Origin of the sequence: Kitasatospora sp. NPDC085464 (assembly GCF_044541955.1) — a bacterium.
Classification (GTDB): Bacteria; Actinomycetota; Actinomycetes; order Streptomycetales; family Streptomycetaceae; genus Kitasatospora.
The window spans coordinates 1-98,126 of record NZ_JBITTM010000040.1 but is presented as its reverse complement, the minus strand read 5'-3'; the positions used below and the strand labels follow the sequence as shown (position 1 = coordinate 98,126).

The 98,126-nt window shown below is 72.8% G+C and carries 69 protein-coding genes, 2 pseudogenes and 1 riboswitch; of the genes and pseudogenes, 45 read left to right on the top strand and 26 right to left on the bottom strand.

The window, feature by feature from the left end; all coding sequences use genetic code 11:
* Window positions 1–596: 596 nt before the first annotated feature.
* The 3 genes from ACIGG8_RS31220 to ACIGG8_RS31210 all read left to right on the top strand — a co-directional run bounded on the left by ACIGG8_RS31220 (window position 597) and on the right by ACIGG8_RS31210 (window position 3,636).
* Window positions 597–1,268 (top strand): DUF6230 family protein, encoded by a 672-nt coding sequence (locus ACIGG8_RS31220; RefSeq protein WP_350520235.1) that lies wholly within the window; start codon window positions 597–599, stop codon window positions 1,266–1,268.
* 158 nt (window positions 1,269–1,426) lie between these two features.
* Window positions 1,427–2,110, top strand: coding sequence for a DUF6114 domain-containing protein (locus ACIGG8_RS31215; protein ID WP_396552045.1), 684 nt, complete (start codon window positions 1,427–1,429; stop codon window positions 2,108–2,110).
* 119 nt (window positions 2,111–2,229) lie between these two features.
* Window positions 2,230–3,636, top strand: coding sequence for a hypothetical protein (locus ACIGG8_RS31210; RefSeq protein ID WP_396552044.1), 1,407 nt, complete (start codon window positions 2,230–2,232; stop codon window positions 3,634–3,636).
* Between the two features lie 85 nt (window positions 3,637–3,721).
* Here the strand turns inward: ACIGG8_RS31210 and pyk are convergent, their stop codons facing one another.
* From pyk to ACIGG8_RS31170, 8 genes are all read right to left on the bottom strand, one after another.
* Window positions 3,722–5,149 (bottom strand): pyruvate kinase, encoded by a 1,428-nt coding sequence (gene pyk, locus ACIGG8_RS31205; RefSeq protein WP_350520232.1) that lies wholly within the window; start codon window positions 5,147–5,149, stop codon window positions 3,722–3,724.
* A gap of 94 nt (window positions 5,150–5,243) precedes the next feature.
* On the bottom strand, window positions 5,244–6,467 hold the full coding sequence (locus ACIGG8_RS31200; protein ID WP_350520231.1) for an acetate kinase: 1,224 nt from the start codon (window positions 6,465–6,467) through the stop codon (window positions 5,244–5,246).
* The gene (pta, locus tag ACIGG8_RS31195; RefSeq protein WP_396552043.1) at window positions 6,464–8,593 is read right to left on the bottom strand and encodes a phosphate acetyltransferase; all 2,130 of its coding nucleotides are present in this window, start codon (window positions 8,591–8,593) and stop codon (window positions 6,464–6,466) included. The genes ACIGG8_RS31200 and pta overlap by 4 nt, the downstream gene beginning before the upstream one ends.
* A gap of 130 nt (window positions 8,594–8,723) precedes the next feature.
* Complete coding sequence (locus ACIGG8_RS31190) at window positions 8,724–9,380, bottom strand: hypothetical protein (RefSeq protein ID WP_396552042.1); 657 nt, start codon at window positions 9,378–9,380, stop codon at window positions 8,724–8,726.
* 70 nt (window positions 9,381–9,450) lie between these two features.
* Window positions 9,451–11,898 (bottom strand): 1,4-alpha-glucan branching protein GlgB, encoded by a 2,448-nt coding sequence (gene glgB, locus ACIGG8_RS31185; protein ID WP_396552041.1) that lies wholly within the window; start codon window positions 11,896–11,898, stop codon window positions 9,451–9,453.
* Window positions 11,899–12,003: 105 nt separating this feature from the next.
* Window positions 12,004–13,494 (bottom strand): phosphotransferase, encoded by a 1,491-nt coding sequence (locus tag ACIGG8_RS31180; protein ID WP_350520227.1) that lies wholly within the window; start codon window positions 13,492–13,494, stop codon window positions 12,004–12,006.
* Window positions 13,495–13,741: 247 nt separating this feature from the next.
* On the bottom strand, window positions 13,742–15,466 hold the full coding sequence (gene treS / locus ACIGG8_RS31175) for a maltose alpha-D-glucosyltransferase (protein ID WP_350520226.1): 1,725 nt from the start codon (window positions 15,464–15,466) through the stop codon (window positions 13,742–13,744).
* Window positions 15,463–17,418: an alpha-1,4-glucan--maltose-1-phosphate maltosyltransferase gene (locus ACIGG8_RS31170; RefSeq protein ID WP_396552047.1), complete on the bottom strand. Its 1,956-nt coding sequence runs from the start codon at window positions 17,416–17,418 to the stop codon at window positions 15,463–15,465. The genes treS and ACIGG8_RS31170 overlap by 4 nt, the downstream gene beginning before the upstream one ends.
* Window positions 17,419–18,523: 1,105 nt before the next feature.
* On the opposite strand from ACIGG8_RS31170, the gene glgP reads away from it, so the two are divergent.
* The gene (gene glgP, locus ACIGG8_RS31165) at window positions 18,524–21,232 is read left to right on the top strand and encodes an alpha-glucan family phosphorylase (protein ID WP_396552040.1); all 2,709 of its coding nucleotides are present in this window, start codon (window positions 18,524–18,526) and stop codon (window positions 21,230–21,232) included.
* 131 nt (window positions 21,233–21,363) lie between these two features.
* Here glgP and ACIGG8_RS31160 read toward each other — a convergent pair whose 3' ends face one another.
* Complete coding sequence (locus tag ACIGG8_RS31160; protein WP_396552039.1) at window positions 21,364–23,220, bottom strand: ABC transporter ATP-binding protein; 1,857 nt, start codon at window positions 23,218–23,220, stop codon at window positions 21,364–21,366.
* Window positions 23,217–25,079, bottom strand: coding sequence for an ABC transporter ATP-binding protein (locus tag ACIGG8_RS31155; protein ID WP_396552038.1), 1,863 nt, complete (start codon window positions 25,077–25,079; stop codon window positions 23,217–23,219). Before ACIGG8_RS31155 ends, ACIGG8_RS31160 begins: the two co-directional genes overlap by 4 nt.
* A gap of 232 nt (window positions 25,080–25,311) precedes the next feature.
* Here ACIGG8_RS31155 and ACIGG8_RS31150 point away from each other — a divergent pair, with 232 nt between their 5' ends.
* A complete protein-coding gene (locus ACIGG8_RS31150; RefSeq protein ID WP_396552037.1) occupies window positions 25,312–26,745 on the top strand; it encodes a family 2B encapsulin nanocompartment shell protein in 1,434 nt (477 codons plus the stop codon).
* A 21-nt stretch (window positions 26,746–26,766) separates the two neighbouring features.
* Here the strand turns inward: ACIGG8_RS31150 and glgX are convergent, their stop codons facing one another.
* On the bottom strand, window positions 26,767–28,989 hold the full coding sequence (glgX, locus tag ACIGG8_RS31145) for a glycogen debranching protein GlgX (protein WP_396552036.1): 2,223 nt from the start codon (window positions 28,987–28,989) through the stop codon (window positions 26,767–26,769).
* Between the two features lie 202 nt (window positions 28,990–29,191).
* Here glgX and ACIGG8_RS31140 point away from each other — a divergent pair, with 202 nt between their 5' ends.
* The 5 genes from ACIGG8_RS31140 to ACIGG8_RS31120 all read left to right on the top strand — a co-directional run bounded on the left by ACIGG8_RS31140 (window position 29,192) and on the right by ACIGG8_RS31120 (window position 35,636).
* Window positions 29,192–30,442: an Ig-like domain-containing protein gene (locus ACIGG8_RS31140; protein ID WP_396552035.1), complete on the top strand. Its 1,251-nt coding sequence runs from the start codon at window positions 29,192–29,194 to the stop codon at window positions 30,440–30,442.
* Window positions 30,443–30,641: 199 nt separating this feature from the next.
* Complete coding sequence (locus tag ACIGG8_RS31135; protein WP_396552034.1) at window positions 30,642–31,898, top strand: Ig-like domain-containing protein; 1,257 nt, start codon at window positions 30,642–30,644, stop codon at window positions 31,896–31,898.
* A 235-nt stretch (window positions 31,899–32,133) separates the two neighbouring features.
* Window positions 32,134–33,366 carry an Ig-like domain-containing protein gene (locus ACIGG8_RS31130; protein WP_350520218.1) on the top strand — a complete coding sequence of 411 codons (1,233 nt, stop codon included), beginning with the start codon at window positions 32,134–32,136 and terminating at the stop codon, window positions 33,364–33,366.
* Window positions 33,367–33,505: 139 nt separating this feature from the next.
* Complete coding sequence (locus ACIGG8_RS31125) at window positions 33,506–34,051, top strand: ATP-binding protein (RefSeq protein WP_350520217.1); 546 nt, start codon at window positions 33,506–33,508, stop codon at window positions 34,049–34,051.
* 601 nt (window positions 34,052–34,652) lie between these two features.
* A complete protein-coding gene (locus tag ACIGG8_RS31120; RefSeq protein WP_396552033.1) occupies window positions 34,653–35,636 on the top strand; it encodes a DMT family transporter in 984 nt (327 codons plus the stop codon).
* A 65-nt stretch (window positions 35,637–35,701) separates the two neighbouring features.
* Here the strand turns inward: ACIGG8_RS31120 and ACIGG8_RS31115 are convergent, their stop codons facing one another.
* From ACIGG8_RS31115 to gcvT, 7 genes are all read right to left on the bottom strand, one after another.
* A complete protein-coding gene (locus tag ACIGG8_RS31115) occupies window positions 35,702–36,613 on the bottom strand; it encodes a hypothetical protein (RefSeq protein ID WP_396552032.1) in 912 nt (303 codons plus the stop codon).
* A gap of 49 nt (window positions 36,614–36,662) precedes the next feature.
* Window positions 36,663–37,202, bottom strand: a complete 540-nt coding sequence (locus ACIGG8_RS31110; RefSeq protein WP_396552031.1) for a hypothetical protein — start codon at window positions 37,200–37,202, stop codon at window positions 36,663–36,665.
* 42 nt (window positions 37,203–37,244) lie between these two features.
* Complete coding sequence (locus ACIGG8_RS31105; protein ID WP_396552030.1) at window positions 37,245–39,041, bottom strand: hypothetical protein; 1,797 nt, start codon at window positions 39,039–39,041, stop codon at window positions 37,245–37,247.
* Window positions 39,042–39,186: 145 nt separating this feature from the next.
* Window positions 39,187–40,554: an L-serine ammonia-lyase gene (locus ACIGG8_RS31100; protein ID WP_396552029.1), complete on the bottom strand. Its 1,368-nt coding sequence runs from the start codon at window positions 40,552–40,554 to the stop codon at window positions 39,187–39,189.
* Window positions 40,555–40,769: 215 nt separating this feature from the next.
* The gene (glyA, locus tag ACIGG8_RS31095; protein WP_350520211.1) at window positions 40,770–42,050 is read right to left on the bottom strand and encodes a serine hydroxymethyltransferase; all 1,281 of its coding nucleotides are present in this window, start codon (window positions 42,048–42,050) and stop codon (window positions 40,770–40,772) included.
* Between the two features lie 81 nt (window positions 42,051–42,131).
* The gene (gcvH, locus tag ACIGG8_RS31090; RefSeq protein ID WP_350520210.1) at window positions 42,132–42,506 is read right to left on the bottom strand and encodes a glycine cleavage system protein GcvH; all 375 of its coding nucleotides are present in this window, start codon (window positions 42,504–42,506) and stop codon (window positions 42,132–42,134) included.
* 100 nt (window positions 42,507–42,606) lie between these two features.
* Window positions 42,607–43,728 carry a glycine cleavage system aminomethyltransferase GcvT gene (gcvT, locus tag ACIGG8_RS31085; RefSeq protein ID WP_350520209.1) on the bottom strand — a complete coding sequence of 374 codons (1,122 nt, stop codon included), beginning with the start codon at window positions 43,726–43,728 and terminating at the stop codon, window positions 42,607–42,609.
* Window positions 43,729–43,958: 230 nt separating this feature from the next.
* A riboswitch (glycine riboswitch) is annotated at window positions 43,959–44,066 on the bottom strand.
* A 231-nt stretch (window positions 44,067–44,297) separates the two neighbouring features.
* Here gcvT and ACIGG8_RS31080 point away from each other — a divergent pair.
* The 8 genes from ACIGG8_RS31080 to ACIGG8_RS31045 all read left to right on the top strand — a co-directional run bounded on the left by ACIGG8_RS31080 (window position 44,298) and on the right by ACIGG8_RS31045 (window position 53,462).
* Window positions 44,298–45,101 carry an enhanced serine sensitivity protein SseB C-terminal domain-containing protein gene (locus ACIGG8_RS31080; RefSeq protein ID WP_396552028.1) on the top strand — a complete coding sequence of 268 codons (804 nt, stop codon included), beginning with the start codon at window positions 44,298–44,300 and terminating at the stop codon, window positions 45,099–45,101.
* A gap of 116 nt (window positions 45,102–45,217) precedes the next feature.
* Window positions 45,218–46,156 (top strand): enhanced serine sensitivity protein SseB C-terminal domain-containing protein, encoded by a 939-nt coding sequence (locus ACIGG8_RS31075; protein WP_350520207.1) that lies wholly within the window; start codon window positions 45,218–45,220, stop codon window positions 46,154–46,156.
* A 450-nt stretch (window positions 46,157–46,606) separates the two neighbouring features.
* Complete coding sequence (locus ACIGG8_RS31070; RefSeq protein ID WP_350520206.1) at window positions 46,607–47,596, top strand: ABC transporter permease; 990 nt, start codon at window positions 46,607–46,609, stop codon at window positions 47,594–47,596.
* Between the two features lie 80 nt (window positions 47,597–47,676).
* Window positions 47,677–49,437 (top strand): ABC transporter substrate-binding protein, encoded by a 1,761-nt coding sequence (locus ACIGG8_RS31065; RefSeq protein WP_350520205.1) that lies wholly within the window; start codon window positions 47,677–47,679, stop codon window positions 49,435–49,437.
* A 98-nt stretch (window positions 49,438–49,535) separates the two neighbouring features.
* A complete protein-coding gene (locus ACIGG8_RS31060) occupies window positions 49,536–50,546 on the top strand; it encodes an ABC transporter permease (RefSeq protein WP_350520204.1) in 1,011 nt (336 codons plus the stop codon).
* Entirely contained in the window at window positions 50,543–51,619 is a 1,077-nt protein-coding gene (locus ACIGG8_RS31055; RefSeq protein ID WP_396552027.1) for an ABC transporter ATP-binding protein, read from the top strand. Before ACIGG8_RS31060 ends, ACIGG8_RS31055 begins: the two co-directional genes overlap by 4 nt.
* Window positions 51,620–51,653: 34 nt before the next feature.
* Entirely contained in the window at window positions 51,654–52,757 is a 1,104-nt protein-coding gene (locus ACIGG8_RS31050; RefSeq protein ID WP_396552026.1) for an ABC transporter ATP-binding protein, read from the top strand.
* 45 nt (window positions 52,758–52,802) lie between these two features.
* Window positions 52,803–53,462, top strand: coding sequence for a trimeric intracellular cation channel family protein (locus ACIGG8_RS31045; RefSeq protein ID WP_396552025.1), 660 nt, complete (start codon window positions 52,803–52,805; stop codon window positions 53,460–53,462).
* On the opposite strand, the gene ACIGG8_RS31040 is transcribed toward ACIGG8_RS31045, so the two are convergent.
* Window positions 53,368–54,135 (bottom strand): IclR family transcriptional regulator, encoded by a 768-nt coding sequence (locus ACIGG8_RS31040; RefSeq protein ID WP_350520200.1) that lies wholly within the window; start codon window positions 54,133–54,135, stop codon window positions 53,368–53,370. The genes ACIGG8_RS31045 and ACIGG8_RS31040 overlap by 95 nt on opposite strands.
* Before the next feature lie 199 nt (window positions 54,136–54,334).
* On the opposite strand from ACIGG8_RS31040, the gene ACIGG8_RS31035 reads away from it, so the two are divergent.
* From ACIGG8_RS31035 to ACIGG8_RS31025, 3 genes are all read left to right on the top strand, one after another.
* On the top strand, window positions 54,335–55,516 hold the full coding sequence (locus ACIGG8_RS31035) for a cysteine desulfurase family protein (protein WP_396552024.1): 1,182 nt from the start codon (window positions 54,335–54,337) through the stop codon (window positions 55,514–55,516).
* 49 nt (window positions 55,517–55,565) lie between these two features.
* On the top strand, window positions 55,566–56,702 hold the full coding sequence (gene mnmA, locus ACIGG8_RS31030; RefSeq protein WP_350520198.1) for a tRNA 2-thiouridine(34) synthase MnmA: 1,137 nt from the start codon (window positions 55,566–55,568) through the stop codon (window positions 56,700–56,702).
* A gap of 121 nt (window positions 56,703–56,823) precedes the next feature.
* On the top strand, window positions 56,824–58,014 hold the full coding sequence (locus tag ACIGG8_RS31025; RefSeq protein ID WP_396552023.1) for an alpha/beta hydrolase family protein: 1,191 nt from the start codon (window positions 56,824–56,826) through the stop codon (window positions 58,012–58,014).
* Window positions 58,015–58,232: 218 nt separating this feature from the next.
* Here the strand turns inward: ACIGG8_RS31025 and ACIGG8_RS31020 are convergent, their stop codons facing one another.
* The 3 genes and pseudogenes from ACIGG8_RS31020 to ACIGG8_RS31010 form a co-directional block, all read right to left on the bottom strand.
* Window positions 58,233–58,601 (bottom strand): helix-turn-helix domain-containing protein, encoded by a 369-nt coding sequence (locus ACIGG8_RS31020; RefSeq protein WP_396552022.1) that lies wholly within the window; start codon window positions 58,599–58,601, stop codon window positions 58,233–58,235.
* Window positions 58,598–58,888, bottom strand: a pseudogene (locus ACIGG8_RS31015) (type II toxin-antitoxin system RelE/ParE family toxin); the annotation flags it as partial. The gene ACIGG8_RS31020 and the pseudogene ACIGG8_RS31015, both read right to left, overlap by 4 nt.
* 2 nt (window positions 58,889–58,890) lie before the next feature.
* Window positions 58,891–59,484 (bottom strand): MBL fold metallo-hydrolase, encoded by a 594-nt coding sequence (locus ACIGG8_RS31010; RefSeq protein ID WP_396552021.1) that lies wholly within the window; start codon window positions 59,482–59,484, stop codon window positions 58,891–58,893.
* Window positions 59,485–59,565: 81 nt separating this feature from the next.
* Between ACIGG8_RS31010 and ACIGG8_RS31005 the strand changes: the two genes are divergently transcribed.
* Together ACIGG8_RS31005 and ACIGG8_RS31000 are read left to right on the top strand one after the other, a co-directional pair.
* Complete coding sequence (locus tag ACIGG8_RS31005) at window positions 59,566–60,579, top strand: GlxA family transcriptional regulator (protein ID WP_396552020.1); 1,014 nt, start codon at window positions 59,566–59,568, stop codon at window positions 60,577–60,579.
* The gene (locus tag ACIGG8_RS31000; RefSeq protein ID WP_396552019.1) at window positions 60,576–61,133 is read left to right on the top strand and encodes a Uma2 family endonuclease; all 558 of its coding nucleotides are present in this window, start codon (window positions 60,576–60,578) and stop codon (window positions 61,131–61,133) included. The genes ACIGG8_RS31005 and ACIGG8_RS31000 overlap by 4 nt, the downstream gene beginning before the upstream one ends.
* A gap of 13 nt (window positions 61,134–61,146) precedes the next feature.
* Here ACIGG8_RS31000 and ACIGG8_RS30995 read toward each other — a convergent pair whose 3' ends face one another.
* A complete protein-coding gene (locus ACIGG8_RS30995; RefSeq protein WP_396552018.1) occupies window positions 61,147–61,659 on the bottom strand; it encodes a hypothetical protein in 513 nt (170 codons plus the stop codon).
* A complete protein-coding gene (locus tag ACIGG8_RS30990) occupies window positions 61,656–62,591 on the bottom strand; it encodes a class I SAM-dependent methyltransferase (protein ID WP_396552017.1) in 936 nt (311 codons plus the stop codon). Before ACIGG8_RS30990 ends, ACIGG8_RS30995 begins: the two co-directional genes overlap by 4 nt.
* 82 nt (window positions 62,592–62,673) lie before the next feature.
* Here ACIGG8_RS30990 and ACIGG8_RS30985 point away from each other — a divergent pair, with 82 nt between their 5' ends.
* The 18 genes from ACIGG8_RS30985 to ACIGG8_RS30900 all read left to right on the top strand — a co-directional run bounded on the left by ACIGG8_RS30985 (window position 62,674) and on the right by ACIGG8_RS30900 (window position 90,183).
* Window positions 62,674–63,198, top strand: a complete 525-nt coding sequence (locus ACIGG8_RS30985) for a TIGR00730 family Rossman fold protein (protein WP_396552016.1) — start codon at window positions 62,674–62,676, stop codon at window positions 63,196–63,198.
* Between the two features lie 13 nt (window positions 63,199–63,211).
* Complete coding sequence (locus tag ACIGG8_RS30980) at window positions 63,212–63,901, top strand: SDR family oxidoreductase (RefSeq protein WP_396552015.1); 690 nt, start codon at window positions 63,212–63,214, stop codon at window positions 63,899–63,901.
* 66 nt (window positions 63,902–63,967) lie between these two features.
* Window positions 63,968–64,978: a methionine synthase gene (locus ACIGG8_RS30975; RefSeq protein ID WP_350520185.1), complete on the top strand. Its 1,011-nt coding sequence runs from the start codon at window positions 63,968–63,970 to the stop codon at window positions 64,976–64,978.
* 19 nt (window positions 64,979–64,997) lie between these two features.
* Window positions 64,998–67,286 (top strand): NAD-dependent DNA ligase LigA, encoded by a 2,289-nt coding sequence (gene ligA / locus ACIGG8_RS30970; RefSeq protein ID WP_396552014.1) that lies wholly within the window; start codon window positions 64,998–65,000, stop codon window positions 67,284–67,286.
* Window positions 67,287–67,607: 321 nt separating this feature from the next.
* On the top strand, window positions 67,608–69,416 hold the full coding sequence (locus tag ACIGG8_RS30965) for a putative bifunctional diguanylate cyclase/phosphodiesterase (protein WP_396552013.1): 1,809 nt from the start codon (window positions 67,608–67,610) through the stop codon (window positions 69,414–69,416).
* A 256-nt stretch (window positions 69,417–69,672) separates the two neighbouring features.
* A complete protein-coding gene (gene gatC / locus ACIGG8_RS30960) occupies window positions 69,673–69,969 on the top strand; it encodes an Asp-tRNA(Asn)/Glu-tRNA(Gln) amidotransferase subunit GatC (RefSeq protein ID WP_030057414.1) in 297 nt (98 codons plus the stop codon).
* Between the two features lie 5 nt (window positions 69,970–69,974).
* On the top strand, window positions 69,975–71,468 hold the full coding sequence (gene gatA / locus ACIGG8_RS30955; protein ID WP_396552012.1) for an Asp-tRNA(Asn)/Glu-tRNA(Gln) amidotransferase subunit GatA: 1,494 nt from the start codon (window positions 69,975–69,977) through the stop codon (window positions 71,466–71,468).
* Window positions 71,465–71,725 carry a hypothetical protein gene (locus tag ACIGG8_RS30950; protein WP_350520181.1) on the top strand — a complete coding sequence of 87 codons (261 nt, stop codon included), beginning with the start codon at window positions 71,465–71,467 and terminating at the stop codon, window positions 71,723–71,725. Before gatA ends, ACIGG8_RS30950 begins: the two co-directional genes overlap by 4 nt.
* Before the next feature lie 82 nt (window positions 71,726–71,807).
* Window positions 71,808–73,319, top strand: a complete 1,512-nt coding sequence (gene gatB, locus ACIGG8_RS30945) for an Asp-tRNA(Asn)/Glu-tRNA(Gln) amidotransferase subunit GatB (RefSeq protein ID WP_350520180.1) — start codon at window positions 71,808–71,810, stop codon at window positions 73,317–73,319.
* Window positions 73,320–73,613: 294 nt separating this feature from the next.
* Complete coding sequence (locus ACIGG8_RS30940; protein WP_350520179.1) at window positions 73,614–73,772, top strand: hypothetical protein; 159 nt, start codon at window positions 73,614–73,616, stop codon at window positions 73,770–73,772.
* 131 nt (window positions 73,773–73,903) lie between these two features.
* Window positions 73,904–76,951 carry an AAA family ATPase gene (locus ACIGG8_RS30935; protein ID WP_396552011.1) on the top strand — a complete coding sequence of 1,016 codons (3,048 nt, stop codon included), beginning with the start codon at window positions 73,904–73,906 and terminating at the stop codon, window positions 76,949–76,951.
* 391 nt (window positions 76,952–77,342) lie between these two features.
* Window positions 77,343–80,363, top strand: coding sequence for a putative bifunctional diguanylate cyclase/phosphodiesterase (locus ACIGG8_RS30930; protein ID WP_396552046.1), 3,021 nt, complete (start codon window positions 77,343–77,345; stop codon window positions 80,361–80,363).
* A gap of 328 nt (window positions 80,364–80,691) precedes the next feature.
* Window positions 80,692–82,545 (top strand): acetolactate synthase large subunit, encoded by a 1,854-nt coding sequence (locus ACIGG8_RS30925; protein ID WP_396552010.1) that lies wholly within the window; start codon window positions 80,692–80,694, stop codon window positions 82,543–82,545.
* An 82-nt stretch (window positions 82,546–82,627) separates the two neighbouring features.
* Window positions 82,628–83,152 carry an acetolactate synthase small subunit gene (ilvN, locus tag ACIGG8_RS30920; protein ID WP_030057405.1) on the top strand — a complete coding sequence of 175 codons (525 nt, stop codon included), beginning with the start codon at window positions 82,628–82,630 and terminating at the stop codon, window positions 83,150–83,152.
* A 132-nt stretch (window positions 83,153–83,284) separates the two neighbouring features.
* Window positions 83,285–84,283 (top strand): ketol-acid reductoisomerase, encoded by a 999-nt coding sequence (ilvC, locus tag ACIGG8_RS30915; RefSeq protein ID WP_350520176.1) that lies wholly within the window; start codon window positions 83,285–83,287, stop codon window positions 84,281–84,283.
* Between the two features lie 231 nt (window positions 84,284–84,514).
* The gene (gene serA / locus ACIGG8_RS30910; protein ID WP_350520343.1) at window positions 84,515–86,101 is read left to right on the top strand and encodes a phosphoglycerate dehydrogenase; all 1,587 of its coding nucleotides are present in this window, start codon (window positions 84,515–84,517) and stop codon (window positions 86,099–86,101) included.
* Between the two features lie 291 nt (window positions 86,102–86,392).
* Complete coding sequence (locus tag ACIGG8_RS30905) at window positions 86,393–86,554, top strand: hypothetical protein (protein ID WP_350630965.1); 162 nt, start codon at window positions 86,393–86,395, stop codon at window positions 86,552–86,554.
* 218 nt (window positions 86,555–86,772) lie between these two features.
* The gene (locus tag ACIGG8_RS30900; protein ID WP_396552009.1) at window positions 86,773–90,183 is read left to right on the top strand and encodes a S8 family serine peptidase; all 3,411 of its coding nucleotides are present in this window, start codon (window positions 86,773–86,775) and stop codon (window positions 90,181–90,183) included.
* Between the two features lie 72 nt (window positions 90,184–90,255).
* Here the strand turns inward: ACIGG8_RS30900 and ACIGG8_RS30895 are convergent, their stop codons facing one another.
* Window positions 90,256–92,802, bottom strand: coding sequence for a YfhO family protein (locus ACIGG8_RS30895; RefSeq protein ID WP_396552008.1), 2,547 nt, complete (start codon window positions 92,800–92,802; stop codon window positions 90,256–90,258).
* Window positions 92,803–92,948: 146 nt separating this feature from the next.
* Between ACIGG8_RS30895 and ACIGG8_RS30890 the strand changes: the two genes are divergently transcribed.
* The 4 genes from ACIGG8_RS30890 (at window position 92,949) to cimA (ending at window position 97,957) form a co-directional block, all read left to right on the top strand.
* A complete protein-coding gene (locus tag ACIGG8_RS30890) occupies window positions 92,949–93,515 on the top strand; it encodes a Uma2 family endonuclease (RefSeq protein ID WP_396552007.1) in 567 nt (188 codons plus the stop codon).
* Window positions 93,516–93,574: 59 nt separating this feature from the next.
* Window positions 93,575–94,615 (top strand): 3-isopropylmalate dehydrogenase, encoded by a 1,041-nt coding sequence (locus tag ACIGG8_RS30885; RefSeq protein WP_396552006.1) that lies wholly within the window; start codon window positions 93,575–93,577, stop codon window positions 94,613–94,615.
* Window positions 94,616–94,830: 215 nt separating this feature from the next.
* Window positions 94,831–95,943, top strand: a complete 1,113-nt coding sequence (locus ACIGG8_RS30880; protein WP_396552005.1) for a branched-chain amino acid aminotransferase — start codon at window positions 94,831–94,833, stop codon at window positions 95,941–95,943.
* 409 nt (window positions 95,944–96,352) lie between these two features.
* Window positions 96,353–97,957 carry a citramalate synthase gene (gene cimA, locus ACIGG8_RS30875; RefSeq protein WP_350526744.1) on the top strand — a complete coding sequence of 535 codons (1,605 nt, stop codon included), beginning with the start codon at window positions 96,353–96,355 and terminating at the stop codon, window positions 97,955–97,957.
* A gap of 67 nt (window positions 97,958–98,024) precedes the next feature.
* Here the strand turns inward: cimA and ACIGG8_RS30870 are convergent.
* Window positions 98,025–98,126: pseudogene (locus ACIGG8_RS30870) on the bottom strand (ATP-binding protein); the annotation flags it as partial.

Below are 98,126 nucleotides of genomic sequence, written 5' to 3'. Positions count from 1 at the left end.
CACCCGTGGGTGGTCACTATCCGTGACCACCCACGGGTGTTTCGGCGGTGTTTCCGGCAGATTTCGCCGTCACCGTTCCTTCAAGCCGTCACGTACGGTGCTCGTCGCGTCCAGTTCATGATCGACGCCACCGAATGTTGGATTACCCGTCAGTAAGGCACCCCTTGTGCTTCGCCCGGGATTCAAGCAGCATCGGCGTCGCCCGGTCCCAGACTCCACACCCTCCGACAGCCGTCGGCCAAGCGGAGCGCGGGATCCCCACCGGGTGATCCGCCGGCCCCGGTCGGCGGTAGGGAGGGCAGGGGGGTATCCGCGGTCCCACGGCGGTTCCTGTCCTTCGACCGGCCGCGCGGCCCTGCGCGGTCGCTGGTTGTCGCTCGGGGGTGATCGCCGATGTCGTCGGTCCTGCCCGCCGCCCCACAAGGTCGGTCGGTGCTCGGCCGGGAGGGCCGCTCTACGCAGGCCGCTCCCGCGTCCGACGACGCCCAAGGCGCTCTCCGCTACCGAGGACGTAGCTCTCTCCCATCCCAGGCCCCCACCGGCGCGCGCCACGCCGCCGGGGAGCCGGAGATGTACGTCCTAGAAGGAGGACTCGCATGTCCAAGACCTACGGCAAGACCCGCTGGAAGCGCTTCGCCCTGGTGATGGTTCCGAGCGTCGCGGCCACCGCGATGGTCGGCGTCTCGATCGCCAACAGCGCGCTCGCCGCTTCGTTCAGCATTTCCGGCCAGCAGTTCAAGGTCAGCACCGACCAGCTGCACGGCACCAACTTCGCCCAGTTCGGCTCGGTCGACATCGAGGCGAACGGCAAGCCGCACCCGGTCGCGGTCTCGGCCTTCGACCACGCCGACATCACCAACCTGTGCCAGTCGGTGGTGACGGACCTGACCGGCTTCGGTCTGGGCAAGATCACCCTGCAGCTGCACGCCGGTACCGAGGCGGGCAAGCCGGTTCAGGCCGACAACCTGCTGATCGACCTGGAGCAGCTGAAGGCGGACGCGACCTTCACCAACATCAACATCGGTCAGGACGCCTCCACCCTCTCCGGCTCGGCCACCCAGGGCTGGACCCCGCACCCGGGCGTCACCAAGGCCGGCGGCGGCGCCGGTCTGCCCTCCGGCGCGACCGGTTTCGCCCAGGCCGCCAAGGCGGCGGACCTGAGCGGCGTTCAGCAGGTCGCCCGGGCCACCTCGGCCGGCACGTTCAAGCTGAACGGCCTGAACCTCGCGCTGAAGAGCGGCGACGGCGCGGGCAACGAGTGCTTCTGAGTCTCGCTTTGACCGGGACGCCCGCCCGGCACGCCTGACGGCCTGCCGGGCGACGCGCCCCGACGACGGGTCCACCCGGGGCCGGGGACGGCGGAGCATCGCCGCCCCCGGCCCACCCCCATTGTTCTCCCCTCGTAGCGACATCGAGGAGCTGCACCATGTCCAGCGCAACGGTCGAACCCCGGACCGGCCACCAGAACCCGATCGGGTGGCTCTGGCGGCACTTCCGTGATTTCCGCCGCACCAGGCCCTTCTGGGGCGGCCTGCTGGCCATGATCGCCGGCGTCCCGATCCTCTACTTCCCCTACGCGCACCTGACGTTCGGTGGCCTGACCATCGCGATGTCGACCACGGCCGGCGCGGGGTCGCTGATCATCGGCGTGCTGATGATCATCCTCGGTCTGACCGCCTGGTTCCAGCCCGCGGTGCGGGTCTTCGGCGGCATCGCCACCATCCTGCTGACCCTGGTCTCGATCCCGGTCTCCAACCTGGCGGGCTTCGGACTGGCGCTGCTGCCGGGCCTGATCGGCGGCGGGCTGATGGTCTCCTGGGCCCCGCTGCCGGAGCCGAAGACCGCGGCCGAGGGCCGTCGCCGTGGCCGCCGCAAGGGCGCCGAGGCCGCGGCGGCCGCGGACACCGGGACCGGTGAGGCCGTGGCGCAGAGCGTCGCCACCGAGCCGGCCGCCGAGGCTGCCGCGGAGACCACCGCCGCGGCTGCCGCCGAGGCGCCCACCGCCCAACTGCCCGCGCAGGGCGAGCCGCAGGAGCCGGCCGCCCAGCCCGCCGCCGAGGCGTCCGTCCCGAAGCAGGCCGGCGCCACCGACCCGGAGGCCGCGCGGTGACCGGGCCGGCCGAGCAAGCCGACGACGCGGCCGTGCCGGCGCGGCGCTCCGGTCGGCACGCGGCCCCGCGCACGCCCGTACGGGTCAGACTCAGAGGCCGCGCACTGGCGATGGCCGCGGTGCCGACCGCGCTCCTGATGGCCGCCGCCTACACGCCCAACCCGGCGATCGCCGAGGCGGCGGCGGGCAAGCCCTGCGGTGCCGCGCCGGCCACGGTGCCGGACGTCGCGCCGATCGAGACGCCCGTCCCCAAGAGCGAGCTGCCCGAGCCGCCGCCGGGCCCGACCGCCGACCCGACGACGGGCCCGACCGCGGGCCCGACCACCCCGCCGACCGCGCCGCCGACCGCGCCCACCAGCGCGCCCACCCCCGGGCCCTCGAACGGGCCCTCGACCGGCCCGAGCTCGGTGCCGACCCAGCCGACCGGCCAGGCGCCGACCGTCGCGCCGGTCAAGCCGCCGGCCGCGGCGGAGCCCGGCACCCTGCCGCCCGCCGCCCGGGCGGCCGCGCAGCCGCAGGCCGGCGCCGCCACCACCGGGGCGGTCGCGCCGGGCACGGACCGGCCGGGCGTCGGCAGCGGTCCTGGCACGGCGACCCAGGCCGGGCTGATCGACGACATCGTCGGCGGCATCAACCACCTGCTGAACCCGACGGCTTCGCCCAGCCCGACCGCGGCCCCGACCCAGGCGCCCAAGCCGGGCACCACCCCCGCGCCGGCGGCCACCACCCCGACCGCCCCGACCGCCCCGGCCCCGCGGGCCGGCACGCCGGCCCAGCCCGCGCCCGCCCAGCCGCAGGCCCACGGCGCGACCCCGGACGCCACGCCGACGACGACCCCGTCCTCCGGCGGCGCGCCCTCGCCGGCCGCGACGCCGAGCGGGAAGGCGAGCCCCAGGGCGACGCCCTCGGCCGTCGCCTCCGGCACCGCCTCGCCGACCGCGGGCGCCACCGGCACCCCGTCCGCCACGCCCACCGACAACCCCAACTGCGACGTGGACACCCGGGGCCTGACCGCGGGCGCGGCCACGACCGGCCACGTCGTCCCGGAGCAGAACTGGACGCTGCTGACCAGCCGTCTGGCCCTGCACGGCGCGGCCTTCCACGGCGTCTACGACGTGAAGACCCCGACCGGCAGCAAGCGGGTGCTGAAGTTCGTGGTCGACAGCGTGGACATCGACAATCTCGACATGTCGACACTGGAGGGGAACGGCGTCACCTTCCACGTCCAGGGCGCCAAGGGCTCCACCTCGACCATGCGCAACGGCCCGGTCACCATGTACGTGGAGCGGCTGTCCGGCCACCTCTCCAAGGTGCTCGGCCTGCCGATCCCGATCGACCTGGGCGAGATCACCCTCACCCCGGACACCCTGCCGCGCTGGCTGTACGACCTGATCGGCGCCATCCCGATCCCGCTGGACCTGGAGCTGACCGGCGTCACCGCCAAGCAGGCCGGTCAGTTCGGCGGCACCCTGCACATCCCGGGGATGCACATGTTCAACGACGACGCGCCCTACAGCAACGAGTGAGCGACGCGCGCCGGACGCACTGACGCCCGTGGGGCGGCCCTCCGTACGGGAGGACCGCCCCACGGGCGTTCTCAGGTCCTGGGGCTCACTCGCCCCGGGTGCCCAGGTGGTGCACCTGCACCATGTTGGTGGTGCCGGGGATGCCGACCGGGACACCGGCGGTGACGATGACGGTGTCGCCCTCGGCGAGCCGGCCCATCCGCAGCAGCTCACGGTCGACCTGGGCGACCATGGCGTCGGTGGTGGCGACCTGCTCGGTCACGTACGCCTCGACGCCCCAGCTCAGCGAGAGCTGGTTGCGGGTCGCGGAGTCCGGGGTGAACGCGATCACCGGGATCGGCGAGCGGTAGCGGGACAGCCGGCGGGCGGTGTCGCCGGACTTGGTGAAGGCGACCAGCGCCTTGCCGTCGAGGAAGTCGCCCAGCTCGCACGCGGCGCGGGCGACCGAGCCGCCCTGGGTGCGCGGCTTGCGGCCCGGGTTGAGCGGCTGCAGGCCCTGGGAGACCAGCTCCTCCTCGGCCTTCTCGCAGATCCGGCTCATGGTGCGGACGGTCTCGACCGGGTACTTGCCGACGCTGGACTCGGCGGAGAGCATGACCGCGTCGGCGCCGTCCAGGATGGCGTTGGCGACGTCGGAGACCTCGGCGCGGGTCGGGCGCGAGGCGTGGATCATCGACTCCATCATCTGGGTGGCGACGATGACCGGCTTGGCGTTGCGGCGGGCCAGCGTGACCAGCTGCTTCTGGACCAGCGGCACCCGCTCCAGCGGGTACTCCACGGCGAGGTCGCCGCGGGCGACCATGATGGCGTCGAAGGCGAGGACGATCTCCTCCATGGCCTCGACGGCCTGCGGCTTCTCGATCTTGGCGATGACCGGCACCCGGATGCCGACCTCGTCCATGACCTCGTGGACGTCCTTGATGTCGTCCGCGTTGCGGACGAAGGACAGGGCGATCATGTCGACGCCCAGGCGCAGGGCGAAGCGCAGGTCGTCCTTGTCCTTCTCGGACAGGGCGGGCACGTTCACGGCCGCGCCGGGCAGGTTGATGCCCTTGTTGTTCGAGAGCACGCCGCCCTCGACCACCACGGTCTTCACCCGCGGGCCGTCGACGCTGACGACCTCCAGGGCGATGACGCCGTCGTTGATCAGGATCGGGTCGCCGGGCTTCACGTCGCCGGGCAGGCCCTTGTAGGTGGTGCCGCAGATGTACTGGTCACCGGGGACGTCCTCGGTGGTGATGGTGAACTCGTCGCCGTTGTCGACGGTCACCGGGCCGTTGGCGAAGGTCGCCAGACGGATCTTCGGACCCTGGAGGTCGGCCAGGACGCCGATGGCCTTGCCGGTGTCCTCCGAGACCTGGCGGACCTTGCGGTACCGCTCCTCGTGGTCCGCGTGGTTGCCGTGGCTCATGTTCAGTCGGGCGACGTTCATGCCCGCCTCGACGATGGCCTTCAGCTGTTCGTAGGAGTCCGTCGCCGGACCCAGGGTGCAGACAATTTTCGCTCGGCGCATATCGATCAGTCTATCCGTTCGGGTTATGGGTGCATTCGGCACGGACCGGGAGGAATCGCCGACGAATGATTCCGAGGAGTGAGACGATTTTGTGTCAGTCCTCGGACATGTGAGGTTCCCGGTGCACCAGTGCGAAGGCCTGCCGGGCGATCTCCAGCTCCTCGTCGGTGGGCACCACCGCGACCGCCACCCGGGCGTACGCGGGCGAGATGATCCGGGCCGCGCCCGAGCGCACCGAGTTCAGCTCCGGGTCCACGGCGATGCCCAGCTCGTCCAGCCCTGCGGTGGCCGCCGCGCGCACCGGCGCCGCGTTCTCCCCGACGCCCGCGGTGAAGGCGATCGCGTCCACCCGGCCGAGCACCCCGTAGTAGCCGCCGATGTACTTGCGCAGCCGGTGGACGTAGCTGTCGAAGGCGAGCCTGGCGTCCGCGTCCCCCTCGTCGGCGCGGCGCATGATCTCGCGCATGTCGTTCTCGCCGCACAGGCCGCGCAGGCCGCTGCGGCGGTTGAGCAGGTCGTCGATCTCGTCGATCGACAGTCCGCCGACCCGGTGCAGGTGGAACACCACACCGGCGTCGATGTCGCCCGAGCGGGTGCCCATGACCAGGCCCTCCAGCGGGGTCAGGCCCATCGAGGTGTCGACGCAGCGTCCGCCGCTGACCGCCGAGGCGGAGGCGCCGTTGCCCAGGTGCAGCACGATCACGTTGACCTCGGCCGGGTCCTTGCCGAGCAGCCGGGCGGTCGCCCGCGAGACGTACTGGTGCGAGGTGCCGTGGAAGCCGTAGCGGCGCACCCGGTGCTCGTCGGCGACGTCCTTGTCGATCGCGTACCGCGCCGCGTACTCGGGCATCGAGGCGTGGAAGGCGGTGTCGAAGACGGCCACCTGCGGGAGGTCGGGGCGCAGCGCCCGGGCCACCTCGATGCCGGTGATGTTGGCCGGGTTGTGCAGCGGGGCCACCGGGATGAGCCGGCGGATCTCCCCGAGCACCTCCTCGGTGATCACGGTCGGCTCGGTGAACCGCTTGCCGCCGTGGACCACCCGGTGGCCGATCGCGGCCAGCTCGGGGGAGTCCAGCCCGAGGCCGTCGGCGGCCAGCTCCTCGGCGACGGCCTTCAGCGCGGCCGAGTGGTCGGGGAACGGCTGCAGCGCCTCGCGCGGCTCGCCGGCGCGGGGGGTGTGCACCAGGCGCCCGCCCGACTCGCCGATCCGCTCGACCAGCCCGGAGGCCAGTCGGGTGCCGTCCAGCATCTCGATCAGCTGGTACTTCACCGACGAGGAGCCGGCGTTCAGCACGAGAACGCGGGTTCCTTCGCTCATGCCCGGTGCTCCTTGTCGTCCTGGGACTGGATGGCGGTGATCGCCACGGTGTTGACGATGTCCTGCACCAGCGCCCCGCGGGAGAGGTCGTTGACGGGCTTGCGCAGCCCCTGCAGCACCGGGCCGACCGCGACCGCGCCGGCCGAGCGCTGGACCGCCTTGTAGGTGTTGTTGCCGGTGTTGAGGTCCGGGAAGATCAGCACGGTCGCCCGCCCGGCCACCGGGGAGCCCGGCAGCTTGGTGGCCGCGACGTGCTCGTCCACCGCCGCGTCGTACTGGATCGGGCCCTCGACCAGGATGTCCGGCCGCAGCTCGCGGACGAGCTCGGTGGCCTTGCGCACCTTGTCGACGTCGGCGCCGGAGCCCGAGGTGCCGGTCGAGTACGAGAGCATCGCGACCCGCGGCTCCACCCCGAACTGGGCGGCGGTGGCGGCGGCCTGGATCGCGATGTCGGCCAGCTGCTGGGCGTCCGGGTCGGGGTTGACCGCGCAGTCGCCGTACACCAGCACCTTGTCGGCCAGGCACATGAAGAAGACGGAGGAGACGATCGCGGCGCCCGGCGAGGTCTTGATCACCTCGAAGGCCGGCCGGATGGTCGCCGCGGTGGAGTGCACCGCGCCGGACACCATGCCGTCCGCGATGCCCTCCTGGACCATCAGGGTGCCGAAGTAGGAGACGTCCGTGACGACGTCCAGCGCCAGCTCGACGGTCATCCCCTTGTGGGCCCGCAGCCGCGCGTACAGCTCGGCGAACTGGCGGCGCAGCGGGCTGGTGGTCGGGTCGACGAGCCGGACCTGGGCACGGTCGGCGCCCGGCGCCTCCAGCGGCAGCTCGATGCCGAGGCCGGCGGCCTTGCGGCGCACCGCGTCCGGATCACCGAGCAGGGTGAGGTCGCAGATGTTGCGGCGCAGCAGGATCTCGGCCGCGCGCAGCACCCGCTCCTCGGTGCCCTCGGGCAGCACGACGTGCCGGCGGCCGGCCCGGGCCCGCTCCAGCAGCTCGTGCTCGAACATCATCGGGGTGACCCGCTCGGACCGGTCGACCTCGATCAGGTTGGTCAACTCGACGGTGTCGACGTGCAGTTCGAACAGGCCGAGGGCGATCTCGGCCTTCCGGGGACTGGCCGCGGTGAGCTTGCCCTCCAGGTGGGTCAGGGCGGCGGCGGTCGGCCAACTGCCCTCGGGGACGACGGCGACCGGGGTGCCCGGGGCGAGCCGGGCGGCGAGCGCCATCACGTTCGGGCCGGGGTGCTGGCCGAGCGTCAGCAGCACGCCGGCGATCGGCGGGGCGCCGGCGGCGTGCGCGGCCAGCGAGCCGATCACCAGGTCGGCGCGGTCCCCGGGGGTGACGACGAGCGCGCCCTCGGTCAGCGCGTCCAGGAAGGTCGGCAGCATGGCGCCGCCGAAGACGTAGCCGCGCACGTCGCGGGCCAGGCCGGCCGCGTCGCCGAGCAGCACCTCGGCGCCGGTCGCCTCGACCAGCTGGGCGACGGTCGGCGCGGCCAGGGCCGGCTCCTCCGGGATGACGTAGGCGGGGATCGGCAGCTTCTCGGTGAGCTTGCGCTGGATCCGCTGCTTGGCGCCGGCGGCGGTCCGGTTGGCGATCATCGCCAGGGTCTCGCAGCCGAGGTCGGTGTACGCCCGGTGGGCGTTGCGCACCTCGGCGATCACGGCCTCCGGGCCCTTGCCCTGACCGCCCACCACCGGCAGCACGGCGGCGCCGAACTCGTTGGCGAGGCGGGCGTTGAAGGCCAGTTCGTCCGGGATGTTGGTGTCGGCGAAGTCGGTGCCGAGCACCAGCACCGCCTGGCAGCGCCGTTCCATCGCGCGGAACCGGTCGACCAGGACGGAGACCAGCTCGTCCTGCCCCTGGGCGGCCTGCAGCGCGGCGGCCTCCTCGTAGGTGAGGCCGTACAGCTCGGTGCTCGGCAGGTCGATCCGGTAGCGGCCGTGCAGCAGCTCGACGACGTGGTCCGAGCCCGGCTCACCGGGGGCGGAGGCGTGCACCAGCGGGCGGAAGAGCCCGACCCGGTCCACCTGGCGGGTGAGCAGTTCCATGACCCCGAGTTCGACCGCCTGCCGGCCGTCCCCCCGGTCGATCCCGGTCACGTACACGCTGCGCGCCACGTGGGTTTCTCCGTCCCGTCGTCTCGGAAGGTGGTCATATCGACCATACCTTCGCACCCCGAACGACTGTCCGCGAGCAGAGGCGGGCCGGACCGGCAAGGGACGAAGGTCCTGCCGGGGGCGCCGGTGGTCAGCGGGCGGTGGAGCCGTCCGAGCCGGACAGCTCCACCGTGCGCCCGCTGACGAAGACCTCCGACACGCGCGGGTCCACCAGCCAGCCGTGCGGGTGCACGAGGGTGCCGTTGCGGCCCGGGGTCCAGCCGTCGGCGGCGAGCGCGGCCCGCAGGCGGGCCTCCACCTGGTCGGCCGTCACGCCGGCGGGGCTGCCGATGGTGAGGGTCCGGGAGCAGAAGTTCGAGCCGCAGGCGCCCTCGGTGCCGGTGACGTGCTCGATGGTCAGCCCGGGCGGCAGCGGCACCTCGGCGAGGTTCGGGAAGAAGGCGTCGTAGGCGAAGAACTGGTACATCAACACGAGGGCCCCTCCGGCGAGCGCGTGGATGCAGAACGCGACGGCGGCCCCGCTCTCGGGGTCGACGAACCTGTTCTCCGGCCGCGGGCCGCGCAGCCACCGCTCGCCCAGCACGCCCGCCAGGATCACCAGGGCCGCCACGAACGGGTACCCGGCCTGCAGGTCGGCCTTGGGCCAGATGAAGAACCACCCGTACTCCGGGCCGACGATGGCCGCGGCCAGGCCCACCAGGACGGCGAAGACCGCGGCCCCGACCGCCCGGGTCCGCACCAGCGCCGCCCAGCCGACGAAGGGCGCCAGCAGGTAGATCCATTTCAAGAACGTCCACAGCAATACGCGCAAGCCCCCCGCCTGCTGACGATCTGTCTCAGGCGGGGAGCCTAGGCGATCACGCCGGGCGGAGCCAGAGCGTGGCGAGCGGGGGGAGGACCAGTTCCGCGGAGCGGGGCTGGCCGTCCCACTCCACCGCTTCGGCCTTGACCGGGTGGGAGTTGCCGATGCCGCTGCCGCCGTACTCCTCGGCGTCGGTGTTCAGCACCTCCTCCCACAGCTGGTCGCGGCCCGCCAGGCGGGGCAGGCCGACCCGGCGGCCGTGCCGGACGACCGGGGAGAAGTTGCAGACCGCGACCAGCGGGGTGCCGTCGGCCGCGTACCGGACGTAGGAGAGCAGGTTGTCGTCCGCGGCGCCGCCGTCGAGCCAGCGGAAGCCGTCCGGGGTGGTGTCCAGCTCCCACAGCGCCGGGGTGTCGCGGTAGTGCCGGTTGAGGTCGCGGACCAGGCGGCGCACCCCGCGGTGGTCCTCGTGGGCCGGCCACTGCTCGTCGAGCACCCACCACTGCGGGCCGTGCTCGTGGTCCCATTCCGCGCCCTGGGCGAACTCCTGCCCCATGTAGAGCAGTTGCTTGCCCGGGTGGGACCACATGAAGCCCAGGTAGGCGCGGTGGTTGGCGCGCTGCTGCCACCAGTCGCCGGGCATCTTGGAGACCAGGGCCTGCTTGCCGTGGACGACCTCGTCGTGCGAGATCGGCAGGATGTAGTTCTCCGAGTAGGCGTACACCATCGAGAAGGTGATCTCGTTGTGGTGGTACTTGCGGTGCACCGGCTCCTTGGAGATGTAGACCAGCGAGTCGTGCATCCAGCCCATGTTCCACTTGAGCCCGAAGCCGAGGCCGCCGGCGTCGGTGGGGCGGGTGACCCCGTCCCAGGCGGTGGACTCCTCGGCGATGGTGATCACACCGGGGCAGCGCCGGTAGACGGTGGCGTTCATCTCCTGCAGGAAGGAGGCCGCGTCCAGGTTCTCCCGGCCGCCGTACTGGTTGGGCGTCCAGGCGCCGCCCTCGCGGGAGTAGTCGAGGTAGAGCATCGAGGCGACGGCGTCGACCCGCAGGCCGTCGATGTGGAACTCCTCGCACCAGTAGACCGCGTTGGCGACCAGGAAGTTGCGCACCTCCTTGCGGCCGTAGTCGAACTCCAGCGTCCCCCAGTCGGGGTGCTCGGCGCGCAGCGGGTCGGCGGGCTCGTACAGCGGCTCGCCGTCGAAGCGGGCGAGCGCGAAGTCGTCCTTGGGGAAGTGCGCGGGCACCCAGTCGACGATCACGCCGATGCCGTGCCGGTGCAGGGTGTCCACCAGGTACCGGAAGTCGTCCGGCCCGCCGAGCCGGGCGGTGGGGGCGTAGTAGCCGGACACCTGGTAGCCCCAGGAGCCGCCGAAGGGGTGCTCCATCACCGGCATGAACTCCACGTGGGTGAAGTTCAACTCCTTGAGGTAGCGCGGGAGTTCCTCGGCGATTGCGCGGTAGTCGGTGAGGTCGGGGCGCCACGAGGGCAGGTGCAGCTCGTACACCGACATCGGCGCCCGGTGGTGCGGGGCGCGGGCCCGGCGGGCCATCCACTCGCCGTCCTGCCACGCGTAGGCGGAGGAGGTGACCACCGAGGCGGTGCCGGGCGGGCACTGGGCGGCCCGGGCCAGCGGGTCGGCCTTGTCGAGCACCCAGCCCTGCCGGGTGTGCACCTCGTACTTGTACGTGGTGCCCTCGGCCAGGCCCGGGACGAACAGCTCCCAGATGCCGGAGGAGCCGAGCGAGCGCATCGGGTGCCCGGTGCCGTTCCAGTGGTTGAAGTCGCCGATCAGCCGCACTCCGACCGCGTTCGGCGCCCAGACCGCGAACGCCGTGCCGGCCACGCCGTCGACGGTGCGCACGTGCGAGCCGAGCGCCCGCCACAACTGCTCGTGCCGGCCCTCGGAGATCAGGTGCAGGTCCAGCTCGCCGAGGGTGGGCGCGGTGCGGTAGCCGTCCTGCTGGCGCAGCGGCTCGCCGTCCGGGTAGGTCACCAGCAGTGAGTAGTCCCGCAGTTCGCCGCCGGCCACCAGCCCGGTGAACAGCCCGCTCTGCTGGTGGGTGAGTTCGGCGGGGCCCTGCGGGGTCTCGACGACCACCCGCTCGGCGAACGGGCGCAGCACCCGGACCGCGGTGCCGCCGTGCACCGGGTGCGCGCCGAGCAGGGCGTGCGGGTCGTGGTGCTGCCCGCTCACCAGCCGGTCCACCTCGGACGGCGGCAGCGGCGCCTCGGGCAGGCGCAGGGCCCCGACGGGGGCGTCCGCCGGAACGCCCGCGGGAACGGAGGCCGCGCGCGGCGTGGTCCGCCCGCGCGGCGCCGGGCGCTCGGGCCCGGCGCCGGCGCCCGCCGCTGCGGCACCCCCTCCTTCGTCGGTCGCTCGGCCCGCTCCGCCGTCGGCGTCGGCGAGCCCTTCGGCTCGGGGCGGGTCGGCGGCGCCGGCCAGGAAGGTGGCCGGAACGGTGCGGTCGGGGCGGCCGGTCGGGTCGAGCGGCGTCACGGCGTGGTCCTCCTGCGGCGGGGGTGGGCGAACTCCTGCGGGCGGTACGGGAAGCGGCGGCGCGGGTGGCGGCGGTGCGGGTGGCGGGCGCGGGGGTCGGGGGAGTCAGACGGACAGGGCGAGCCGGTTGATCGCGGCCAGCGGGATCGGCAGCCAGCTCGGCCGGTGCCGGGCCTCGTACACCACCTCGTACACCGCCTTGTCGATCTCCAGCGCCCGCATCAGCTCCGGCGAGGCCGCCGGGTCGGCGCCGCCCCCGGCCGTGTAGCCGGCGCTGAAGGCGGTGCGGTTGCGCTGGGCCCAGGCGGCGGCCAGGTGCGCCAGTTCCGGGTCGACCGGGCCGCCGGCCAGCAGGTGGGCTGCGGCGTAGTCGAAGGAGCGGAGCATGGCGGCGACGTCGCGCAGGGCGGGCTGCGGTTCGCGCCGCTCGTTGACCGACTTGGCGGGCTCGCCCTCGAAGTCCAGCAGGACCCAGCCGTGCGGGGTCCGCATGGCCTGCCCGAGGTGCAGGTCGCCGTGGATGCGCTGGACCGGCAGCCCGTCCGGGTGGGCGTCGGCGAGTTGCTGGAAGGCGGTGCGCAGCGCGGCCCGGAAGCGCAGCAGTCCGGGGACGGCGGCGACGGCGCTGTCCAGCCGGTCGGCCATCGCGGTGGCGAGCCGTCCGGTCTGGGTGCGGTCGAGCCGGGCGACCGGCATCGACCGGGCCAGCACCCGGTGCACCTCGGCGGTGGCCCGGCCGAGCCGGTGCGCCTCGATGGCGAAGTTGCCCGGCGAGCGGTCGCCCTTGAGCCGGCCGACCTGGTCGAGGGCGAGCTCCCAGCCGTCCTCGGCGTCCGGCAGGTAGCGCTGGAGCAGGCCGAGGGTGGCCGGTTCGGCGCGTTCCATCCGGCTCTCGAACCAGGCGGCGACCCGCGGGATGCGGGTGGAGCCGGCCCGGGAGAGGGCGAGCGAGAGTTCGAGGTCGGGGTTGGTGCCGGGGTGGATGCGGCGGAACAGCTTGAGGATGTACGAGGTGCCGTAGATGACCGAGCTGTTGGACTGCTCGGCGGTGGAGGCGCGGCCGGGGAGGTTGGCGGGCAGTCCGGAGCCGGGGGTGCGGCGGAAGGACAGCGAGCCGAAGCGGTCGCCGGTGGCGAGGTGTTCCAGCAGGCGCCCGGTGAGTTCGGGGTCGTGCACCGCGTCGTAGAGGGTCGCGCCGTCGTACGGTCCCTGGCTGAGCCGGCCGAGCACCGCGCCGGGCCCGATGTCCCCGAGTCCCTGCGAGCGGATGCCGAGCAGCAGCTGGTAGATGTCGCCGTGCGGCGCGCCGGCCGTGGTGGCGTGCTCGACCCGCAGCAGCAGGTGCAGCAGGGCCGGGTCGCCGACCTGCAGCGGGGTGCCGACCACCGGGGTGAGACCGGTGATGGGCCGTCCCTTCCCGGCGTACCAGCGCTGGGTGGGCAGCCACGCCGCGATCAGCGGCAGCGCCGCCTGGACGAGCTCGCTGACCCCCAGGGCGGTTCTCCGGACCCCGGAGCCCCGCGCGCCGGTCGGCGTGGTGGAGCCGGCCGGGGCGTCGTGCTGCACATGGGCTTGAGAACGGGAGGTTTCGGACATGACTCCCTTTCCCCGGAAGCACGCGGACTGCCCGACGGGTCGTGGCCGGGTCCGTCAGTCTTCCGGATTGCGGCGGCGCGGCGGTCGCGGCACGCGAGCGTGGCTCGGGTGTCACGCCTTCGTGTGGGTGGCCGTTGGGCTGTTCTCCGTACGCGGTGGTGCAGAGAACTCCGGGGGCGCTGGGGTTCAACTGGCGCCCCCGGAGGGTCTGGTGGTGCCGGTGTGGCGGTGCGGCCGTGGCGGATCGTTACTTCGACCGCCTGGTCCCGCTCAGACGCGGGGGCTGCCGGAGCTGGAACCAGTAGAAGCCGTGCCCGGCCAGGGTGAGCAGGTAGGGCCACTCACCGATCGACGGGAAACGCACCCCGCCGATCAGCTCGACCGGGTACCGCCCGCCGTACTGCCGCAGGTCCAGCTCGGTCGGCTGAGCGAACCGCGAGAAGTTGTTCACGCACATGACCAGGTCCCCCTCGTGCTCGCGCACGAAGGCCAGCACGGCGGGGTTGCTGGACGGCAGTTCGGCGTAGCTGCCGAGGCCGAACGCCGGGTTGAGCTTGCGGATCTCGATCATGCGACGCGTCCAGTGCAGCAGCGAACTCGAACTGCTCTGCTGCGCCTCGACGTTGGTCACCTGGAAGCCGTACACCGGGTCCATGATGGGCGGCAGACTGAGCCTGCCCGGGTCGGCGGAGGAGAAACCCGCGTTGCGGTCCGGGGTCCACTGCATCGGCGTGCGCACGCCGTCCCGGTCGCCGAGCCAGATGTTGTCGCCCATGCCGATCTCGTCCCCGTAGTAGAGCACCGGCGAGCCGGGCAGGGAGAGCAGCAGGGCGGTGAACAGCTCGATCTGGTTGCGGTCGTTCTCCAGCAGCGGGGCGAGCCGGCGGCGGATGCCCACGTTGGCGCGCATCCGGGGGTCCTTGGCGTACTCCGCGTACATGTAGTCGCGCTCCTCGTCGGTGACCATCTCCAGGGTCAGCTCGTCGTGGTTGCGCAGGAAGATGCCCCACTGGCAGCCGTTGGGGATGCGCGGGGTCTTGGCGAGGATCTCGGACACCGGGTAGCGGGACTCGCGGCGCACCGCCATGAAGATCCGCGGCATCACCGGGAAGTGGAACGCCATGTGGCACTCGTCGCCGCCCGAGGTGAAGTCGCCGAAGTAGTCGACGACGTCCTCCGGCCACTGGTTGGCCTCGGCGAGCAGCACGGTGTCGGGGTAGTCGGCGTCGATCTCCTTGCGGACCCGCTTGAGGAACTCGTGGGTCTCCGGCAGGTTCTCGCAGTTGGTGCCCTCGCGGGCGAAGAGGTACGGCACCGCGTCCAGCCGGAAACCGTCGATGCCGAGGTCGAGCCAGAACCGCAGCCCGGCGATCATCTCGTCCTGGACCCGGGGGTTGTCGTAGTTGAGGTCCGGCTGGTGCGAGAAGAAGCGGTGCCAGTAGTACTGCTTGCGGACCGGGTCGTAGGTCCAGTTGGAGGTCTCGGTGTCGACGAAGATGATCCGGGCGTCCGGGTACTGCTTGTCGTCGTCGGCCCACATGTAGAAGTCGCCGTAGGGCCCGTCCGGGTCCTCCCGGGAGGCCTGGAACCACGGGTGCTGGTCGCTGGTGTGGTTCATGACGAAGTCGATGATCACGCGCATGCCGCGGGCGTGCGCGGCGTCGGTGAACTCCATGAAGTCGGCGAGGTCGCCGAACTCCGGCAGCACCGAGGTGTAGTCGGACACGTCGTAGCCGCCGTCGCGCAGCGGCGAGGCGAAGAACGGGGGGAGCCAGAGGCAGTCGATCCCGAGCCACTGGAGGTAGTCGAGCTTGGCCGTGAGCCCCTTGAGGTCCCCGACCCCGTCGCCGTTGCTGTCCTGGAAGGACCGCACCAGCACCTCGTAGAAGACCGCACGCTTGAACCACTCGGGGTCCAGGTTCTTCTTCGAGGTCTCGGGGAAGGTGTCGGGGACGGGCTCGTTCACTGTCACGCTGGGTTCCTCCGAACCGTGAGGAGGTGAGCCGGCTCGGCTGAGGGATCGAGCCGGACGTAGTTGTGCCGGCCCCAGGTGTAGACGGCGCCGGTGAGCTCGTCGTGCACCGCGTACGGGCCGTCGCCGTCGAGGCTGACGGTGGCCTCCTGGACGTGGTGCGGGTCGAGGTTCACCACGGTGATGACCTGGTCGGTGAGGCCCTCGGGGGTGGTCGCGGTCTTGGAGTAGGCGAGCACCTGGTCGTTGTCGGTGGGGTGGAAGCGCAGGTCGCGCAGCTGCTGCAGGGCGGGGTGGCGCCGGCGCAGCCGGTTGAGCACGGTCAGCAGCGGGGCGAGGGTGTCGGTGCGGTTCCAGTCGCGCGGGCGCAGCTCGTACTTCTCCGAGTGCAGGTACTCCTCGGAGCCCGGGTGGGCCGGCTCGTTCTCGTGGAGCTCGTAGCCGGCGTAGACGCCGTAGCTGGGGGAGAGGGTGGCGGCGAGCACCGCGCGGACCGCGAAGGCGGCGCGGCCGCCGTGCTGCAGGTAGGCGTGCAGGATGTCCGGGGTGTTGGCGAAGAAGTTGGGGCGCATGTAGGCGGCTGCGTCACCGGTGAGTTCGGTGAGGTACTCGGTGAGTTCCGGTTTGGTGGTGCGCCAGGTGAAGTACGTGTACGACTGGTGGAAACCGATCTTCGCCAGGGTGTGCATCATCGCGGGGCGGGTGAAGGCCTCCGCCAGGAAAACGACATCGGGGTCAGTGCGGGCGATGTCGGAGAGCACCTTCTCCCAGAACACCACCGGTTTGGTGTGCGGGTTGTCGACCCGGAAGATCCGCACGCCGTGTGACATCCAGAACCGAAGGATTCGGACGGTTTCCTTGACGATTCCGTCCATGTCCTGGTCGAAGTTGACCGGGTAGATGTCCTGGTACTTCTTCGGCGGGTTCTCGGCGTAGGCGATGGTGCCGTCCGCGCGGTGGCTGAACCATTCCGGGTGCTTGTTCACCCAGGGGTGGTCCGGCGAGCACTGGAGGGCGAAGTCGAGCGCCACCTCCAGGTTCAGCTCCCGGGCCTCGGAGACGAAGTGGTCGAAGTCCTCGATGGTGCCGAGGTCCGGGTGGACGGCGTCGTGGCCGCCCTCCGGGGAGCCGATCGCCCAGGGCGAGCCGACGTCGTGCAGACCGGCCGTCAGGGTGTTGTCCGGGCCCTTGCGGAAGGCTCGGCCGATCGGGTGGACCGGCGGCAGGTAGACCACGTCGAAGCCCATCGCGGCGACCGCCGGCAGCCGTTCGGCGGCGGTGCGCAGAGTGCCCGAGCGCGGCGGCTCGACGCCGCTCGGGTCCACCACGGCCCCCTCCGAACGGGGGAAGAACTCGTACCAGGAGCCGAACAGCGCCCGCTCGCGGTCCACCTGCAGCGGCAGCGGGCGGGAGGCGCTGAGCAGCTCGCGCAGCGGGTACCGGGCCAGCAGCTCCAGCACCTCGGGGGCGAGGGCGGCGGCCAGCCGGGACAGCGGCGGCATGGTCGGGTCGCGCAGCGCCTCGGCGGCGGCCAGGACGTCGGCGCGGCCCTCCTTCTTCGGCACGCCGGCCGCGGCCTGCTCGAACAGCCGGGCCCCCTCCTCCAGGACCAGCGCGGTGTCGATCCCGGCGGGCAGCTTCACCGAGGCGGTCCTGCGCCAGGTGGCCACCGGGTCGCTCCACGCCTCCACCAGGTACGACCAACGGCCGGGCGCGGTCGGGGTGACGTACGCGCCCCAGCGGTCGGTGCCCTCGGCGAGCTCGCGCATCGGGGTCCACGGGCCGCTGCGGCCGCGCGGGTCGCGCAGCACCACGTTGGCGTTGACGGCGTCGTGGCCCTCCCGGAAGACGGTCGCGGTGACCAGGAAGGTCTCGCCGACGACGGCCTTGGCCGGGCGGCGGCCGGCGTCGACGAGGGGACTGACGTCCAGGACGGGGATGCGGCCGATCACGGTGTCGCTCTCTGTCTTGCGGGCGGAGGGCTTGGCGGCGGTCTTGCGGGCTGGCCCGGCCGCCGGTTCGGCGGCGGTCTTCGCGGCGGGCGCCTTCGGGGCGGCCGCCTTCCTCGTGGCGGTCTTGCGGGGCGCGGGCTCGGCCCCGGCTCCGGCCTTCGGGGTGGCGGCCGACGCGGTGGCGGTGGTGCGGCGCGTGGTGGTGCGCCTGCGGGGTGCCGCGGTCCGGTCCTCCTCGGTCCCGGGTCGTCGGGCCGTTTCGGAGGACCGCGCCGTCGAGGGCCGGTCCGCGGGGGGTCGGGATTCGGAGGATCCGGTACTGACCGCGCCGGACGCCCTGGGCGCAGGCATCGCCGGATCTGTCCGAGTGTCAGAATCCATCCGTCCGGCGGATTCCGCGACCGCTGAGTCGAGGGCTTCGGCCACCGGTGTGGACTGGTCCCGCGTGTCGCCGTGCATGCCAAGCTCCTGCCCGAGATCGGCGGCAGCTCCCGCGGGCCGGGGGATCGGGCCAGGGGAGTACCGGGAGGACTGCTGGGTGGGGAGGACGTGCGACCGGAGCCTGCCCGCGCCGCTGTCCCCGGCAACCTGCCCGGCGCCCGCCGAGCCGGTGGCAGGACGCCCCCGAGCCCGTGCGCGTCCCGGCGCACGCCTCCGGGGGCGCGCCCCTGGGCGGTCCGGTCCACCCGTGAACGAGCGGGCCGGGCGCGAGGACACGTGTCGGTGCGCGGTGAGCGCCGAATGGGCTAAGAAGAACGGGAACGGCCAACGCGAAAAGGATTCGGACGTGCTGCTTCAAGGGGGACGCCACCCGTCGCCGCACTCCCCACAGCATCAACGACCTTCGGTCATCCTCGCACCGGCGACAAGGTTTTTGCAGCAGTACGACAGTAGTTTCGGGTCTTCTCCCGAGCGGATGCGCCATCGGAAATGGATCCGTACCGAAGAGTTCACGTATTGGTAGCGCGGCTCCTCGAAATGTGCGCCTCGCGCGCCCCCCGTGCAGTCCAATGCGCCGAATGCGATCTCATCAATAGCCCGAACGGATGCCCAATAGCCCACTTGACGCACTGTCGGACCGGCCGCCACGGCTACGCTTCACGCCGTGAAGGCAATCCGCAGATTCACCGTCCGCACCGTCCTGCCCGAACAACTCCAGCCGTTGCACGAGCTGGCCCTCAACCTGCGCTGGTCCTGGCACCCCGAGACCAGGGACCTGTTCCGGTCCGTGGACCCGGAGGTCTGGGCCGCGACCGGCGAGGACCCGGTGCGGCTGCTCGGGGAGGTCCCGGCCGGCCGGCTCGCCGCGCTCGCCGCCGACCGGCGGTTCCTGCGCAGACTCGGCGACCTCGCCGACGACCTGCGCGACTACCTGACCGGCCCGCGCTGGTACCAGACCCGGCAGCAGGAGGCCGAGGCCGCCCCGCTGCCCGCCGCGATCGCCTACTTCTCGCCCGAGTACGGCATCGCCGCCGCGCTGCCCCAGTACTCCGGCGGGCTCGGCATCCTGGCCGGCGACCACCTCAAGGCCGCCAGCGACCTCGGCGTCCCGGTCATCGGCGTCGGGCTGTTCTACCGGCACGGCTACTTCCGGCAGTCCCTCGGCCGGGACGGCTGGCAGCAGGAGCGCTACCCGCTGCTCGACCCGGACGAGCTGGCGGTCAGCCCGCTCCGGGAGGCCGACGGCACCCCCAGCCGGGTCGACCTCGCCCTGCCCGGCGGCCGCACCCTGGCCGCCCGGATCTGGAAGGCCCAGGTCGGGCGGGTCCCGCTGCTGCTGCTCGACTCCGACATCGAGGCCAACTCGCCGGCCGAACGCGACGTCACCGACCGGCTCTACGGCGGCGGCAGCGAGCACCGGCTGCTGCAGGAGATGCTGCTCGGCATCGGCGGCGTCCGGGCCGTGCGCGTCTACTGCCGGCTCACCGGGCACCCCGCCCCGGAGGTCTTCCACACCAACGAGGGCCACGCCGGCTTCCTCGGCGTCGAACGGATCCGCGAACTCGTCGCCGAGGAGCCGGACGGTCCGGACTTCGCCGCCGCCCTGGAGTCCGTCCGGGCCGGCACCCTCTTCACCACCCACACGCCGGTCCCGGCCGGCATCGACCGCTTCGACCGCGACCTCGTCGCCCGCCACTTCGGCGGCGACGCCGCGCTGCCCGGCGTCCCGGTCGACCGGGTGCTCGCGCTCGGCGCCGAGACCTGGCCCGGCGGGGACCCGAAGCTGTTCAACATGGCCGCCATGGGCCTGCGGCTGGCCCAGCGCGCCAACGGGGTCTCCACCCTGCACGGCGAGGTCAGCCGCTCGATGTTCAACGGCCTCTGGCCCGGCTTCGACCCCTCCGAGGTGCCGATCACCTCGGTCACCAACGGCGTGCACGCCGCCACCTGGATCGACCCAGCGGTCGTGCGGCTCGGCGCCGCCGAGATCGGCGCCGAGCGCGCCGAGGAGGCGATGACCACCGGCGAGGCCACCCGCTGGACCGGCCTGGAGGCGATCGGCACCACCGAGATCTGGGAGCTCCGCCGCACCCTGCGCGCCCAGCTGGTGGAGGAGGCCCGCCGCCGGCTGCGCGCCTCCTGGCGCCAGCGCGGGGCCGGGGAGGCCGAGCTCGGCTGGGTCTCCTCGGTGCTCGACCCCGACGTGCTCACCATCGGCTTCGCCCGCCGGGTGCCCTCCTACAAGCGGCTCACCCTGATGCTGCGCGACCAGGAGCGGCTGCGCGGCCTGCTGCTGCACCCCACCCGGCCGGTGCAGATCGTGGTGGCCGGCAAGGCCCACCCGGCCGACGACGGCGGCAAGCGGCTGATCCAGCAGATGGTCGCCTTCGCCGACGACCCGGCGGTCCGGCACCGGATCGTCTTCCTGCCGGACTACGACATGGCGATGGCCCGGCACCTCTACCCCGGCTGCGACGTCTGGCTCAACAACCCCCTGCGTCCGCTGGAGGCCTGCGGCACCTCGGGGATGAAGGCCGCGCTCAACGGCTGCCTCAACCTGTCCGTCCTGGACGGCTGGTGGGACGAGTGGTACGACGGCCGCAACGGCTGGGCGATCCCCACCGCCGACGAGGGCGGCGGAGTGCTCGACCCGGACAGCGGCGAGGCCGAGCGGCGCGACGACATCGAGGCGGCCGCGCTCTACGACCTGATCGAGCACCAGGTCGCCGCCCGGTTCTACGACCGCGACGCGGACGGCCTGCCGCACCACTGGATCGCCATGGTCCGGCACACCCTGGTCACCCTCGGGCCCAAGGTGCTCGCCGGGCGGATGGTCCGCGAGTACGTCGAACGGCTGTACGCCCCGGCGGCGCTGGCCCAGCGGGAGCTGGCGGCGCCGGAAGCCGGGCGCGCGGAGGCGGGCGGGCGGTCCACCGGGCGGTTCACGGGCGCCCGGGAACTGGCCGGCTGGAAGGCGAAGGTCCGGGAGGCCTGGCCGGCCGTCCGGGTCGAGCACGTCGAGGCGGAGTGCCCGACCGAGGCCCAGGAGCTGGGCAGCTCGCTGGCGCTGCGGGTGCAGGTCGCGCTCGGCACCCTGCAGCCGGGCGACGTCGAGGTCCAGGTGGTCTCCGGCCGGGTGGACGAGTCGGACGGCATCTCGGACGCCTGCCTGCTCGCCCTGAAGCCGGTCGGCGGGCCCGACCTGGACGGCCGCACCCGCTACGAGGGCACGCTGGAGCTGTGCCGGACCGGCCCGTTCGGCTACACCGTCCGGGTGCTGCCCGCGCACCCGCTGCTGGCCTCCCCGGCCGAGCCGGGCCTGGTCGCCCTGCCCGTCGAGTCGGCCGGGATGGACGCGGGGCTGCTGCGCTGACGTCGCGCCGGACGACTGCCGTGCGTCCGCGACGGACGGACGGCAGTCGTCCGAGGAGCGGCCCGGCCGGGTGCGTGACGGCGCACCCGGACGGGCACATCGAGGGGCCGGGGGTGTCGGGCGCCCCGCGGCTAGACCAGGCTGTCCCGCCAGGCCCGGTGGAGGGTGGCGAAGCGGCCGGAGCCGTCGACCAGCTCCTGCGGGGAGCCGTCCTCCACGATCCGGCCCTGGTCCATCACCAGGACGCGGTCGGCGATCTCCACGGTGGAGAGCCGGTGCGCGATGATCACCGCCGTCCGCCCGGCCAGCACCGTGCGCATCGCCCGTTGTACGGCCTGCTCGCCCGGGACGTCCAGCGAACTGGTCGCCTCGTCCAGGATCAGCACCGCCGGGTCGGCCAGCAGGGCGCGGGCGAAGGCCACCAGCTGGCGCTGGCCGGCCGAGATCCGGCCGCCGCGCTTGCGCACGTCGGTGTCGAAGCCGTCCGGCAGCGCGGCGATGAACTCGTACGCGCCGATGTCGCGGGCGGCCCGCTCGACCTCCTCGCGGGTGGCGCCGGGGCGGCCGATCGCGATGTTCTCGGCGACCGTGCCGGAGAACAGGAAGGACTCCTGGGTCACCATCACCACCCCGCGCCGCAGCTCGGGGGTGGCCAGCTCGCGCAGGTCCACGCCGTCCAGCCGGATCCGGCCCTCGGTCGGGTCGTAGAAGCGGGCCAGCAGCTTGGCGACCGTCGACTTGCCCGCGCCGGTCGCGCCGACCACCGCGACGGTCTGCCCGGCCGGGATCAGCAGGTCGAAGGGCGGCAGCACCTCCTTGCCGGTGGGGTAGGAGAAGCGGGTCGCCTCGAAGGACACCTCCCGGCCCTTCCGGGCCGCCTGCGGCAGCTCCTTCGGCTCGGCCGGTTCGGCGACGGTCGGCTCGTGGGCGAGCAGGCCGGCGATCTTCTCCAGCGCGGCGGCGGCCGACTGGTAGCTGTTCAGGAACATCGCCAGCTGGTCGATCGGGTCGTAGAGCCGGCGCAGGTAGAGCACGAAGGCGGTGAGCGTGCCCAGCGCCAGCGAGTCGTCGACGGCCAGGTACGCGCCGAACAGCAGCACGCCGGTGAGCCACAGGTTGGCGGTGGCCCGGGAGAGGCCGACGTAGCGGGCGATCTCCAGCAGGCCGTCCGCGGTCGCGGTGGCGGACTGCCGGTTGACCACCGCGAAGGCCGCGTCGTTGGCCTTCTCGCGGCGGAAGGCCTGCACCGGGCGGATGCCGTTCATGGTCTCGGTGAAGCGGACGATCAGCGAGGCCGCCGAGGTGCGGGAGCGGCGGTACACCCGGCGCGAGCGGCTGCGGAAGGACCGGGCGATCAGCGCCAGCGGCACCGCGGACACCAGCGAGACCAGCCCGAGCCGCCAGTCCAGCACCAGCAGCAGCACCGAGATGTAGCAGACCGACAGGAAGACCGTCAGCAGCTCCTGCAGGCCCTCCGAGAGCAGCTCGCGCAGCGCGTCGATGTCACTGGTGGCCCGGGAGATGATCCGGCCCGAGGTGTAGCGCTCGTGGAAGTCCAGGCTCAGCCGCTGGGCGTGCCGGAAGATCCGGCCGCGCAGCTCCAGCAGGATGTCCTGGTTGATCCGGGCGCTGATCTTGATGAACACCCACTGCAGCACCGGGCTGAGCAGCGCGCAGAACAGGTACGCGGCGATGACCGCGACCAGCGGGCCGGAGTCGTGCGCGCGCAGCGCCGGGATGGCGCGGTCCATCGCCACCGCGACCAGCAGCGGGCCGGACTGCAGGGCGGCCTGCTGGACCAGGATCACCACCATCGCGACGGCGATCCGGGCCCGGTGCGGGCCGAGCAGCGAGCGCAGCAGCGCCCGGGGCGCGCCGGGCGGGACGGGGATGTCCTCCTCGTCGGCCGGGGGCGGGGGCAGTTCCTCCTCGGCGGACGCAGCGGACGCGGCGGGCCCGGCCTTCGTGGGTTCGGCGGTCGTGGTCACGGGGCTGCACTTCCTTCGGGCACGAGGGCGGCCTCGCCCGACATCAGTTCGCGGTAGAGCGCGCAGTCGCGGAGCAGCTCCTGGTGGGTGCCGACGGCCTCGATCCGGCCGTCCGCCAGGACCGCGACCCGGTCGGCGAGCAGCACCGTGCTGGGACGGTGGGCCACCACCAGGGCGGTGGTGGTGCCGAGGACCTCGCGCAGCGCGCGCTCGACCAGGGCCTCGGTGTGCACGTCCAGGGCGGAGAGCGGATCGTCCAGCACCAGGAAGGCCGGGTCGCCGACCACCGCGCGGGCCAGGGCGAGGCGCTGGCGCTGGCCGCCGGACAGGCTCAGGCCCTGCTCGCCGACCTCGGTGTCGGCACCTTCGGGGAGCTTCTCCACGAAGCCGGCCTGGGCGGTGGCGAGGGCGGAGCGCAGCTGCTCCCCGCTCGCGCCCGGGGCGCCCATCAGGACGTTCTCCCGGACGGTGGCGGAGAACAGGGTGGGTTCCTCGAAGGCGACCGCGACGAGTTCGCGCAGCCGCTCCCGGGGCAGGTCGCGGATGTCCCGGCCGTCCAGCGTGATGGTGCCGGCGGTGGCGTCGTACAGCCGGGGGAGCAGGGCGGTCAGCGTGGTCTTGCCGCTGCCGGTGGCGCCGACCAGGGCCATCGTCTCGCCGCTGTGGACGTGCAGGTCGATGCCGGTCAGCAGGTCGGGGCTGCCGGCCGGGGCGTCGGGGTAGCGGAAGCGGACGCCGGTGAAGCGGATGCCGTCCCGGGTGGTGAGGCCGGTGGCGGTGCCCGGGTCGGGGGTGTCCGGCTCGTCCAGCACCTCGAAGAAGCGGTCGGTCGCGGTGGCGGCTTCGTTGGCGTACGCGAGCAGCCAGCCGAGCGACTCCACCGGCCAGCGCAGCGCGAGCGCGGTGGAGAGGAAGGCGACCAGGGCGCCGGCGCTCAGCTCGTCGTGGGCGACCAGGTACGCGCCGACGGCGAGGGCGCAGCCGAGGGCGATCTCCGGCAGGCCGACGATCACCGCCCAGAGGTTGGCCAGCAGGTGGGCCTTGTGCAGCTCGGTGCGGCGCAGCTCCCGGGCCTGGGCCCGGAAGCGCTCGGCCATCGAGCGGTGGCGGCCGAAGGCCTTGAGGATCCGGATGCCGAGGACGGACTCCTCGACCACGGTGGCGAGGTCGCCGTTCTGGTCCTGGGCGAGGCGGGAGGCGCCGGAGTAGCCGGACTCGAAGCGCCGGGTGAGGACGAACAGCGGGACGACGGGCACCAGGGCGATCAGGGCGAGCCGCCAGTCCTGGGTGAACATCACCACCGTGCCCGCCAGGAACATGACCGAGTTGACGATCAGGAACACCAGCGGGAAGGCCAGGAACAGCCGCATGGTGTACATGTCGGCGGTGGCCCGGGACAGGAGCTGGCCGGAGCCCCAGCGGTCGTGGAAGGAGACCGGCAGCCGCTGGAGCTTGGCGAAGAGGTCGCCGCGCATCGCCGTCTCCAGCCCGGCCAGCGGGCGGGCCAGCACCACCCGGCGGGTGAAGAACAGTCCGGCCTCGAAGAGCCCGACCAGCAGCACCAGGCCGATCAGCGGCCAGAGGGCGGCGAGGTCGTGCGTGGCGAGCGGGCCGTCCACGATCCGGCCGAGGAGCACCGGGACGGCGAGGGTGCTCAGCATGCCGAGCGTGGCGGCCGTCACCGAGACGACCAGCCGGCCGCGGACGGCGCGCGCGTACGGCCACAGGCGCAGCAGCGAGCGGACCGTGGAGTGGCGGGGCGCGGCCGGCGGTGCGGCTGCGGCGGTGGTGGCCGCCGCGGCGGGTTCGGCGGTCCCGTCGGCGGGCGGGTTGTCGGTGTCTTGTCGGTTCTCGGCCATCGCGGTGAGGGTAGGCAGAGAGCCCGTCACTTCTCATCCGGTTTTTCGCCCCTGTCGGCGGTGTGCGGCGAGAACCGGCCACCCGGACGGGACGTGTGCGGGTGGCCGGTGGGGCGCGCGCGTCGGTTCGTGCAGGGAGGAATGCGCCGTGCGCCTCTTGCGAGCCCCGGCCGATCGGCCGATGGATCTTCTGACGGATGCTCATCGATGCCCGAGTGACAGGAGTGCGGACATGACGGTCGAGACCGAGTCGACCCCGACCCCCGGCCGGGGATCCGCGACAGTGCGGGTGCGGGCCCAGCTCAGCCTCAGCACGACCGCGGCGCGCAACCTGGCGACGACGACCAAGTCGAAGCCGCAGATGCAGGAGATCACCTCCCGCTGGCTGCTGAAGATGCTGCCCTGGGTGCAGGTCAGCGCCGGCACCTACCGGGTCAACCGCCGCCTCAGCTTCGCCGCCGGCCGCGGCCGGGTGGGCTTCTCCGTGGCCGGCTCCGCGGTGAGCGTGATCGCCCCCTCGCTGCGCGAGGTCCCGGCGCTGCGCGGCTACGAGGACGACGCCGTGCTGGAGGAGCTGGCCCGCCGGTTCGTGCAGCGGGACTTCGCGGTCGGCGACGTGCTGGTGCAGGAGGGCGCGCCGATCGAGGAGGTGTTCCTGGTCGCGCACGGCAAGGTGGACCGGATCGGCACCGGCAAGTACGGCGAGCAGGCGGTGCTCGGCTCGCTCGCCGATGGCGACCACCTCGGCGACGAGGCGCTCACCGAGCCGAGCGGCACCTGGCCGTACACCGTGAAGGCGGCGACCTCCGGCACCGCGATGGCGCTGTCCTGGTCGGTCTTCCAGGAGCTGGTCGACCGCTCGGACTCGCTGCGCGAGCAGCTGCTGGGCTTCGCCGCCGACGCCGCGCAGGCCCAGAACGCGCACGGCGAGGCGGAGATCGACCTGTCGGCAGGCCACGAGGGCGAGTACGAGCTGCCCGGTGCCTTCGTCGACTACGAGCTGAGGCCGCGCGAGTACGAGCTGAGCGTCGCCCAGACGGTCCTGAAGGTGCACACCCGGGTCGCTGACCTTTACAACAAGCCGATGAACCAGACCGAGGAGCAGCTGCGGCTGACCGTCGAGGCGCTGCGGGAGCGGCAGGAGCACGAGATCATCAACAACCCGGAGTTCGGCCTGCTCAACAACGCCGACTTCGACCAGCGGATCCAGACCCGCTCCGGGGCGCCCACCCCGGACGACCTGGACGAGCTGCTGAGCATGCGCCGGGACACCGACTACCTGTTCGCCCACCCGCGGGCGATCGCCGCCTTCGAGCGGGAGTGCAACAAGGCCGGCGTCTACCCGGCCACCGTCGACGTGCTCGGCAAGCAGCGGCCGACCTGGCGCGGGGTGCCGATCTTCCCGTGCACCAAGATCCCGGTCTCCGACCAGCAGACCAGCGCGTTCATCGCGATTCGGGTCGGCGAGGACAACCAGGGCGTGGTCGGGCTCACCCAGATCGGCATCCCGGACGAGGTCGAGCCGGGGCTGAACGTCCGGTTCATGGGCATCGACGAGAAGGCCGTCGCCTCGTACCTGGTCAGCACCTACTACTCGGCGGCGGTGCTGGTGCCGGACGCGATCGGCGTGCTGGAGAACGTCGAGCTCGGGCACGCCCGCGGCTGAGCCGGCCGCCGTGCTCCGGCCCTAGGCCCCCGGGGCGGGCGCGCGCAGCAGCTGCAGCGAGCGCCCGCCCAGGACGACGGTGCCCCGCGGGTGCGGCTCGCCCGTCCCCGCCGCGGCCGTGTCGACCACCGTCTCGTACGCGGCCTCCGGCGCCGCCCAGGGCTCTCCGGGCAGGGTGAACACCGTGGTCCGGTGACCGGCGTTGAGCAGCAGCAGGAAGCTGTCGTCGCGCAACGGCCGCCCGGCGTCGTCCCGTTCGGACATCGCGGTGCCGGACAGCAGCATGCCCAGGCAGGCGGTCGGCGCGAACCAGTCGGCCTCGGTCATCTCCTTGCCCAGCGGGGTGAACCAGGCCAGGTCGGGCTGGCCGCCGGGGGTGGCGGCCCGGCCCGAGAAGAACGCCCGCTGCCGCAGCACCGGGTGGGAGCGGCGCAGCCGGATCAGCCGGGCGGTCAGCTCGGACAGCTCCCGCCAGCCGGGCTCCGCCAGCAGCGACCAGTCCAGCCAACTGACCTCGTTGTCCTGGCAGTAGGCGTTGTTGTTGCCGCCCTGGGTGCGGCCCAGCTCGTCCCCGGCGGTGAGCATCGGGACACCCGCGGAGAGCAGCAGGGTGGCGGTCAGGTTGCGCAGTTGGCGCAGCCGCAGCGCGTTGACGTCCCCGTCGGCGGTCTCGCCCTCGGCGCCGTGGTTCCACGAGCGGTTGTCGTCGGTGCCGTCCCGGTTGGCCTCGCCGTTCGCCTCGTTGTGCTTGCGGTCGTAGGAGACCAGGTCGCGCAGGGTGAAACCGTCGTGCGCGGTCACGTAGTTGACGGAGGCGTACGGGCGGCGCCCGCCGCGCTGGTAGAGGTCGGAGGAGCCGGTGAGCCGGTAGCCGAGCTCCCGGACGTCCGGGCGGGCGCCGCGCCAGAAGTCCCGCACGGTGTCGCGGTACTTGTCGTTCCACTCGGCCCACAGCGGGGGGAAGCCGCCCACCTGGTAGCCGCCCGGGCCGACGTCCCAGGGCTCGGCGATCAGCTTCACCCGGCTGAGCAGAGGGTCCTGGGCGACGGCGGCGAGGAAGGGGTGGTCCATGTCCACGCCGTCGCCGCCGCCCGGGCCGCCGCGGGCCAGGGCGGCGGCGAGGTCGAAGCGGAAGCCGTCCACGCCCATCTCGGCGACCCAGTAGCGCAGCGAGTCGGTGACCAGCCGGATCGCCTGCGGGCGGCGGGTGTCCAGGGTGTTGCCGCAGCCGGTGTAGTCGGCGTAGCCGCGCGGGCGGTTGGGCGGGAGGCGGTAGTAGGCGGCGTTGTCGATGCCGCGCAGCGAGAGCATCGGGCCGAGCTCGCCGCCCTCGGCGGTGTGGTTGAACACCACGTCCAGGATCACCTCGATCCCGGCGGCGTGCAGGGCGCGGACCATCTGCTTGAACTCGCCGACCTGGCCGCCGCGCGAGCCGGAGGCGGAGTAGCCGGCGTGCGGGGCGAAGTAGCCGATCGTGTTGTAGCCCCAGTAGTTGACTAGGCCGCGCGCCTGCAGGTGGTCCTCGCTGGCGTACTGGTGGACCGGCAGCAGCTCGACGGCGGTCACGCCGAGGCGGGTGAGGTGGGCGATCGAGGCGGGGTGGGCGAGGCCGGCGTAGGTGCCGCGCAGGTGCGGAGGGACGTCCGGGTGGCGCATGGTGAAGCCGCGCACGTGCAGTTCGTAGAGCACCGTCTCGGCCCACGGGGTCTTCGGGCGGTGGTCGTCGTACCAGTCGTCGTCGTCGTGGACGACCACGGCTCTGGGCACGTAGGGGGCGGAGTCACGGTTGTCCCGGACGGTGTCGGCGACGTCCGCCTCCGGCCAGTTGCGCACGGCGGCGCAGGCGGCGTCGTGCGAGGTGTAACAGCCGTCGACGGCGCGGGCGTACGGGTCCAGCAGCAGCTTGGCCGGGTTCCAGCGGGCGCCGGTCCACGGGTCCCACCGGCCGTGCACCCGGAAGCCGTAGCGGGTGCCGGGGCGCACGCCGGGCAGGAAGCCGTGCCAGACCTGGAAGTCCTGCTCGGTGAGACGGTGCCGGCTCTCCCGACCCTCCTCGTCGAAGAGGCAGAGGTCGACGGCCTCGGCGCCGGCCGCCCAGAGCGCGAAGTTGGTGCCCCGGCGGCCGAGCCGGTCGGTGCGGACGCGGGCGCCGAGCGGCTGCCAGCTGCCGGGCCGCGGTGGCTCGGCGGTGTGCGGGCCGCCGTCCGGCCGTGCCCCGGCTTCCAGCTCCTGCCCTGACGCCATGGCCGTACCCTCCCTGGGCGGGGTGTCCCGGACCCCGTTCACTTCCTCTTTCCCGGATTGCGCAGATCGGAAGCCGCTGAACGGGGGCTTACCGGCGGATGGCCCCCGGGGGAGCGGGGATTCCGGGAGTCGTCCGGCGTGTCCCCCCGTCCGCGGGCGTCGTTGTTCCGGGCGTCGGACGCGAACAGTGGGAGGCCCCGGGATGCGGCGCCGAGGACGGGTGTGGGCGCGGGGTGCGGCGGCGGTGGCCTGCTGCCTGGCCGTTCTCACGGGGTGCGGCGGTGGCGGTGGCGCGCCGGGCGGGGACGCGGCGGTCGGGGCGGCCGCCGACGACGTGGGGCCGGTGCCGTACACCGCTCCGCCGCCGCCGTCCAGGGCGGTGGTGACCGCGCTGCCGGCCGACGGCGCGCAGGACGTGCAGCCGGAGGGCGCGGTCCGGGTGAGTGCCGCGCAGGGCCGGCTGGTGTCGGTGCGGCTGGCGGACGCCAAGGGCACCGAGGTGCCCGGCACGATCACCCGGGACGGCGCCGGCTGGGCGCCCGACGGCCCGCTGCCGCTGGGCACCGCGTTCACCCTGGACGCCGTCGCCGAGGACGACCAGGGGCAGAAGGCCGCCCAGCACTCGGCGTTCTCGACCGTCGCCCGGGCGCACACCTTCGTCGCGTTCTTCACCCCGGAGGACGGCTCGACGGTCGGCGTCGGCATGCCGGTCTCGCTGCGCTTCAGCCGGCCGATCGCCGACCGGGCGGCGGTGGAGCGGGCCGTCCAGGTCACCGCCGACCCGCCGGTGCCGGTGGCCGCGCACTGGTTCGGCAACCAGCGGCTGGACGTCCGCCCGCAGCGGTACTGGGCGGCCGGCACCCGGGTCACGGTGGTGCTGCGGCTGAAGGACGTGCAGGGCGCGCCGGGCGAGTTCGGTACCCAGAGCCGGGACCTGCACTTCACCGTCGGCCGGGCGCAGGTCTCCACCGTGGACCTGGACGCGCACACCCTGACCGTCCGGGCCGGCCAGGGCAGCAAGGTGGTCAAGGTGCTCAAGGTCTCCGGCGGCAGCCCCGACCACTCGACCTACCGGGGGGTGCTGGTGGTGTCGGAGAAGTACAAGGTGACCCGGATGAACTCGCAGACCGTCGGCATGGGCGACGAGTACGACATCAAGGACGTCCCGCACGCGATGCGGCTGACCACCTCCGGCACCTTCATCCACGGCAACTACTGGGCGGCCCCCGGCGTGTTCGGCACCGCCAACACCAGCCACGGCTGCATCGGCCTGGCCGACGAGAAGGGCGGCACCAGCAAGGACTCCCCGGCGGGCTGGCTGTTCGAGCACACCGTCCCGGGGGACGTGCTGGAGGTGAAGGCCTCGACCGGGGACGTCGTGCCGCCGCAGAACGGGCTGAACGGCTGGAACGTGCCCTGGGACCAGTGGGTGGCCGGGAGCGCGCTGCGCTAGCCGGCCCCGCTCCCGCCGCCCGCCCGCCGATTCACGGCCGGTTCACCCCCGCTCCACCCGGGACCCCCGGAGATCCGTTCGAACGGCCCGGTTATCCTGCTCCGACGCGTCCGCAGCCCGGCGCGAAAGATCGGCGCCCGGTGCAACTCATGGGGGCACTCAACGCGTCAAGAGAGTGGATACCGGGAGGGGAGAAACCGTGAAGACGGGTAAGACGGCCGGCGCCGCGATACGCACCAGCAACCGCTACGGGCGGATGAGTGCGATGGCGTTGGTCATGGGTGGGGTGCTGCTGTTCACCGCGGCCTGCAACGACGACAAGGGCAGCGGCTCCGGCGGCTCGGGAGGGGGCAACGCGGCCGCGTCGTCCTCGGCGGACGCCGGGGGCGCGGGCGGTTCGGGCACGACGAAGGCCTCGGCAGCGGTGATCGCCGTCGAGCCGAAGGACGGCGCCCAGGACGTCCAGCCGAACGGGCTGCAGGTGTCGGTCTCCAACGGCAAGCTCACCACGGTCGACGTGACCGACAAGGACGGCAAGCCGGTCACGGGCGCGATCACCGCGGACGGCACCGGCTGGAAGCCCGCGGCGGCGCTCACCGTCGGCATGGCGTACAAGGTGAACGCCCAGGCCAAGGACGCCGAGGGGCTGGTGGCCGCGTCCACCACCTCGTTCACCACGCTGACGCCGGACAAGAAGATCTCCACCAACGACAACATCAGCGACGGCGCCACCTACGGCGTCGGCATGATCGTCTCGGTGGAGTTCAACAAGGCGGTCAAGAACAAGGACGCCGTCGTCCAGGGCATCACCTTCGAGACCAGCAACGGCACCGCGGTCAAGGGCCACTGGTTCGGCGACAAGCGGGTGGACTTCCGCCCCGAGCAGTACTGGGCGCCGGACACCAAGGTGACCATCAAGTACCGGCTGAAGAACGTCGAGGTCGCCCCGGGCGTCTACGGCGACGTGGACAAGGACGAGCCGTTCACCATCGGCCGCTCCCAGGTCGCCACCGCGGACGCCAAGACGCACCAGATGACCATCGAGCGGGGCGGTCAGAGCACCACCGTGCCGGTCACCCTGGGCGCGGACGCCACGCCGTCCTGGGGCGGGACCATGGTGGTGATGGACAAGGAGAAGGTCACCCGGATGAACTCGCAGACCGTCGGTCTCGGCGGCGAGTACGACATCCAGGACGTGCCGCACGCGATGCGGCTGACCACCTCCGGCACCTTCGTGCACGGCAACTACTGGGCGAACCCCTTCGGCAAGTCCAACGCCAGCCACGGCTGCATCTCGATGCAGGACGTGAAGGGCGGCAGCGACACCTCGGTGGCCGGCAAGTTCTTCAACGACTCGATCGTCGGCGACCCCATCAAGATCGTGAACACCAAGGAGAAGACCGTCGCCCCGGACAACGGGCTCGGCGGCTGGAACGTGGACTGGGCCAACTGGTAGGCCCTACCCGGAGGTCGGCCCGGCCAGTCCGGGCACTCCGGTGAGTTCTCTCCGAGCGGTCCGATCCTCACCCGTTGGGGTCGGGCCGCTCGGGTTTCCGGGGCGGCGAGCCCCGCGCATGGCGCAACCTTTCCGGTGACCGGGTGCGTATACCCGGTCGGGCCGGCGCAGGGCCGTCGCACGGTCCGTCGCCGGCCCACGGGGAGTCCGGGGAGTCCAGAGGGAGGGAATCGACGTGAGGTCGATACGCAGAGTGGTGGCCGTCGGCCTGGTCGGCGGAGCGATGACGCTGACGGCCGCCTGCGGCGGGGGCAGCGGGGGCGGTGGGGGCGGCAGCGCGGCCAAGGCCGACCTCGGGGCCGGCGCGGCCGCCTCCCAGCCCGCGGCGGCGGCGCCCACCAGCGCGGCGCCGAAGGTCTCGAAGGCCGCGGTGAGCATCGAGCCCAAGGCCGGTTCGGTGGACGTGGCGCCTAACGCGCTCAAGGTCGGTGCGACGGGCGGCAAGCTCACCACCGTCAAGGTGAGCGACAAGACCGGCAAGGAGGTCCCCGGCACCATCTCCGCTGACGGTGCCTCCTGGACCCCGTCCGCCGCGCTGGCGGTGGGCACCGCCTACCAGGTCAGCGCGATGGCAGCGGACGCCGAGGGCGCGGTCGCCACGGCGGACAGCGACTTCACCACGCTGACCCCGACCGCCCTCGCCAAGGCCTCGGACAACGTGGACAACGACGCCACCTACGGCGTCGGCATGATCGTCTCGGTGGACTTCAGCAAGGACGTCAAGAACAAGGACGAGGTCGCGAAGGGCATCACCTTCGAGACCAGCAACGGCACCGTGGTCAAGGGCCACTGGTTCGGCGACCGTCGGCTGGACTTCCGCCCGGAGCTGTACTGGGCCCCCGGCACCAAGGTGGTCGTGCACTACCGCCTCAAGAGCGTCGAGATCGCCCCGGGGGTGTACGGCGGAGACCGGGACGAGCCCTTCACGATCGGGCGATCCCAGGTTTCGACGGTTGACGCCGCCGCGCACAAGATGACGGTCGTCAGCGCCGGCCAGAGCTCCGACATCGACATCACCTCGGGCTCGGACGACCACCCGACCTGGAACGGCACCATGGTCGTCATGTCCAAGGAGGGCACGGTGCGGATGCAGTCCAGCACCCTGCCCGGCATGACCGGAGCCCCCTACGACCTCCAGGTGCCGCACTCGATGCGGCTGACCACCAGCGGCACCTACGTGCACGGCAACTGGTGGGCCAAGAACAGCATCTTCGGCGGGGACAACGTCAGCCACGGCTGCGTCGGGCTCAAGGACGCCGAGGGCGGCAGCGACTCCAGCTCGATGGGCAAGTTCTACGCGGGCTCGCTCGTCGGCGACGTGGTGGTCGTCAAGAACTCGATCAAGAAGGAGAAGCTCGACCCGTCGAACGGGCTGAGCGGCTGGAACCTGCCGTGGGGCTCCTGGTAGCAGGGCTCGGGGGTCAACCCGGGCTTGACGGACGTCGGCCCGGGTGGCCCCCTCCTTGCATCCGGCATATGCCGACTCGGGGGAGATCGTTTGCTCATTGTCCGTACGCGGCTGCTTGCGTTCCGCAATGATGGTCCGCATGGCGGGTTGGGGCGAAACAGATCAGTCATCAGTTCCCGGGGCCGGCACGGTCGCCGAGGCATCCTGGATCGACGTCCAGGGAGCGCTCTCGGCGCTGGAGCGGCTCAGCTCCGAGGAGCTGGAGGAGATGTATTCCGGCAGGCTGTGCGATCAGTCCTCGCCGAGCGAGGTGCGACTGCCGTCCCGGCCCGAGTCGGGCCCGGTGGCCCGGAGGCTGGTGCTGTCCGTCCTGGAGTCCTGGGACCTCCACCAGCACCTGGAGGCGGGCGAGTTACTCACCAGCGAGCTGGTGGCCAATGCGGTGCGGCACGCCGCCGGGCGCACCATCGGCCTGCACGTCAGCCGCAAGCCGGGCTGGCTGCGGGTCGAGGTCCGCGACTCGTCCCGGGCGCTGCCCTGCATGATCCTGGCCGAGCCCCGGCCGGTGAACGAGCGCGGGCGGGGGCTGAAGATCGTCGACGACCTCGCCGACCGCTGGGGTGCGGACCTGCTGCCGCGGGGCAAGGGGGTCTGGTTCGAGCTCAAGGTGCGCGAGCGGCACTGACGCGAGCGGTGCCGATGCGAGCGGTGCCGATGCGAGCGGTGCCGATGCGAACGGCACCGATGCGAACGGCACCGATGCGAGCGGTGCCGAGCCGTGCGGGTCGTGCCGCCCGGAAAACACGCAGGGCCCCCGGAGTCGCCGTGGTCCGGCGGGTGGGGGCCCCTGCAGGTCATCGCGCCGGCCAAGGGGGTGCGTGCCGCGCGATGGGCGTCGGCAGCGCCAGGTCGGGCCCGCCGAAGTATGCCTTGACTATCGCACGGATCTCAGCATGTGGGCAAACTGGGCGGCTGGGAATCCAAGGTTTGTAACCTGGTTCACCTTTGGATTTTGCATAGGTTCACGCTGTTGCCTGTGAATATTCATGATCGCGGAACTCTATGACGCCGGTCGGCGCCCCCTGGGTACCATCGGCCCGTGGACCTCTACTGGCGCGTCGTGCTGCCACCCCTCAGCGCCTGACCGGGCGCGCGTCGGTGGCTTGACTCCCGGACCCCTGGTTCGGCCCGCCGGGGCCGCCGCGGGGCGGTGACGTGCGCCCGTTCTCGAAACCAGTCCTCCTGACGGTCTTCGACGACGGAAGTTCACGACTGTGCCGAATCGTTTGTCCGAGCGTGCGCGCTCGACCCGCCTCACCCGCTCGACCCGCCTCACCCGCTCGACCCGCCTGACCCGCCAGGCCCGCTCCGCCCCTGCCGCCCGCCGGCCCGCCGTGCTCGGCGGGCCGGTGCCGATCCTCGCGGCCGCGCTGCTGTGGGGCACCACCGGAACCGCCAGTTCACTGGTCCCGGCGGGCGCCCCGGCAGCCGGTGTCGGGGCCGCCGCCCTGGTGCTCGGCGGACTGCTGCTGTTCCTGTCCGACCGCTCCGCACGGGAGTTGCCCCGGGCCTGCGGGCCGCGCGAGCGGTGGCTGCTCGCGGCCGGCGCCGTCGCGGTGACGGGGTACCCGCTCACCTTCTACCCGGCGGTGACCCGGACCGGGGTGGCGGTGGCCACCGTGATCGCGCTGGGCAGCGCGCCCGTGTTCACCGGGCTGCTCGGATGGCTCGCCCGCGAGGGGCGCCCGAGCGGACGCTGGGCCGCGGCCACCGCACTGGCCGTGCTCGGCTGCGCGGTGCTGGTGCTCGGGCCCGAACTCGCCGGGCACGGTGCCGCGGTGGACGTCCTCGGGGTGCTGCTGGCGACGCTCTCCGGGCTCTCGTACGCCGTGTACTCCCTGATCGGCGGCCGGCTGATCGCGGCCGGCCGGCCGTCGGCCGGGGTGATGGGGGCGATGTTCGGCGGGGCGGCGCTGCTGGTGCTGCCGGTGGTGGTGCTCGGGCCGGTGGCCTGGCTGCTCACGGTGCGGGGCGCGGGCGTCGTGCTGCACCTCGCCGTGATCACCACCTTCCTCGCGTACCGGCTGTTCGGCCACGGCCTGCGGCACGCCGGCGCGCAGACCGCCACGACCCTGACCCTGGCCGAGCCCGCCGTCGCCGCCGTCCTGGGCGTGGCGGCACTGGGGGAGCGGCTGCCGGCCGCCTCCTGGTGCGGGCTGGCGGTGCTGGCCGGCGGGCTGGCGTTCCTCGCGCTCCCGGCCCGCCGGTAGCCGCCCCGCTGCGTGGGAAGTCGGCCCGGCCGACTTCCCACGCGGGTGGGGCGGGGTGTCGCGCGTCAGCCGGTGCCCGCCGGGCACTGGGCGGCGAAGCAGAAGCCGGTGAGTTCCGCGTCCCGGAGGCCCTGGATCAGGGTGGGCCAGTCGCCCTCGGGGCCGGCCACGATGACGGCGTAGGCGGTGCCGTTCGGGCCGACGACGACGCGGTCGACCGCTCGCCGGGCGGTGCCGGTCCTGACGTTGTCGTAGGCGTACTCCAGCTCGGCCGCGCCGTCGGCCGTCCGTTCCAGGCGGATGCGGCGGTAACCCGGGTACGTCTTCGGGTCGCCCGCCAGGGTGGCATCGGTCCCGGAGGCCTCCTCGTAGGGGGACCTGTCACCCATCGCGAAGACCTGGATCAGGCTGTGCTCGTCCGCGGTCTGGTAGAAGGTGGAGTCGTTCTTCTCGACCCGCTGCCACCCGTCCGGGACGAGCAGGGTGAAGCCGTTCGGGTCCTGGACCCGGTTGAGGTGCAGCCCGGTGGGGGTCGGCGTCGGCGTGGGCGTCGGGGCGGTTGGTGTGGGGGAGGGCGACGCCGTGACGGTGGGGGCCGGGGTTGACGGCGGGCCGGACGCGGAGCCGGGGGCCGTGGCCGTCGGTGCGCCCGGCAGGGTCGCCGCGCCGCTCGGCTTCCCCCCGTCGTCGTGCCGCGTCAGCAGGTAGCCGCCGCCGCCCGCGAGCACGCCGAGGAGCGCTCCGGCGAGGGCGACCAGCACCACCCGCCGTGTCCCGGTGATCGGCGGGCGCTGCGGGCGCTGCGGGCGAGGGGCGCGCGGTGTCGTGATCAGTGGCGGCTCGCCCGGCGGTGGCGGCGGGAAGGGCGGGTAGGACGGAGGCTGGCGCGGAGGGGGCGGAGGCGGCGGGGCCGCGCCGCCCGCCGGTGGCCGGCTCACCCACTGCTGGCTGTTCTTGTCCCAGTACGTGCCCGTCACGGCCGTTCCCCCCGTTGTCCCCGTTGTCCCCGTTGTCCCCGGTCCCCGCTCAGTGCAGGAACTGCTCGATCGCCTGGACGACTGCCAGCGCCGAGGCGAGTCCGGACACTACCGTGGTCGAACTCCGCAGGAGGTCACGGAGTCGTTCCAGCCGGGTGGGCGGGGCGGTGCCGGTCTGTTCGAGGGCCGTACCGACGGCGTCCAGCTCCTGTTCCACCTCGGCCACACCGTTGCCCTCGGCCCGGGTGAACATCGGCAGGTGGCCGCGCAACGCGTTGACCGCCGCGAGGAGTTCACGGCCCGAGGCGGTGAGGCGCACCGAGGCGTCGACGGCCGTCGAGTCCTTCCCGGCGGCGACGGCCCCGCCCGTCATCGCGCCGATCGACACCCCGCCGGGCGCCGACCCGGGCACCGTCAGGCCGCTCACGTCCGGCAGCGGGTCGGGCGCTCCGGTCCGCTGCGAGCGGTCCTCCGCCCGGGCGCCGTGGCCCGAGGCGACGGCGCCGCCGGTCATCGCGCCGATCGACACCCCGCCGCTCGGCTGGGGCGTGGTCTCCTCGTCGTCCCGCACGTTCCGCTCCTCGCTCATTCGAATGCTCAACTCCCCACCCGTGCAGGCGGATCCGCGTGGCTACGAAGGTTTCCCGCCGGACGGCGGTGCCGCCGCCGTGCCGCCCGACTGCGCCGTGCCCCCGTTGGTGGCGACGGCGCCGCCGCTCATCTCGCCGATGTGGATACCGCCCTGCATCACCTGGATCACGGTCTTGTCGAAGCGGTCGGTCTCGTACCCCGACTGTTCCAGTGCGACGCGGACGCCCTCGATGATCCGCTGCTCGATCGTCCGCAAGTACCGTCTGACGTCCAGCTCCTGGAAGATCGAGATGGTCGAGGTGGTGGCGGCCTCGCGCAGGGAGACGATCGGCCGGGCGGCGACGGTCAGCAGGTCCTCGTCGTCGGCCGTCCCGCCGGCGGCCCGGCCGCCGCCCGGGCGCAGCAGCGAGCGGAGCGCGGCCGGGCCGGCGGTGAAGGCGGACATCGCGGGGCCGCGACGTCCCGGTCGGGTGCCCTGCTGGGCCACCGCGTCCGCGAGCAGCTCGTAGTCGCGGCGGACCGGCCCGAGCACGTGCGGGACGACCTCCACCATCAGCAGGTTCCCCTGGGTGTGCACCCTCAACTGGACGGTCAGCACCACCTGTTCGTCCCATGCGCCGACCCGGATCCGCAGGAAGTGCCGGCGCCGCTCGCCGCCCTCGTCCACCGCCTCGGCGATGTGCCGGGCGATCTCCTCGGGTCCGCGCGGGACCTCGTCGCGCGCCGGGCCGTACGGGAGGTAGACGATGTGCTCGATCTCCAGGTCCCGCAGCCGGTCCAGGCTGATGTCGGCGGTGGCCTGTCGCAGGGCGGCCAGCCGCGGGGCGACCAGGTCGAGGACGGCGCGGGCGGTGAGGCTGCCCTCCGGGGCCACCGGGCCGGTCTTGCGGCGCTTCAGTTCCAGGGTGAACTGCCAGGCCTTGAAGGGGAATCCGGCGCCGAGGAAGGGGTCGGCCGGGTCGTAGACGACGAGCTGCGAGTACTGCTCCCGGGCAATGGCCCGCTGCACCTCCAGGTAGCGCGGCCGGAAGGGCACCCGGCGCGGGTGCCGCGGGAAGTTCTCCCGGGTCAGCTCCTTCCGGAGGGCCTGGGCGACCTGGAGGCGGTGCCGGCCCACCGTCACCGCGAGCGCCAGTGGGAACAGCGTGCCCTCCCAGCCCCCGTCCTTCAGGGAGGTCAACGCCAGCGCCCAGTACAGGATCTGGGCGGTCACGGCGAGGGCGGTGAGCAGTCCGGCGGCGGTGCGCCGGGGCTCGGAGGCCCGGGAGTCGGCCGGAGCGACGGGGGCGTACAGCGCGTGCTGCCGGACCTCCGGGGGCTTGGCGTACCAGGACAGCAGACATACCACGGCGTACAGGACGGCGAAGGTCGCCGTGAAGGGCGGCAGGTAGTGGGAGATCGCACCCCATGCGGTGTCGGACACCGACTCCCGGCCGTACGGGTCGTAGTCGTGGTACCCGCTGGTCAGCCCCTCGCCGTACGCCTTCCAGTAGTCGGCGGACGGCGGGTGCTGGATCAGCGCCCAGTAGTCGGTGAGGAAGAAGCCCGACCAGAGCGCGGCGAGCACGGCGCCGGTGCGGATCTCCAGCGCCCGGGCCCGCAGGGCGTGCGCCAGGACGGTGACCAGGTCGAAGCCCAGGGACGGCGGGACGGAACGCTCGTCGTGCTCGACCAGTTCGGTGATGACGCGTCGCCGGTAGTCCGGGTCGAGGTAGACCCCGGCGCAGAGCAGCCGGGTGGCCTCGGACTTCGCGTGGGGCGACGGTGGCGGCTCGTCGGGCGGCGTGGGTGGTCCGGGTGGCTCGTCGGGCCGCACCGGCCCGGGCTGGAAGGTCATCCGCCTCCCCCTCTGGCGTGAACCAACTGGCCGTGATTATGGACCTCCTGACGGTCGGTCGGCCAGTAAAAATGCGCACCGGAAGGACGAAGGCCCCCGGGCGGAGGGGAATCCGCCCGGGGGCCTGGGCCCGGTCAGCCGTGGATCAGCACTCGATGACGTTCACGGCGAGGCCGCCGCGCGAGGTCTCCTTGTACTTGATCTTCATGTCGGCCCCGGTCTCCTTCATCGTCTTGATCGCCTTGTCCAGCGAGACGTGGTGCCGGCCGTCGCCGCGCAGCGCCATCCGGGCGGCGGTGACGGCCTTGACCGACGCCATGCCGTTGCGCTCGATGCAGGGGATCTGGACGAGGCCGCCGACCGGGTCGCAGGTGAGGCCGAGGTTGTGCTCGATGCCGATCTCGGCGGCGTTCTCGACCTGCTCGGGGGTGCCGCCGAGGACCTCGGCGAGGCCGCCCGCGGCCATCGAGCAGGCGGAGCCGACCTCGCCCTGGCAGCCGACCTCGGCACCGGAGATGGAGGCGTTCTCCTTGAACAGCATGCCGATCGCGCCGGCCGCGAGCAGGAAGCGGACGATGCCGTCGTCGTCGGCGCCCGGGATGAAGTTCAGGTAGTAGTGCAGGACGGCCGGGATGATGCCCGCCGCGCCGTTGGTCGGCGCGGTGACCACCCGGCGGCCCGAGGCGTTCTCCTCGTTGACCGCCATCGCGTAGAGGGTCACCCACTCCATCGCGTTGGCCGGCCCGATCCCCTCGGCGCGCAGCGCCCGGGCCCCCGCGGCGGCGCGGCGGCGGACCTTGAGGCCGCCCGGCAGGATGCCCTCGCGGCTCATGCCGGCCCGGACGCACTCCTGCATCACGGCCCAGATCTCCAGCAGGCCGGTGCGGATCTCCTCCTCGCTGCGCCAGGCCTTCTCGTTCTCCAGCATCAGGCCGGAGATGGACAGGCCGGTCTCGCGGGTGAGCCGCAGCAGCTCCTCGCCGGTGCGGAAGGGGTAGCGCAGCGCGGTGTCGTCGGGCTTGACCCGGTCCGCGCCGATGGCGTCCTCGTCGACGACGAAGCCGCCGCCGACCGAGTAGTAGGTCTTCTCCAGCAGCGTCGAGCCGTCCGCCGCGAAGGCCCAGAGGGTCATGCCGTTGGCGTGGTAGGGCAGCGACCGGCGGCGGTGCAGCACGAGCTGGCTGTCGGGGTCGAAGTCGATGACGTGCTCACCGACCAGGTTGATCCGCTTCTCGGCGGTGATCCGCTCGACGTCCTTGTCGGCCTGGTCGACGTCGACGGTGCGGGGCGAGTTGTTCTCCAGGCCGAGCAGGACGGCCTTCGGGGTGCCGTGGCCGTGGCCGGTGGCACCGAGCGAGCCGTACAGCTCGGCGCGCACACCCGTCACCTGGGCCAACAGGCCTTCGGACCGCAGTCGGCGGGCGAACATCCGGGCGGCGCGCATCGGACCCACGGTGTGGGAGCTCGACGGGCCGATGCCGATGGAGAAGAGGTCGAAGACACTGATGGCCACGGAGGACGTCCTTGTCTGGTCTCGTGGAAGGACTTGCGGGCGGGGCGTGGGGGCTTGCTTGCTTCGGGTGGGCGGGCGGGAGCCGACACGGGACGGGGCACCGCGCGCACTGTCCAGTGTGCGCGGTGCCCCGGGGTCCCTGGTCCACCGGCGGGGTGAGGCCGGTCACTCGGGCCCTGTCCACCGGCCGGTCGTCCACTCCCGGCCGCTACGGACTAGTCCTGGTTGGCCAGGTTCGGGTACAGCGGGTACTTGTCGGCCAGCGCGGTGACGCGGGCCTTCAGCGCGGCGGCGACGGTCTCGTCGAAGGCGGGCTTGAGCGCCTCGGCGATGATGTCGGCGACCTCGCGGAAGTCCTCGGCCTGGAAGCCGCGGGTGGCCAGGGCCGGGGTGCCGATGCGCAGGCCGGAGGTGACCATCGGCGGGCGGGGGTCGTTCGGGATCGCGTTGCGGTTGACCGTGATGCCGACCTCGTGCAGGCGGTCCTCGGCCTGCTGGCCGTCGAGCTGGCTGTTGCGCAGGTCGACCAGGACCAGGTGGACGTCGGTGCCGCCGGACAGGACGGACGCGCCGGCCTCGGCGACGTCGGCCTGCAGCAGGCGCTCGGCCAGGATGCGCGCGCCGTCCAGGGTGCGCTGCTGGCGCTCCTTGAACTCCTCCGAGGCCGCGACCTTGAAGGCGACCGCCTTGCCGGCGATCACGTGCTCCAGCGGGCCGCCCTGCTGGCCGGGGAAGACCGCGGAGTTGATCTTCTTGGCGTACTCGGCCTTGGACAGGATGACGCCGCCGCGCGGGCCGCCCAGGGTCTTGTGGGTGGTGGTGGTGACCACGTCGGCGTAGGGCACCGGGTTCGGGTGCAGGCCCGCGGCCACCAGGCCGGCGAAGTGCGCCATGTCCACCATGAGCAGCGCGCCGACCTCGTCGGCGACCCGGCGGAACTCGGCGAAGTCCAGCTGGCGCGGGTAGGCGGACCAGCCGGCGATGATCAGCTTGGGCTGGTGCTCCTTGGCGAGGCGCTCGACCTCGGCCATGTCGACCTGGCCGGTCTTCTCGTCCACGTGGTACGCGACCACGTTGTAGAGCTTGCCGGAGAAGTTGATCTTCATGCCGTGGGTCAGGTGACCACCGTGCGCCAGGTTCAGGCCCAGGATGGTGTCGCCCGGCTGGATCAGCGCGAACATCGCGGCGGCGTTGGCCTGCGCACCGGAGTGCGGCTGCACGTTGGCGTGCTCGGCGCCGAACAGGGCCTTGATGCGGTCGATCGCGATCTGCTCGACCACGTCGACGTGCTCGCAGCCGCCGTAGTAGCGACGGCCGGGGTAGCCCTCGGCGTACTTGTTGGTGAGCACCGAGCCCTGGGCCTCCATGACCGCCACCGGGGCGAAGTTCTCGGAGGCGATCATTTCCAGCGTGGTCTGCTGGCGGTGCAGCTCGGCGTCGACCGCGGCGGCGATCTCCGGGTCGAGGGCGTGCAGGGACTGGTTGAGAACCGTCATGGTGTCTTCCCGGTGGAGGAGGAAAGGGGGCCCCGGTGGGGGCGGGCCGACGCAAGCGCGGCCCGCCCGGTCACGAGCGGGTCAGGCCTTGATGAAGGCGTTGTACTCGTCCGCGCTGAGCAGCTTGCCGGTGGAAGCCACGCGCACCTTGAACAGCCAGCCGCCCTCGAACGGGGCGTCGTTGACCAGGCCGTTGTTGTCCAGGACGTCCTGGTTGATCTCGACGACCTCGCCGGTCACCGGGGAGTACAGGTCGCTGACGGACTTGGTGGACTCCAGCTCGCCGCAGGTCTCGCCGGCGGTCACCTCGTCGCCCACCTCGGGCAGCTGCACGTAGACGATGTCACCGAGGGCGGTGGCGGCGTGCTCGGTGATGCCGATGGTGGAGACACCGTCCTCGGCGTCGGTCAGCCACTCGTGCTCTTCGGTGTACTTCAGGTGCTCGGGGTTGCTCATGGCGTCATTCTCCAGGATGGGAAGCGGGTACGACGAAGCGGGCCGCCGCGCGGACGGCTTCGACCTGCGTCTATGGGAAAACGGGGGGCCCGGACGGGCGTCAGCGGGCGCGCTTGTAGAACGGCAGCGCGACGACCCGGACCGGCTCGTGCTTGCCGCGGACGTCCACCGCGACGGTGCTGCCCGGAGCGGCGTGCGCCGCGTCGACGTAGGCCATCGCGATCGGCTGCCCCAGCGTCGGGGACGGCGCGCCGGAGGTGATCCGGCCGATCGGGGCACCGTCGGCGGAGACCACGGTGTACTCGGCGCGCGGGACGCGCTTGCCCTCGGAGACCAGCCCGACCAGCACCCGCGGCGGGTTGGCCTCCGCCGCGGCGGCGGCCTGCTCCAGCGCCTTCCGGCCGACGAAGGCGCCCTCGTTGGTGGTCTTGTCGAAGCGGACGACCCGGCCCAGGCCCGCGTCGAACGGGGTGAGGTCGGTGGACAGCTCGTGCCCGTACAGCGGCATGCCCGCCTCCAGGCGCAGCGTGTCGCGGCAGGACAGGCCGCACGGGACCAGGCCGCGGCCCTCGCCGGCGGCGGTCAGCGCCTGCCAGATCTCCTCGGCGTCGGCCGGGCGGCAGAAGATCTCGAAGCCGTCCTCGCCGGTGTAGCCGGTGCGGGCCAGCAGCACCTCGCGGCCGGCGACCTGGGCCGGGAGGATCGCGTAGTACTTCAGGCCGGGCAGGTCGGCGTCGGTCGTCCCGGCCAGGATGGCGGTCGACTCCGGGCCCTGGACGGCGATCAGCGCGTAGGTGTCGCGGTCGTCGGTGACGACGGCGTCGAAGCCCTTGGCGCGGGCGATCAGCTCGTCGAGGACCAGCTGGGCGTTGGAGGCGTTGGCGACGACCAGGAAGGCGTCCTCGCGCAGGCGGTAGACGATCAGGTCGTCCAGGATGCCGCCGTCCTCGGCGCAGATCATGGTGTAGCGGGCGCGCAGCACGCCCAGCGCGGAGACGAAGCCGACCAGCGCGTGGTCCAGCATCTCGCCGGCCTGCGGGCCGGTGACGGTGATCTCGCCCATGTGGGAGAGGTCGAACAGACCGGCCTTGGTGCGGACGGCGAGGTGCTCCTCGCGCTCGCTGCCGTAGCGCAGCGGCATGTCCCAGCCGGCGAAGTCGGTCATGGTCGCGCCGAGGGCGCGGTGCAGCGCGTCGAGCGCGGTCAGGCGGAGGGACGACATGGCCAGGAACTCCTCGGTCGGGGCACTCAGGGGTGCACGCGCCGGACCGGACCCGCTCGGGGGCCGACCCTGCGCGCGGGCATGCGGCGGCGTGGGTCTCCCCATCTGTCGTCGAACCTGAGAGCTTCACCGCCCGCCGGCCCGCAGCTGTTTCCAGCTTGGGGGACAGCATGGCGGCTTGCACCGTGGGTGGGCGCGCGACAGGGCCGTGCGCCGCTTTCCAGATGTGCCTAACCCGTGCGGTAGGGGGGCCTGAGAGATTCCGGGGAGGACTTGCTCCTTCGGCGCCGGCTCTGCCGCCACGCTGGCGGCACTCCGGGCTCTCCCGCGCGGGTTCGAGCGGCCGGTATGGAGTTGTGGAGCCCGCGGCGCATGCCGTCGGACGCGCACATCATGGCACGTCCCGGACCGGGAAGGGAGAGGGGACCCGGTCACACGGGAGGAGGGGACCGGGTCGGGCGGGAACGGCGGACCCGACCACCCCGCGCCGTCCCGAACACGGGCCCTAGACTGCTCCGCGTCGGCGCAGCAGAGGGCGGCCGACCGGCAGAGGGCGGAATCGGCGGCGCATGGGGTACCCGGTGGAGCAGCAGCAGGGGTGGGGCGGTCCCGAGGGGGCACCGTCGGGTGGCACGTGGCCGGCCAACGAGCTGGAGCAGGTGCTGACCGCGGCCATGGGCGACCCGGGCGCGACGCCGCGGGTGATCGAGGTGCTGGCCCGCAGCCAGGTGTGGGTGCCGCTGCCGGCCGGGGCCGACCCGCAGGGGCAGGCGCTGGACCTGCCGATCATCGAGCTGGGCGGCGACCCGTACGTGCCGGTGTTCTCCTCGCAGGAGGTGTTCCTGCAGCAGGCGCCGGGGATGGCCTTCGCGATCGCGCCGGTCTGGGAGTTCGCCCGCGGGCTGCCGCTGGGCGTGGGCATCGCGGTGAACCCGGAGGCGGCGGTGGGCATCCCCGTGCCGCCGCAGGGCGTGGCCGAGCTGCGCCGCGGTCCGCGCGAGGACCGTTGGGAGGGCACGGAGGATCCGGCGGCGCCGACCGGCGGCCGGGTGGCGTTGCGCGAGCCGGTGCCGGGCGAGGACCCGGAGCACTTCCTGGCCGCCTGCCGGGCCGAACTTTCGGCCCTTCCCGGGGTGTTGACCGCGCGCCGGGCGCTGGCCAGCATCGAGGGCGAGCCGACCGTGATGTTCGTGGGCGTCCAGTTGGATCCGGCGGCCCCGGCCGAGCCGGCCGCGGTGAACGACGCGCTCGGCCGAGCGCTGGGAACCGCGCCGCTGCCGGGTGGCGTCCACCTCGTACTGCTCGACCTCGCCGACGACCCGGTGGTCGAGTGGCTGCTCACCCGGGTAATGCCTTTCTACACGCGGGTGTGAGCGGGGTTCGTTCGTAGGCACGTCGCCGTGGCGGTGGCCGGTGCCGCGCCATAGGGTGCGTGCAGACGGCCGACGGGCCGGCGGGTTCGAGGAAAGAGGCGCGGCGAGGTGGGCGCATGAGTGCGGGAACGGGAGCGGGCGGGGCGCCGGGGCCCTGGGGCCAGGCCCCGGCCGGGCACCCGGGAGCGGACCCCGGCGTGTTGGAGCACGCCCTGCGCGAGGTCGCGCCGGAGCGCTACGACGCGTACGAGCGACTGCTGCACGCGCTGGCGGACGGCCGGGTCTGGATGCTGCTCTGGCACGGCACGCCGGGCAGTCCGGACGCGCAGTACGGGAACATGGAGATCAGCGGCCACGGCTACGCGCCGGCCGTCACCTCGCCCGAGCAGCTCGCCGCGTCCGGCTGGGCGCGGGCCCACGAGGTCATCTCCGGCCGGGAGATCGCCGCGTCGCTGTACCGCACCCGCTGGGGCCTGTGGCTCAACCCGCACGCCCCCGGTGGCGGTGTCGGCGTGCCCTGGGCCGACCTGCGGCGGATCGCCGCGGGCCTGGACCGGCTGCCGGCCGGTCCGCTGAAGCTGAGCGAGCCGCAGGTCAACGCGCAGCCGTTCTTCGCGCTGCTGGAGCGGCAGGCCGGTGAGGTGCGCGCGGTGCGGGCGCTGCGCCGGGCCTGGGTGCAGCCGGCGGTGGGGGAGCCGTACCTGGCGATCGGCCTGGACCTGTACGAGAGTTCTCCGCCCGCGGTGGAGGCGGTGCGCGCCCTGATGCAGCGGGCGATCGCGGTGGCCCCGGAGGGGCTCGCGGTGTCCACGGTGGCGATGTCGGACGAGTACGACCCGGTGGCGCTGTGGATGCGCGCCAACTCGCGGCCGTTCTTCGACCGGGAGTCCGGGCGCCCGGCGACCGGTCCGTACCCGCCGGTGCCGCCGCCCGCGTACCCGGGGCCGTCGATGCCGGGGCAGCCGACGCCGGGGTGGGCGTACGGCACGCAGGCACCTGCGCCGGGCTGGCAGCAGCAGCCCCAGCAGCCGTGGCCGGGCTACCCCGGGCGCTGATTGCCAAACCCGAAATCCTTGCCACGAAGCCGACTTGATTGTCCATCAAGTCGGCTTCGATGCTTTCCGGACGGATTTCCGGATATGAGGTCCGGCCATCTTGACATGCCTGTTACAGCCATGTGAAGAGGTATATGCCGGAGATCGGGGAGATGCATGCCTGCAGATCACAGTTGGGCATCTGTCGGTTGTCAGGGCTGGCGCAAGCCAGTTCGCATGGCAGAGAGTTCTGCGCAACGCACCGCGCGTCCTGGAACCCCACAAAGGTGAGCGCGCACGCCGACCGCTCGTCCACGCGAAGCCCATGCCGCGTGGCGACAGTGCCCGTGCACGAAGCACTGTCGCGAACACCCGCTCCTCCTACAGCTTTCGCACGTCCGCAGCCGCACCGCCGAAGCCGGCGACCGGCACCCGTGGGCCGGCCACCGTCGGCGAGGGGACCAACTGACCATGACCGCATCCGTGACCACCGCCGGGAACGAGCCGGAGGCAGCCGCCGCCCCGAGCCCGGCCAAGAAGATCGAGGGCCGCTCCCTCGGCCAGATCGCCTGGACGCGCTTCAAGCGCGACAAGGCCGCCGTCATCGGCGGCGTCGTGGTGATCCTGCTGATCCTGCTCGCCGTGCTGGCCAAGCCGATCGAGTCGATGTTCGGGCTCGACCCGGACGCCCTCCACCAGGACCTGCTGGACGCCGACCTCGGCGGTCTGCCGCTCGGCGACTGGGGCGGCATGAGCGGGGACCACCCGCTCGGCATCGACCCGCTGCAGGGCCGGGACCTGCTCACCCGTGTGATCGAGGGCTCCTGGGTCTCCCTGCTGGTCGCCTTCGGCGCGACCGTGCTGTCCAACACCATCGGCACCGTGCTCGGCATCATGGCCGGCTACTACGGCGGCTGGGTGGACACGCTGATCAGCCGGATCATGGACGTCTTCCTGGCCTTCCCGCTGCTGCTGTTCGCGATCGCCATCTCGACCTCGCTGCAGGGCGGTGCGTTCGGCCTGCACGGTCTGCCGCTGCACATCATGGTGCTGATCTTCGTCATCGGCTTCTTCAACTGGCCCTACATGGGCCGGATCGTACGCGGACAGACGCTCTCCCTGCGCGAGCGGGAGTTCGTGCACGCGGCCCGCAGCCTCGGCGCCCGCGGCCCGTTCATCCTGTTCAAGGAGCTGCTGCCGAACCTGGTCGGTCCGATCCTGGTCTACTCGACCCTGCTGATCCCGACCAACATCCTCTTCGAAGCCGGACTGAGCTTCCTCGGCGTCGGCATCCAGCCCCCGCAGGCCTCCTGGGGCGGGATGCTCCAGGACGCGATCCGGTACTACCAGGTGGACCCCCAGTACATGGTGGTCCCCGGTCTGGCGATCTTCATCACCGTGCTCGCCTTCAACCTGCTCGGCGACGGGCTGCGCGACGCCCTCGATCCCAAGAGCAACTGACTCCGGACAGCTGACTCCGCAGCTGACTCCGCGTCAGGACCCTCCACCGCCTCCACATCCCCAAGGGGTTGATCTCTCCCATGCGTAGGTCCCGTACCGTCGCCCTGACCGCGGCGGCCGCCGCCGCGGTCCTGGTCGTGACCGGCTGCTCCAGCTCGCCGAAGAAGAGCGACGACAACTCGTCCTCCGCATCGGGTGGCGGAGCCAACGCGGCCACCAAGAACATCGTCAACGCCTCGGACAAGAAGGGCGGGACGGTCACCTTCGAGATGAAGGGCACCCCGGACTCGCTCGACCCGGGCAACACGTACTACGCGTACATCTACAACTTCTCGCGCCTGTACGCCCGCCCGCTGACCACCTTCAACCCGGCCGCGGGCGAGGACGGCAACAAGCTCGTCCCGGACCTCGCCGAGTCGATGGGCCAGCCCAGCGCGGACGGCCTGACCTGGACGTACAAGCTGCGCCAGGGCCTGAAGTACGACGACGGCACCCCGATCTCCTCGAAGGACGTCAAGTACGCCGTCGAGCGCTCCAACTTCGCGCCGGACGTGAACTCCAACGGCCCGACCTACTTCCACGACCTGCTGGTCGACAACGACACGCCGTACGCGGGCCCGTACAAGGACAAGGCCGGCGGCCTGAACTCGATCGAGACGCCGGACGACACCACGATCGTCTTCCACCTGAAGCACCCGTTCGCGGACTTCGACTACCTGGTCAGCGCCCCGCAGACCGCGCCGGTCCCGCAGGCCAAGGACACCGGTGCCGACTACGTGAAGCACATCGTGTCCTCGGGCTCCTTCAAGTTCGAGTCCTACGAGGACGGCAAGCAGGCCGTCCTGGTGCCCAACACCAACTGGGACAAGAGCACCGACCCGATCCGGAAGCAGCTTCCGGAGAAGATCGTGCTCAAGATGAACATCGACCAGGCCACCATCGACAAGGACCTGCTGGCCGGCAACGCCCAGGTCGACCTGGTGGGCGGCGGCGTCGACCCGCAGACCCAGGCGCAGATCCTGCAGAACCCGAAGCTGAAGGCCAGCACCGACAACGCCTACGGCGGCCGTCTGGTCTACCTGGCGATCAACTCCAAGGTCGCGCCGTTCGACAACGTCGACTGCCGCAAGGCCGTCCAGTTCGCGATCGACAAGGTCTCGGTGCAGACCGCCGAGGGCGGCCCGATCCGCGGCCAGATCGCCAACACGGTGCTCCCGCCGGACATCCCGGGCCACCAGGACTTCAACGCGTTCGAGACCAAGGACAACAAGGGTGACGAGGCCAAGGCCAAGGACGCCCTGAAGGCCTGCGGCAAGGACAGCATCAACACCGTCATCTCGGCCCGCACCGAGCGCGCCACCGAGGTCGCCGCGGCCACCTCGATCCAGGCCGCGCTGAAGAAGGTCGGCATCAACGCCGAGATCCAGCAGTACCCGCAGGGCAAGTACCTGACCGACAGCGCCGGTGCCCCGCAGTTCACCCAGGACCACAACATCGGTCTGATGATGATGCAGTGGGGTGCCGACTGGCCGACCGGCTACGGCTTCCTGCAGCAGATCGTCGACGGCCGCGCGATCAAGCCCTCCGGCAACAGCAACCTGTCCCAGCTGGACGACCCGTCGGTCAACAAGCTGCTCGACGACGCCGCCGTCAACCCGGACAAGGCGGCCCGCGAGAAGATCTACGGCGACATCGACAAGAAGGTCATGGACCAGGCGGTCATCGTCCCGCTGACCTACTTCAAGGTCTTCCTGTACCGCCCGGACAACGCCACCAACCTGGCCTCCACGCCGGCGTTCTCGGGTGAGTACGACTACCTGAACATCGGCACCACCAAGTAAGAGCCTGGCTCCGCATCCCTGAAGGCAGGTGAAGGCAGCGGCGCCCGCCGCCGTCCGGAAGATCCCGGACGGCGGCGGGCCGCCGGAGCCGCCCAACTGTGTTTGCCTACATCATCCGCAGGATCTTCGCGGCGGTGCTACTGCTGCTGGTCGTCAGCGCGGTCACCTTCGCGATCTTCTTCCTGCTCCCGCGCGTCGCCGGCGAGACGGCCGACCAACTGGCCGCCCAGTACATCGGGAAGAACCCCTCACCCGAGGCGATCGCCGCGGTCAAGCAGAACCTCGGCCTCGACCAGCCGCTGTACACCCAGTACTGGAACTTCCTCAAGGGGCTGGTCAGCGGCGCCGAGTACAAGTTCGGGCCGGAACCGGCCACCTGCCACGTGCCCTGCTTCGGCTACTCCTTCAAGAACCACCTGGAGGTCTGGCCCGAGCTGTCCAAGCGGATCCCGGTCACCATCTCGCTCGCCATCGGCGCGGCCGTGCTCTGGCTGGTCTCCGGCGTCGCCACCGGCGTCGTCTCCGCCCTCAAGCCGCGGTCGATCTTCGACCGGCTCTCCATGGGCGTGGCCCTCGCCGGCGTCTCGCTGCCGGTCTTCTTCACCGGCGCGCTGCTGCTCACGCTGTTCAGCTACGAGTGGCCGATCCTGGACAACCTGCAGTACGTCGACTTCACCGACAACCCGCTGATGTGGGCCCGCAACCTGATCCTCCCCTGGATCTCGCTGGCCTTCCTCTACTCCGCGCTCTACGCCCGGCTCACCCGCGCCGGAATGCTGGAGACGATGAGCGAGGACTACATCCGCACCGCCCGGGCCAAGGGCCTGGCCGAGCGCAAGGTCGTCACCCGGCACGGGCTGCGCGCCGCGCTCACCCCGATCGTCACCATCTTCGGCATGGACCTCGGGCTGCTGCTCGGCGGCGCGCTGATCACCGAGCAGGTCTTCTCGCTCCAGGGCGTCGGCCAGTTCGCCGTCCAGGCGATCTCCGACAACGACCTGCCCAAGATCCTCGGCGTCACCCTGCTCGCCGCCTTCTTCATCGTCGCCTGCAACCTCGTGGTCGACCTCCTGTACGCCCTCGTCGACCCCCGGGTGAGGCTCTCGTGACCGAGCTCCAGAAGACCACGGCAGCCGCCGCTCCCGCTCCCGCACCGTCCGGCGACCCGTTCCTGTCCGTGCGGGACCTGCGGATCCACTTCGACACCGACGACGGTCTGGTCCGCTCGGTGGACGGCGTCAGCTTCGACCTGCACAAGGGACGCACCCTCGGCATCGTCGGCGAGTCCGGCTCCGGCAAGTCCGTCACCTCGCTGGGCATCATGGGCCTGCACCGTTCCAAGCGGGCCCGGATCAGCGGCGAGATCCGGCTGAACGGCGAGGACCTGATCGCGGCCGGCCCGGACCGGGTGCGCCAACTGCGCGGCCGTGAACTGGCGATGATCTTCCAGGACCCGCTGACCGCGATGCACCCCTACTACACGGTGGGGCAGCAGATCGTCGAGGCCTACCGGGTGCACCACCCCGAGGCCAACAAGAAGAAGGCCCGGGCCCGCGCGATCGAGATGCTCGACCGCGTCGGCATCCCGCAGCCCGACCGCCGGGTGGACGACTACCCGCACCAGTTCTCCGGCGGCATGCGCCAGCGCGCGATGATCGCCATGGCGCTGGTCAACGACCCCTCCCTGCTGATCGCCGACGAGCCCACCACCGCCCTGGACGTCACCGTCCAGGCGCAGATCCTGGACCTCATCCGCGACCTCCAGGAGGAGTTCGGCTCCGCCGTCATCATCATCACCCACGACCTCGGGGTGGTCGCCGAACTGGCCGACGACATCCTGGTCATGTACGGCGGCAAGTGCATCGAGCGCGGCCCGGCCGAGACCCTCTTCGACGCGCCCGAACACCCCTACACCTGGGGCCTGCTGGGCTCGATGCCGCGCCTGGACCGGGAACTGCAGGACCGGCTCGTCCCGGTCAAGGGCACCCCGCCCAGCCTGATCAACGTGCCGACGGGCTGCGCCTTCCACCCGCGCTGTGCGTACGCCGCCCTGACCGACGGACGCTCCACGAGCGACCTCCCGGTGCTGGCCGAGGCGGCGCCCGGGCACTTCGCGGCCTGTCACCTGCCGGCCGACGAGCGGCACCGCATCTTCGCCGAAGAGATCGCGCCCCGGCTGTGAGCCCGGCCTCGTACCACCTTTCTGGAGAGAACCGATGACGGACACTCAGGCGAGCCAGGCGGCGGCGATCCCGTCGCCGGCACCTGCCTCCGACCGCGAGCCGCTGCTGAAGGTGACCGGCCTGGCACGGCACTTCCCGATCCGCAGCGGGCTGCTGCGGCGCCAGACCGGCGCGGTGCGGGCCGTCGACGGCATCGACTTCACCGTCAACGCCGGCGAGACGCTCGGTGTCGTCGGCGAGTCCGGCTGCGGCAAGTCGACCATGGGCCGACTGGTCACCAGGCTCGACGAACCGACCGGCGGGAAGATCGAGTTCGAGGGCACCGACATCACCCACCTGAGCGTCGGGGCGATGCGACCGCTGCGCCGCGACATCCAGATGATCTTCCAGGACCCGTACTCCTCGCTGAACCCGCGGCACACCGTCGGCACCATCGTCGGCGCGCCGTTCAAGCTGCAGGACGCGGTGCCGGCGGGCGGGCTCAAGAAGGCCGTCCAGGAACTGCTGGAGCTGTGCGGCCTCAGCCCCGAGCACTACAACCGCTACCCGCACGAGTTCTCCGGCGGCCAGCGCCAGCGCATCGGCATCGCCCGGGCGCTCGCGCTGAAGCCGAAGATGATCGTCGCGGACGAGCCGGTCTCGGCCCTGGACGTCTCCATCCAGGCGCAGGTGGTCAACCTGCTGGACGACCTCCAGCAGGAGCTCGGCCTGACCTACCTGATCATCGCGCACGACCTCTCGGTGGTCCGGCACGTCTCGGACCGGGTGGCGGTGATGTACCTCGGCAAGGTCGTGGAGATCGCCGACCGGGACTCGCTCTACCGCACCCCGATGCACCCGTACACCAACGCGCTGATGTCCGCGGTGCCGGTCCCCGACCCGCGCCGCCGCCAGAGCGCCGGGCGCGAGCGGATCCTGCTCACCGGCGACGTCCCCTCGCCGATCAACCCGCCCAGCGGCTGCCGCTTCCGCACCCGCTGCTGGAAGGCCCAGGAGATCTGCGCCACCCAGGAGCCGCCGCTGACCGCGCTGAAGACCGGGCACCAGGTGGCGTGTCACTTCCCCGAGCACAGCGAGGGGAACGACCGGCGCAGCCCGGAGAACGCCGGGCCGGCAGCGGAGGAAGCCTCCTCCTGACACCGCAGGCGGAGGGGAGGATTCCGGACAAGTCATAGTTGTGTGGTGACCTCGCAGATCTTCCCCTCCGACGTGCAGCAGTCGCTGGACCTCGTCGGCATCTTCGTCTTCGCCCTCTCCGGGGGCCTGCTCGCCGTCCGCAAGAACATGGACATCTTCGGGATCTGTGTGCTGGCCGAGGTCACGGCCCTCGGCGGCGGAGTCATGCGCGACCTGGTGATCGGGGCGACCCCGGTCGCCGCGTTCACCAACCTCGGGTACTTCGTGACCCCGCTCGTCGCCGCGCTGGTGGTGTTCTTCCTGCACCCCGAGGTCGAGCGGATCAACCGCGCCGTGCAGACCCTGGACGCCCTCGGGCTCGGACTGTTCTGCGTCACCGGCACCGCCAAGGCGCACGACTTCGGGCTCGGCGCGGTCGCGTCGATCGCGCTCGGCATGGTCACCGCGGCCGGCGGCGGCGTGATCCGCGACGTCCTCGCGGGGGAGATCCCCTCGCTGCTGCGCTGGGACCGGGAGATCTACGCCGTTCCGGCCCTGGTGGGCGCCGCCCTGGTCGCGGTGCTGATCGGTGCGGACCGGCTCACCGGCGTGACCGGCACCGCCGCCGCGCTCACCGCCTTCGGCCTGCGGATGCTCGCCCTGAAGTACGGCTGGCGTGCCCCGCGGGCTTGGCACCGCAACGGTTCTCGCACCAGCGAGGAGTAGGCGAACCGCCGTACGCGAGCGAGATCGCCTCGGCCGTGCACAGCAGTTCCGGCACCATCCGGGCGAGTTCGGCCGCGGGCACCTCGGCGGCCGGGGCGCTCAGCGCGCAGGCCGCGACCGTCCGACCGCCGCTGCCCGCGACCGGCGCGGCCACGCAGGTCACCGGCTCCCGGTGCTCGGCCGACTCCGCCGCCCAGCCCCGGCGGCGCACCGCCGCCAGCTCGGGCTCCTCGGGCACGCCGTCCGCCGGCAGCCCGGCCAGCAGCACCCGGCCCACCGCCGTGCCCGTCACCGGGGCCCGCCGCCCGATCCGGGACGGCCCGGCGGCCGCCGGGCCGGCCACCTCGTCCAGGTACAGCACCTCGCCGTCGTGCAGCACGGCGAGCCGGACGGTGAACCCGCAGCGGGCGTTGAGCTCGGCCAGGTACGGCGCGGCCACCTGCCGGACGTCGAAGTCCTCCAGCGCCCGGTGGGCCAGCGACAGCACCCGGCCGCCGAGCCGGTAGCGCAGGTCGGGCTGCCGCCGGGCGAAGCCGTGCTCCTCCAGGGTGCGCAACAGCCGCAGCGCGGTGGACTTGTGCACCCCGAGGCTGGTCGCGGCCTGGTCGAGGGAGAGCGGTGCCTCGCCGAGCGCGCCGAGCAGGGTCAGCGCGCGGTCGACCGACTGCGTCATGGCGCCCCCGTGGTTCCGGCTGAGAAGTGGCGTCAGGCTAACCGCTGGGTGGTGCAGTGGTACAAACCAGTGCCGGACACGGTCGTCCGGCAGCGGTGCAGACCACTGCCCGGCGCCGCGCCGGATCGTACGCGCGATGGCCGGATCGATGCGCAGGCCTGGAGGGCTGCGCGGTGCGGCCCTCTACAATCGGATGGTTATGCCATACCTGGACCATGCGGCGACCACGCCGATGCTGCCCGAGGCGATCGCCGCGATGACGGCGCACCTGGGGGTGGTCGGCAACGCCTCGGCCCTGCACGCGGCCGGCCGCCGGGCCCGCCGGGTGGTCGAGGAGTCCCGCGAGTCGCTGGCCGAGTCGCTGGGCGCCCGGCCGAGCGAGATCGTCTTCACCGGCGGCGGCACCGAGTCGGACAACCTGGCGGTCAAGGGCCTCTACTGGGCCCGCCGGGACGCCGACCCGGCCCGCACCCGGGTGCTGAGCAGCCCCGTCGAGCACCACGCGGTGCTGGACGCGGTGCACTGGCTCTCCGAGCACGAGGGCGCGTCCGTCGAGTACCTGCCGGTGGACCCGTACGGGCGGGTGCACCCGGAGGCGCTGCGCGCCGCGATCGAGCGGGACCCGGCGTCCGTGGCGCTGGTCACCGTGATGTGGGCCAACAACGAGGTCGGCACCGTCCAGCCGGTGCGCGAACTCGCCGCCGTCGCGACCGAGTACGGCATCCCGATGCACGCCGACGCGGTGCAGGCACTCGGTCAGCTCCCGGTCTCCTTCGCCGAGTCGGGGCTCACCGCACTCACCGTCACCGGCCACAAGATCGGCGGCCCGTTCGGCATCGGCGCGCTGCTGCTCTCCCGCGGCGCCAAGCCCGTACCGCTGCTGCACGGCGGCGGACAGGAACGCGACGTCCGCTCCGGCACCCTGGACGCCCCCGGCGCCGCCGGCTTCGCGGCCGCCGCGGCGTGGGCCGTCGCGCACCGGGAAGAGCAGGCGGTGCTGCTCGGCGGGCTCCGGGACTCACTGGTCTCGGCGGTGCTGGCCGCGGTGCCCGACGCGGTGCTCAACGGCGACCCGGAGCCCGGCGGCCGGCTGCCCGCCAACGCCCACTTCTCCTTCCCCGGCTGCGAGGGCGACGCACTGCTGATGCTGCTCGACGCGGCCGGCATCGAGTGCTCGACCGGCTCCGCGTGCACCGCCGGGGTGCCGCAGCCCAGCCACGTCCTGCTCGCCATGGGCGTCGATCCGCTGCTGGCGCGTGCGTCGCTGCGGTTCTCGCTCGGGCACACCTCGGTGCCGGAGGACGTCACGGCGCTCGCGGAGGCCATCGGGCCGGTCGTCCAGCGGGCGCGCAACGCCGGGCTGGCGTCGGTGCGGCGGTAGGAATCACCGGGGCGGGCATGTTCGGCGGCCACGTACTCTTGTAGTCACCATGACTGACTTCCCGGGTGCCCCGACCACTCCGTCCACCGGCCGTCTGCGCGTGCTCGCGGCGATGTCCGGCGGAGTCGACTCCGCCGTCGCCGCCGCCCGCGCCGTCGAAGCGGGGCACGAGGTGACCGGCGTCCACCTGGCGCTGTCCGCCAACCCGCAGTCCTTCCGGACCGGGGCCCGCGGCTGCTGCACCATCGAGGACTCCCGGGACGCCTGGCGGGCCGCCGACGTGATCGGCATCCCCTTCTACGTGTGGGACCTCGCCGAGCGCTTCCGCGAGGACGTCATCGACGACTTCGTCGCCGAGTACGCCGCCGGCCGCACGCCCAACCCGTGCCTGCGCTGCAACGAGAAGATCAAGTTCGCCGCGCTGCTGGACAAGGCGATCGCGCTCGGCTTCGACGCCGTCTGCACCGGCCACTACGCCCGCATCGTCGACCTCCCGGACGGCTCCCGCGAGCTGCACCGCGCCGTCGACGGCGCCAAGGACCAGTCGTACGTGCTCGGTGTGCTCGACGCCGACCAGCTCGCCCACTCGCTCTTCCCGCTCGGCGACACCACCAAGGACGCCATCCGCGAGGAGGCCGAGCGCCGGGGCCTGGCGGTCGCGAAGAAGCCCGACAGTCACGACATCTGCTTCATCGCGGACGGCGACACCCAGGGCTTCCTGGCCAAGCACCTCGGCACGGCGACCGGCGACATCCTCGACGTCGACGGCACCAAGCTCGGCGAGCACGACGGCGCGTACGGCTTCACCATCGGCCAGCGCAAGGGCCTGCGGATCGGCCGCCCGGCGGCGGACGGCAAGCCCCGGTACGTGCTGGACATCTCGCCGGTGAACAACACCGTGACGGTCGGCCCGGTCGAGGGCCTCGACGTGACCGGGCTGACCGCCATCCGCCCCCGCTGGTGCGGCACCGAGCCGCTGGCGGACGGCCGTTACACCGCCCAGCTGCGCGCCCACGGCGAAGAGGTGCCGGTCTCCGCCTCGGTGGTCGACGGTGAGCTGCGCGTCCGGCTGGACACCCCGGTCCGGGGCATCGCGCCCGGCCAGGCGGTGGTGCTGTACGACGGCACCCGGGTCGTCGGCTCCGCGACGATCGCCACCACCGAACGCCCGGCCGTCAACGCCTGAAGCGGACGGCGCGGCGTCATCCACGGGGATGACGCCGCTGGATCCTCCGGATGACCACGGCCCGGGATTGCATCAACCGGGCTGATTCGAGGGCCCCGGCCGCGAACCTAGTCTCGCGGTCATGAACCGATCCCGCCGCATCGCGGCCCTCGCGGCCCTCCTCCTCGCCCTGCCCCTCCCGACGGCCGGGGCCGCCATGGCCTCGCCGTCGTCGCCGTCTTCGTCGTTGTCCGCTGCTGCGCCCGGCGCGGTGACCCCGGCCGCCTTCCACGGTGAACTGCCGCGCCCCACCGGGCCGTACGCGGTCGGCGAGGAGGTGCTGCACCTGACCGACCAGGGCCGCACCGACCCGTGGGTGCCCTCGGCAGGCCCGCGGCAGGTGGCGGTGTCGATGTTCTACCCCGCCCGGCAGGGCACCGGCGTCCCCGCTCCCTACATGACCCTCGGCGAGGCCCAGGGCTTCGTGGCGACGCGGGTCCCGCCGGGCACCGGACTCCGGCCGCAGGACCTCGCGGACACCGTGACCCACGCCTCCACCGGGGCGAAGGCCGCCGGCGGGAAGTACCCGCTGGTCGTCCTCTCCCCGGGCTTCGAGAACCCCCGTGCCACGCTGACCGGCCTGGCCACCGACCTGGCCTCCCACGGCTACGTCGTGGCCCTGGTCGGCCACACCTACGAGGACTCCGGCGAGACGCTCGCCGACGGCACCACCCCGGGCTGCGCGCTGTGCGACAGCGGCGCCCCGGACACCCTCCCCGACAGCCGGGCGAAGGACGTCTCGTTCGTCCTGGACCGGCTGACCGGGCACGACCCCGCCTGGCGCCTGTCGCACCTGATCGACCGCGACCGCATCGGCATGGCCGGGCACTCCATCGGCGGCGCGTCGGCGCTGACGGCGATGGCCGAGGACCGGCGGATCCGGGCCGGGGTGAACATGGACGGATCGTTCTTCCCGCCCGTCCCGGCCGACACGCTGGCCGGACGCTCGTTCCTGCTGCTCGGCAAGCAGAGCAACCACACCGCCGACGGCGGGGACCCGTCCTGGGGGCAGGCCTGGGCCGGCTGGAAGGGCTACAAGCCCTGGCTGGCCGTCACGGGCACCAACCACGCGAGCTTCACGGACATCCCGGTGCTGGCCGCAGGGATCGGCCTGCCGATGCCTCCGGACACGACCACGTCGCCCGAGCGCGGCATGCAGCTGACCCGGGAGTACGTCGGAGCCTTCCTCGACCGCACCCTGAAGGGCCTCCACCCGCCCCTGCTCGACGGCCCGTCGGCGGCCAACCCGGAGGTGCTGTTCCAGCACCCGTGAGCGGTGCCCGCGCGGGTCACTCGGGGCCCGGCCGTCCGGTGCGGACGGCCGGGCCCGATCAGCGCTGTGGGACGGGGTGGTCGGGGGAGTCCAGCCAGACGTACTGGCCGTCAGGGGTGACGGTCAGGCCGAACCGGTCATGGCCGGGGCGGCCCTGGCCGGACCACCACTGGTACGCGGCCGCGGCCTCGTCCCACAGCCTGCGGGGGCGGTCCGGGTCAGGCCGCTGAGGAGCGTCCGTCCGCACGTGCCTGGTCGGGCTCGGGGGCGCGGTGCGGGGTGAACACGAATGCCGAGGTGTCGCCGTCCAAGTCGATGGTCAGTGATGCATCCAGGGCCTTGGCCAGGCGGGTGAGCAGCGGCAGGGTGGGCGCGGCGTCGCCGCCCTCGATGTTGGAGAGCTGCGGCTGGGTCATTCCTGCGCGCCGCGCCAACTCAGCCTGAGAGAAGCCAAGTTCAGTGCGGCGGTCGTATACGGCCTGGCCAAGTGCAAACGCGTATCCGGCTTCCAAGTAGGCCGGGGACTCCTCGACCGACTCTCCGAGGAGCCTCTTGGTCCGGCGGGTCTTCCACTGCGAGTGGTTCACAGGCTTTCCTCCTTGATCCGGTCATAGCTGTGCTCGGCGGGACCATGGTCCGCCTCGCATGCCTTCTGTGCCTGGTGGGCGCGCTCGACCTCGGCCGTCTCGCGCTGCCTGGTCTTGCGGAACACCGTCAGCAACACGATTCGCCGCTCGGGGGTGAGCCAGTATGTGATGCGTACGGCGTTGCCGTCCATGGTGAAGCGCAGCTCGCGCAGTTTGCCCCCGAGGTGGCGGGTGTACGGCTCCCCGAGCGTGGTTGGGTGGGCCGCGAGCATGTCGGCCGCCCGCTCAGCTACAGGGGCGGGTTGTCGTCGGCGGTGAACGGGGCGCCGTGGCCGGGGACGATCACGTCGGCCGCCGCGAGCACCCGGCGGCGGGAGGCCCGCAGGACCTCGCGGTCGGGGGCGACCGGGTCGTCGGCCGGGCCGTTCCGGTGCCACCACAGGTCGCCGGCGAAGGCGACGACGCCCGCGTCCGTTCCCGCCAGCAGGGTGATGTCCTCGTGGCTGTGGCCGGGGGTGCGGATGAGGCGCAGGGAGGGGGTGAGTTCGTAGCCTTCGGCGTCGCGGTTGGTCCAGTGGTGGCCCTGGTACTCGACCTTGTGGTCGTGGACCCGGGCCTTCCCGAACAGGCCGACGTTCATGGTGTTGTCCGGGTGGTGGTGACTGAGCACGACATCGGTGATGTCGTCCGGGCCGAGCCCCAACTCGGCGAGCGGGGCGAGGATGTCGTCGTGGGCGGCGACCATGCCCGGGTCGAAGATCACGTGCCGTCCCGCGTCCGCGACGTAGGAGACGGTGGCGGCGACCCCGGGGCCGGTGGAGCCGACGTAGCCGGTGGTCAGGACCTGGTACTGGGCGCTGCGGCCGAGCGGTGCGTCGTTCATGCCCCGATCCTTTCGGACGGGCCCGCCCCCGACGAGTGGCACGGATGCCACTGATCGCAGGAAATGTGCCATCATCCGCGGATGGCATCCACGGCTCCCTTCACGACCGTCGCCGCGTACGTCCCGCCCGGCGTCGGCATGCTGGCCGTCGGCATCGTCGCCGAGGTGTTCGGCCCGCACGGGGAGGCGGCGCCGGGCTTCGACTTCGCCCTCTGCGCGGACCGGACGGGAAGCGTCCCGACCGACCTGGGCGTGCCGATCGCCGTCGAGCACGGCCTGGACCGGCTGGCCGCCGCCGATCTCGTGCTCGCCCTGCCCGGCGCCGGATTCCGTACGCCGCCCCCGCCCGCCGTGCTCGACGCGCTGTCGGCCGCGCACGAGCGCGGTGCGCTGGTCGCCGCCCACTGCGTCGGCACGTTCGCGCTCGCCGCCGCCGGTCTGCTCGCCGGCCGCCGGGCCACCACGCACTGGCGGTTCGCCGGCTTGCTGGCCCGCACCCACCCGGACGTCACCGTCGAACCCGACGCGCTCTACCTCGACGAGGGGCGGATCACCACGGGAGCGGGAGCCGCCGCGGGCTTCGACCTGTGCCTGCACCTGATCAGGCGGGAGCACGGAACGGCCCTGGCCAACCACATCGCCCGGGACATGGTGCTGCCTTCCCACCGCGACGGCGGGCAGGCCCAGTACCTGGCCGTGCCCGTCCCCGAGGACGGCCAGGACGAGCGCCTCGCCGAGGTGCTGGCCTGGGCCCGCGAGCACCTCCACGAGCCGCTGCCGGTCGCGGAGTTGGCGCAGCGGGCGATGATGAGCAAACGCTCCTTCCTCCGCCGCTTCGCCGCGGCCACCGGCACCACCCCGCACGCCTGGCTGCGGGACCTGCGGCTGAGCGGCGCCGAGGAACTCCTGGAGACGACCGACCTGCCGGTCGAGGAGATCGCCCGCCGGGTCGGCTACGGCAGCGCGGCCGTCCTGCGCGAACAGTTCGTCCGCCGCCGCGGAGTCCCGCCCCGCACCTACCGCCGGGCCTTCACCCGGGTGACGAGTCCGGCGGCTACGGTTCCCGAGGCACACCTCCCGGGGAGGGCAACATGAGCTTCTACGAGCAGCACCGCGACTTCATCGAGGAGTTGGAGCGGATCGCCCCGAAAGGCGTCCGGATCGAGTGGTCCGGAGACACACTGATCATGCAGGCGCCGCCGTCCGGCATCCACCAGCTCAACCTGGCCCAGATGCGCCGGCAGTTCGAGCAGCACGCTCCTGACGGCTACCTCCCCAGCGAGCGGAGCCAGATCGTCAGCCCGGACGTCTCCAAGGGACGCGAGCCGGACCTGACGTACCTGCCGGTGGAGGTGCTCTCCGAGGCGGGTAACCAGGCTCCGGCCGCGGAAGCCCTGATTGCGGTGGAGGTCGTCTCGCCGTCAAACCCGGGCAACGACCGGATGGACAAACTGCACGACTACGCCGTGATGCGCATCCCGCTCTACCTCATCGTGGACCCGCGCCAGCAGACGGTGACGCTGTTCTCCGATCCGAACCACGACCGGTACCACACCCGCAGCGACCGGAAGTTCGGCGACGCGATCGGCATTCCGGAGCCCTTCGGCTTCACGCTGAGCCTGTCGAAGCTCGTTCCGTACAAGGACTGAGCCCCGAGCCGGGCTACTGCACCTCGCGGTACCAGCGGCGGTGCACCAGGGGTTCGACGCACAGGACCGCCGCTCCCGCGACCGTGCCGACCAGCAGCGCCGATGCGCCGCCGCCGTCGAGGACCGCGCCGAGGCAGCCCGCCGCAACGGCGAGCGGCCGCAGCAGCGTCAGCGGGCCGAGGCCGATGACCATCGCCAGGGTGCCGGCGCGGAACGGCAGCGTGAAGTAGGCCGCCAGCGACAGCAGTACCGCCACCGCGTAGACGGCCAGCGGGAGCAGGTAGCCGAGAGCGCCGGCGGTCAGGTCGGCGTACGTCCGCGCCCGGTCGGCGGCCGTCACCAGCAGGAGGCCGGCGACCACCGCCGGGGCGGTCAGCAGGACGGCCCCGACCGCGAACCCCCGCCCGGCGGCCCGGAGGTTGCGCCGGTGCTTGCGGATGCGGGCGTCGCGTCCGGCGTAGGCGCGGAAGCCGCTGAAGGCCGAGTCGACCAGGCCCAGCAGCAGGAGGGCGGCGGCGAGCGTCATCGGGCGGCCCCGACCAGGTGCTCGGTCCCGACCAGCCGTCGGGCGCGCCGTCCGAGGGCCTGCCGCAGCGGCTCCTCCAACTGCGGGCGCACCCCGATCACCGGCCGCAGGGTGGTGCAGAACGGGTTGGAAAGCCCGCGCGGCTCGTACACCAGCGCCCGCATGCCGGGCACCGCTGCCACCCGCAGCAGCACCTCGTCGGGGTGCGCCCGCATCGCGGAGACGACGCCGTCGTGGCGGCCGAGGGGGTGGCGCATCCGGGCGCGGTGGAAGACCCAGGCGCCGATGGGCGCCAGGCCGGTCGCGGCGATGTCGAAGTGGCAGAAGGCGAGCGCGGGCGACGCCGCCTGGGCCCGGAAGAACTCCCCGAGGGTGTCCGCGCCGAAGTGGTGGAGCACTCCGGTGGAGACGTAGACCGTGGCGGCTTCCGGCAGTTCGAAGGCGTTGCCGTGGACGAAGCGGCAGTCGAGCCCTTCCGCGCGGGCGAGCCGGTCGGCCTCGCCGACGAGTGCGGCGTTCAGGTCGACGCCGACGAGTTCGACGTCGGGGCCGAGGGCGCCGGTCGCGGCGAGCCAGCGGACCAGGTAGCCGAGGCCGCAGCCGATGTCGACCAGGCGGTACGGCCCGGGGCCTCCGCCACCGGCCCGGATCGCGGTGAACAGCGGGCCGAGCAGGTGGACGAGGCGGTCGCCGATGCTCAGTTCCTCGCTGAGCCGCTGGAGTTCGGTGTGCACGCCGACGAGCAGCCGGTCGACGGCGTCGGGGTCGAGCACGCCGTCGCGGTCGGCGGGCAGCCCGGCGACGATCCGGGCGGCCGGTTCGTCCCCGCCCTCCCGCAGCTGCCGGACGACCTCGTCGCGGGCGACCGGGAGCCGGCGGCCGTCGCGCGGGTCCACGGCCGTGATCAGGTCCGATATCTCCAGTTGGCGCACGCGCAGCACCTTAGGGGCAACCGGTCACCGGGCGTAATGCCGGTGAGTGGGGGAGAGGAGGCGTGATAGACCAGTGGGCACTATGAACATCACTGTCTTCTGCTCCGCGTACTCGCTCGACGACCGCTACGCCGCCCCCGCCGCCGAGTTCGCGCGGCTCCTGGGGGAGGGCGGGCACACCCTGGTGTGGGGCGGCTCGAACGCCGGGCTGATGGGCCTGCTCGCCGACGGGGTGAAGGCGGCCGGCGGCACGCTGGTCGGCGTCATGGTCGAGATGCTGCAGCACAAGGGCTACGTCGGCGCCGACGAGCTGGTCATGACGGCCGACCTGGCCGAGCGGAAGGCGGAGCTGGCGGCCCGCGCGGACGCGATCGTGGTGCTCGTCGGCGGCCTGGGCACGCTGGACGAGGTCACCGAGGTGCTGGAGCTCAAGAAGCACGGGATGTTCGACAAGCCGGTCGTCGTCCTGGACACCGAGGGCTTCTACTCGGGCCTGCGGACCCAGCTGGAGCGGATGGACACCGAGGGCTTCCTGCCCCGGCCGCTCACCGAGCTGGTCACCTTCGCCGACACGCCCGCCGAGGTGTTTGTGCAGCTGAAGGCCTGAGAGGATCGGACCCATGGCTGCACATCTGATCACCGGCGCCGGCTCCGGCATCGGCGCCGTCCTCGCCGGGAAGCTCGCCGAGCGCGGCGACGACCTCTGGCTGCTGGCCCGCGACGCCCGCCGGGCGGCGGAGCTGCGGGAGCGCTTCCCGGGCGCCCGCACCCTCGTCGGGGACCTCGGCGATCCGGCCAAGCTGTCCTGGGCCTTCGGGCACCAGCAGCTGCCCGTCACCCTCGACTCCGTGCTGCACGTGGCGGGCGTGGTCGAGCTGGGCACGGTCGGTGAACTGCCGGTCAAGGCGTGGCAGGAGACGCTGAACGTCAACCTGGTCGCCCCCGCCGAGCTGACCCGCCTCCTGCTGCCCTCGCTCCGGCTCGCCAAGGGCCACGTGGTCTTCGTCAACTCCGGCGCCGGCCTCAACGCCCACGCCGAGTGGTCGGCTTACGCGGCGAGCAAGCACGGCCTGAAGGCGCTCGCCGACTCGCTGCGCCAGGAGGAGCACGCGGGCGGCGTGCGGGTCACCTCGGTCTACCCCGGCCGTACGGCGACCGCGATGCAGGTCAAGGTGCACCAGCAGGAGGGCAGGGAGTACGACGCCGCCCGCTGGATCGAGCCCGAGTCCGTCGCCAAGGCGGTGCTGGCCGCGCTGGACGCCTCCCGGGACGCGGAGATCACCGACATCAGCGTCCGCCCGGGACGCTGAGGAACGCCCGGGGGCGCCGGGGCCCACCGGAACGAGGTCCCGGCGCCGCGCACTAGGCTCGGTGGGGTGAGCACCGATCACCCCTTCCCCGACCTGCGCGGCGCCGCCACCGGCGTCGGCTCGCTGCCCGGCACCGACGCCCGGGAGGCCGCCAAGACCTCCACCGGGGCGCTGGAACACCTGCCGTTCCTGCCCGAGCTGCCCGCGCGCGGCCCGGGCGCCGACATGATCGGCCGCGGCGCCGGCTTCCTGGTCGAGCTGTTCGCGCAGACCGAGCCCAGCGGCTGGCGGTTCACCGACCGTCCGGGCCGGGACACCCGGCGCGCCCACTCCTGGCTCGGCGAGGACCTGGACGCCCTGGAGGAGTTCACCCAGGGGTACGAGGGCGCGCTCAAGGTGCAGGCCGTCGGCCCGTGGACGCTGGCGGCGAGCATCGAGCTGAAGCACGGCGAGAAGGCGCTCGCCGACCACGGCGCCTGCCGGGACATCGCCGGTTCGCTCACCGAGGGCCTGCGCCGCCACCTCGCCGACGTCCGCAGGCGGATCCCGGGCGCGGAGGTCGTGCTCCAGCTCGACGAGCCCTCGCTGCCCGCCGTGCTGGCCGGGGCGGTGCGGACCGCCAGCGGTTTCCAGCGGCTGCGCGCCGTCGACCGGCAGGTCGCCGAGGAGGTGCTGCGCGAGACGATCCGCGGTCTGGACGCGCCGGTCGTCGTGCACAGCTGCGCGCCGGACGTCCCGGTCCCGTTGCTGCGCCGCGCCGGAGTCGCCGGGATCTCCCTCGACTTCTCCCTCCTCACCGAGCGCTCGGACGACGACCTGGGCGAGGCGGTGGAGGCGGGCACGACGATCCTCGCCGGTGTCGTCCCCTCCACTGACCAGGCGGTGTCGGACCCGGCCGGTAGTGTCCAGGGTGTCAGGACCTTGTGGCGCAGGCTCGGGTTCGCCCCGGAGCTGCTGGGCCGCCGCGTGCTGGTGACGCCGACCTGCGGGCTGGCCGGGGCCTCCCCGGCGTACGCGCGCAGGGCGCTGTCCCAGAGCGTACGGGCGGCGCAGAGCCTGGTGGACAACCCGGAATGAGAACGTAGGAGGGCTTGCGGTGACGGCTGTCGAGGGCTGGGAGGACGTCCCGGCGGAGGTGCGCCGGCGGCACGCCGAGCTGGCGCAGGAGATCACCGACCACCGCGCCCGCTACTACGAGCAGGACGCCCCGGTCGTCAGCGACTCCGAGTTCGACGCCCTGATGCGCGAGTTGGAGGCGCTGGAGGCCGAGCACCCGGCCCTGGTCACCCCGGACTCCCCGACGCAGAAGGTCGGCGGCGCCCCGACGGAGCTGTTCGCCGAGGTCGAGCACCGCGAGCGCCTCCTCAGCCTCGACAACGCGATGGACGACGACGAGCTCGCCGCCTGGGCCGAGCGCGTCGCCGGCGAGCTGGCCGGCATCGAGTACCACTACCTGTGCGAGCTCAAGGTGGACGGCCTGGCCGTCAACCTCACCTACGAGAACGGCCAGTTGGTGCAGGCGGCGACGCGCGGCGACGGCCGGGTGGGCGAGGACATCACCGCCAACGTCCGCACCATCAAGGAGATCCCGCACCGGCTCAAGGGCGAGAACGTCCCCGAGCTGGTGGAGATCCGCGGCGAGGTCTACTTCCCCACCGAGGCCTTCGAGGCGCTCAACGCCTCCTTCGTGGCGGAGAACGAGCGCCGCCGCGCGGAGAACGAGGAGCGCGCCAAGGAGGGCAAGCGGCCCCGGGCGATGATCCGGCTGTTCATGAACCCGCGCAACGCCGCCGCCGGTTCGCTACGCCAGAAGGACCCGCTGGTCACCGCCTCGCGCCCGCTGCACATGGTGGTGCACGGCATCGGCGCCCGGGTCGGCTTCGACATCGACAACCAGTCGCACGCCTACCGGCTGCTGCACGACTGGGGCCTGCCCACCGCCCGGCACAACGAGGTGGTGGGGACGCTCGACGAGGTGCGGGCGTTCATCGAGCACTTCGGCGAGCAGCGGCACTCGGTCGAGCACGAGATCGACGGCGTGGTCGTGAAGGTGGACGAGATCGCCCTGCAGGGCAGGCTCGGCGCCACCTCCAAGTCCCCGCGCTGGGCGATCGCCTGGAAGTACCCGCCGGAGGAGGTCACCGGCAAGCTCGCCGAGATCAGGGTCGGCATCGGCCGCACCGGCCGGGCCACCCCGTACGCGGTGCTGGCCGAGCCGGTGAAGGTGGCCGGCTCGATGGTGCAGTACGCGACGCTGCACAACCAGGAGGTCGTCAAGGCCAAGGGCGTGCTGCTGGGCGACACCATCGTGCTGCGCAAGGCCGGCGACGTCATCCCGGAGATCCTCGGCCCGGTGGAGAGCCTGCGGGACGGCACCGAGCGGGAGTTCGTGATGCCCTCGCACTGCCACGAGTGCGGGGCCGAGCTGCGCCCGATGACCGAGGGCGACATCGATCTGCGGTGCCCCAACGCCCAGTTCTGCCCGGCCCAGATCCGCGAGCGGATCGCCTTCCTCGGCGGGAGGTCGAGCCTGGACGTCGAGGGCCTCGGCTACGTCGCGGCCACCGCGCTGACCCAGCCGCTGGAGCCGGCCGAGGCGCCGGTGAAGGACGAGGGGGACGTCTTCGGGCTGACGATGGAGCAGCTGCTGCCGCTGCAGGTGCTGGTGCGCGACCAGAAGACCGGCATGCCCAAGCTGGACGACCGCACCGGCAAGGAGAAGAAGGCCACCTTCTTCGCCAACCAGAAGGGCGAGCCCAAGAAGACCGCCGGAGTCCTGCTGGAGAACCTGGAGAAGGTGAAGGACCGCCCGCTCTGGCGGTTCCTCAACGGTCTGTCGATCCGGCACGTGGGGCCGGTCGCGGCGCAGGAGCTGGCGCGGGAGTTCCGCGACCTGGACCGGATCTTCTCGGCCACCGAGGAGGAGCTGGCCGCGGTGGAGGGCGTCGGGCCGATCATCGCCCGGTCCGTGGTGGAGTGGTTCCAGGAGGACTGGCACCGGGAGATCCTGGAGAAGTGGCGCGCCGCCGGGGTGCGCTTCACCGAGGAGTTCGCGGACGAGGAGGAGGCGGAGCGCCCGCTGGAGGGCCTGACCGTCGTGGTGACCGGCACGCTCGCCGGCCACACCCGGGACGGCGCCAAGGAGGCGCTGACCTCGCGCGGAGCGAAGGTGACCGGTTCGGTTTCGAAGAAGACCGATTTTGTGGTCGCCGGTGACAACCCGGGATCCAAGTACGACAAGGCCGTTCAGCTCGGACTGCCCGTCCTGGACGACGCGGGCTTCGCCGTCCTGCTGGCCGACGGACCGGCCGCCGCCCGCGCCCACCTGGGACTTCCGGAGCCGGAGGAGGCCGCCGAGCCGGAGCAGGCGCCCGCCGGGGACTGACCCGGAGCCGACCCGAGCGGCGGTCGGTCGGATCCGTGTTGTTATCGTCCTGATGCAACGTCACCGGGTACGTGCAGTGAAAGCGGGCATTGTGTCACTGTGTGACACTCGTGCGCGGTGGCGCGTTTCCGGTTGTCCGAAAGTCTGCCCACCGGGTGGGCCCAGGCATACCCTGGTGCGCAACAGAGTGTCAGCAGGGGTGGGGGCACCGGCTGGGCCGGTGCTCCGCGGGGTCGCTCCATGCCCGGCAGCTGTCGGTACCGGCACGGTGCCTCACCGTAAGGCGGCCTGACGGGGCGGGCCCGACGGAGGACAGGGCTTATGGATCGTACGACCGGCGGTGCGCCCACACGCCCGCCGCAGGGGGTGGCGGGTGCGGTCCTGCTGCTCGGCGTGCTGCTGGCCGGTGCTGCGCCGCTCATCCCGCTGGCCGTCCTGGTCTACCGGTACGAACCCGAACTGCTGCCGCTGTTCGCGGTGCCCCTGGCCGTGCTGGTGGCGGCCTGGCGGATCGCCAGGGACCGCGCCCGTGACCAACTGACCGACCCGCTGACGGACCTGCCCAACCGTCAGGCCTTACTGCTGGCCGCCCAGGAGGCGATCGCGGAGTGCGACCAGGGGTACAGCGTCGGTCTCATCCTGCTTGACCTCGACCGCTTCCGATCACTCAATGACACACTCGGTCATACGGCCGGTGACCGGTTGCTGGTTCACATCTCCCGCCGACTGCACCGCGCACTGCGCTCCGGCGGCCCGGCCGGCAGCGCCACCCGGGAGTCCATCGACGACGTCTTCGCCGGGCTGCCCCGGCACTACCGGCGCGGCCGCCCGATGGTGGCGCGGATGGGCGGCGACGAGTTCGCCGTCCTGCTGCCCGGCATCAACTGCCCGGACAGCCTGGAGCGGGTCGCCAAGGCGCTGATCGCCGAACTGGCCGCCCCGATCCGGCTGGACGGGCTGCTGCTCGTCCTGGAGGCCAGCGCCGGCGTCTGCGTCTACCCGCAGCACGCCCAGGACGCCGAGTCCCTGCTGCGCCGCGCCGACGTCGCGATGGGCCACGCCCAGCGCGGCTGCAGCGGCGTCGCCCAATACGACGAGACCCAGGACGCCGACACCCCGTACCGGATCGGGCTGCTGGGGGACCTGCGGCGGGCCCTGGAGACCGGCGAGGTGCAGCTGCACTACCAGCCCAAGGTGGCCTTCGACGGCCGGGTGGTCGGCCTGGAGGCGCTGCTGCGCTGGGAGCGCCCCGGCCAGGGCCGGGTCTCGCCGGACGAGTTCGTCGGGCTCGCCGAGTCCAGCGGCTTGATGCCCCGGCTCACCGACTACGTGCTGGAGGCGGCCGTCGGCCAGCTCGCCTACTGGCGCGACATGGGCCTGCAGGTGCAGGTCGCGGTGAACGTCTCGCCGCGCGACGTGCTCAACCCCGGCTTCGCCCAGCGCGTCGCCGGCCACCTCGTGCGCCACCAGGTGCCGGCCCACGCGCTCCAGCTGGAGATCACCGAGCGGCTGCTGCTGGACGACTCCCGGCGGGCCGCCGACACCCTCGCCGAGCTGCGCGGCTACGGCGTCGGGATGTCCCTCGACGACTTCGGCACCGGGCACTCCTCGCTGGTGCGGCTGCGCAGCCTGCCGGTCGGTGAGCTGAAGATCGACCGCTCCTTCGTCTCCCGGATGGTCGCCGACGACCACGACGCGGCGGTGGTCCGCTGCTCGGTGGAGCTCGCCCACTCGCTGGGCCTGACCGTGGTCGCCGAGGGCGTCGAGGACGACGAGACCTGGGAGCGGCTGCACTGCATGGGCGTGGACGCCGTCCAGGGCTGGCTGGTGTCGGCGGCGCTGCCGGCCGAGCAGGCCACCGCCTGGCTGCGGGTGCACCGGACCGGCGCCCCGCCGGTGGAACGGCTCGGCGCGCCGCCCCAGCTGCGGGCCGGCCTGCAGCCGCTCCAGGGCGGCAAGCCGGTCCAGGGCAAGCCGATCGTCCAGCCGGCCATCCCGCCGGTGCTGCCGCCGACGCTCCCGCCCGTCCTGCCCCCGGTGCTGCCGCCGGTGGTCCAGGCCGTCCAGGCCGCACAGATGGAGATCAACGCGCCGGGCACGCAGAGTTGGGCCCGCTTCCGGCCGCAGTGATCGCACGGTGATCGACGCGGTGCTCGCGCGGTGATCGACGCCGTGCCGGACGCCGCCGTGGGGGTGGTGGCGGGGACGCGACCCGGCGGTGACGGGCGGCTCGGCTCACTCGTTGGCCGGTGGCCGGGCCGGGCCCCATAGGATGGGGTCCAAAGACCACGAGGACGGAGCGCCGAACCCGGCTGCTCCTGCCCGGGCCCGGCACCGCCCGCAAGGCACGCCGGGCCTCACCAGAACTCACCCTGAGGATCGCTGCATGCCTGGCATCACGCGCGAGGAGGTCGCCCACCTCGCCCGGCTGTCGCGTCTTGAGCTGAAGCCCGAAGAGCTGGACCACTTCGCCGAGCAGCTCGACGTGATCATCGGCGCGGTAGCCCGCGTTTCCGAGGTCGCCGGACAGGACGTCCCGCCGACCTCCCACCCGCTGCCGCTGACCAACGTCATGCGCGCGGACGAGGTGCGGCCCTCGCTCACCCCGGAGCAGGCGCTGTCCGGCGCCCCCGCCGCCGAGGAGCAGCGTTTCCGTGTGCCGCAGATCCTCGGGGAGGACTGACCGAGATGACCGAGCTGATCCGTTACACCGCCGCCCGGACCGCGAGCGCCATCGCCAAGGGCGAGGTGTCCGCCGTCGAGGTCGCGCAGGCGCACCTGGACCGCATCGACGCCGTCGACAAGAAGGTCAACGCCTTCCTGCACGTCGACACCGAGGGCGCGCTGGCCGCCGCCAAGGCCGTCGACGAGAAGCGCGCCAAGGGCGAGGAGCTGGGCCCGCTGGCCGGCGTCCCGCTCGCCCTGAAGGACGTCTTCACCACCAAGGGCGTCCCGACCACCTGCGGCTCCAAGATGCTCGAAGGCTGGATCCCGCCGTACGACGCCACGCTGACCGGCCGTCTCAAGGACGCCGGCGTCGTCATCCTCGGCAAGACCAACATGGACGAGTTCGCGATGGGCTCCTCCACCGAGAACTCGGCCTACGGCCCGACCGGCAACCCGTGGGACCTCACCCGCATCCCCGGCGGCTCCGGCGGCGGTTCGGCCGCCGCGCTGGCCGCCTTCGAGGCCCCGCTGGCGATCGGCACCGACACCGGCGGCTCGATCCGCCAGCCCGGCGCCGTCACCGGCACCGTCGGCGTCAAGCCGACCTACGGCTCGGTGTCCCGCTACGGCCTGGTCGCGTTCTCCAGCAGCCTGGACCAGGGCGGCCCGTGCGCCCGCAACGTGCTGGACGCGGCGCTGCTGCACGAGGCCATCGCCGGGCACGACCCGCTGGACTCCACCTCGATCGACGCGCCGGTCCCGGCCGTGGTCGAGGCCGCGAGGATGCGCGACGTCCGCGGCATGCGGATCGGCGTGGTCAAGGAGTTCGCCGGCGAGGGCTACCAGTCCGGCGTGATGCAGCGCTTCAACGAGTCGGTGGAGCTGCTGCGCGAGCTGGGCGCCGAGGTCGTCGAGGTCTCCTGCCCGTCGTTCACCCTGGCGCTGCCGGCGTACTACCTGATCGCGCCGTCGGAGTGCTCCTCCAACCTGGCCCGCTTCGACGCGATGCGCTACGGCCTGCGGGTCGGCGACGACGGCACGCGTTCGGCCGAGGAGGTCACCGCGCTGACCCGTGAGGCCGGCTTCGGCGACGAGGTCAAGCGCCGCATCATCCTGGGCACCTACGCCCTGTCCTCGGGCTACTACGACGCCTACTACGGCTCGGCCCAGAAGGTCCGCACGCTCATCTCGCGCGACTTCGACGCGGCCTTCGCCGGCGTGGACGTGCTGGTCTCGCCGACCACGCCGACCACCGCCTTCCCGATCGGCGAGCGCGCCGACGACCCGATGGCGATGTACCTGGCCGACCTGTGCACGATTCCGTCGAACCTGGCGGGCAACGCGGCCATGTCGCTGCCGGTCGGGCTGGCCCCGGAGGACAATCTCCCGGTCGGCCTGCAGATCATCGCACCCGCGATGGCGGACGACCGCCTGTACCGCGTGGGCGGCGCCGTCGAGGCCGCGCTCAACGACAAGTGGGGGCACACCCTGCTGGAGGAGGCACCGGCACTGTGAGCAAGATCGAGAAGGCGAAGGCGCAGTCCACTTCCCTGAAGGGCTTCAAGCACAGCAAGCCCGGCCTGTGGCTGTCCATCGGCACCAGCGCCTTCGGCGCGATCTCCATCGCCAAGGACGTCCGCAAGGCCCGCGAGGAGAGCGACACCCTCAAGCTGGTCAACGCCCTGGTCGGCGCCGCGGCGCTGGTCACCGGCACCGCCCTGCTGGTGCGCGAGCTGCGCCGGCTGGGCTCCGACGACGTGCTGCTGGGCTGAGCCGAGCCGAGCTCCCAGGCCCGGCCCCGCGCGAGCGGCGGCCGGGCCCGTACCTCCCAAGCTTCAAGTGAGAAGGGACGCTGTGAGCGTCATGACCCTGGTCTCCTACGAGGACGCTCTGGCGTCGTACGACCCGGTGATGGGCCTTGAGGTCCACGTCGAGCTCGGTACCAAGACCAAGATGTTCTGCGGGTGCTCGACCGAGCTGGGTGCCGAGCCGAACAGCCAGACCTGCCCGACCTGCCTGGGCCTGCCGGGTTCGCTGCCGGTGGTCAACGCGATCGGCGTGGAGTCGGCCGTCAAGATCGGCCTGGCGCTGAACTGCGAGATCGCCGAGTGGTGCCGGTTCGCGCGGAAGAACTACTTCTACCCGGACATGCCCAAGAACTTCCAGACCTCGCAGTACGACGAGCCGATCGCCTTCAACGGCTACCTCGACGTGCAGCTGGAGGACGGCTCGACCTTCCGCGTGGAGATCGAGCGCGCCCACATGGAGGAGGACACCGGCAAGTCCAGCCACGTCGGTGGCGCGACCGGCCGCATCCACGGCGCCACGCACTCGCTGCTCGACTACAACCGGGCCGGCATCCCGCTGATCGAGATCGTCACCAAGCCGATCGAGGGCGCCGGCGAGCGCGCCCCCGAGGTCGCCAAGGCGTACGTCGCCGAGCTGCGCGAGGTCATCCGCTCCCTCGGCGTCTCCGAGGCCCGGATGGACAAGGGCCAGATGCGCTGCGACGTCAACCTGTCGCTGCGCCCGAACGGCACCGAGACCTTCGGCACCCGCTCGGAGACCAAGAACGTCAACTCGCTGCGCAGCGTCGAGCGGGCCGCCCGGTACGAGATCCAGCGGCACGCCACCGTGCTGACCGACGGCGGCACCATCGTCCAGGAGACCCGCCACTTCCACGAGGACAACGGCACCACCACCTCGGGCCGGATCAAGGACAACGCCGAGGACTACCGCTACTTCCCCGAGCCGGACCTGGTGCCGGTGGCCCCCGCCCGCGAGTGGGTCGAGGAGCTGCGCGCCGCCCTGCCCGAGCTGCCGCGGGTGCGCCGCGCCCGGCTGCAGGCCGAGTGGGGCCTGTCCGACAAGGACATGCAGTCCGTTCTCAACGCCGGTGCGGTGGGGCCGATCCAGGAGACCATCGCGGCCGGGGCCCCGGCCGACCAGGCCCGCAAGTGGTGGATGGGCGAGCTGGCCCGCCGGGCCAACGAGACCGGCACCGAGCTGAGCGAGCAGCCGATCACCCCGGCGCAGGTCGCCCGGGTCGCCGCGCTGGTCGCCGAGGGCAAGCTGAACGACAAGCTGGCCCGCCAGGTCATCGAGGGCGTGCTGGCCGGCGAGGGCGAGCCGGACGAGATCGTCGAGAAGCGCGGCCTGGCCGTGGTGTCGGACGACTCCGCGCTGGGAGCCGCCGTGGACCAGGCCATCGCCGAGAACGAGGGCATCGCCGCCAAGATCCGCGACGGCAAGGTCCAGGCCGTGGGCGCGCTGGTCGGCGCGGTCATGAAGGCCACCCGCGGCCAGGCGGACGCCGCCCGCGTGAAGGACCTGATCCTGGAGCGGCTCGCCGCAGAAGGACAGTAGGCACAGCCTGGAGAAGCTGGGCGTGTCCGCCTGAGCGGGCCCTTCCCAGGGCGCCTAGGCTGTCAACCCTTTCTTCCTAAGGCATCTAAGGCATCTAAGGCCCTCTAAGTAAGGCCTAAGGCCCGGTCTCACCTCCGTAATGGGGTGAGGCCGGGCCTTGAACCTTTTCCGGAGCCCGATCTAAGGCATCCGGGCCCAGGAAGATCGGGCACGCTCCCGATGCCCCACCCCCCACTGGGAGAGGAAGCTCTTACTCGTCAGCGAAACGCAGTGAGACCCACAAGGGGAACCGAAGTGATCGAGTACCAGACCTTCCAGCAACAGGCCCACGAGCTCGTGGCCCGCGCCGAGCACGAGCGACTGGTCCGCGAGGCCAAGCAGGCGAGCCGCCTGCGGCAGCGCCCGGTGGCCTCCCGCTTCCAGCGGCGCCCCGTGCGTCGGCCCGAATGCTGACGGTCCGGCACCAGGGCGGTGCCGACGGAGTTCCGGAGGGGGAGACGCGAGTGAGCGTCTCCCCCTCCGGGCGTTCGCCAGGGGAGATAACCCCTCGGCCGGTCCCCACCGGCTATGGCATGCTCGCCTCCATGCAGCAGATATCGGTCAGCCCCGTCTTCGTCGGCCGTGGCAGCGAGATCACCGAACTGACCGACGCGCTGCGCCGGGCGGGCACCGGCAGTCCGCAGGCCGTGCTGATCGGCGGCGAGGCCGGCGTCGGCAAGACCCGGCTGCTGGAGGAGTTCCTGGAGCGCGCCGCCGACCGCGGAGCGGTCACCTCCCTCGGCAGCTGTCCGGAGGTCGGCGCCGAAGGCCTGCCGTACGCGCCGCTGGCCGCCGCGCTGCGCCGACTGCACCGCTCGCTGGGCACCGACTTCGAGGCCGCCGCGGCCGGCAGCGAGGGCCACCTCGCCCGCCTGCTCTCCGAGTTCGGCGAGGCGGACGGCGAACCCAACGACGAGTACGGCCGGGCCCGGCTGTTCGAGCACACCGCGAGGCTGTTCGAACGGCTCGGCGCGGAACGTACCCTCGTCCTCGCCGTCGAGGACCTGCACTGGTCGGACCGCTCCACCCGCGAACTGCTCGCCTTCCTGGTGCGCACCCTGCACCGCTCCCGGGTACTGCTGGTCGCCACCTACCGCAGCGACGACCTGCACCGCCGGCACCCGCTGCGCCCCTTCCTCGCCGAGCTCGAACGGCTGCGCACCGTCCAGCGGTTGGAGCTGGCGCGGTTCGACCGCCGCGAGGTGGCCGCGCAGCTGGCCGGCATCCTCGGCACCGCCGCCCCCGACCGCCAGCTGGTGGATCGGATCCACCGCCGCTCGGAGGGCAACCCCTTCTTCGTCGAGGAACTGGCCACGGCCTTCCAGGACGGCTGCGGCGCCGGGCTGACGGACTCGCTGCGGGACATCCTGCTGGTGCGGGTCGAGGGCCTGGACGAGGAGGCCCAGCGGGTGGTGCGGATCGCCGCCGAGGGCGGCTCGCACGTCGAACACGCCTTGCTGGCCGCCGTCCTGGACGACGACGAGGAGGCGCTGATCGAGGCGCTGCGCTCGGCGGTCGGCGCCAACATCCTGCGCCCGGACAGCGAGGGCGAGGGCTACCGGTTCCGGCACGCACTCGTCCGCGAGGCGGTCTCGGACGACCTGCTGCCCGGCGAACGCCACCGGATCAACCGCACGTTCGCGCTCGCCGTCGAGGCCCACCCGCAGCTGCTCTCCTCCGACGCGCTGCCCGCCCGGCTGGCCAACTACTGGTACCACGCGCACGATCCGGCCCGTGCCCTGCCGACGGCCCTGGACGCCGCCCGGGCGGCCCGCCGCCGCAACGCCTTCGCCGAGCAACTGGGCATGCTGGAGCGGGCCCTGGAACTGTGGGACATGGTCTCCGAGGAGGTGCTGGCGCACACCCTGCGCCCGTACGACTGGGCCGAGACCTACCCGCCCGGCTCCTGCGACCACAGCGCCGCCGACGAGGAGTGCGACCGGATCCAGTTGGAGGACGTGCTGGCCGAGGCGGTGGTCGCGGCCCGGCGCACCGGCGACCGCGAGCGCGGCCTGAGCCTGGCCAAGCGCGGGCTGCGGCTGGTCGACGAGACGGTGCACCCGGTGCGCGCGGCCTGGTTCCGGATCAACCGGGCCCGGATGCTGGGCAGCCTGCGCCGCTCCGGCGACGAGGAGGAGATCGGCCACGCGCTGCGGCTGGTGGCCCAGCTGCCGCCGTCCGCCGTCCAGGCCGAGGTGCTCGCGCTCGGCGCCGGCTCGGCGATGCTCAAGAAGCCCGGCCCCGAGCACCTCGAACTCGCCGAGCGGGCGATCCGGATCGCCCAGGAGGTCGGCGCGCACTCGGTCGAGGTGCACGCCCGGATGACCCTCGGCGGCCTGCGCTACGACGTGCACGGCGACGCCGAGGGCGGGCTGGCCGAGCTCGCCGGGGCGGTCGAGCGGGCCCGCCGGCTGGGCGTGCCCGACCTGCTGCTGCGCGGCATCAACAACCTGGCCAGCATGCAGCGCGGCCTGGGCCGCCCCGAGGAAACCGTCCGGCTGGCCCGCGAGGGCCTGGAGTTCGCGGACGGCAACGGCCTGCTGCGCAACATCGGCACCATCCTGACCGGCAACCTGGTCGAGGCGCTGACCGACCTCGGGCGGGTCCAGGAGGCCGCCGAGGTGCTCGCCGCCTGCGAGCTGACCAGCCTCAGCGGCACCCACGCCGAGTTCCTGGACCGGATGCGCGGCGAACTCGCCCTGCTCCGGGGCGACCTGCCCACCGCGGCGACCATGCTGGCGCAGGCCCGGGCGGCCAACCGGGTCGGCCAGGTCCAGCACAGCGTGCCGATCAGCCGGCTGGCGGTGCGGCTCGCCGCGCTCGGCGGCCGGCCGCTGGACGCCCGGGCCGAACTGCTCGCCGCACTGTCGGAGGAGGGTCGCCTCGGCCACGAGTCCGACGTCTACCCGCTGCTGGCCGAGGCCGCCGGGGTGGAGGCGGACACCCGGGGCCTGCCGGAGGCCGACGCGGGCCGGGGCGAGGCGCTGGCCGCCATCGGCGCGGCCGCCGGGCGGCTTCGGCCCCGGGCGCCGCTGCACCACGGCTGGGCCCGGCTGCTGGAGGCCGAACTGGCCCGTGCCGAGGGCGCCGACACCCCGGAGCAGTGGGGTGCCGTGGTCGAGGCGCTGCGGCCGACCGGTCTGCCGTACCCGCTGGCGCTCGCCCTGCTGCGGGCCGGTGAAGCCGAGGTGCTGGCCGGGCGGCGCGAGGACGGGGCCGAACTGCTGCGCGAGGCGGCCGAACTGGCGGCCGTCCGGGAGGACCGGATACTGGGGGCGCAGATCGGGGGCCTCGCCGAGCGGGCCGGGCTGAGCCTCGCCCCCGCCGAGCGGGCGGCGGCGGAGCCGGCTCCGGCCGCGGCCGTCGGGGACTCCTTCAACCTCACCCCCCGTGAGCGGGACGTGCTCCGGTTGCTCGCGCGCGGCTGGACCAACCGGCAGATCGCCGAGGAACTGTACATCTCTCCGAAGACCGCGAGCGTGCACGTCTCCAACATCCTGGGCAAGCTCGCGGTCGGCGGCCGGGGCGAGGCGGCCGCACTGGCGCACCGGCTGCGGCTGTTCCCGGACGATCAGGCCCTGTCAGGCCGCTGAGACCCGGCCCCGCCGCCGGGCCCGGAGCACCGCCCCGCCACCGCTCCCGGTGGCGGGGCGCCGCCGTGTGCTCCCGTGCGCGCCGCGTGAGCCCCCGGCCGCGCGCCGCCGCCAACCGGGCCGATCCGCCGGAATCGGGGGTATTTCCCCACCTCTGCGCCATTACTCTAAGTTGAGTGTGCGTGTCATTGAGTGACGGAATTGGTGTAGGGTCCATTTTGGGAGCATCGGTGCGGTGCGGCGGCCGGCAGGCCGCCCACCCCCTGGGCCACCGTCCTGACGGGGCGCCAGGCCACCGCGTACGGCTGAGAGGTGCGCGTCCGGTGGCCCGTGGCCGGGGCGCGAGGCCCCGGGCCGGAGGGGGAGAGGCCGAGTGAGCTCCACCGATACGGTGCTGCCCGAAGCCGGACGCCCGGGTGCACCACCCGCCGACGCGTCCGCCGCCGGGGCGGTTCCCGCACCCGCCCGCCGCGGCCCGCTGCGTCGGCTCCGGGAGAGCCGCGCGCTGCCCGGACTCGTCCTGGGCGGGCTCTGCCTGGCCTACGCCATGGGCGCCACCGCCGGCTGGGGATCCCGTCAACTGTCCATCTTCATGGGCGACTTCGGCCTGTCCGCGGCGGCCCTGGCGGCCGCCCTGTCCTGCCTGGTGTACGGCTGCACCGTCGGCGGGCACGCCCGCCCGGCCTGGCTGCTGTTCGGCCTCTCCTCGCTCATGGTCGCCTGCGGCAACGGCACCTGGGGCTGGTACGAGCTGGTCGTGCGCACCCCGCTGCCGCGGGACTCGCTCGCCGAGTACGCCTTCCTGCTGTTCGCCCCGCTCGCCATCACCGGCGTCCTGGTGCTCGCCCAGCGCCCGCGCTCCGCGGCCGGCTGGCTCTGCCTGCTGCTCGACGGCTGGCTGATCGCCGGGTCGCTGTTCACCCTCAGCTGGAGCCTGGCACTCGGCCGGATCGCCGCCGGCGAGAACTGCTCCCCGCTGCGGCTGGCCCTCAACCTGGCCTACCCGGTGCTGGACATCCTGCTGGTCAGCCTGGTGGTCGGGCTGCGCTTCGGCGGCCGGGACGGCAACCGGGCGGCGGTGCACACCGCGATGCTGGCGCTCGCCGTCACCGTGCTGTGCGACGCCCTGTTCACCTCCCCGGAGCTGCGCAGCAGCTACCACTCCGGCGAACTGCTGGACGCCGGCTGGTTCTCCGGCAGCCTGCTGCTGGCCTGGGCGCCGTGGTCGGTGCGCTGGCGCCGCCCGCTGCGCGAGCACCCCTCGGCCGGCGGCCTGCCGCGCCGCCGGGTGGCCACCACGTTCAGCGCGCTCACGCCGTACGCCGCCGCCGCGGTCTGCACCGCCGGAATCCTCTACAACGCCCTCGGCGGGCGCGAGTTGGACCGCGTGGTGGCCGCGGCCGCGTGCACCGTCGGGTTGGCACTGATCCTCAGGCAAGGCGTGATGCTGCTCGACAACCTGTCGCTGGCCCAGGAACTCGCCCACAAGGAGTCGCACTTCCGCTCCCTGGTGCAGGGGTCCAGCGACGTCATCATGATCGCCGGCGCCAACGGCGTGCTCTCCTACGTCTCCCCGGCCGCGCTCGGCGTGTACGGGCGGGACCCGGAGGAGCTGGTCGGCGGCAACCTGCTGGACCTCGTCCACCCGGAGGACGTGGACCGGGTGCTCTCCGAGGTCCGCCGCTACCTCGCACGGATCCGGCTCACCGCCCACCGCGTCCCGGCCACCGCCGAGCCCTCCGCCCGGGTGGAGTGCCGGATCAGCTCCGGCGACGGCGAGTGGCTGCACGTCGAGTCCACGGTCAGCCGGCACCGCGACGGGCTGCTGCTCAACAGCCGGGACGTCACCGAACGCGTCATGCTGCAGGCCCAGTTGCAGCACAACGCCTTCCACGACCCGCTCACCGACCTGCCCAACCGGGCGCTGTTCACCCAGCGGCTGCGGGCCGCCCTCGGCGCCCGGGGCCAGCAGGGCGGCACCGGCGCCGGGATCGCCGTGCTCTTCCTCGACCTGGACGGCTTCAAGGCGGTCAACGACTCCGCCGGGCACCAGGTCGGCGACGAGCTGCTGGTGCAGGCCGCCCGTCGGCTGCAGGGCGCCGTCCGCTGCGGGGACACCGTCGCCCGGTTCGGCGGCGACGAGTTCGCCGCCCTGGTCTGCGGCCCGCTCGGCCGCCTCCAGGTCCAGGAGCTGGCCGAACGGCTGCGCGTGGCGCTCTCCGAGCCGTACTGGATCGGCGGCGCCGAACTCGGTGTCGCCGCCAGCATCGGCATCGCCTTCGGCACCCCCGAACGCGGCCCCGCCGCCGACCCCAGAGCCGCCGCCGACGAGCTGATGCGCAACGCCGACCTCGCGATGTACCGGGCCAAGTCCGAGGGCAAGGGCCGGGTGGTGCTCTACACCCCCGCGATGCGGGCCGACCTGGAGCGCCGCACCGAGCTGGAGGAGCGGCTGAGACTGGCCGTCCGGGAGGGCGGCTTCACCCTGCTCCACCAGCCCGTGGTGGACCTCGCCGACGGCGCATTGACCGGCGTCGAGGCGCAGGCCCGCTGGCGCTCGGCGGGCGGCCTGCTCCTCACCCCGGCCGAGTTCCTGCGCTCCGCCGAGCACGGCGACGCGGCGACCCGCTTCTCCCGCTGGCTGGTCCGCGAGGCGGTCGCCGCGGCCGCGGCCCGGCGCGGCCTGCACGGCCGGGGCCGGGGCGCGCCGGAGTCCGTCCCGGTCGCCGTCCGGCTCTCCGCCGAACGGCTCTGCTCGCCCGGCGTGTACGAGACGGTGGCCGCCGCGCTGCGCGACGGCGGGCTGTCGGCCGGCGAGCTGGTGATCGAGGTGGCCCGGATGGGGCCGGACTCGCTCGCCGACGAACTCGGCCGGCGGCTGGCCGCGCTGCGCCGGCTCGGCGTCTCCACCTGGCTGGCCGGCTACGGAGCGGGCAGCGGCTCGCTCGGCGCGCTCGCCCGGCTGCCCCTGGACGGCCTCAAGCTGGACCGCACGCTGGTCCAGGGCCTCGGCGAGTCCGGGCTCGCCCGTACGCTCGCTGGGCACGCCCTGCGGCTCGGCCGCGACCTCGGGATGGCCACCGCCGCCGAGGGCGTGGACCTGCCCCGCCAGGTCGCCGTGCTGCAGGAACTGGGTTGCGGGCAGGCCCAGGGCTCGGCCTTCGCGCCGCCGCTGGACGAAGCCCGGCTGCGCCGCGCGCTGGCCCGCCGCGGCTACCCGCTGCCGAAGCAGCCGGGCCCGCTCTCCGCCCGCCGCGGCCACCCGGCCGCCGACACCCGGACGAGTGGCCGAGCGGACGCCGCACCGGGACGTGGCGTACGTCACCACGGCGGCTCTGACCTGCCCGAACGCCGTGCCGCTACTGGTCCGGCCGGTGGTCCGCATGGCGAGACGGTCATCCCACCTGCTTGACACGCCACCCCGGACGGGAGGATGGTCGTTGCCATGCGCACCCGAATTCTCGTACTTGGCGGGCGCGTCGGCTGACAGGGCTCGCAAGCCCTGCTCGTGACAGACCGACGCGCCACCCCTCGCATGCCCTTGGGCACGAGGGGTTTTTTGTTGCACTGACGCTGTTCCACCCCGCAAGACCCCTGGCCTCGACCGCCCGAGATCCTCCGAGTTGTCGGATTGAGCGGGACGATTGAGGCAGAGCCGGCGATCGACCCGGACCGGGACCCCACCCTCGCAGCACCGGGGCCCGCAGCCGGGTCGGCAAAACCCGAGAAGAGACAGGCAGATGACTGAGCACGCCGCATCCCCCCGCCGCGGGGACAACCCGGCCGCCAACGCTCCCGCTCCCCAGCACGTCGTCGAGACCATGACCGGCGCCCAGTCGCTCATCCGCTCCCTGGAGGCCGTGGGCGCGGACACCGTCTTCGGCATTCCGGGCGGGGCCATCCTTCCCGCGTACGACCCGCTGATGGACTCCGCCAAGGTGCGCCACATCCTGGTCCGGCACGAGCAGGGCGCCGGCCACGCCGCCACCGGGTACGCCCAGGCCACCGGCAAGGTCGGGGTCTGCATGGCCACCTCCGGCCCGGGCGCGACCAACCTGGTCACCCCGATCGCCGACGCCTACATGGACTCCGTGCCGATCGTCGCGATCACCGGGCAGGTCTCCTCCAAGGCGATCGGCACCGACGCCTTCCAGGAGGCGGACATCTGCGGCATCACGATGCCGATCACCAAGCACAACTACCTGGTCACCGACCCGGCCGAGATCCCCCGGGTGATCGCCGAGGCCTTCCACATCGCCGCGACCGGCCGCCCCGGCCCGGTCCTGGTCGACATCGCCAAGGACGCGCTGCAGGCGACCACCACCTTCCGCTGGCCGGTCGAGGCGGCCCTGCCCGGCTACCGCCCGGTCACCAAGCCGCACGCCAAGCAGATCCGCGAGGCCGCGAAGATGCTGGTCAGCGCGAAGCGCCCGGTGCTGTACGTCGGCGGCGGCGTGATCAAGGCGCAGGCCACCGCCGAGCTGCGGATCCTGGCCGAGCTGACCGGCGCCCCGGTGGTCACCACCCTGATGGCCCTCGGCGCCTTCCCGGACAGCCACCCGCAGCACCTGGGCATGCCGGGCATGCACGGCTCCGTCCCGGCCGTCACCGCCCTGCAGAAGTCCGACCTGCTCTTCACCCTCGGCGCCCGCTTCGACGACCGCGTCACCGGCAAGCTGGACAGCTTCGCCCCGTACGCCAAGGTCGTCCACGCCGACATCGACCCGGCCGAGATCGGCAAGAACCGCCCGGCGGACGTGCCGATCGTCGGCGACGCCCGCGAGGTGCTCGCCGACCTGATCGTCGCCGTCCAGGCCGAGTTCGACGCCGGCCACAAGGGCGACTACGCCGAGTGGTGGGAGAAGCTCGACGAGTGGAAGAAGACCTACCCGATCGGCTACGAGCCGGCCCCCAACGGCCAGCTCTCGCCGCAGCAGGTCATCGAGCGGATCGGGCAGCTGGTCGGCCCGGAGGCGATCTACGCCGCGGGCGTGGGCCAGCACCAGATGTGGAGCTCGCAGTTCATCCGGTTCGAGAAGCCCGGCACCTGGCTCAACTCCGGCGGCGCCGGGACCATGGGCTACGCCGTCCCGGCGGCGATGGGCGCCAAGGCCGGCAGCCCGCAGACCCCGGTCTGGGCCATCGACGGCGACGGCTGCTTCCAGATGACCAACCAGGAACTGGTCACCTGCGCCCTGAACGGCATCCCGATCAAGGTCGCGGTCATCAACAACGGCTCGCTGGGCATGGTCCGGCAGTGGCAGACGCTGTTCTACAACCAGCGCTACTCCAACACCGTGCTGCACGCCGGCCCGGGCCACGACGGCATCGAGCCGCCGGCCCAGGGCACCCGGATCCCCGACTTCGTCCTGCTGTCCGAGGCGATGGGCTGCGTGGGCCTGCGCTGCGAGCGCCCCGAGGACCTCGACGCCGTCATCAAGCAGGCGATGGAGATCAACGACCGCCCGGTCGTCATCGACTTCATCGTCCACCAGGACGCCATGGTCTGGCCGATGGTCGCGGCCGGGACCAGCAACGACGAGATCCAGTTCGCCAAGGGCGTTCGTCCCGACTTCGGCGACGACTCCGACTGACCGGGCCCGCCCGCCCGTCGCCCGCCGCCACCCTTCTCGGGACCGGCCACGCCGGACCCCTCCTGTGCGACTGAGGAACCACATGTCCAAGCACACCCTCTCCGTCCTGGTCGAGAACAAGCCCGGCGTGCTCGCCCGCATCGCCTCGCTGTTCTCCCGTCGGGGCTTCAACATCGACTCCCTCGCCGTCGGCCCGACCGAGCACCCGGACGTGTCCCGGATGACGATCGTGGTCAACGTCGAGGACCTCCCGCTGGAACAGGTCACCAAGCAGCTCAACAAGCTCGTGAACGTGATAAAGATCGTCGAACTCGACCAGGCCGCTGCGATCCAGCGGGAACTGGTCCTGGTGAAGGTCCGCGCCGACAACGAGACCCGGTCGCAGATCGTCGAGATCGTCCAGCTCTTCCGTGCCAAGACCGTCGACGTGTCGCCCGAAGCGGTGACCATCGAGGCCACCGGCAGTTCGGACAAGCTGGAGGCCATGCTCCGGATGCTGGAGCCTTACGGCATCAAGGAGTTGGTCCAGTCAGGCCTGGTCGCCATCGGCCGCGGCGCCCGTTCGATCACCGACCGGTCGCTGCGCGCCCTGGACCGCAGCGCGTAAACAGCGCCAGGCGGCGACCCCGCCCGACTCGCCAAACCGTCTCAAACCCTGAAGCAAAGACCCCACACCCGCCGGGACCGCATACGGTGAACACCGCGAACCCGGCACCATGATGCAAGGAGATGTGCCCCCGTGGCCGAGCTGTTCTACGAAGACGACGCCGACCTGTCCATCATCCAGGGCCGCAAGGTCGCGGTCATCGGCTACGGCAGCCAGGGCCACGCCCACGCGCTGTCCCTGCGCGACTCGGGCGCGGACGTCCGGGTCGGCCTGAAGCCCGAGTCCACGTCCCGTGCCAAGGCGGAGGAGGCCGGCCTGCGCGTCGTCACCCCGGCCGAGGCCGCGGCCGAGGCCGACGTCATCATGATCCTGGTCCCGGACCCGATCCAGGCCGACGTCTACGCGGCCGACATCGCCCCGCACCTGAAGGCCGGCGACGCCCTGTTCTTCGGCCACGGCCTGAACATCCGCTACGGCTTCATCAAGCCCCCGGCGGACGTCGACGTCTGCATGGTCGCCCCGAAGGGCCCGGGCCACCTGGTCCGCCGCCAGTACGAGGAGGGCCGCGGCGTCCCGGCGATCGTCGCCGTCGAGCAGGACGCCTCGGGCAACGCCTTCGCCCTGGCGCTGTCGTACGCCAAGGGTCTGGGCGCCACCAAGGCCGGCGTCATCAAGACCACCTTCACCGAGGAGACCGAGACCGACCTGTTCGGTGAGCAGGCCGTCCTCTGCGGTGGCACCGCCGCCCTGGTGAAGGCCGGGTTCGAGACTCTGGTCGAGGCCGGCTACCAGCCGGAGATCGCCTACTTCGAGTGCCTGCACGAGCTGAAGCTCATCGTCGACCTGATGTACGAGGGCGGCCTGGAGAAGATGCGCTGGTCGGTCTCCGAGACCGCCGAGTGGGGCGACTACGTCACCGGCCCGCGGATCATCACCGACGCCACCAAGGCCGAGATGAAGAAGGTCCTCGCCGAGATCCAGGACGGCACCTTCGCCAACAACTGGATCGCCGAGTACAAGGCGGGCCTGCCCAAGTACAACGAGTACAAGAAGGCCGACGAGGACCACCTGCTGGAGACCACCGGCAAGAAGCTGCGCTCGCTGATGAGCTGGGTCAACGAGAAGGCCTGAGCCTTCCCCGCCCCGCGTTCGTAACGCCCTTGTACAAGTAGGCTGCTCCCGTCCGGGTGATTTCGCCGGACGGGAGCAGCCTGGTACCCAGCCCGTCGATACACTTCCGAGTGCGCGTCAGGCCCACAGCGTCGTGCGTCTACCTACGCGGCATGCCACCTTCCCCCGCCCTTCCACGCCACCTTCGTGCCGGGGGAACCGCAGAGTTAAGGACACACTGTCGTGAGCACTGTGACATCCAAGACCGCCGTCGTTCTGATCGCCGAAGAGCTGTCGCCCGCCACCGTCGACGCCCTCGGCCCCGACTTCGAGATCCGCCACTGCAACGGTGCCGACCGCACCGAGCTGCTCACCGCGATCGCCGACGTGGACGCGATCCTGATCCGCTCCGCCACCAAGGTCGACGCCGAGGCGCTGGCCGCCGCCCGCAAGCTCAAGGTGGTCGCCCGCGCCGGCGTCGGCCTGGACAACGTGGACGTCGCCGCCGCCACCAAGGCCGGCGTGATGGTCGTCAACGCGCCGACCTCCAACATCGTCACCGCCGCCGAGCTCGCCTGCGGCCTCCTGATCTCCGTCGCCCGCAACATCGCGCCGGCCAACGCCGCGCTCAAGCAGGGCGAGTGGAAGCGCAACAAGTACACCGGCGTCGAGCTGAGCGAGAAGACCCTCGGTGTCGTCGGCCTCGGCCGGATCGGCGTCCTGGTCGCCCAGCGGATGTCCGCGTTCGGGATGAAGATCGTCGCGTACGACCCCTACATCCAGGCCGCCCGCGCCGCACAGATGGGCGTCAAGCTGGTCACCCTGGAGGAGCTGCTGGAGGTCTCGGACTTCATCACCGTCCACCTCCCCAAGACCCCCGAGACCATCGGCCTGATCGGCGACGAGGCGCTGCACAAGGTCAAGCCGACCGTGCGCATCGTCAACGCCGCCCGCGGCGGCATCGTGGACGAGGAGGCGCTCGCCGCCGCGCTGCGCGAGGGCCGGGTGGCCGGCGCGGGCCTCGACGTGTACGCCAAGGAGCCGTGCACCGACTCCCCGCTGTTCGCCTTCGACAACGTGGTCGCCACCCCGCACCTGGGCGCCTCCACCGACGAGGCGCAGGAGAAGGCCGGCATCGCGGTCGCCAAGTCGGTGCGCCTCGCGCTGGCCGGCGAGCTCGTACCGGACGCGGTGAACGTCCAGGGCGGCGTGATCGCCGAGGACGTCCGTCCGGGCCTGCCGCTGGCCGAGAAGCTCGGCCGGATCTTCACCGCGCTGGCCGGCGAGGTGGCCGTCCGGCTCGACGTCGAGGTCCGCGGCGAGATCACCCAGCACGACGTCAAGGTGCTCGAACTGTCCGCGCTGAAGGGGGTGTTCGAGGACGTGGTGGCCGAGACGGTGTCCTACGTCAACGCCCCGCTGTTCGCCCAGGAGCGCGGCGTCGAGGTCCGCCTGACCACCTCCAGCGAGAGCCCCGAGCACCGCAACGTGATCACCGTGCGCGGCACGCTCGCGAACGGCGAGGAGATCGCCATCTCCGGCACGCTGGCCGGCCCCAAGCAGACCCAGAAGATCGTCGGCGTGGACGCCTTCGACGTGGACGTGGCGCTCACCGACCACATGGCCTTCTTCAAGTACGAGGACCGCCCCGGCGTGGTCGGCGTGCTCGGCCGCCACCTCGGCGACGCGGGCATCAACATCGCCGGCATGCAGGTCGCCCGCGACGGCGGCGGCGCGCTGGCCTCCATCACCGTGGACAGCGAGATCCCGCAGGACGTGCTGACCGTGATCGCCGCCGAGATCGGCGCCCGCTTCGCGCGCTCGGTCGACCTGGGCTGACGGGTCCCCCGCCCGCGCAGGGCCCGGACCGCCGTAGGACGGCGGTCCGGGCCCTGCTGCGTTCCGCCGGGTGACCGCCGTCTCAGATAGTAGGAAATCCAAGTATTCGTGCAGACACGGCCGGGGCGGGGTCGTACCGTGGAAGAGCCATACGGTGTGCCGCCCCTGTAGCCAGGGCGCGCGGCCCGTATGCGCGTGCGCCCTCACGGGCAGGCGATCCCTGCCCCCGCGCTCCTACCCTCCCACCCTCCCGCCGCGCTCTTCGAGCGCGCCGCTTCCAAGGAGCCCGGTATGCCCACCACCGTCGACCGCCACGCCCCCGCCGCCCCCGCCGCCGCCCCCGTCCGCGCCCCGCGCCGTCGTCGGGCCGCCGAGCGGAACAGCTACGCCGCCGCCGCGCTGCAGCGCTCGCTGGACCGCCGGGACAACGGCGGTGTCACCGGCCACCACTGAGCCGAGCCGCGGGTGGCGTTCATCGGCCGACTGGGCCGGACGGGTTGACGGTCCGTCACCCCGTAGAGTGCAACATCGGTCCGTCCGGGGGAAGTTGCTCGCCCGGCCCGGCGCGATCATCCTAATTTGGGGCCCCCGGAAGGGTGATCGACGGCCGCGCGGGCGGGCGTCAGCGGCACGGAGTGCGGATCAGTCCCCCTGCCGGGGGAGAGGGCCCAGTGCGTCTGCCACCCGTCCGCCGACCCGTCGCCCGGATCGGCCTCACCCTGGCCCTGCTGGCCGGGAGCGCCGTCCTCGCCGCCACCCCGGCGGCAGGCGGCCAACCCACCGCAGGACCGCCGGCTGCAGGACCGCCGACCGCAGGACCGCCGACCGCAGGACCGCCGACCGCAGGACCGCCGACCGCCGGATCCCCGGCGGCCGGTCGAACGGCCTCCGTGCTGCTCGAACTCACCACCGAAGCGGCCGGCCCCGCCTGGCGGCGCGCCGCCGACGGGGCCCGACGGGAGCAGCGCTCCCCGGAGGCCGTCCGGCGGGCGGCCGCGCAGGCCGGTGCCGCCCAGCGGGCCCGGGCCGGAGACGCGCTGGAGCAGCTCGCCGGGGCCGTCCACCGGACGGCTCCGGCCGCCCGCGAGCTCTACCGCACCCACACCCTGCTCACCGGGCTCGCGGTCAGCGCCCCCGCCGACCGGTTGCCCGCGCTGCGGGCGCTGCCCGGCGTCCGGGCCGTCCACCCGATCGTCAACAAGCGGCGCGACAACGCCTACTCCGTCCCGCTGACCGGCGCTCCGCAGGTGTGGTCCGGTGGCGCGGCGCCGGCCGGCACCACCGGCGCGGGCGTGCGGATCGGGATCGTCGACAGCGGCATCGACTACACCCACGCCGACTTCGGCGGGCCCGGCACCGAGGAGGCCTTCCGTTCGGTCGAGCGCGGCAAGCCCGCGCCGGCCGCGCTGTTCCCCAACGCCAAGGTGGTCGGCGGCAAGGACCTGGTCGGCGACGACTACGACCCCGACCCGGCCTCCCCGCAGTACCAGCCCGTGCCGCACCCCGGGGACAACCCGATCGACTGCGTGCGCAACGGGCACGGCACCCACGTCGCCGGCACCGCGGCCGGGTACGGCGTCACCGCCGACGGCCGGCCGTACACCGGTCCGTACGGCCCCGGGCTGGACCCGGCCTCGTTCCGGATCGGCCCCGGCGCCGCCCCCGGCGCCCAGCTGTACGCCATCCGGGTGTTCGGCTGCGACGGCTCCACCGACCGCCTCGCCCAGGCCCTCGACGTGGCCGCCGACCCGAACGGGGACGGCGACCTCGGCGACCGGCTGGACGTCGTCAACCTCTCGCTCGGCAGCAGCTTCGGCAGCGCCGACGACACCGACGCGCTGGCCGTCGACCGGCTCGCCTCGCTGGGCACCGTCGTGGTCGCGGCCGCCGGCAACGAGGGCGACGTGTACGGCATCGGTGGCAGCCCCGGCACCGCCGCCCGGGCGATCACCGTCGCCGCCTCCGTCCACGGGCACGCCGACGTGGACGGCGTCACCGTGCTCGCCCCCGCCGCGCTGGCCGGGGTCGTCCCGGCGCACTGGAGCGAACGCTACGAGGGGTGGGCCACCGCCGACGTCGGCGGTGAACTCGCCGTGCCCGCCGACCAGTCGGACGGCTGCGCCGCCTTCGACGAGGCCGACCGGCAGCGGCTGGCCGGGAAGGTCGCCCTGTTGGCCTGGACGACCAGGGACGCCGACCGGGCCTGCAACTCCGGCCCGCGCGCCGACCACGTCGCCGACGCGGGCGCGATCGGCGCGCTGTACGCCGCCGACTCCGACCACCTCGCCGAGATCGCGGGCGACGACCGCGTCCCCGTCGCCCTGCTGGCCCGCGCCGACGGGGAGCGCCTGCGCCGGGCCGTGGCCGCCGGGCCGGTGCGGGTCCGGCTCGCCGCCCCCGGCAACCGTTTGCACGGCTCCGTGGCGCAGAACCAGCCGGCCCGGGTCGACACCCTCACCGACTTCACCTCCCGCGGCATCGGCGTGCCCGGGGTGGTGAAGCCCGACCTCGCCGCCCCCGGCGAGACCATCTGGTCCGCCCTGGTCGGCAGCGGCACCGGCGGCCAGCGCGAGAACGGCACCTCGATGGCCACCCCGCACGTCGCCGGGCTCGCCGCTCTGGTCCGCGCCGCCCACCCGGACTGGCCGGTCGAGCAGCTCAAGGCCGCGCTGATGAACACCACCGCGGACACCTACGTCGGCGACGACCACAGCGGGCCGGTCTACGGGCCCGAGCGCACCGGCGCCGGGCGGGTCCGGGTCGACCAGGCGGTCCGCACCCCCGTCGTCGCCTACGCGGCGGGGAAGGGCGCCGAGGAGGGCGGCGTCGGCGTCTCGTTCGGGCCGGTCGAGGTCGGCGGGCCGACGGCGCTCGTGCGGGAGATCGAGGTCCGCAACCACGGTGACTCGCCGCTGAGTTACCGCACCGGCTATGCGGCGGCCACCGAACTGCCCGGCGCCTCCTTCACGGTGGCCCCGGAGCGGGTCGACGTGCCGGCGGGCGGCACGGCGCGGGTACGGGTCACGCTGTCCGTCCCCGGGGAGTTGGGCCGCGCGCCCGACCCGACCATCGACACCGTGCAGGGCGGCAAGGCGCGCAGCTACCGGGGCGAGCTCTCGGGGCGGGTGCTGCTGACGCCGGTCGCGGGCGACGCGCTGCCGCAGCTGCGGGTCCCGGTGTTCGCCGCGCCGCGGCCGGCCTCCGACATCACGGTGACGGCCGCCGTCCGCACCGTGCGCGACCGCACCCTCGTCACGCTCGGCGGCAGCGCCGCGCCCGGGGCGACGCCCGGACTGGCCACCGCCCTCGCCCTCGGCGGCGAAGGAGCCCGCTGGGCCGACTGCCCGCCCGGCAGCGGCACCGCCGTCGGGCCGGGCGCGGGCATCCGGCCCGACGGTGCGGGGGAGGGGGCCGACCCCGGGCAGGACGTCTGCGTCGAGCACCCCGGCGAACGGTCCGTGAACCTGCGGGCGGCCGGCGCCGCCGTCGACTCCGAACTGCTGTACGTCGGCGCGCAGGTGTGGGCCCCGGCAGCCACCCCGGTCGGGCTGTACGGGGTGCGGGTCGCGCTGGACACCGACGGGGACGGCAGCACCGACGTCATCCTCAAGGCCGACCGGCAGCGCGGCAGCGACGTCCTGGTCTCCCGCGCCCTCGACGCCCGTACCGGCGCCGAGCTCGACGTCCAGCCGCTGAACGCCCGCTGGGGCGACACCGACACCGCGCTGCTGGACAGCGACGTCGTGGTCCTGCCCGTCCGGCTGAGCGCCCTGCCCGGCGTCGGCCCCGGCCACAGCACCGTCCACTACGGCGTCTGGACCGGCGTCGCCGGCCCCGGCACACCGGATCCGGCCGAGGCCTACGCCGCCATCGGCCTGCGCGGCACCCGGCCGGCCGTCCCGGTGGACGTCCTGCAGCCGGCCCTCGACGCCCGGGTCGGCCTCACCGGGCCTCCGGCGGTCATGGCCCCGGTCGGCCCCGGCGCCGTCCTCGCGGTGCACCGCACGGCGGGCTCCAAGCTCCTGCTGCTGCAGCACCTCAACCCGGGCGAGCGGCGGGCCCAGGTGCTGACCCTGCCCTGAGCCGCGGCAGCCGATTGACGGGGCGGCCTGCCGACACCGGTCGGCGGGCCGCCCCTGCGCGTTGCGGGCGTCCTACGCGTTCCCGGCGTCCGTGGCGTCCGTGGCGTCCGTGGTGTCCGTGGTGTCCGTGGTGTCCGTGGCGTCCTTGGCGTCCCGGGCGGCGCGCCGCTCGCGGCGCGGAGTGCGGGTGGGGCGGCGGGAGAGGCGGGCGAAGACGGCCACCAGGCCGAGGGCGGCGACGGTGGCGGAGCCGACGGTGAGGCCCTCCGTGAGCCCCGGCGGGCGGAACGAACAGGCGATCCGGGAGGCGCCGGGGCCGAGGGGCAGGCCGATCATGCCCAGCACCCGAGTGGGGGCGGAGGCGCGGCCGCCGTCGACGGCGCAGGTCCAGCCCTCGGTGGCGGGGAGGGCGAGCAGCGCGGTGCCGGTGGAGCCGACCGGGAGGGTGGCCGCGAGCGTGTGCCCACCGGCCTCGACGCGGGTGGCGCCGCCGGCGGTGAGGCGGGCGACGGCGGCCTCCAGGGCGCCGGTCCGCAGACAGCCGATCGGGCGGGCCGGGACCTGGCTGACGGTGTCGGAGCGCAGCGTCACCCGGACCACCCCGTCCGCCGGGACGGTCCCCAGCCGGTGGATCGGCACGGCCGTGGTCGGCTGCTCGCCGTCGCTGCGGAAGGCGGCGCCCAGGGCGCTGACCGTGCCCCGGTACCAGACGCCGTGGAAGAACGCCGTCGACCCGGGCGTGCAGGCGGCGGTGAAGACGGTGCCCTCCTCGCCGGGCGGCACCGACCAGCCGCTGGTGCCGTGCAGGGTGGGCGCCGGGCCACCGGCCGGGACGGGCAGCGGGGCGTCGTACACCTGGCTGCCGAGCAGCGACTCCTGCCGCGACCAGACCGAGGAGGTGTCCGGGCGGGCGCCCGGGGGCAGCACGGTGACCAGCGGCGGCGCGGCGGCCCGGACAGGGGTGAAGCCGTACGGCGGCGGACCGTCGTCCAGGTGGGCGCGGACGGCGAACAGTGCCTGCCCGACCGGGTCGGTGACGCTCTCGGTCTGCCGCCCGCCGGCGGTCCAGCCCGCGCCGAGGTCGTGCAGCAGCAGGGCCGCGACGGTCGGCAGGTACCCGCTGAAGTAGCCGCCGCCCTGGCCGCCCAGCAGCAGCGGGTCGTTGGTGGTGAAGGCGTGCGGGCCGGGGTCGCTGCGGCCGCGCGGCCAGTCCTCGGCCGCGCGGACCGCCGCGTGTCCGGCCCGCACGGCCGCCGGCCGGACACTGCCGGAGGGGGCCGCGCCGAGCGCCGCGTACCCGGACCAGACGGCGTTGCCGAACACCGCGCCGCCGATCACCCAGGTGGCGACGGTGTTCGCCCGGCGGTCCGGGTGGCGGCGGTCCAGGACCCACAGCGCGGCGAGCAGGGCGGTGCCGCCGACGGCCAGCAGCACCCAGGTGGCGGTGCGCACCGAGTGCAGGCCCGCCGCGACCGAGGCGATCACCGCGACCACGGCCGCGCCGCCCAGCAGGGTGAGCCGGTCCGGCCGGTGTGCCAGTGACACCCAACCGGCCAGCACCAGCAGCCCGCTGAACACGAAGGCGACCCGGTACGGCCCACCGGCCGGGATCGCCAGGCCGTGCCACACCAGGACGGTCGGCGTCCAGACGAAGCCGAGCACCACCAGCACCAGCGCCGCGCACCAGGCCGCCCGCTCCCGCGGCCGCACCCTCCGGTTGAAGGGCAGCCCGCACACCAGCAGCAGCCCGAACAGCCCGATCGCCACGTCCGGCAGCCCCCGCCCGCCGTGGGTGGCGGGCAGCAACTGGGCGAGGTGGCCGCCCAGGCCGGACGGGCCGAGCGGCTCCACCGGGGACTCGGGCTGGGCGCGCTGCGCCGCCTGCACCGCGACGAACAGCACCGGGGAGGCGAGCAGCACCCCGGTCGTGGCCATGGTGACCGCCCGGCCGGTGGCCCGGACCCGTTGGCGCAACGGCCGTGACGTGGCGAACAGGCGGACGGCGAACAGGAGTCCGGCCGCCAGGGTGGCCAGCGCGGCGGTGTACAGGTTGCCCGCCCAGGCCAGCGCGACGCAGAGCGTGCCGGCCACCCAGCGCCGCTCGCGCAGGCACCAGTCGGCGGCGAGGCCGAGCAGCGGCAGCGAGACCAGGCCCCAGAGCCACATCGGCGCGGCCCCGCCGACGTCCAGCACCCAGGCGCACAGCCCGTACCCGACGGCGGCGAACGCCCGCAGCCAGTGCGGGCCCGGATGGAGGCGGCCGAGCAGGCGGGCCATCAGGGCGGTGCCGAGGCCGATGGTGGCGAGGGTGACCAGCAGCACGGCGAGCTCGCCCCGGTCGCGGGGGAGGAACGCGGTGAACCAGGAGAACGGGTTCATCAGGTAGGCGAAGAAGTCCGCCAGGAACGGGACGCCGTACCCGCTGTTCCAGTTGAACAGCACGTCCCCCGTGGCCTCCCCGTGCAGCAGGTCCCACAGGTGGGCGTGGTACGGCACCGCGACCTCCTCCGCCCCGGCCGGCCACCGCCCGCGCAGCCCCAGTGCCAGCGCGTACCCGCCCATCGCCAGGGCGGCCGCACCCCCGCTGACCAGCACCTCCCGCCGCCGCTCGCCCTGCACCCACGCGCCCCGTTCTGCCAGTGACCCCGGACCTCGCCACCCTAAGCGCGAGCCACGACGTACGCGCTCCGTCGAACGAGTGGCGTCCGAGGAGGCTTTGCCGAGTAGCCTGGGAGGGCCGCCAGGATGCCCGTATGGGAGGAACCATGAGCATCGCGCCGTACCCCGACTGGATTCGGCCTCCTGCTGGTGGCTACACCGCAGAGGATCTTGACCGGCTGCCTGATCTCCCGCCGCACACCGAGCTGATCGACGGGAGCCTGATCTTCGTGAGTCCGCAGACCGCGTTCCACATGCGTACGCTCCGCAGGCTGGAGCGGGCACTGGAGACTGCTACGCCGGAGGGATGGCAGGTCTGGCGGGAGATGACGGTCAGGCTGGACCGGCGCAATCGGCCCGAGCCGGATCTGCTCGTCGTCGATGACCAGGGGGTCACCGGCCCGAAACAGACCTTCTGCGAGGCGGTGGACGTGTTGCTGGCCGTCGAGGTCGTGTCCGAGGAATCCGAGGAGCGTGACCGGGACACCAAGCCGCGCAAGTACGCGGCGGCCGGCATCAAGCACTTCTGGCGGGTCGAGAGCGACGACGACGGGAAGCCGATCGTCTATGTCTACGAGTTGGATCCGGTGACCCCTGCCTACGTCGTCACCGGCATCTACCACAAGCAGTTGAAGGTCGATCAGCCGTTCCGGGTCGAGATCGACCTCACCTGATCCGTCCGGATGGTGGACGCCAGGTGTCAGCCCCTGGGACGGCGGAGTAGGGTCCGAGCATGTCTCGCACCATTCGTCTCGCAGTTGTCCCGGGTGACGGCATCGGTCAGGAAGTGGTGGCCGAAGGCCTCAAGGTCCTGGGTGCCGTGCTTCCCGCCGATGTGAAGCTGGAGACCACCGAGTACGACCTCGGGGCCCGGCGCTACCACCGGACGGGGGAGACGCTGCCGGACGACGTGCTGGCGGAGCTGAAGTCGCACGACGCGATCCTGCTGGGTGCCATCGGCGACCCGAGTGTGCCGTCGGGCGTGCTGGAGCGCGGGCTGCTGCTCAAGCTGCGGTTCGCCTTCGACCACCACATCAACCTGCGTCCGGGTCGCCTCTTCCCCGGGGTGCGGTCCCCGCTGGCCGGCGAGCCCGACATCGACTTCGTGGTCGTCCGCGAGGGCACCGAGGGACCGTACGTCGGCAACGGCGGCACGCTGCGCACCGGGACGCCGCAGGAGGTGGCCACCGAGGTCAGCCTGAACACGGCGTACGGCATCGAGCGCGTGGTGCGCGACGCGTACCGCCGGGCGCAGGCGCGGCCGCGCAAGAAGCTCACCCTGGTGCACAAGAACAACGTGCTGGTGCACGCCGGGCACCTGTGGACGCGGATCTTCGCCGAGGTCGGCAAGGAGTTCCCCGAGGTCACCACCGACTACCTGCACGTCGACGCGGCGACGATCTTCTTCGTCACCCAGCCCGAGCGCTTCGACGTGATCGTCACCGACAACCTGTTCGGCGACATCCTGACCGACCTCGCGGCCGCCGTCACCGGCGGGATCGGCCTGGCGGCGAGCGGCAACATCAACCCGAGCGGTGAGTTCCCGTCCATGTTCGAGCCGGTGCACGGCTCGGCGCCGGACATCGCCGGCCAGGGCAAGGCCGACCCGACCGCCACCGTGCTGTCGGTCGCCATGCTGCTGGAGCACCTCGGCTTCGCCGCCGAGGCCGCTGCGGTCGAGGCCGCCGTCGCGGCGGACCTGGCCGAGCGCTCCGGTACCCGCAGCACCTCCCAGGTCGGCGACGCGCTCGCCGGTCGAGTATCGGGCGGCTGACGAGCCGGACCGACAAAAGGTTTCCGGCCAGGTGGGCCGGACCGCATAACCGCAGCTCGCGGCTCTGGTAGGAGCCGGTGGCTGTTCGGCACGGCCCTCTGGATGCGAGTATCGACAGTGGGCCGTGCCGTTGTGCGCTCGTTCCGGCGTTCGATCGCCGAAACGTCCCTGCAGCGGTGGCGGCCCGGACCAACCCCACGGTGAAGGAAACAGCCATGAGCACGCCCACCCAGGCGCCCATCACGTTCGACCTCAAGCCCTCCGCCCACCCGCTGCCCGCAGCGGAGCGCGAGGCCCGGCTGACCAACCCCGGCTTCGGCCGCGTCTTCACCGACCACATGGTCACCATCCGCTGGACCGAGGGCGTGGGCTGGCACGACGCCCAGCTGGCGCCGTACGCGCCGCTGGAGATCGACCCGGCGAACATGACCCTGCACTACGGACAGGCGATCTTCGAGGGCCTGAAGGCCTACCGCCAGGCCGACGGCTCCATCGCGACCTTCCGCCCGGAGGCCAACGCCGCCCGCTTCCAGGCCTCGGCCCGCCGCCTGGCCATGCCGGAGCTGCCGGTCGAGACCTTCGTCGAGGCCGTGGAGCTACTGGTCCAGCAGGAGCAGGAGTGGGTCCCGAACGAGCCGGAGCAGAGCCTCTACCTGCGTCCGTTCATGTTCGCCACCGAGGTCGGCCTGGGTGTCCGCCCGGCCAACTCCTACCTCTTCATGATCATCGCCTCGCCGGCCGGCGCCTACTTCCAGGGCGGCATCAAGCCGGTCTCGGTCTGGCTGTCCAAGGAGTACGTCCGGGCCGCGCCCGGGGGCACCGGCGCCGCCAAGTGCGCGGGCAACTACGCCGCCTCGCTGGTCGCCCAGGCCCAGGCCGCCGAGAAGGGCTGCGACCAGGTCGTCTGGCTCGACGCCGCCGAGCACCGGTGGGTCGAGGAGATGGGCGGCATGAACCTGTACTTCGTCTTCGGCGAGGGCGAGGACGCGAAGATCGTCACCCCGGAGCTGTCCGGCGCGCTGCTGCCCGGCATCACCCGCGACTCGCTGCTCCAGCTCGCCTCCGACCTCGGCTACGCCGTCGAGGAGCGGAAGATCTCCACCGACGAGTGGCAGCAGGCCAACGCCGACGGCACCCTCACCGAGGTCTTCGCCTGCGGCACCGCCGCCGTCATCACCCCGGTCGGATCGGTGAAGTCCGCCGCCGCCGACTGGACCGTGGGCACCGGCGAGCCCGGCCCGATCACCATGGAGCTGCGCAAGGCGCTGCTGTCGATCCAGGGCGGCCAGACCCCCGACACCCACAACTGGCTGCACAAGATCGTCTGATCCGCGGGCGCCCGCATCGGCACCGCCTCCGCACCCGTACCGGCTCCGGCCCGCCACGTTCCGCATCGCGAGACGGGCGGGCCGGATCCCGGGGGCTGTGCCAGACTGCCGACGTGTCCTCGCTTTCGCCGATTATTGGCAGCAGGCGCGCCGGTCCGCAGTGACCGCTCCCGCAGGACCCGATGCGGAGCGACCACGAGCGTCCAGACCCGCGCGCAGACCTCTCGCACCCGCGAGGGGTCTTTTGCTTTTGGGGCGAGGCCCCGACGAGCAGCCACCCGGACCGGCCGAGAGCCCCCACGAAGGGCTCGGGGACACCGGGCCCGCGCGCGAGATCCTGGACAGTGGAGCCGGGACCAGAAGACCGGCCGGAGCAGTACGAACCTCCCCGAACGGAGAACCAGGGGTCATGACCGAGGTCAGCCGTACCGACGACAGTTTCCACGTGTTCGACACCACGCTGCGCGACGGCGCCCAGCGTGAGGGCATCAACCTGACGGTGGCGGACAAGCTGGCCATCGCCCGGCACCTGGACGAGTTCGGGGTCGGCTTCATCGAGGGCGGCTGGCCCGGGGCCAACCCGCGCGACACCGAGTTCTTCGCCCGCGCCGCCGCCGAGCTGGAGCTGCGGAACGCACAGCTGGTCGCCTTCGGCGCCACCCGCAGGGCCGGCGGCCGGGCCGCGGACGACCCGCAGCTGGCCGCGCTGGTCAACTCCGGCGCCCCGGTGATCACCCTGGTCGCCAAGTCGCACGACCGGCACGTGGAGCTGGCGCTGCGCACCACCCTGGACGAGAACCTGGAGATGATCCGGGACAGCGTCGAGTTCCTGCGCGCCCGGGGCCGCCGGGTGTTCATCGACTGCGAGCACTTCTTCGACGGCTACCGGGCGAACCGGGAGTACGCCCTCGCCGTGGTCCGCACCGCGCACGAGGCCGGGGCGGACGTGGTGGTGCTGTGCGACACCAACGGCGGGATGCTGCCCGCCGGCGTCCGGGACACCGTCGCCGACGTCCTGGCCCGGACGGGCGCCCGGCTCGGCATCCACGCCCAGGACGACACCGGCTGCGCGGTGGCCAACACCCTGGCCGCGGTGGACGCCGGGGCGACCCACGTCCAGTGCACCGCCAACGGCTACGGCGAGCGGGTCGGCAACGCCAACCTGTTCCCGGTGGTCGGCGCGCTGGAGATCAAGTACGACCGCCGGGTGCTGCCCGAGGGCCGGCTGGCCGAGATGACCCGGATCTCGCACGCGATCGCCGAACTGGTCAACCTGACCCCCTCCACCCACCAGCCGTACGTCGGCTACTCGGCCTTCGCCCACAAGGCGGGCCTGCACGCCTCCGCGATCAAGGTCGACCCGGACCTGTACCAGCACATCGACCCCGAGCGGGTCGGCAACACCATGCGGATGCTGGTCTCCGACATGGCCGGCCGGGCCTCCGTCGAACTCAAGGGCAAGGAACTCGGCTACGACCTGTCCACCGACCGGGACCTGGCCGGCCGGGTGGTCGCCAAGGTGAAGGAGCAGGAGAACCTGGGCTACACCTACGAGTCGGCCGACGCCTCCTTCGAGCTGCTGCTGCGCGACGAGGTGCGCGGCAGCCGGGACCGCTTCTACACCCTGGAGTCCTGGCGGACCATCAGCGAGCAGGGCCCGAACGGGATCTCCGGCAACGAGGCGACCGTCAAGCTCTGGGCGAAGGGCGAGCGCCGGATCGCCGTCGGCGAGGGCAACGGCCCGGTCAACGCGCTGGACCAGGCGCTGCGCACCGCGCTGGAGGGCATCTACCCGCCGCTGGCCACCTTCGAGCTGGTGGACTACAAGGTCCGCATCCTGGAGGGGCAGCACGGCACCGGGTCCAAGACCCGGGTGCTGATCGAGTCCACCGACGGCACGTCCACCTGGTCCACCGTCGGCGTCGCCGACAACGTGGTCGCCGCCTCCTGGCTGGCGCTGGAGGACGCGTACACCTACGGTCTGGTCCGCGCCGGCCTGGAGCCCACCGAGTAGCCGGCCCGCGACGTGCCAGTGGACCGCCGGACTCCGCGTGGAGTCCGGCGGTCCACCCGTGCCCGGGTCACCGCAGCCGGGCGAGCAGGGCGTGTTCGACGAGGGTGATGAGGGCGCTCTTGGCGCTGTCGCGGCGGCGGGCGTCGAGGGTGATGACGGGGGTGTCGGC

Bases quoted from the DNA above. Each gene is read 5' to 3' on its own strand.
- ACIGG8_RS31220 (WP_350520235.1), top strand. From the start codon at position 597: ATGTCCAAGACCTACGGCAAGACCCGCTGGAAGCGCTTCGCCCTGGTG.
- ACIGG8_RS31215 (WP_396552045.1), top strand. From the start codon at position 1,427: ATGTCCAGCGCAACGGTCGAACCCCGGACCGGCCACCAGAACCCGATC.
- pyk (WP_350520232.1), bottom strand. From the start codon at position 5,149: ATGCGCCGAGCGAAAATTGTCTGCACCCTGGGTCCGGCGACGGACTCC.
- ACIGG8_RS31200 (WP_350520231.1), bottom strand. From the start codon at position 6,467: ATGAGCGAAGGAACCCGCGTTCTCGTGCTGAACGCCGGCTCCTCGTCG.
- ACIGG8_RS31180 (WP_350520227.1), bottom strand. From the start codon at position 13,494: ATGTCCGAAACCTCCCGTTCTCAAGCCCATGTGCAGCACGACGCCCCG.
- ACIGG8_RS31155 (WP_396552038.1), bottom strand. From the start codon at position 25,079: ATGGCCGAGAACCGACAAGACACCGACAACCCGCCCGCCGACGGGACC.
- ACIGG8_RS31150 (WP_396552037.1), top strand. From the start codon at position 25,312: ATGACGGTCGAGACCGAGTCGACCCCGACCCCCGGCCGGGGATCCGCG.
- glgX (WP_396552036.1), bottom strand. From the start codon at position 28,989: ATGGCGTCAGGGCAGGAGCTGGAAGCCGGGGCACGGCCGGACGGCGGC.
- ACIGG8_RS31140 (WP_396552035.1), top strand. From the start codon at position 29,192: ATGCGGCGCCGAGGACGGGTGTGGGCGCGGGGTGCGGCGGCGGTGGCC.
- ACIGG8_RS31125 (WP_350520217.1), top strand. From the start codon at position 33,506: ATGGCGGGTTGGGGCGAAACAGATCAGTCATCAGTTCCCGGGGCCGGC.
- ACIGG8_RS31110 (WP_396552031.1), bottom strand. From the start codon at position 37,202: ATGAGCGAGGAGCGGAACGTGCGGGACGACGAGGAGACCACGCCCCAG.
- ACIGG8_RS31105 (WP_396552030.1), bottom strand. From the start codon at position 39,041: ATGACCTTCCAGCCCGGGCCGGTGCGGCCCGACGAGCCACCCGGACCA.
- glyA (WP_350520211.1), bottom strand. From the start codon at position 42,050: ATGACGGTTCTCAACCAGTCCCTGCACGCCCTCGACCCGGAGATCGCC.
- gcvH (WP_350520210.1), bottom strand. From the start codon at position 42,506: ATGAGCAACCCCGAGCACCTGAAGTACACCGAAGAGCACGAGTGGCTG.
- gcvT (WP_350520209.1), bottom strand. From the start codon at position 43,728: ATGTCGTCCCTCCGCCTGACCGCGCTCGACGCGCTGCACCGCGCCCTC.
- ACIGG8_RS31080 (WP_396552028.1), top strand. From the start codon at position 44,298: ATGGGGTACCCGGTGGAGCAGCAGCAGGGGTGGGGCGGTCCCGAGGGG.
- ACIGG8_RS31075 (WP_350520207.1), top strand. From the start codon at position 45,218: ATGAGTGCGGGAACGGGAGCGGGCGGGGCGCCGGGGCCCTGGGGCCAG.
- ACIGG8_RS31070 (WP_350520206.1), top strand. From the start codon at position 46,607: ATGACCGCATCCGTGACCACCGCCGGGAACGAGCCGGAGGCAGCCGCC.
- ACIGG8_RS31065 (WP_350520205.1), top strand. From the start codon at position 47,677: ATGCGTAGGTCCCGTACCGTCGCCCTGACCGCGGCGGCCGCCGCCGCG.
- ACIGG8_RS31050 (WP_396552026.1), top strand. From the start codon at position 51,654: ATGACGGACACTCAGGCGAGCCAGGCGGCGGCGATCCCGTCGCCGGCA.
- ACIGG8_RS31040 (WP_350520200.1), bottom strand. From the start codon at position 54,135: ATGACGCAGTCGGTCGACCGCGCGCTGACCCTGCTCGGCGCGCTCGGC.
- ACIGG8_RS31035 (WP_396552024.1), top strand. From the start codon at position 54,335: ATGCCATACCTGGACCATGCGGCGACCACGCCGATGCTGCCCGAGGCG.
- mnmA (WP_350520198.1), top strand. From the start codon at position 55,566: ATGACTGACTTCCCGGGTGCCCCGACCACTCCGTCCACCGGCCGTCTG.
- ACIGG8_RS31025 (WP_396552023.1), top strand. From the start codon at position 56,824: ATGAACCGATCCCGCCGCATCGCGGCCCTCGCGGCCCTCCTCCTCGCC.
- ACIGG8_RS31010 (WP_396552021.1), bottom strand. From the start codon at position 59,484: ATGAACGACGCACCGCTCGGCCGCAGCGCCCAGTACCAGGTCCTGACC.
- ACIGG8_RS31005 (WP_396552020.1), top strand. From the start codon at position 59,566: ATGGCATCCACGGCTCCCTTCACGACCGTCGCCGCGTACGTCCCGCCC.
- ACIGG8_RS31000 (WP_396552019.1), top strand. From the start codon at position 60,576: ATGAGCTTCTACGAGCAGCACCGCGACTTCATCGAGGAGTTGGAGCGG.
- ACIGG8_RS30995 (WP_396552018.1), bottom strand. From the start codon at position 61,659: ATGACGCTCGCCGCCGCCCTCCTGCTGCTGGGCCTGGTCGACTCGGCC.
- ACIGG8_RS30985 (WP_396552016.1), top strand. From the start codon at position 62,674: ATGAACATCACTGTCTTCTGCTCCGCGTACTCGCTCGACGACCGCTAC.
- ACIGG8_RS30980 (WP_396552015.1), top strand. From the start codon at position 63,212: ATGGCTGCACATCTGATCACCGGCGCCGGCTCCGGCATCGGCGCCGTC.
- ACIGG8_RS30965 (WP_396552013.1), top strand. From the start codon at position 67,608: ATGGATCGTACGACCGGCGGTGCGCCCACACGCCCGCCGCAGGGGGTG.
- gatC (WP_030057414.1), top strand. From the start codon at position 69,673: ATGCCTGGCATCACGCGCGAGGAGGTCGCCCACCTCGCCCGGCTGTCG.
- gatA (WP_396552012.1), top strand. From the start codon at position 69,975: ATGACCGAGCTGATCCGTTACACCGCCGCCCGGACCGCGAGCGCCATC.
- ACIGG8_RS30935 (WP_396552011.1), top strand. From the start codon at position 73,904: ATGCAGCAGATATCGGTCAGCCCCGTCTTCGTCGGCCGTGGCAGCGAG.
- ACIGG8_RS30925 (WP_396552010.1), top strand. From the start codon at position 80,692: ATGACTGAGCACGCCGCATCCCCCCGCCGCGGGGACAACCCGGCCGCC.
- ilvN (WP_030057405.1), top strand. From the start codon at position 82,628: ATGTCCAAGCACACCCTCTCCGTCCTGGTCGAGAACAAGCCCGGCGTG.
- ACIGG8_RS30905 (WP_350630965.1), top strand. From the start codon at position 86,393: ATGCCCACCACCGTCGACCGCCACGCCCCCGCCGCCCCCGCCGCCGCC.
- ACIGG8_RS30890 (WP_396552007.1), top strand. From the start codon at position 92,949: ATGAGCATCGCGCCGTACCCCGACTGGATTCGGCCTCCTGCTGGTGGC.
- ACIGG8_RS30885 (WP_396552006.1), top strand. From the start codon at position 93,575: ATGTCTCGCACCATTCGTCTCGCAGTTGTCCCGGGTGACGGCATCGGT.
- ACIGG8_RS30880 (WP_396552005.1), top strand. From the start codon at position 94,831: ATGAGCACGCCCACCCAGGCGCCCATCACGTTCGACCTCAAGCCCTCC.
- cimA (WP_350526744.1), top strand. From the start codon at position 96,353: ATGACCGAGGTCAGCCGTACCGACGACAGTTTCCACGTGTTCGACACC.